109 protein-coding genes and 2 pseudogenes (2 of these 111 cut by a window edge) are annotated in these 112,897 nt (G+C 70.8%); 51 read left to right on the forward strand and 60 right to left on the reverse strand.

All coding sequences use genetic code 11. The annotated features are described in order from the left end of the window. On the forward strand, positions 1-411 hold the final stretch of the coding sequence (locus BLS56_RS17620; RefSeq protein ID WP_139190785.1) for a hypothetical protein. The gene continues 429 nt to the left of window position 1, outside the view; the window shows 411 of its 840 coding nt (coding positions 430-840); the start codon falls outside the window, past its left edge; it ends in the stop codon at positions 409-411. 4 nt (positions 412-415) lie between these two features. Here the strand turns inward: BLS56_RS17620 and BLS56_RS17625 are convergent, their stop codons facing one another. The 5 genes from BLS56_RS17625 to sdhC form a co-directional block, all read right to left on the reverse strand. Beyond that, the gene (locus BLS56_RS17625; RefSeq protein ID WP_139190787.1) at positions 416-658 is read right to left on the reverse strand and encodes a hypothetical protein; all 243 of its coding nucleotides are present in this window, start codon (positions 656-658) and stop codon (positions 416-418) included. A 340-nt stretch (positions 659-998) separates the two neighbouring features. Continuing rightward, the gene (locus BLS56_RS17630; protein ID WP_091451940.1) at positions 999-1,787 is read right to left on the reverse strand and encodes a succinate dehydrogenase iron-sulfur subunit; all 789 of its coding nucleotides are present in this window, start codon (positions 1,785-1,787) and stop codon (positions 999-1,001) included. Beyond that, positions 1,787-3,550: a succinate dehydrogenase flavoprotein subunit gene (gene sdhA / locus BLS56_RS17635; RefSeq protein WP_091451942.1), complete on the reverse strand. Its 1,764-nt coding sequence runs from the start codon at positions 3,548-3,550 to the stop codon at positions 1,787-1,789. The genes BLS56_RS17630 and sdhA overlap by 1 nt, the downstream gene beginning before the upstream one ends. A gap of 31 nt (positions 3,551-3,581) precedes the next feature. Beyond that, positions 3,582-3,992, reverse strand: a complete 411-nt coding sequence (locus BLS56_RS17640; protein ID WP_091451945.1) for a succinate dehydrogenase hydrophobic membrane anchor subunit — start codon at positions 3,990-3,992, stop codon at positions 3,582-3,584. A gap of 2 nt (positions 3,993-3,994) precedes the next feature. Beyond that, positions 3,995-4,426 carry a succinate dehydrogenase, cytochrome b556 subunit gene (sdhC, locus tag BLS56_RS17645; RefSeq protein WP_091451948.1) on the reverse strand — a complete coding sequence of 144 codons (432 nt, stop codon included), beginning with the start codon at positions 4,424-4,426 and terminating at the stop codon, positions 3,995-3,997. Positions 4,427-4,918: 492 nt separating this feature from the next. On the opposite strand from sdhC, the gene BLS56_RS17650 reads away from it, so the two are divergent. The 5 genes from BLS56_RS17650 (at position 4,919) to BLS56_RS17670 (ending at position 10,434) form a co-directional block, all read left to right on the forward strand. Continuing rightward, positions 4,919-5,959 carry a BMP family lipoprotein gene (locus BLS56_RS17650; RefSeq protein WP_091451950.1) on the forward strand — a complete coding sequence of 347 codons (1,041 nt, stop codon included), beginning with the start codon at positions 4,919-4,921 and terminating at the stop codon, positions 5,957-5,959. A gap of 102 nt (positions 5,960-6,061) precedes the next feature. Then, the gene (locus BLS56_RS17655) at positions 6,062-7,606 is read left to right on the forward strand and encodes an ABC transporter ATP-binding protein (protein ID WP_091451952.1); all 1,545 of its coding nucleotides are present in this window, start codon (positions 6,062-6,064) and stop codon (positions 7,604-7,606) included. Then, complete coding sequence (locus BLS56_RS17660) at positions 7,606-8,724, forward strand: ABC transporter permease (protein ID WP_091451954.1); 1,119 nt, start codon at positions 7,606-7,608, stop codon at positions 8,722-8,724. Before BLS56_RS17655 ends, BLS56_RS17660 begins: the two co-directional genes overlap by 1 nt. A gap of 73 nt (positions 8,725-8,797) precedes the next feature. Continuing rightward, positions 8,798-10,051: an ABC transporter permease gene (locus BLS56_RS17665; RefSeq protein WP_091451956.1), complete on the forward strand. Its 1,254-nt coding sequence runs from the start codon at positions 8,798-8,800 to the stop codon at positions 10,049-10,051. Further along, entirely contained in the window at positions 10,048-10,434 is a 387-nt protein-coding gene (locus BLS56_RS17670; protein WP_091451959.1) for a cytidine deaminase, read from the forward strand. The genes BLS56_RS17665 and BLS56_RS17670 overlap by 4 nt, the downstream gene beginning before the upstream one ends. A gap of 27 nt (positions 10,435-10,461) precedes the next feature. Here BLS56_RS17670 and BLS56_RS17675 read toward each other — a convergent pair whose 3' ends face one another. After that, the gene (locus BLS56_RS17675) at positions 10,462-10,965 is read right to left on the reverse strand and encodes a hypothetical protein (protein ID WP_091451962.1); all 504 of its coding nucleotides are present in this window, start codon (positions 10,963-10,965) and stop codon (positions 10,462-10,464) included. A 109-nt stretch (positions 10,966-11,074) separates the two neighbouring features. On the opposite strand from BLS56_RS17675, the gene BLS56_RS17680 reads away from it, so the two are divergent. Beyond that, positions 11,075-12,355 carry a thymidine phosphorylase gene (locus BLS56_RS17680; RefSeq protein WP_091451965.1) on the forward strand — a complete coding sequence of 427 codons (1,281 nt, stop codon included), beginning with the start codon at positions 11,075-11,077 and terminating at the stop codon, positions 12,353-12,355. A gap of 108 nt (positions 12,356-12,463) precedes the next feature. On the opposite strand, the gene BLS56_RS17685 is transcribed toward BLS56_RS17680, so the two are convergent. Then, positions 12,464-13,003, reverse strand: a complete 540-nt coding sequence (locus tag BLS56_RS17685) for a putative immunity protein (RefSeq protein ID WP_091452430.1) — start codon at positions 13,001-13,003, stop codon at positions 12,464-12,466. 76 nt (positions 13,004-13,079) lie between these two features. Between BLS56_RS17685 and BLS56_RS17690 the strand changes: the two genes are divergently transcribed. Continuing rightward, entirely contained in the window at positions 13,080-13,835 is a 756-nt protein-coding gene (locus BLS56_RS17690) for a TioE family transcriptional regulator (protein ID WP_091451968.1), read from the forward strand. Positions 13,836-13,881: 46 nt separating this feature from the next. Here the strand turns inward: BLS56_RS17690 and BLS56_RS17695 are convergent, their stop codons facing one another. Continuing rightward, positions 13,882-15,138: an apolipoprotein A1/A4/E family protein gene (locus BLS56_RS17695; protein WP_175482915.1), complete on the reverse strand. Its 1,257-nt coding sequence runs from the start codon at positions 15,136-15,138 to the stop codon at positions 13,882-13,884. A gap of 257 nt (positions 15,139-15,395) precedes the next feature. Between BLS56_RS17695 and BLS56_RS17700 the strand changes: the two genes are divergently transcribed. After that, on the forward strand, positions 15,396-16,499 hold the full coding sequence (locus BLS56_RS17700; protein WP_091451973.1) for an adenosine deaminase: 1,104 nt from the start codon (positions 15,396-15,398) through the stop codon (positions 16,497-16,499). A gap of 61 nt (positions 16,500-16,560) precedes the next feature. On the opposite strand, the gene BLS56_RS17705 is transcribed toward BLS56_RS17700, so the two are convergent. From BLS56_RS17705 to BLS56_RS17750, 10 genes are all read right to left on the reverse strand, one after another. Next, on the reverse strand, positions 16,561-17,820 hold the full coding sequence (locus BLS56_RS17705) for a primosomal protein (protein WP_091451976.1): 1,260 nt from the start codon (positions 17,818-17,820) through the stop codon (positions 16,561-16,563). An 83-nt stretch (positions 17,821-17,903) separates the two neighbouring features. Then, positions 17,904-18,431 (reverse strand): YbaB/EbfC family nucleoid-associated protein, encoded by a 528-nt coding sequence (locus BLS56_RS17710; RefSeq protein WP_091451979.1) that lies wholly within the window; start codon positions 18,429-18,431, stop codon positions 17,904-17,906. 595 nt (positions 18,432-19,026) lie between these two features. Beyond that, a complete protein-coding gene (locus tag BLS56_RS17715) occupies positions 19,027-19,449 on the reverse strand; it encodes a YbaB/EbfC family nucleoid-associated protein (protein WP_091451981.1) in 423 nt (140 codons plus the stop codon). Positions 19,450-19,487: 38 nt separating this feature from the next. Continuing rightward, entirely contained in the window at positions 19,488-20,594 is a 1,107-nt protein-coding gene (locus BLS56_RS32330) for a C40 family peptidase (protein WP_228771726.1), read from the reverse strand. Then, positions 20,591-20,932 carry a hypothetical protein gene (locus BLS56_RS17725; RefSeq protein WP_091451983.1) on the reverse strand — a complete coding sequence of 114 codons (342 nt, stop codon included), beginning with the start codon at positions 20,930-20,932 and terminating at the stop codon, positions 20,591-20,593. Before BLS56_RS17725 ends, BLS56_RS32330 begins: the two co-directional genes overlap by 4 nt. A gap of 215 nt (positions 20,933-21,147) precedes the next feature. After that, positions 21,148-22,014 (reverse strand): aldehyde dehydrogenase family protein, encoded by an 867-nt coding sequence (locus tag BLS56_RS17730; RefSeq protein WP_091451986.1) that lies wholly within the window; start codon positions 22,012-22,014, stop codon positions 21,148-21,150. Beyond that, the gene (locus BLS56_RS17735) at positions 22,007-23,437 is read right to left on the reverse strand and encodes an aldehyde dehydrogenase family protein (RefSeq protein WP_091451990.1); all 1,431 of its coding nucleotides are present in this window, start codon (positions 23,435-23,437) and stop codon (positions 22,007-22,009) included. Before BLS56_RS17735 ends, BLS56_RS17730 begins: the two co-directional genes overlap by 8 nt. After that, positions 23,438-24,400, reverse strand: a complete 963-nt coding sequence (gene deoC / locus BLS56_RS17740) for a deoxyribose-phosphate aldolase (protein ID WP_175482899.1) — start codon at positions 24,398-24,400, stop codon at positions 23,438-23,440. A 45-nt stretch (positions 24,401-24,445) separates the two neighbouring features. Continuing rightward, the gene (locus tag BLS56_RS17745) at positions 24,446-25,867 is read right to left on the reverse strand and encodes a helix-turn-helix domain-containing protein (protein WP_175482900.1); all 1,422 of its coding nucleotides are present in this window, start codon (positions 25,865-25,867) and stop codon (positions 24,446-24,448) included. Between the two features lie 248 nt (positions 25,868-26,115). Next, a complete protein-coding gene (locus BLS56_RS17750; protein ID WP_091451996.1) occupies positions 26,116-26,739 on the reverse strand; it encodes a DUF1707 SHOCT-like domain-containing protein in 624 nt (207 codons plus the stop codon). A gap of 66 nt (positions 26,740-26,805) precedes the next feature. Here BLS56_RS17750 and BLS56_RS17755 point away from each other — a divergent pair, with 66 nt between their 5' ends. Together BLS56_RS17755 and upp are read left to right on the forward strand one after the other, a co-directional pair. Further along, the gene (locus BLS56_RS17755) at positions 26,806-27,612 is read left to right on the forward strand and encodes a methyltransferase domain-containing protein (protein ID WP_091451999.1); all 807 of its coding nucleotides are present in this window, start codon (positions 26,806-26,808) and stop codon (positions 27,610-27,612) included. A 16-nt stretch (positions 27,613-27,628) separates the two neighbouring features. Then, complete coding sequence (upp, locus tag BLS56_RS17760) at positions 27,629-28,252, forward strand: uracil phosphoribosyltransferase (protein ID WP_091452002.1); 624 nt, start codon at positions 27,629-27,631, stop codon at positions 28,250-28,252. A gap of 34 nt (positions 28,253-28,286) precedes the next feature. Here upp and BLS56_RS17765 read toward each other — a convergent pair whose 3' ends face one another. After that, the gene (locus BLS56_RS17765) at positions 28,287-28,871 is read right to left on the reverse strand and encodes a TetR/AcrR family transcriptional regulator (protein ID WP_091452003.1); all 585 of its coding nucleotides are present in this window, start codon (positions 28,869-28,871) and stop codon (positions 28,287-28,289) included. A gap of 69 nt (positions 28,872-28,940) precedes the next feature. Here BLS56_RS17765 and BLS56_RS17770 point away from each other — a divergent pair, with 69 nt between their 5' ends. The 5 genes from BLS56_RS17770 to BLS56_RS17790 are packed head-to-tail and all read left to right on the forward strand — an operon-like array spanning position 28,941 to position 31,650. Beyond that, the gene (locus tag BLS56_RS17770; RefSeq protein WP_091452006.1) at positions 28,941-29,147 is read left to right on the forward strand and encodes a ribbon-helix-helix domain-containing protein; all 207 of its coding nucleotides are present in this window, start codon (positions 28,941-28,943) and stop codon (positions 29,145-29,147) included. A 10-nt stretch (positions 29,148-29,157) separates the two neighbouring features. Further along, a complete protein-coding gene (locus BLS56_RS17775) occupies positions 29,158-29,541 on the forward strand; it encodes a type II toxin-antitoxin system death-on-curing family toxin (RefSeq protein WP_091452009.1) in 384 nt (127 codons plus the stop codon). 51 nt (positions 29,542-29,592) lie between these two features. Continuing rightward, positions 29,593-30,006 (forward strand): MerR family transcriptional regulator, encoded by a 414-nt coding sequence (locus BLS56_RS17780; RefSeq protein WP_091452011.1) that lies wholly within the window; start codon positions 29,593-29,595, stop codon positions 30,004-30,006. 56 nt (positions 30,007-30,062) lie between these two features. Then, a complete protein-coding gene (locus BLS56_RS17785) occupies positions 30,063-30,635 on the forward strand; it encodes an aldo/keto reductase (protein ID WP_091452014.1) in 573 nt (190 codons plus the stop codon). 19 nt (positions 30,636-30,654) lie between these two features. Next, on the forward strand, positions 30,655-31,650 hold the full coding sequence (locus tag BLS56_RS17790; protein WP_091452017.1) for an aldo/keto reductase: 996 nt from the start codon (positions 30,655-30,657) through the stop codon (positions 31,648-31,650). A gap of 223 nt (positions 31,651-31,873) precedes the next feature. On the opposite strand, the gene BLS56_RS30700 is transcribed toward BLS56_RS17790, so the two are convergent. The 3 genes from BLS56_RS30700 to BLS56_RS17800 all read right to left on the reverse strand — a co-directional run bounded on the left by BLS56_RS30700 (position 31,874) and on the right by BLS56_RS17800 (position 34,599). Next, on the reverse strand, positions 31,874-32,212 hold the full coding sequence (locus tag BLS56_RS30700; protein ID WP_139190789.1) for a hypothetical protein: 339 nt from the start codon (positions 32,210-32,212) through the stop codon (positions 31,874-31,876). 274 nt (positions 32,213-32,486) lie between these two features. Beyond that, entirely contained in the window at positions 32,487-33,983 is a 1,497-nt protein-coding gene (locus tag BLS56_RS17795) for an FG-GAP-like repeat-containing protein (RefSeq protein ID WP_091452019.1), read from the reverse strand. Positions 33,984-34,146: 163 nt separating this feature from the next. Continuing rightward, the gene (locus BLS56_RS17800; protein ID WP_091452023.1) at positions 34,147-34,599 is read right to left on the reverse strand and encodes a flavodoxin family protein; all 453 of its coding nucleotides are present in this window, start codon (positions 34,597-34,599) and stop codon (positions 34,147-34,149) included. Between the two features lie 15 nt (positions 34,600-34,614). Here BLS56_RS17800 and BLS56_RS17805 point away from each other — a divergent pair, with 15 nt between their 5' ends. Then, the gene (locus BLS56_RS17805; RefSeq protein ID WP_091452026.1) at positions 34,615-34,875 is read left to right on the forward strand and encodes a DUF397 domain-containing protein; all 261 of its coding nucleotides are present in this window, start codon (positions 34,615-34,617) and stop codon (positions 34,873-34,875) included. A gap of 276 nt (positions 34,876-35,151) precedes the next feature. Continuing rightward, on the forward strand, positions 35,152-35,328 hold the full coding sequence (locus BLS56_RS31530) for a hypothetical protein (RefSeq protein WP_175482901.1): 177 nt from the start codon (positions 35,152-35,154) through the stop codon (positions 35,326-35,328). 15 nt (positions 35,329-35,343) lie between these two features. Here the strand turns inward: BLS56_RS31530 and BLS56_RS30705 are convergent, their stop codons facing one another. The 5 genes from BLS56_RS30705 to BLS56_RS17830 are packed head-to-tail and all read right to left on the reverse strand — an operon-like array spanning position 35,344 to position 39,317. Next, positions 35,344-35,541 carry a hypothetical protein gene (locus tag BLS56_RS30705; RefSeq protein ID WP_139190791.1) on the reverse strand — a complete coding sequence of 66 codons (198 nt, stop codon included), beginning with the start codon at positions 35,539-35,541 and terminating at the stop codon, positions 35,344-35,346. 10 nt (positions 35,542-35,551) lie between these two features. After that, positions 35,552-37,195: a phospho-sugar mutase gene (locus BLS56_RS17815; protein ID WP_091452033.1), complete on the reverse strand. Its 1,644-nt coding sequence runs from the start codon at positions 37,193-37,195 to the stop codon at positions 35,552-35,554. Next, complete coding sequence (locus tag BLS56_RS17820; RefSeq protein WP_091452036.1) at positions 37,192-38,004, reverse strand: purine-nucleoside phosphorylase; 813 nt, start codon at positions 38,002-38,004, stop codon at positions 37,192-37,194. The genes BLS56_RS17815 and BLS56_RS17820 overlap by 4 nt, the downstream gene beginning before the upstream one ends. A gap of 9 nt (positions 38,005-38,013) precedes the next feature. Next, the gene (locus BLS56_RS17825; protein ID WP_091452039.1) at positions 38,014-38,445 is read right to left on the reverse strand and encodes an ABA4-like family protein; all 432 of its coding nucleotides are present in this window, start codon (positions 38,443-38,445) and stop codon (positions 38,014-38,016) included. Further along, positions 38,445-39,317 (reverse strand): hypothetical protein, encoded by an 873-nt coding sequence (locus BLS56_RS17830; protein WP_139190793.1) that lies wholly within the window; start codon positions 39,315-39,317, stop codon positions 38,445-38,447. The genes BLS56_RS17825 and BLS56_RS17830 overlap by 1 nt, the downstream gene beginning before the upstream one ends. A gap of 83 nt (positions 39,318-39,400) precedes the next feature. Between BLS56_RS17830 and BLS56_RS17835 the strand changes: the two genes are divergently transcribed. After that, positions 39,401-40,060: a MerR family transcriptional regulator gene (locus BLS56_RS17835; RefSeq protein WP_091452045.1), complete on the forward strand. Its 660-nt coding sequence runs from the start codon at positions 39,401-39,403 to the stop codon at positions 40,058-40,060. Here the strand turns inward: BLS56_RS17835 and BLS56_RS17840 are convergent, their stop codons facing one another. From BLS56_RS17840 to BLS56_RS17850, 3 genes are all read right to left on the reverse strand, one after another. Then, positions 40,061-40,636 (reverse strand): DUF3558 domain-containing protein, encoded by a 576-nt coding sequence (locus tag BLS56_RS17840; RefSeq protein WP_091452047.1) that lies wholly within the window; start codon positions 40,634-40,636, stop codon positions 40,061-40,063. Between the two features lie 14 nt (positions 40,637-40,650). After that, the gene (locus BLS56_RS17845; RefSeq protein ID WP_091452048.1) at positions 40,651-41,040 is read right to left on the reverse strand and encodes a hypothetical protein; all 390 of its coding nucleotides are present in this window, start codon (positions 41,038-41,040) and stop codon (positions 40,651-40,653) included. Positions 41,041-41,118: 78 nt separating this feature from the next. After that, the gene (locus tag BLS56_RS17850) at positions 41,119-42,762 is read right to left on the reverse strand and encodes a serine/threonine-protein kinase (RefSeq protein WP_267463926.1); all 1,644 of its coding nucleotides are present in this window, start codon (positions 42,760-42,762) and stop codon (positions 41,119-41,121) included. Positions 42,763-42,873: 111 nt separating this feature from the next. Here BLS56_RS17850 and BLS56_RS17855 point away from each other — a divergent pair, with 111 nt between their 5' ends. The 5 genes from BLS56_RS17855 (at position 42,874) to BLS56_RS17875 (ending at position 49,940) form a co-directional block, all read left to right on the forward strand. Then, complete coding sequence (locus BLS56_RS17855) at positions 42,874-44,757, forward strand: methylmalonyl-CoA mutase family protein (RefSeq protein WP_091452051.1); 1,884 nt, start codon at positions 42,874-42,876, stop codon at positions 44,755-44,757. Then, entirely contained in the window at positions 44,754-46,934 is a 2,181-nt protein-coding gene (scpA, locus tag BLS56_RS17860) for a methylmalonyl-CoA mutase (protein WP_091452054.1), read from the forward strand. The genes BLS56_RS17855 and scpA overlap by 4 nt, the downstream gene beginning before the upstream one ends. Next, the gene (gene meaB / locus BLS56_RS17865) at positions 46,927-47,949 is read left to right on the forward strand and encodes a methylmalonyl Co-A mutase-associated GTPase MeaB (protein ID WP_407640529.1); all 1,023 of its coding nucleotides are present in this window, start codon (positions 46,927-46,929) and stop codon (positions 47,947-47,949) included. Before scpA ends, meaB begins: the two co-directional genes overlap by 8 nt. A gap of 43 nt (positions 47,950-47,992) precedes the next feature. Further along, positions 47,993-48,256, forward strand: coding sequence for a hypothetical protein (locus BLS56_RS17870; protein WP_091452055.1), 264 nt, complete (start codon positions 47,993-47,995; stop codon positions 48,254-48,256). A 379-nt stretch (positions 48,257-48,635) separates the two neighbouring features. Further along, positions 48,636-49,940, forward strand: coding sequence for a M20 family metallopeptidase (locus BLS56_RS17875; RefSeq protein ID WP_091452058.1), 1,305 nt, complete (start codon positions 48,636-48,638; stop codon positions 49,938-49,940). A 48-nt stretch (positions 49,941-49,988) separates the two neighbouring features. Here BLS56_RS17875 and BLS56_RS17880 read toward each other — a convergent pair whose 3' ends face one another. Next, positions 49,989-50,558: an AMIN-like domain-containing (lipo)protein gene (locus tag BLS56_RS17880; RefSeq protein WP_091452060.1), complete on the reverse strand. Its 570-nt coding sequence runs from the start codon at positions 50,556-50,558 to the stop codon at positions 49,989-49,991. 97 nt (positions 50,559-50,655) lie between these two features. Next, positions 50,656-51,117, reverse strand: a complete 462-nt coding sequence (locus tag BLS56_RS17885) for a gamma-glutamylcyclotransferase family protein (protein WP_091452063.1) — start codon at positions 51,115-51,117, stop codon at positions 50,656-50,658. 136 nt (positions 51,118-51,253) lie between these two features. On the opposite strand from BLS56_RS17885, the gene BLS56_RS17890 reads away from it, so the two are divergent. Then, entirely contained in the window at positions 51,254-52,654 is a 1,401-nt protein-coding gene (locus BLS56_RS17890; RefSeq protein WP_091452065.1) for an NAD(P)H-quinone dehydrogenase, read from the forward strand. A gap of 609 nt (positions 52,655-53,263) precedes the next feature. Here the strand turns inward: BLS56_RS17890 and glpK are convergent. Further along, complete coding sequence (glpK, locus tag BLS56_RS17895) at positions 53,264-54,778, reverse strand: glycerol kinase GlpK (protein WP_091452445.1); 1,515 nt, start codon at positions 54,776-54,778, stop codon at positions 53,264-53,266. 29 nt (positions 54,779-54,807) lie between these two features. Then, complete coding sequence (locus BLS56_RS17900; protein ID WP_091452449.1) at positions 54,808-55,548, reverse strand: MIP/aquaporin family protein; 741 nt, start codon at positions 55,546-55,548, stop codon at positions 54,808-54,810. Between the two features lie 202 nt (positions 55,549-55,750). Between BLS56_RS17900 and glpD the strand changes: the two genes are divergently transcribed. Beyond that, positions 55,751-57,496, forward strand: a complete 1,746-nt coding sequence (glpD, locus tag BLS56_RS17905; protein WP_228771727.1) for a glycerol-3-phosphate dehydrogenase — start codon at positions 55,751-55,753, stop codon at positions 57,494-57,496. A 316-nt stretch (positions 57,497-57,812) separates the two neighbouring features. On the opposite strand, the gene BLS56_RS17910 is transcribed toward glpD, so the two are convergent. The 7 genes from BLS56_RS17910 to BLS56_RS17940 form a co-directional block, all read right to left on the reverse strand. Then, entirely contained in the window at positions 57,813-58,982 is a 1,170-nt protein-coding gene (locus BLS56_RS17910) for a PPE domain-containing protein (protein WP_091452068.1), read from the reverse strand. A gap of 27 nt (positions 58,983-59,009) precedes the next feature. After that, positions 59,010-59,381: a hypothetical protein gene (locus BLS56_RS17915; RefSeq protein ID WP_091452070.1), complete on the reverse strand. Its 372-nt coding sequence runs from the start codon at positions 59,379-59,381 to the stop codon at positions 59,010-59,012. Positions 59,382-59,509: 128 nt separating this feature from the next. Next, entirely contained in the window at positions 59,510-60,043 is a 534-nt protein-coding gene (locus BLS56_RS17920) for a GNAT family N-acetyltransferase (protein ID WP_091452073.1), read from the reverse strand. Between the two features lie 34 nt (positions 60,044-60,077). Beyond that, a complete protein-coding gene (locus BLS56_RS17925) occupies positions 60,078-60,740 on the reverse strand; it encodes an HAD family hydrolase (RefSeq protein ID WP_324187527.1) in 663 nt (220 codons plus the stop codon). After that, positions 60,677-61,147 carry a DUF1707 SHOCT-like domain-containing protein gene (locus BLS56_RS17930; protein WP_091452081.1) on the reverse strand — a complete coding sequence of 157 codons (471 nt, stop codon included), beginning with the start codon at positions 61,145-61,147 and terminating at the stop codon, positions 60,677-60,679. Before BLS56_RS17930 ends, BLS56_RS17925 begins: the two co-directional genes overlap by 64 nt. Before the next feature lie 130 nt (positions 61,148-61,277). Next, positions 61,278-61,721 (reverse strand): DUF1707 SHOCT-like domain-containing protein, encoded by a 444-nt coding sequence (locus BLS56_RS17935; RefSeq protein WP_091452083.1) that lies wholly within the window; start codon positions 61,719-61,721, stop codon positions 61,278-61,280. 21 nt (positions 61,722-61,742) lie between these two features. Further along, positions 61,743-63,521: an acetyl/propionyl/methylcrotonyl-CoA carboxylase subunit alpha gene (locus BLS56_RS17940; protein ID WP_091452085.1), complete on the reverse strand. Its 1,779-nt coding sequence runs from the start codon at positions 63,519-63,521 to the stop codon at positions 61,743-61,745. A 132-nt stretch (positions 63,522-63,653) separates the two neighbouring features. Between BLS56_RS17940 and BLS56_RS17945 the strand changes: the two genes are divergently transcribed. Together BLS56_RS17945 and BLS56_RS31535 are read left to right on the forward strand one after the other, a co-directional pair. Beyond that, positions 63,654-64,355, forward strand: coding sequence for a hypothetical protein (locus BLS56_RS17945; protein WP_139190795.1), 702 nt, complete (start codon positions 63,654-63,656; stop codon positions 64,353-64,355). 739 nt (positions 64,356-65,094) lie between these two features. Then, positions 65,095-65,238, forward strand: coding sequence for a hypothetical protein (locus BLS56_RS31535; protein ID WP_175482903.1), 144 nt, complete (start codon positions 65,095-65,097; stop codon positions 65,236-65,238). Positions 65,239-65,730: 492 nt separating this feature from the next. On the opposite strand, the gene BLS56_RS17950 is transcribed toward BLS56_RS31535, so the two are convergent. Next, entirely contained in the window at positions 65,731-66,351 is a 621-nt protein-coding gene (locus BLS56_RS17950; RefSeq protein WP_091452091.1) for a Maf family protein, read from the reverse strand. A 410-nt stretch (positions 66,352-66,761) separates the two neighbouring features. Here BLS56_RS17950 and BLS56_RS17955 point away from each other — a divergent pair. Continuing rightward, a pseudogene (locus BLS56_RS17955) lies at positions 66,762-67,396 on the forward strand (GOLPH3/VPS74 family protein). A 262-nt stretch (positions 67,397-67,658) separates the two neighbouring features. On the opposite strand, the gene BLS56_RS17960 reads toward BLS56_RS17955, so the two are convergent. The 4 genes from BLS56_RS17960 to BLS56_RS17975 all read right to left on the reverse strand — a co-directional run bounded on the left by BLS56_RS17960 (position 67,659) and on the right by BLS56_RS17975 (position 73,338). Next, positions 67,659-69,470, reverse strand: coding sequence for a Xaa-Pro dipeptidyl-peptidase (locus BLS56_RS17960; protein WP_091452096.1), 1,812 nt, complete (start codon positions 69,468-69,470; stop codon positions 67,659-67,661). A gap of 10 nt (positions 69,471-69,480) precedes the next feature. Further along, positions 69,481-71,091 carry a DHA2 family efflux MFS transporter permease subunit gene (locus BLS56_RS17965; RefSeq protein ID WP_091452099.1) on the reverse strand — a complete coding sequence of 537 codons (1,611 nt, stop codon included), beginning with the start codon at positions 71,089-71,091 and terminating at the stop codon, positions 69,481-69,483. A 287-nt stretch (positions 71,092-71,378) separates the two neighbouring features. Further along, positions 71,379-71,603, reverse strand: a complete 225-nt coding sequence (locus tag BLS56_RS17970; RefSeq protein WP_091452102.1) for an acyl-CoA carboxylase subunit epsilon — start codon at positions 71,601-71,603, stop codon at positions 71,379-71,381. Positions 71,604-71,700: 97 nt separating this feature from the next. Beyond that, positions 71,701-73,338, reverse strand: a complete 1,638-nt coding sequence (locus tag BLS56_RS17975; protein ID WP_091452104.1) for an acyl-CoA carboxylase subunit beta — start codon at positions 73,336-73,338, stop codon at positions 71,701-71,703. Positions 73,339-73,518: 180 nt separating this feature from the next. On the opposite strand from BLS56_RS17975, the gene BLS56_RS17980 reads away from it, so the two are divergent. The 8 genes from BLS56_RS17980 (at position 73,519) to BLS56_RS18015 (ending at position 80,328) form a co-directional block, all read left to right on the forward strand. After that, the gene (locus tag BLS56_RS17980) at positions 73,519-74,325 is read left to right on the forward strand and encodes a biotin--[acetyl-CoA-carboxylase] ligase (RefSeq protein WP_091452106.1); all 807 of its coding nucleotides are present in this window, start codon (positions 73,519-73,521) and stop codon (positions 74,323-74,325) included. A gap of 94 nt (positions 74,326-74,419) precedes the next feature. Further along, positions 74,420-74,977: a PH domain-containing protein gene (locus BLS56_RS17985; protein WP_091452109.1), complete on the forward strand. Its 558-nt coding sequence runs from the start codon at positions 74,420-74,422 to the stop codon at positions 74,975-74,977. 2 nt (positions 74,978-74,979) lie between these two features. Then, positions 74,980-75,921: a hydroxymethylglutaryl-CoA lyase gene (locus BLS56_RS17990; protein WP_091452112.1), complete on the forward strand. Its 942-nt coding sequence runs from the start codon at positions 74,980-74,982 to the stop codon at positions 75,919-75,921. Positions 75,922-75,978: 57 nt separating this feature from the next. After that, on the forward strand, positions 75,979-76,587 hold the full coding sequence (locus BLS56_RS17995) for an adenosylcobinamide amidohydrolase (protein WP_091452115.1): 609 nt from the start codon (positions 75,979-75,981) through the stop codon (positions 76,585-76,587). Between the two features lie 97 nt (positions 76,588-76,684). After that, positions 76,685-77,122 carry a YbaB/EbfC family nucleoid-associated protein gene (locus tag BLS56_RS18000; RefSeq protein WP_091452454.1) on the forward strand — a complete coding sequence of 146 codons (438 nt, stop codon included), beginning with the start codon at positions 76,685-76,687 and terminating at the stop codon, positions 77,120-77,122. Continuing rightward, a complete protein-coding gene (locus tag BLS56_RS18005; RefSeq protein WP_091452118.1) occupies positions 77,122-77,436 on the forward strand; it encodes a WXG100 family type VII secretion target in 315 nt (104 codons plus the stop codon). Before BLS56_RS18000 ends, BLS56_RS18005 begins: the two co-directional genes overlap by 1 nt. Before the next feature lie 10 nt (positions 77,437-77,446). Then, positions 77,447-80,053, forward strand: a complete 2,607-nt coding sequence (locus tag BLS56_RS32335) for a TNT domain-containing protein (RefSeq protein WP_228771729.1) — start codon at positions 77,447-77,449, stop codon at positions 80,051-80,053. Further along, a complete protein-coding gene (locus BLS56_RS18015) occupies positions 80,050-80,328 on the forward strand; it encodes a hypothetical protein (protein WP_091452121.1) in 279 nt (92 codons plus the stop codon). Before BLS56_RS32335 ends, BLS56_RS18015 begins: the two co-directional genes overlap by 4 nt. Here the strand turns inward: BLS56_RS18015 and hisN are convergent. After that, positions 80,316-81,092: a histidinol-phosphatase gene (gene hisN, locus BLS56_RS18020; protein ID WP_407640530.1), complete on the reverse strand. Its 777-nt coding sequence runs from the start codon at positions 81,090-81,092 to the stop codon at positions 80,316-80,318. The genes BLS56_RS18015 and hisN overlap by 13 nt on opposite strands. Positions 81,093-81,131: 39 nt before the next feature. Between hisN and BLS56_RS18025 the strand changes: the two genes are divergently transcribed. Both BLS56_RS18025 and BLS56_RS18030 read left to right on the forward strand, forming a co-directional pair. After that, positions 81,132-81,800: a response regulator transcription factor gene (locus BLS56_RS18025; RefSeq protein WP_091452124.1), complete on the forward strand. Its 669-nt coding sequence runs from the start codon at positions 81,132-81,134 to the stop codon at positions 81,798-81,800. A 2-nt stretch (positions 81,801-81,802) separates the two neighbouring features. Then, positions 81,803-83,092, forward strand: coding sequence for an ATP-binding protein (locus tag BLS56_RS18030; RefSeq protein WP_091452127.1), 1,290 nt, complete (start codon positions 81,803-81,805; stop codon positions 83,090-83,092). Here BLS56_RS18030 and BLS56_RS18035 read toward each other — a convergent pair. Genes BLS56_RS18035 through BLS56_RS32800 form a run of 3 tightly spaced genes read right to left on the reverse strand, consistent with a single transcriptional unit; the run spans position 83,089 to position 86,635 of the window. Next, entirely contained in the window at positions 83,089-83,670 is a 582-nt protein-coding gene (locus tag BLS56_RS18035) for a GtrA family protein (protein ID WP_091452129.1), read from the reverse strand. The genes BLS56_RS18030 and BLS56_RS18035 overlap by 4 nt on opposite strands. Positions 83,671-83,708: 38 nt before the next feature. Further along, a complete protein-coding gene (locus BLS56_RS18040) occupies positions 83,709-84,251 on the reverse strand; it encodes a GtrA family protein (protein ID WP_091452133.1) in 543 nt (180 codons plus the stop codon). A 59-nt stretch (positions 84,252-84,310) separates the two neighbouring features. Then, a complete protein-coding gene (locus BLS56_RS32800; RefSeq protein ID WP_091452137.1) occupies positions 84,311-86,635 on the reverse strand; it encodes a sigma-70 family RNA polymerase sigma factor in 2,325 nt (774 codons plus the stop codon). A 214-nt stretch (positions 86,636-86,849) separates the two neighbouring features. Between BLS56_RS32800 and BLS56_RS18050 the strand changes: the two genes are divergently transcribed. The 4 genes from BLS56_RS18050 to purE are packed head-to-tail and all read left to right on the forward strand — an operon-like array spanning position 86,850 to position 90,648. Continuing rightward, a complete protein-coding gene (locus BLS56_RS18050) occupies positions 86,850-87,683 on the forward strand; it encodes a GGDEF domain-containing protein (protein ID WP_228771732.1) in 834 nt (277 codons plus the stop codon). 24 nt (positions 87,684-87,707) lie between these two features. Then, positions 87,708-88,940, forward strand: a complete 1,233-nt coding sequence (locus BLS56_RS18055; protein ID WP_091452140.1) for a glycosyltransferase 87 family protein — start codon at positions 87,708-87,710, stop codon at positions 88,938-88,940. A 12-nt stretch (positions 88,941-88,952) separates the two neighbouring features. Beyond that, a complete protein-coding gene (locus tag BLS56_RS18060; protein ID WP_091452141.1) occupies positions 88,953-90,137 on the forward strand; it encodes a 5-(carboxyamino)imidazole ribonucleotide synthase in 1,185 nt (394 codons plus the stop codon). Positions 90,138-90,180: 43 nt separating this feature from the next. Next, positions 90,181-90,648: a 5-(carboxyamino)imidazole ribonucleotide mutase gene (gene purE / locus BLS56_RS18065; protein WP_091452466.1), complete on the forward strand. Its 468-nt coding sequence runs from the start codon at positions 90,181-90,183 to the stop codon at positions 90,646-90,648. A 200-nt stretch (positions 90,649-90,848) separates the two neighbouring features. Here the strand turns inward: purE and BLS56_RS31545 are convergent. Continuing rightward, positions 90,849-90,935 (reverse strand): annotated as a pseudogene (locus tag BLS56_RS31545). A 62-nt stretch (positions 90,936-90,997) separates the two neighbouring features. Then, positions 90,998-92,716 (reverse strand): acyl-CoA dehydrogenase, encoded by a 1,719-nt coding sequence (locus BLS56_RS18070; protein ID WP_091452144.1) that lies wholly within the window; start codon positions 92,714-92,716, stop codon positions 90,998-91,000. 167 nt (positions 92,717-92,883) lie between these two features. On the opposite strand from BLS56_RS18070, the gene BLS56_RS18075 reads away from it, so the two are divergent. The 3 genes from BLS56_RS18075 to BLS56_RS18085 all read left to right on the forward strand — a co-directional run bounded on the left by BLS56_RS18075 (position 92,884) and on the right by BLS56_RS18085 (position 96,832). Further along, complete coding sequence (locus tag BLS56_RS18075) at positions 92,884-94,044, forward strand: acyl-CoA dehydrogenase family protein (protein WP_091452147.1); 1,161 nt, start codon at positions 92,884-92,886, stop codon at positions 94,042-94,044. A 206-nt stretch (positions 94,045-94,250) separates the two neighbouring features. Further along, positions 94,251-94,754: a DinB family protein gene (locus tag BLS56_RS18080; RefSeq protein WP_091452148.1), complete on the forward strand. Its 504-nt coding sequence runs from the start codon at positions 94,251-94,253 to the stop codon at positions 94,752-94,754. 23 nt (positions 94,755-94,777) lie between these two features. Continuing rightward, positions 94,778-96,832 (forward strand): molybdopterin-dependent oxidoreductase, encoded by a 2,055-nt coding sequence (locus BLS56_RS18085; protein WP_228771733.1) that lies wholly within the window; start codon positions 94,778-94,780, stop codon positions 96,830-96,832. Here the strand turns inward: BLS56_RS18085 and BLS56_RS18090 are convergent. The 4 genes from BLS56_RS18090 to BLS56_RS18105 all read right to left on the reverse strand — a co-directional run bounded on the left by BLS56_RS18090 (position 96,798) and on the right by BLS56_RS18105 (position 101,249). Further along, the gene (locus tag BLS56_RS18090) at positions 96,798-97,616 is read right to left on the reverse strand and encodes an SDR family NAD(P)-dependent oxidoreductase (protein ID WP_091452151.1); all 819 of its coding nucleotides are present in this window, start codon (positions 97,614-97,616) and stop codon (positions 96,798-96,800) included. The genes BLS56_RS18085 and BLS56_RS18090 overlap by 35 nt on opposite strands. Positions 97,617-97,672: 56 nt before the next feature. After that, positions 97,673-98,368, reverse strand: a complete 696-nt coding sequence (locus tag BLS56_RS18095) for a TIGR03089 family protein (RefSeq protein WP_091452154.1) — start codon at positions 98,366-98,368, stop codon at positions 97,673-97,675. A gap of 18 nt (positions 98,369-98,386) precedes the next feature. Next, on the reverse strand, positions 98,387-99,619 hold the full coding sequence (locus BLS56_RS18100) for an LCP family protein (RefSeq protein WP_228771734.1): 1,233 nt from the start codon (positions 99,617-99,619) through the stop codon (positions 98,387-98,389). Between the two features lie 118 nt (positions 99,620-99,737). Beyond that, positions 99,738-101,249 carry an LCP family protein gene (locus BLS56_RS18105; protein ID WP_175482905.1) on the reverse strand — a complete coding sequence of 504 codons (1,512 nt, stop codon included), beginning with the start codon at positions 101,247-101,249 and terminating at the stop codon, positions 99,738-99,740. 277 nt (positions 101,250-101,526) lie between these two features. On the opposite strand from BLS56_RS18105, the gene rfbB reads away from it, so the two are divergent. Next, positions 101,527-102,519, forward strand: coding sequence for a dTDP-glucose 4,6-dehydratase (gene rfbB / locus BLS56_RS18110; protein WP_091452163.1), 993 nt, complete (start codon positions 101,527-101,529; stop codon positions 102,517-102,519). A 5-nt stretch (positions 102,520-102,524) separates the two neighbouring features. Then, a complete protein-coding gene (gene rfbD, locus BLS56_RS18115; RefSeq protein ID WP_091452165.1) occupies positions 102,525-103,424 on the forward strand; it encodes a dTDP-4-dehydrorhamnose reductase in 900 nt (299 codons plus the stop codon). A 147-nt stretch (positions 103,425-103,571) separates the two neighbouring features. Here the strand turns inward: rfbD and BLS56_RS18120 are convergent, their stop codons facing one another. The 4 genes from BLS56_RS18120 to BLS56_RS18135 form a co-directional block, all read right to left on the reverse strand. Next, entirely contained in the window at positions 103,572-105,020 is a 1,449-nt protein-coding gene (locus tag BLS56_RS18120; protein ID WP_091452470.1) for a pyridoxal phosphate-dependent aminotransferase, read from the reverse strand. Between the two features lie 141 nt (positions 105,021-105,161). Next, positions 105,162-106,244: a glycosyltransferase family 4 protein gene (locus BLS56_RS18125; protein ID WP_091452472.1), complete on the reverse strand. Its 1,083-nt coding sequence runs from the start codon at positions 106,242-106,244 to the stop codon at positions 105,162-105,164. After that, positions 106,237-108,795 (reverse strand): glycosyltransferase, encoded by a 2,559-nt coding sequence (locus BLS56_RS18130; protein WP_091452167.1) that lies wholly within the window; start codon positions 108,793-108,795, stop codon positions 106,237-106,239. The genes BLS56_RS18125 and BLS56_RS18130 overlap by 8 nt, the downstream gene beginning before the upstream one ends. A gap of 69 nt (positions 108,796-108,864) precedes the next feature. Further along, complete coding sequence (locus BLS56_RS18135; RefSeq protein WP_091452169.1) at positions 108,865-109,776, reverse strand: glycosyltransferase family 2 protein; 912 nt, start codon at positions 109,774-109,776, stop codon at positions 108,865-108,867. Positions 109,777-109,819: 43 nt separating this feature from the next. On the opposite strand from BLS56_RS18135, the gene BLS56_RS18140 reads away from it, so the two are divergent. The 3 genes in view from BLS56_RS18140 to BLS56_RS18150 are tightly spaced (at most 56 nt apart) and all read left to right on the forward strand, a layout consistent with a single transcriptional unit that may run on beyond the window. After that, complete coding sequence (locus BLS56_RS18140) at positions 109,820-110,923, forward strand: glycosyltransferase family 4 protein (RefSeq protein WP_091452172.1); 1,104 nt, start codon at positions 109,820-109,822, stop codon at positions 110,921-110,923. A 56-nt stretch (positions 110,924-110,979) separates the two neighbouring features. After that, positions 110,980-112,110, forward strand: a complete 1,131-nt coding sequence (locus BLS56_RS18145; protein ID WP_091452475.1) for a glycosyltransferase family 4 protein — start codon at positions 110,980-110,982, stop codon at positions 112,108-112,110. Positions 112,111-112,132: 22 nt separating this feature from the next. Beyond that, positions 112,133-112,897: the 5' portion of a glycosyltransferase family 2 protein gene (locus BLS56_RS18150; protein WP_091452175.1), read on the forward strand. 99 nt of this gene lie beyond the right edge of the window; only the first 765 of its 864 coding nucleotides appear in the window; its start codon is at positions 112,133-112,135; its stop codon lies beyond the right edge, outside the window.

The following is a 112,897-nucleotide window of genomic DNA, read 5'->3' on the forward strand; positions in this document are numbered from 1 at the left end:
GCTGAGGTAGTTCCCACCCTGGCCAAGGAAGGCGATCCCGTCCCCGAGCGAGACGGCACTGGCCGCTTCCGGTTCGTCAGGACACCCGCGGCCCCAGGGGGCCAGATAGTCGATCTGCCCCGGCCGGTCCAGGCCGCGCAGTTGTGCACTATGCTTCTCGAGACCCCGGGTATCCCGACGACCGGTGCGGAAGCGGCGCTCACGAACACGGCCACCTGCCAGATCGGAGTCGCCGAGGCGAAGATCAGCGTTCAGTCGGACTCGGTTCGGTTCTATCCGGATCGGATCGCGGGCAGACCCGCCAAGACGGGCTCGACGATCCGGGTGCGTCTGCGGGACGACGCCCCTATCGACCTGGAGATCCGCGGCCCACGGCAGTTGGCCGAGGCCCTGGTGCCACCCCTGCTATGACCGCTCAGCCAGGCAGTTGAGCGGCCAGATCCACCACCTGCTTGAAGAACACCGGATCAGGCGACCCTGACACCGCAGCCCCTTCGGCGACCACCAGCAGGTCGTGTCTCGGGTCGGAGGTGAACGGGGTGCCGGTGAACCGAACCCCTTGCCGTTTCAGCAGTTCAAAACCCGGCGACCGCACACTGCCCGTGCTGTCGGTGTCGATCAGCCTCTTCAGCGGCCGCACGTCATCCTTGTCCCGCATCCGAACCCAGGACACGGCAACGACGAAAGGTGTTGCCCGCCGGGGTCTTCAGCGTGAACAGGGACCGGTCGAGGACTAGCATGGGTTGCGAGGGAAGAAGTCGTGCACAGCCCGTAGGAGTTGACCGCGCAGTCCAGGACGTTCTCCACCATCTCGTTCACATTGCGCAGCTTTATCCTCCGCACCGCGTCTTCGGATTTGACCTTCTTGGTCGCTTTGTCCGGCTTGGCTGCCTGAGCCACGACACTCTCACTGGAAAACCGGGCGGGCAACAGATCCGCCCGAAAACGGCGAAGGCCGCCCCCGGGAACGGGAGCGGCCTTCGGGTGAAGCGTTGCGGTCAGCGGCGGAAGAGCAGGGCGCGCTTGACTTCCTGGATGGCCTTGGTGACCTGGATGCCGCGGGGGCAGGCGTCGGTGCAGTTGAAGGTGGTTCGGCAGCGCCACACGCCTTCGGCGTCGTTGAGGATGTCCAGGCGTTCCTGGGCGCCCTCGTCGCGGGAGTCGAAGATGAAGCGGTGGGCGTTGACGATCGCCGCTGGGCCGAAGTAGCTGCCCTCATTCCAGAACACCGGGCACGAGGTGGTGCAGCAGGCGCAGAGGATGCACTTCGTCGTGTCGTCGAAGCGTTCGCGGTCGGCGGCGGACTGGATGCGTTCGCGGGTGGGCTCGTTGCCGTAGGTGATGAGGAACGGCTTGACCGCGCGGAAGGCCTCCATGAACGGTTCCATGTCGACCAGCAGGTCCTTGTTCACCGGGAGGCCCTTGATGGGGGCCACGGTGATCGTGGTGGGCTTGTCGCCCTTGGCGAGCAGGTCCTTCACCAGAACCTTGCACGCCAACCGGTTGACGCCGTTGATCTGCATGGCGTCGGAGCCGCAGATGCCGTGCGCGCAGGAGCGGCGGAAGGTCAGGGTGCCGTCGATGTACCACTTGACGTAGTGCAGCAGGTTCAGCACCCGGTCGGTGGGCAGCGCGGGCACGCCGAAGGACTCCCAGCGCGGCTCCGAGTCGGTCTCGGGGTTGAAGCGCAGGATCTTCACCGTGACGGTGACCGCGCCCTCGGGCACGGGCGGCTGGTCGCCTCGGGCTCCCGAGGCCGGGTTCTCAGTGGTCGCAGCGGTCGTCATCAGTACTTGCGCTCCATCGGCTTGTACCGGGTGAAGGTGACGGGCTTGTAGTCCAGCCGGATCTCGCCCTTGAGACCGTCGCCCTGCTTGTAGAACATGCTGTGCCGCATGTAGTTCGTGTCGTCGCGGTTGGGGTAGTCCTCGCGGGCGTGGCCGCCGCGGGACTCCTTGCGCTCCAGGGCGCCGACGACGAGGACTTCGGCCAACTCCAGCAGGAAGCCGAGCTCCATGGCCTCAAGCAGGTCGGTGTTGAACCGCTTTCCCTTGTCCTGCACCGTGATGTGCGCGTAGCGGTCCTTGAGGGCCTGCACGTCGTGCAGGGCCTGCTTCAGGGTCTCCTCGGTGCGGTACACCGACGCGTTGGCGTCCATTGTGGCCTGAAGCTCGGTGCGGATGTCCGCGACGCGCTCCTTGCCGTGCTCGGACAGCGCGTGCGCGACCTGCGCCTCGACCTGCGCCGCCGGGTTCTCCGGCAGGTCGAGCAGGTCGTGGTTCGCCGCGTAGCGGGCGGCGGCGAGACCGGCGCGGCGGCCGAAGACGTTGATGTCGAGCAGCGAGTTGGTGCCCAGCCGGTTCGCGCCGTGCACCGAGACGCAGGCGCACTCGCCTGCGGCGTAGAGGCCGGGGACGACGTTGTCGTTGTCCCGCAGCACTTCGCCGTGGATGTTGGTGGGGATGCCGCCCATGGCGTAGTGCGCGGTCGGGTAGACCGGCACCGGCTCGGTGACCGGGTCGACCGCGAGGTAGGTGCGGGCGAACTCGGTGATGTCGGGCAGCTTGGTCTCCAGGACCTCCGCGCCCAGGTGCGTGCAGTCGAGCAGCACGTAGTCCTTGTTCGGGCCCGCGCCGCGCCCTTCGAGCACTTCCAGGGCCATCGACCTGGCGACGATGTCGCGCGGCGCGAGGTCCTTGATGGTGGGCGCGTAGCGCTCCATGAACCGCTCGCCGGAGGCGTTGCGCAGGATCGCGCCCTCGCCGCGGGCGCCCTCGGTCAGCAGGATGCCCAGGCCCGCGAGGCCGGTCGGGTGGAACTGGTAGAACTCCATGTCCTCCAGCGGCAGGCCCTTGCGGAACACGATGCCCATGCCGTCGCCGGTCAGGGTGTGCGCGTTGGAGGTGGTCTTGAAGACCTTGCCGAAGCCGCCGGTGGCGAACACGACCGCCTTGGCCTGGAAGACGTGGATCTCGCCGGTGGCGAGCTCGTAGGCGACCGCGCCGGTGCAGACCGGGCCGTTGTCGGTCTCGGTGAGGCAGATGTCGAGGACGTAGAACTCGTTGAAGAACTCGATGCCGTGCTTGACGCAGTTCTGGTACAGCGTCTGCAGGATCATGTGGCCGGTGCGGTCCGCCGCGTAGCAGGCCCGGCGCACGGCGGCTTCGCCGTGGTTGCGGGTGTGCCCGCCGAAGCGGCGCTGGTCGATGCGGCCCTCGGGCGTCCGGTTGAACGGCAGGCCCATCTTCTCCAGGTCGAGGACGGCGTCGATGGCCTCTTTCGCCATCACCTCGGCGGCGTCCTGGTCGACGAGGTAGTCACCGCCCTTGATGGTGTCGAAGGTGTGCCACTCCCAGTTGTCTTCCTCGACGTTGGCCAGCGCGGCGCACATGCCGCCCTGGGCGGCGCCGGTGTGCGACCGCGTCGGGTAGAGCTTGGTGAGCACGGCCGTCTTCGGGCTGACGCCCGCTTCGGCGCTCGCCGCCAAGGCCGCGCGCATGCCCGCGCCGCCTGCCCCGACGATCACCACGTCGTACTTGTGGAACTGCATGGTCAAACCGCTTCTTCCGGTGGTGGGAGGCTCAGTTCGCGGGGATGTCCGGGTCGAAGGTGAAGATGACGTAGGAGCCAAGGGCCAGGATCAGCACCATGGACACGTACAGCATCATCTTCAGCCAGAACCGGGTGCTGTCCTTGCGCGCGTAGTCGTTGATGACCGTGCGCAGGCCGTTGCCGCCGTGGATCTCGGCGAGCCAGAGCATCGACAGGTCCCAGAACTGCCAGAACGGGCTGGACCAGCGTCCGGCCACGAACGCGAAGTTGATCCGGTGCACGCCGCCGTCGAGGATGTTCATGATGAACAGGTGGCCGAGCACCAGCACGATCAGCGCCAGGCCGGAGATCCGCATGAACAGCCAGCTGGCGAGTTCGAAGTTGCTGCGCCGGGCGGCTGGGCGCCGGGGCGAGCGGGGCTTGTCCAGGGCGAGTGTCATGGTCAGTGCCCCCCGAACATCTCGGTCACCGTGCGGACCATCATGAAGTAGGCGCCGGGGACCATCACCAGCACCCAGACGCCGATGATCGCCCAGAGCATCTGCTTCTGGTAGCGCGGTCCCTTTTCCCAGAAGTCGACCAGCATGACCCGCAGGCCGTTGAGCGCGTGGTAGAGCACCGCGCCAACGAGGCCGACCTCGATGAGGTTGACCAGTGGGGTCTTGTAGGTCTCGATGATCTCGTCGTACGCGCTGGGCGAGACCCGCACGAGGGCGGTGTCGAGCACGTGCGCGAACAAGAAGAAGAAGGTGAGCACGCCGGTGATGCGGTGCGCCACCCATGACCACATTCCGGGGTCTCCCCGGTAGAGCGTCCCGTTGCGCCGGGACCCGCGCGCCGCCACCTCCACGGTAGCGCTGGCCGAGTCGGACATCGGTAGCCGGCCTCCAACGTCGCTGATGGACTTCATGCCCGCGCGGAATGCACACGAAACGGGCCTTGACCCATCGGATGCTAGACCCGCAGAGCGGAGCACACCCAACCTGTCGATGCCCTCTGTGACGGACAAGACACACTCACCGCGCTCGACCAGGCCGTGTGAGCATTCGCCGACCCCGTCTTGCCTAGTCGGATGTGACACAGAGTGGTCACGGTGAGGTCACCAATTGGAATGACCACAATCTACTCATCAGTAGGTAATTGGCCTTGATCCGCTATTCACCACCCCTATTCGTCCATTCACGACCCCTATTCGCCGTCCACCCGGGACGGCCGCCCCGGTCACCCGGGTGGTGTCAATCAACAATTGGGTCACGCAACGGCGTGTGCCAAGAACCTGGCCCCGACCAGGGGTACGGTCCTGCGGAACATCCGTGTTCGGTCACGTCGAACACGGGGATCGGGAAGGGAGAAAGCCTTGCGCCGAATGCGAGGGGTTCGTCTCACCGCCGGGCTGGTCGCGCTGGGCCTCGGCCTGGCCGCGTGCGGGTCCGACACCGCGGCCCCGGGGGGCGGTCCGGGCACCCCGGCCGCCTCGTCCATCAAGCTCGGCCTCGCCTACGACATCGGCGGCCGCGGCGACCAGTCCTTCAACGACTCCGCGGCCCGCGGCCTGGACAAGGCCGAGGCCGAGTTCGGCATCGACATCAAGGAGCTCGAAGCCGCCGCGGGCGAGACGGACGCGCAGAAGGAAGACCGGCTCCGCCAGCTCGCCGAGGGCGGCTACAACACGATCATCGCGGTCGGGTTCGCCTACGCCCCGGCGCTGAAGAAGGCGGCCGCGGACTACCCGGACGTCAAGTTCGCGCTCATCGACAGCGAGGACGCCCAGGGCCCCAACATCGCCAACCTGGTCTTCGCCGAGCAGGAGGGCTCCTTCCTCGTCGGCGTCGCCGCCGCCCTCAAGAGCCAGACCGGCAACGTGGGCTTCGTCGGCGGCGTCAACACCCCGCTCATCCAGAAGTTCGAGGTCGGCTACACCGCGGGCGTCAAGGCGGTCAAGCCGGACGCGACCGTCCAGGTCAAGTACCTGACCCAGCCGCCGGACTTCACCGGCTTCAACGACCCGGCCAAGGGCGAGACCGCGGCCAAGGGCATGTTCGACGCGGGCGCGGACGTCGTCTACGCCGCGGCGGGCGGCTCGGGCAACGGCGTGTTCAAGGCGGCCAAGGCGAACGGCAGGCTGGGCATCGGCGTCGACTCCGACCAGTACAACCTGCCCGCCCTCGCCGACGTCCGCGACGTCATCATCACCTCCATGGTCAAGGAGGTCGACGTGGCCGTCTACGACTTCGTGACCTCGGTGAAGAACGACAAGTTCACCGCTGGCTCCCATGTCTACGACCTCAAGGCCGGTGGCATCGGCTACGCCACCAGCGGTGGCAAGATCGACGACATCCAGGGCAAGATCGACGAGTACAAAGCCAAGATCGTGGCGGGCGAGATCAAGGTCCCGGCGCAGAAGTAGGCCTGCTCGGACGGGCCGACGCGCGGGCCCGGCGACCGCGACCAGCGGACGCCGGGCCCGTTCCGCTTCCGCACCCACCCCTCCAGCGACAAGGATTGGGCCGTGTCCACCGAGTCAGCAGCGGGCGGCGATCCCGCCCCGGCCGTCGAGTTGTCCGGGATCACCAAGCGCTTCCCGGGCGTCGTGGCCAACTCCGATGTCGACATCACTGTCCGCGCGGGCACCGTGCACGCCCTGGTCGGGGAGAACGGCGCGGGCAAGTCGACCCTGATGAAGATCCTCTACGGGATGCAGCGGCCCGACGATGGCACGATCGCGGTGGCGGGCGAGCCGGTGTCGTTCGCCTCGCCCGCGGACGCGATCCGGGCGGGCATCGGCATGGTCCACCAGCACTTCATGCTCGCCGACAACCTCACCGTGCTGGAGAACGTCGTCCTCGGCAGCGAGCCGCGCGCCGGGGTCCGGCTGGACTTCGCCGCCGCCCGCGCCCGCGTCCGGGAGATCTCCGACGCCTACGGCCTCGGCGTCGAGCCCGACCGCCTGGTCGACGACCTCGGCGTCGGCGAGCGGCAGCGGGTCGAGATCCTCAAGGTGCTCTACCGGGGCGCCCGCACGCTCATCCTGGACGAGCCGACGGCCGTGCTGGTGCCGCAGGAGGTGGACGAGCTGTTCGGCAACCTGCGCGACCTCAAGGCCGAGGGCCTGACGATCCTGTTCATCTCGCACAAGCTGGACGAGGTGCTGGCCGTCGCCGACGACATCACCGTCATGCGGCGCGGGACCACGGTGGCCAGCGTGTCGCCGCGCGAGGTCACCGCCCGCAAGCTCGCCGAGCTGATGGTCGGCAGCGCGCTGCCGGTGCCGGAGCTGCGCGAGTCGACGGTGACCGACCGGCCGGTGCTGGCCGCGAGCGGGCTGACCGTGACCTCGGCGGATGGCCGCAAGGTGCTGGACGACGTGTCGTTCACCATCCACGCGGGCGAGGTCCTGGGCATCGCGGGCGTGGAGGGCAACGGCCAGGCCGAGCTGGTCGAGGCGCTGATGGGCATCCGCGTCCCCAGCGCCGGGTCGGTCCACCTGGCTGGCGCGGACATCACCCGGCTCTCCACCAAGCGCCGCCGGGAGGCGGGCATGGGCTACATCCCCGAGGACCGGCACCGCCAGGGCGTGCTGCTGGAGGCGTCGCTGTGGGAGAACCGGGTGCTCGGCCACCAGACCCGCAAGCCCAACGCGCGCGGCCCGCTGCTCGACCGGCGCGGCGCGAAGGCCGACACCCAGCGCATCGTGGAGCAGTACGACGTCCGCACGCCCGGCATCGACGTGCACGCCGCGGCGCTGTCCGGCGGCAACCAGCAGAAGCTGATCGTGGGCAGGGAAATGAGCGGGAACCCGGTCGTGCTGATCGCCGCGCACCCCACCCGCGGCGTCGACGTCGGCGCGCAGGCCGCGATCTGGGAGCACATCCGCCGCGCCCGCGCCGAGCGGCTGGCGGTGCTGCTGATCTCGGCCGACCTGGACGAGCTGATCGGCATGTCCGACACCCTGGCGGTGATCCTGCGCGGCAGGCTCGTCGCCGACCACGACCCGTCCACCGTGACCCCGGAGCAGCTCGGCTCCGCGATGACCGGAGCCGGGAGGGAAAGCTGATGGGCAGGTTCTCCGTCCGGTCCGTCCTCTTGGGACTCGTCGCGCCGGTCGGGGCGCTGGTCTTCGCGGCCCTGGTGTGCGCGCTCATCCTGGCGCTGACCGGGAACCCGCCACTGGACACAGTGGACGCCATGGCGACCGCGGCGCAGCGGCCGCGCACGCTGGTCAACTCGCTCAACAGCGCCACGCAGTACTACCTGGCCGCGGTCGCGGTCGCGATCGGCTTCAAGATGAAGCTGTTCAACATCGGCGTGGACGGCCAGTACCGGCTCGCCGCGATGCTCTCGGCCGCGCTCGCGGGCGCGGCGTTCATGGACGGCGTCCCGCCGTTCCTGCGGGTCGCGATGACGATCGTGGCGGCCATGCTGGTCGGCGCGGCCTGGTCCGGGCTGGCCGCGCTGCTCAAGGTCACCCGAGGCGTGTCCGAGGTGATCTCCACGATCATGCTCAACGCGATCGCCACGTACCTGGTGTCCTACCTGCTGAACCCGGCCCGGCTGGCGGAGAACGTGCCGGGCAGCAACAACATCGGCACCCGGCCGATCACCGAGGGCGGGCAGGTCCCCGGCATCGACTACCCGGGGTCGACGTCGAAGATCTTCGGCCTGGTGTTCCTCGCGGTGCTCGTCGGCGTCGTCTACTGGTTCGTGCTTTCCCGCACCCGCTTCGGGTTCGAGCTCAAGGCGACCGGCCTGTCCGAGTCCGCCGCGGTGGCCAGCGGCGTGAGCGTGCAGAAGATGGTCGTCTGGTCGATGCTGCTGTCCGGGGCGGTCGCGGGCCTGGTCGGGATGCCGCAGCTGCTGGGCTCGTCGCACTCGTACTCGCTGGACTTCCCGCCGGGCCTGGGTTTCATCGGCATCGCGGTGGCCCTGCTCGGCCGCAACCACCCGGTCGGCATGGCCGTGGCCGCGCTGCTGTGGGGTTTCCTGGACAACGCGGCCAACGCGCTGGACGTCTCCGGCGTGCCGAGGGAGATCGTGCTGATCATGCAGGGCGTGATCGTGCTGTCGGTCGTCGTCGCCTACGAACTCGTGCGCCGCTACCGCGTCCGCGCCGAGCAACGCGACGTCGGGCGCGCGCTGGGGCGGACCAAGACGCTGGAAGAGGTGTCGGCCTGATGAGGGAGCTTGCGAGCGAGTCATCGACGCGGTGGCTGGGCACGCGGGGCCGCCGAGCTTGTGAGGTGGCCCGATGAGCGGTGGTGTGACACTGGAGCAGAAAGCGGTTTCCGCCAAGCGCGGGAAACGGCTGTCCCCCATGGTGTACCTGCTCATCGCGGTCGGCGCGCTGGCGGTGCTGTCGCTGGTCCGGGTGCTCAGCGGGGCAACCGACCTGACCTCGTCCGGCACCGTGCAGGCCGCCCTCATCGCCGCGGTGCCGATCGCGATGGCCGCGCTGGCAGGCCTGTGGGCCGAACGCGCGGGCGTGATCAACATCGGCCTTGAGGGCATGATGGTGCTCGGCACGTTCGGCGCCGGATACGCGGGCTACCAGTGGGGTCCGTGGGCGGGGGTGGCGTTCGGCCTGGTCCTCGGCGTGGTCGGCGGCCTGCTGCACGCGGTCGCCACGGTCACCTTCGGCGTCGACCACATCATCTCCGGTGTCGCGATCAACCTGCTGGCCCCCGGTGCGGCGCTGTTCCTGTCGAAGCTGTACTTCGCCGACGCCCCCGGCGGCGGCCAGAAGCAGTCGCCGCGCATCGCCGACGCCGAGAAGATCACCATCCCCGGCGCGTCGGACCTGCTGGGCACGGTCGAGGCGAAGCGCTGGTTCTTCGTCTCCGACCTCGCGGGGGTCCTGCGCGGGCTCACCACCGAGGTCTCGCTGCTGACGGTCCTGGCGGTGGCGCTGCTGGTGCTCACCGCGTGGGTGCTGTGGCGCACCCCGTTCGGCCTGCGCCTGCGCTCCTGCGGCGAGGCCCCGACCGCTGCGGAGTCGCTGGGTGTCAACGTCTACCGGTACAAGTACCTCGCGGTCGTCGCGTCCGGGGCGTTCGCGGGCCTGGGCGGCGCGTTCCTCGCGGTGAGCTCCGGCCAGTTCCGCGACGGCCAGACCGGCGGCCGGGGCTTCATCGGCCTGGCCGCGATGATCTTCGGCAACTGGCGGCCCGGCGGCCTGGCCACCGGAGCCACCCTGTTCGGCTACACCGACGCCATGGCGCTGCGCGGTTCCGGCGCGGTGCACGCGCTGCTGTTGCTGCTGGGCATCGCCCTGCTCGTCGTCGCGGTCATCCAGTACCGCGCGGGCCACCACGTCCTGTCCGGCGTCGCCGCCGCCATCGGCGTCCTGTTCGCCTGGTGGTACTTCACCAGCGACGAGGTGCCGCCGGAACTGGTCGGCGCGGCCCCGTACGTGGTGACCCTGCTGGTCCTCGGCCTTGCCTCCCAACGATTGCGGGTCCCCAGGGCCATCGGCGTGCCCTACCAACGGGGCCAGGGCGTATGACGATCGACTGGCCCGCCCTCCGCGCGGCGGCGGTGACCGCCGCCGCCTCGGCCTACTGCCCCTACTCCGGTCTGCGCGTCGGCGCGGCAGGCATCGTCGCCGACGGCAGGCTGGTAGCAGGCTGCAACGTCGAAAACGCCTCCTACGGCCTCGCCCTGTGCGCCGAATGCACCCTGGCGGGCCAACTCCACCTGACCGGCGGCGGCAGACTGATCGCCCTGGCCTGCCGCAGCGGCACCGGCGACCTGCTCATGCCCTGCGGCCGCTGCCGCCAGATCATCTACGAACTCGGCGGCCCGGACTGCCTGGTCGACACCCCCACCGGCCCCGCCCCCATGCGCACCATCCTGCCCGACGCCTTCGGCCCAGCCCACCTGCCGTGAGGCGACGTCCTTACGTACTTCAGTGAGTCAGGCGCGGGTGCGGTCGCGGAAGACGGTGTAGCCGGTGCTCAGGTCGGCGGCTGCGGTGTCGAGGGCGTCGATGAGGTCGGCGCGGGTGACGGGGGTGTCCAGGAGGGGGCCCGCGCCGTCGCGGCGGGCGCAGAGCAGGCGGGGGCCGGGGATCAGGAAGCCGAGCAGGTGGTCGGTGCTGACCCCCCAGTCGAGGAACCGGCACGCGCCGGACAGGCGGCAGTGCTCGGCGGAGGTGATCGCCGGGTCGCCCGCCATGAGCAGGTCGAACGCCTCGACCGGGGAGCGGCCCGCGAACAGCGGGTCGACGTCGGGGAACGCGCGCAGGCGCGCGGCGTCGGCGCGCAGGACGTCGGCGAGGTGCGGCACGTAGACCAGGGTGTCGAGCCCGGTCACCACCTGCCCGGCGACGTGCACGCGGACCGTGCGCAACCCGCTGTCCACCTCGTCCACCGGCCCGAGTTCAAGCGCGAACGACGACGGCGCGCCGATGAGCCGCATAGGTCCTCCCCGGATGGCTGAACCGAGCCTGCCACGGCCGCCGCGTCGATTCTGCTCGCTTCTGCGCACCCGGGCTACGGTGGCCGAGAACCGACGAGAAGGGACGCCGATGGAGCCGTTCAGCGCCGTGGAGGTGATCCGGGCCAAGCGCGACGGCGCCCGGCTGACCGACGAGCAGATCGACTGGGTGGTCGGCGCCTACACCCGGGGCGTCGTCGCGGAGGAGCAGATGTCGGCGCTGGCCATGGCGATCTACCTCAACGGCATGGCCGCCGCCGAGACCGCCCGCTGGACCGCCGCCATGGTCGCCTCCGGCGAGACGCTGTCCCTGCGGGTCGGCCGTCCGACGGTGGACAAGCACTCCACCGGCGGTGTCGGCGACAAGATCACGCTGCCGTTGGCTCCGCTGGTCGCCGCCTGCGGAGCGGGGGTGCCGCAGCTTTCCGGCCGCGGCCTCGGGCACACCGGCGGCACTCTCGACAAGCTGGAGTCCATCCCGGGGTGGCGCGCTCGCCTGACTGCCGACGAGATCCAGGCGCAGCTTGTGGATGTCGGCGCGGTGATCTGCGCGGCGACCGATGGCTTGGCTCCCGCTGACCGCAAGCTCTACGCCCTTCGGGACGTCACCGGCACGGTGGAGTCCATTCCGCTGATCGCCGCCTCGATCATGAGCAAGAAGATCGCTGAGGGCGCGGATGCTCTGGTGCTGGACGTCAAATGCGGATCGGGCGCGTTCATGAAGACTCCGGAGGACGCTCGCGCGCTGGCCGCCGCTCTGGTCGACATCGGCGTTTCGCGGGGGGTGCGGGTTTCCGCGCTGATCACCGACATGTCGGTCCCGCTCGGGCGTGCGGTGGGGAACGCCGTGGAGGTGGCGGAGGCGGTTGAGGTCCTGCGCGGGGGTGGGCCTGGTGACGTGGTCGAGCTGACGCTGGCTCTCGCTCGCGAGATGCTGGACTTGGCTGGCTTGTCCGATGTGGACCCTGGGGAGGTTCTGCGGTCCGGTGCCGCGTATGACGTGTGGGCTGCGATGATCCGGGCTCAGGGGGGTGATCCGGATGCCCCTCTGTCGCAGCCTGGTCATGTCCATACCGTTGTTGCCGCGTCGGACGGTGTTCTGTCTACTTTGGACGCTTATGCTGTTGGGGTTGCCGCGTGGCGGTTGGGTGCCGGGCGGGCTCGCAAGGAGGATTCGGTGCAGGCCGCTGCGGGCGTTGTCTGCCATGTGAAGCCTGGGGAATCTGTTCGTGCTGGGGATCCCTTGCTGGAGTTGCGCACTGACACGCCTGAAGCGGTTCCTGCTGCTTTGGCTGCTCTTGATGGTGCGTATGCCATCGCTGAGGCTGCGGTGGGTCGTGAGTCGCTGGTTCTTGAGGTGGTTCGCGGGTGATCGGTGGTCGCGTTCGGGGTCGGCTCGATGGGGCGGGCGCTTGTCGGCCTGGCAGGAGGGCAGGTTGGCTGCTCCAACTCATCGAGCACCTGGCAGGTTCGGGTGCGGTTAGCGGGCGGTTGGTGGGTGTCGCAAGGCTGTGTCCAGGTCTCGCAGTAGCTGTCCTACCCGGTTGCGGGTGCTTGGGGCGTTGGGGTAGCGGGTGAGGACGTTTGTCACGGTGGGGGTGGCTAGGTCCGTTGCCTTCCTGATGTAGTTGGCGCCGACGTCGGGGTTGTCGTCCGCGTCGAGTTCGCAGGCTCTGGCTGTGTGGGCTGCCGGGCCGAGGATGTGCCGGACCTGGGTCGCCTTGGCTATGGGGTGTAGGAATGGTGTGCCTGCTGTGGCGACGGCCGCGCGGGCGGCTTCGCTTGCCGCTGTTTGGCCTGCGTCTCGGGTTTCCTGGTATGCCCGGTGGGCTGCCCACGCGCTATCGCGGATCGCCTTGGTTCTGTTGGCGCCGTTGGCGAATGCCCGCGCGGCGTTGATCGCGGATCGTGGGCGGTGGTCGAGTGGGCGGATGCGCTCGTAGATCGTCAACGCGGGTTCCGCGCAGGCCACCGCGTAGGCGGTGATCTCGCGTAGCTCGGCCATGCTGAGGTCGATCATCAGGTTCTCGTCAGGCACTTCGTCAACGGTATCGTTGAACCCGCGGTGGGGACTTTCCGGCGATGTTGGCAGGGTAGTGCGGCGAAACCTTCAAGGCAGTGGGCGGCTCCGGCCGGTTGATCTCGCGCGTGAGCACGGGTTGTCCGCGCAGGCGATCAGGAACTACGAGGCGGCTGGCATCCTTCCGGCCGCCGAACGCACCCGGCACGGTTACCGCACCTACACGCCGCCGCACGCGCAGGCCCTGCGGGCGTTCCTCGCCCTCGTGCCCGGACACGGTCACCAGGTGGCCACCTCGATCATGCGGGCGGTCAACCAGGGGGCGACCGAGGCCGCGCTCGGGATCATCGATGCGAGCCACGCCCAGCTTCTCGGCGACCGCGGCACCCTCCATGCCGTCGAAGCGGCGCTCCGCGATCTCAGTCCCGTGCGGCAGGAACGCGGGGACGTGTTCGTCGGCCCGCTGTCCCGAAGGCTTGGGGTCCGGCCCGCCACCCTGCGCAAGTGGGAGCGGGCGGGACTGGTTCAGCCGCGCCGCGACCCGGGGACGGGATACCGCGTCTACAGCCCGGCCGACGTGCGCGACGCGCAACTGGTCCACCAGCTCAGAAGGGGCGGCTACCTGCTGGAGCAGATCGCCCCGCTGATCGCCCAAGTCCGCTCCGCAGGCGGCATCGTGCCGCTGGAGTCGACTCTCCACGACTGGCGCGCCCGGCTCGCGGCCCGCGGTCGCGCGATGCTCGCCGGCGCCGCCGCGCTGCACGCCTATCTTGACTGCCTGCCTGATCCCGATCCGCACATCGGAGTGACCCCTGGCCCCGAAAAGCAGTAGGGCTACCTCCGTGCGGAGATAGCCCTACCGGTTGCCGAGCGAGCGGTCAGGCGCCCGCGGCGATGTCGTTGTCCTCGGGGTTGTCGTCGCGCACCTTGTCGGCGGACTTGGGGCCCTTGCCGTTGGTACGGCGGCGGTTGCCCTGCCGGGGGAGGGTGGTCGGCGGGGGCGGGGTGGGCTGGCCGCCGCCGAGCATGAGTTCGGCGAAGGTGGCCATGGCCTCGTCCAGGTGGCCGCCGATGCGGCGGACCGACTCGTCGTTGCCCCGGCGGACCAGGGTCTCGACCGACTCCGAGTCGGGGCGGTTGGACAGGGTGCCCTCGACCTTGCTCAGGCCGCGCTCGACCGCGGCGCCGAGGTCGCCCAGCTTGGCGGTGAAACCGTCCTCGACCGTGTCCAGGCGGGTCGCCATCTCGTCCAGGCGGGCGGTGACCTTCTCCAGGCGCTCGGCCAGGAACTCCAGCCGGTCGCTGGCGTCGACGGTCTCCTTGGTCTCGCGCAGCGCGTCGCGCAGGGCGTCGGTCGCCTCGTCCAGCTTGGCGTGGACGGCCTCGCGGGACTCGCCGACCGAGGAGCCGAGGGCGTCGCGGGTGGCGGCGATGGCCGACGCGACGGTGTCGAGCTTGCCGTGCAGCGAGTCCGAGGTCTCGGTGAAGCGGCCGTGCAGCGCGTTCGTGGAGTCGCTGACCGCGCCGTGCACGGCGGCGACCTTGCCCTGGACCGCGTCGGTGGTCTCGCCGACCACGCGCGCCAGGGCGTCCTTGGTGCCGTCGAGGTGCTCGTGCACGCCCTCGTCCACCTCGTCCAGGCGGCCGCGCAGCGCGGTCTCCATGATCTCGATGCGCTCGCGCACCGGACCGTGGACCGAGCCGGGCACCAGGTCGATCTTGCCGTCCTGCTTGTCCAGGTGGCTGTCCAGCTCGTCGATGCGACGGTGGATGCTCGACAGCTTGTCCTCCAGGCCGTCCATCCGGCCCGCCACGCCCTCGAAGCGCCCCGCGACACCGTCGAGACGGCCGTCGAGCTGGGCGAACGGGGTGGCCAACTTGTCCACGATGCTTTCCACCGCGCGGCCGATGGCGGCGATCGCGGTGTCCTGCGCCTCCAGCTTGGACATCGCTTCGTCCAACCGCTCGGCGAGCACGCTCACCTCGGTGCGGTCGGGCATCTCGGACAGGCGCTTGCGCACCGACCCGATGGACTCCAGCGGCGACAGCCTGGCGTGGATCTCGTCCAGAGCGTCGAAGATCTGCTGCTGTTCACTCTCACGGATCTCGGCCGCGCGCGTGAGCATGTTGCGCATCCGGTCGAACGACACCGTGGGGTTGTTTTCGTTCACGGAGGTGACCTTCGTCCTGGTGAGGGGATGTGGAGATGAAGGGGAGCCTAGCCAGTCCCAGAAGGCGTCCATACACCACCCGTAGCTAGTTCGTCGGTGTTGACACGGACGATTGGACCATTCGGCGGACACCCCTCCAGCGGATGCCGCGCCTCGCGCCACACCTTACGTGAGCTTTTGGCTACCCGAATGAGTGGTGTCAGGGTGAGTACCGTGTCCGCATGTCGACGTCCGCATCGGCGCCGGTGACCCCGGCCGCCATCCTCAGCGCCCCCAAAGTCCTCCTGCACGACCACCTCGACGGCGGCCTGCGGCCCGCCACGGTCATCGACCTCGCCGAGGCCGCGGGCTACCGCGACCTCCCGACCACCGACGCCGACGATCTCGGCGCGTGGTTCCGCGAGTCGGCCGACTCCGGCTCCCTGGTGCGCTACCTGGAGACCTTCGCGCACACGTGCGGTGTCATGCAGGACGAGGACGCCCTCGTCCGGGTGGCCGCCGAGTGCGCGGAAGATCTAGCGGCGGACGGGGTCGTCTATGCCGAGGTCCGCTACGCGCCGGAGTTGTTCACCGAACGGGGCATGAGCCTCGACGCGATCGTGGAGGCCGTGCAGGCCGGGTTCCGGGCGGGCGAGCGCCGCGCCGCCGAGGCGGGGCGCACGATCCGGATCGGGACCCTGCTGTGCGCGATGCGACAGAACGCGCGCTCGCTGGAGATCGCCGAACTGGCGGTCCGCCACCGCGACGCGGGCGTCGTCGGCTTCGACATCGCCGGGCCGGAGGCCGGGTTCCCGCCGACCCGCAACCTCGACGCGTTCGAATATTTGCGCCAACAGAACGCGCATTTCACCATCCACGCCGGTGAGGCGTTCGGCCTTCCCTCCATCTGGGAAGCGTTGCAGCACTGCGGGGCGGAACGGCTCGGCCACGGCGTCCGCATCGTGGACGACATCAAGGTCGCAGGCGACGGGACGGTGCACCTCGGGCGGCTGGCCAGTTATGTGCGCGACCGCCGCATCCCGCTGGAGATGTGCCCGACGTCGAACCTGCAGACCGGCGCGGCGGCCTCGATCGCCGAGCACCCGATCGGGCTGCTGACCCGGCTGCGGTTCCGGGTGACGGTGAACACCGACAACCGGCTGATGAGCGGCTGCACGGTGTCCAGCGAACTCGCCGCCCTGGTCGAGGCGTTCGGCTACGGCTGGGAGGACCTGCGGTGGTTCACGATCAACGCCATGAAGTCGGCGTTCATCGGCTTCGAGGAACGGCTGGCGATCATCGAGGACGTGATCAAGCCCGGCTACGCCCGCCTGATCTCGCCCTAGTGGCTCGCACCCCGGCGGCGGCCGCCGCCGAGCCCGGCTCGGCGGCGGCCCCACCTAGGAGCTAGTGGACGACCAGGCGGTCTTCGAGGTTCTGGACCAGCTTGTGCCAGACCGCGGCCTCGGTGTCGAACGGCGCGCTGGGCGCCATCCGGGTCGGGTCGGGGGCGAGGATGAAGCTCACCAGCCAGCCCAGGCTCTCCGACTGGCCCAGCGCCTCGGCGACGCTCTCGTCGCCCGCCCAGTCGGCGGCGTCGGTCAGCAGCTCCACCGCGAGGTCGAGCTGGACCGGGTCCACGGCGTCGACGCCCTCGGCGAGGTCGTCGCCGAGGCCCTGCAGGACGTAGGTGTTGTCGGTGTCGACGTCGAGGTCGAGGCTGCCGTCGGTGGCCTTGGTCGCGACCTCGCCCCAGGTGGACACCTCGGCGAGGTCGTTCTCGGAGAGGTCTTCGTTCGCCAGGAACTTGGCCAGGCCGCGCGCCGAGGTGGCGACGTCGATCTTGCCGTCGGCCCCGAGGAAGACCGGCTCGTCATCGAGGTAGCAGCGCAGCGTGTAGTACTCGGCCCCGTCGGTGATGATCTTGATGGGGTCGATGCCGACCTCGGCCCAGAAGCCCGCCGGGGCCGCCTCGGCCTCTTCCGTGTCGGCCTCTTCCGTGTCGTCCTCTTCCGCGTCGTCGGCCGCGTCGAGGTCGTCGTCGGCGGCGGCTTCGGCGGCCTCGGCGTGGAAGGCCACGAGCTCCTCGGCGCTCTTCTCCAACGCGACCTCGTCGACGTCCGGGGTCGCCACGACCGAGTCCAGCGCGTCGAGCACCTCGTCCCAGCGCTCGGAGATCGTCTCGGCCAGGTCGGTCCACAGCCGCTCGCCGTCGCGCCCGGTGAACGGGAACGTGCCCTGCTCCAGCACGGCGAACCCGTCGGCGGAGTTGAGCACGTCGTGCACCTCGTCCAGCTCGCACACGTCGGCGAGGGCGCGCACGATCGCCACGATGTCGGCCAGCTCGCCGACCGTCCAGGTGTCCGGTTCCTCCGCGGCCAGCTCCGGCACGCCCACCAGGTCGTACTGGTGCGCCTCGTCGGGCATCAGCTCGGCCACCGACAGCGCGGGCACCAGGTGCCACGCGGGGTGGTCGGACAGGTCGTGCTCTTCTGTCGTGCGGACGAACGCCGCGAGATGCGCGGCGTCGGGGAAGGCGTAGAGGTCGTCCTCGTGTCCGAGGAACGCCTCCCATTCCTCGCCGTCTTCCCGCCACCGGGGAGCCCACAGCGTGACAAGGTCACCCTTCGGCAGCCCGAGTTCGATCGGGACGATGTCCTGGGCCATTGGAGGTCCTCCTGGTCGCGCAGCCACCGACGTACGTGCTCGCGCGAACAAGCGCGACGCGTCGGCAGCCTACGGGGTACGGATCACCTGTCGGAACGTAGGGATGACAGGTCGAACGAGAGCGGGTCGTCGGGGTCGAAGCCATCATCCTCCACGGGCCCACGGGCGCTTTCCCCCGCCCCGTCGGCCTTGCGCATCCGCTCGTCGCGCCTGCGCTGAAACTCTTCCGCGGTGATCCCCGAGCCCGCCCCCGCGCGGGCTGGAGCGGCCCGGCCGGAGATCAGCTCGATGGCGTAGGTCATGTTGTCCCCGAGCAGCGGGGCCAGCTTGTTGTACCCGGCCTGCGTCGCCTCGTCCATCGCCGCTTGCGCGACCATGACGATGAGCCTGCCCAACTGGTCGGCGCCCCACCGCACGGCGTCCTGGCGTAACCACAGGTCGACCAGCTTCCCGCGCCCGTCCACGGTGACCCGCACACTGCCGTGGTTGTCATACGCCGTGCCCTGCACGTTCCGCAGCACGGTGTCGATGTCGGCGAGCGCCTCCTGCCGCGCCCGGCCGTCCTCGATGAGTTGGCGGGTGCTGCGCTCCAACGGCTGACGGTCTGTCATCTGGCCGCTTTCGGTGTGCGGTGGGTGGACTGGACGAGAACGGGGCAGGCGCCCCGGCCCCGCGGGCGGCGAGCCGATCGGCCGCGCCGACGACGGCAGCTTTCCCCGTTCCGGCCGGGATAATCACCGACCGGCGGAGACGGCTCCGAGCCGGGGGCGGGCTGCCGCTCGCCGGGTGGGTCGAGGCCCGGGCTGCCTGGGCTGTGGGGTGTGGTGGCGGCCTGCCCGCCTGGCGGGCCTGCAGTCGGCAGACCTTCAGACGCGCGGCCGCCAGTGTTCCCGGCCAGACAGGGCGATCCAGAGGTCGTGACCAGGCCGCCCGCCCGCGCCACCGCCCCAGCGGCAGGCCCGGTCGCCGTGGTTGTCCCGGGCGCCCTGGCGGGCCGGCGCGCCGTGGCTGGTCGGGGTGCGCTAGCCGGACGGGATGCCCTGGCGGGCCGGGGCGCTGTGGCTCGTTGGGTCGGCGTGGCTCGTTGGGTCGGCGTGGCTGGGTCGGACGCCGTTGCTGGTTGGGGCGACCAGGGCGGCCGGAGCGGGTTCGCGGGCTGGCGCGGCCGGGTGGGGACTTGGGCGTGGAGGGGGTGGCGGGCGGGGGTCATCGGGGCAGCCGCCGTCCGCCTCTGGGGGCGAGGGGGCCCAGGGGGCTGTCGAAGGCCTCGTCTTCGTCGTCCTCGTCGGTGGGCTCGTAGCCCAGGGAGGTGAGGTGCTTCTCGCCCGCGGGGCCGAGGACCGGGGCCAGGGTCTGGTACATGCTCGCCCCGGCCCGGCGGGTGGCGCGGTCGGCCAGGGCCATGATCTGCGCCGCCAGCGCGTCGGAGCCGCTGGACAGCGCCGCCGGGGTCAGCTTCACCTCGGACAGCAGGCCACCGGGACGCACCTCGACGCTGATCGCGCCGTCGCCGCTCATGGCCTTGCCGGTGATCGGCCCGACCCGCTGCGCGCGTTGCTCGGCCTCCGCGCGGGTCCGTTCGACCCGCTGTGCCACCGTGTCGAGCTCGTGCTCGATGTCGATCTCCACGCCCCCACCTTTCGTTCAGGCGACAGTGTGCCGCAGGCTCAGCCGGTGGGTCGGTAGAAGCCGACGAACGGCATCCCCGAGTTGGTGGTGCGCAGCGGCCCGACCTGGACCGGGTCGCCCGCCTCCACGATCTGGCCGTTGCCGATGTACATCGCCACGTGGCCCTCCCAGCAGACCAGGTCGCCCGGAAGCAGCTGGTCGGCTGAGGGCACCTCCGCCCCGATGTCCTGCTCGCGGGACGTGCGCGGGATCTCCAGGCCGCCCTCGCCGTAGGCGTACTGGGTCAGGCCGCTGCAGTCGAGCCCGGCGCCGGGCGTGGTGCCGCCCCAGACGTACGGGACGCCGAGCTGGCTCAGCGCCGCCCGGACCGCGCGCGCGGCCGTCTCGTTCGGGGCCTGGACAGTGCTGCCGTCGGGCAGGTTGACCGCGACGCCCGTGCCGGGCTGCGGCGGGATGGCCATCGGCAGCCTGCGCTTGGTGGCCACGCCACCGCCACCGCCGCCACCTCCGCCGCCGCCCCCACTTCCGCCGCCGCCGCCACCGCCCTGGCGGTCGTTGTAGGCCGCCGGTGGCGGGCTCGCCGCGCCCGCCGTCGATGTCGAGCCCGCGTCGCCGCCGGTGAGCTTGGTGACTACCCCGCTGAGCTGGGTCATCACGGTTTCGAGGTTGGTCGAGGTGTCACCGGTGAGCTGGGCGGCGTACTGGGCCAGCTCGGTCAGCTTCTGCTGCGCGCCCGCCGGGTCGCCCGCCTGCCGCAGCGCGGCCGCGGCCTGCAGGAGTTCGGCGGCCTTGCGGTTGAAGTCGTCGATCTGGTCCTGGTTGACCTTCTGGCCGACCTTGAGGATGTCGCCCGCTTCCCGGACCGCCTGCTGCACCTCGGCGCTGTACTGGCTCAGCTCGGTGCTCACCGCGTTCTGGGCGGTGACGTCCTGCTCGTGGCGGACCGCGCCCTGCCCGGTCCAGCCCTCGCGCAGGCCGCTGGCGTGGCTGGTCGCGTCGTAGCCGACGGTCGTGAGCGTGGTGGCCACCCCGGCGTGCGCCTGGCTGATCCCGTCGATGGCGTTGTCGTCGGTGGCGAGGTGCCGCTGCGCGGTGGCGGCGGGCTGGATCATCGGGTCCAGCAGGTCCCGCACGGGTGCGGTCATGCCAGCTCACCCGCCGCGCGCCGCAGCCGCTGCTCGGCGTCCTGCTCGGTGCCCTCGAAGTTGGTCCACGTGTTGCGCACGGCGTCGGCGGTCCCGCCGAGACTGTCGGCGAGCCCCTGGACGCGGCTCATCTGCCGCTGTGTCGCCGCGCGGATGGCCTGGCTGAGCCCGACCTCGCTGCCGATTTTGGAGAACGCGTGCTCGCCGAACTCGGCGTGCCCGCGCAGATCCTTGTCCGCCACACCGCGCAACTGCTCGGCGAGCGGGTTCACCCCCGCCGTGTACGCGCGGAAGGCATCGCCCTCGCCGCGGTAGCCCCCGACATCCGACTCGGTCATGTGCTCCCCTCCTGACGTTCGGCACTGGGACGTTCGCCCCGCTCCGATCGCTCCCCTGCGTTCGGATTTCAGGTTATGACACGGCTCGGGCGCGGCGGGGCGGAAGCGGCGAGTTATCCACAATCGCCGGATTCATCCACAGGTTTCGCAGCGCCCTTGACAGGCAGCGCCTTGACAGGCAGTGCCCTCGACAAGGCAGTGCCCTCGACAAGATTTCAGGCGCCCATCGGGTGCCACACCGTCTTGGTCTCCAGGACCGCGCGCAGGCGCGCGATGTCCGGGCGGGCGGTCCAGTCCGGTTCCTCGGCAGGCGTCCGCAAAACCCGCTTCACCGTGCCCGCGGCCGCCCGTTCCAGGTCCGTCCGCAACTCCGGCGGGGCCCCGGTGAGATCGAGGGCGTTGACGTCGGCGTGCGTGGCCAGCCAGGGCGCGAGTTCCGCGGTGTGGCCGGTGAGCAGGTTGACCACTCCGGCGGGCACGTCGGAGGTGGCCAGGACCTCAGACAGGGTGATGGCGGGCAGCGGCCGGTTCTGGCTGGTCACCACGACCGCGGCGCACCCGGCGGCCAGCGCGGGCGCGAGGACGCTGACCAGGCCGAGCAGCGACGACCTCTGCGGCGCCAGCACCCCGACGACCCCGGTCGGCTCGGGCACGGAGAAGGAGAAATACGGGCCTGCCACCGGATTCGCCGCGCCCAGGACCGTGGCGATCTTGTCGGTCCACCCCGCGTACCAGACCCAGCGGTCGATCGCGGTGTCCACAAGGGACTGCGCCCGCTTCTGCGGCACGCCCTCGCTGGCGGCGACCTCGGCGGCGAACTGCTCGCGCCTGCCCTCCAGGACCTCCGCGACCCGGTAGAGCACCTGCCCCCGGTTGTACGCGGTCGCCCCCGACCACTTGCCGAATCCCTTGCGGGCCGCGCCGACCGCCTCGCGGAGGTCTTTGCGGGACGCCTGCGCGGCGTTGGCGAGGAACTTCCCGCGCGCGTCGGTCACCGGGTACGTGCGACCGGACTCGGAACGCGGGAAAGCGCCGCCCAGATAGAGCTTGTAGGTCTTCGCTACCGTAACGCGGTCAGACATCGAGGTACGCCTCCAGCCCGGCGCGGCCGCCCTCGCGGCCGAAGCCCGACTCCTGGTAGCCGCCGAACGGGGCGGTCGGGTCGAAGCGGTTGAACGTGTTGGCCCACACCACGCCCGCGCGCAGCCGGTCGGCCATCAGCAGGATGCGGGAGCCCTTCTCGGTCCACACGCCCGCCGAGAGGCCGTACGGGGTGTTGTTGGCCTTGGCGACGGCCTCGTCCGGGGTGCGGAAGGTCAGCACGGACAGCACCGGCCCGAAGATCTCTTCGCGTGCGATCCGCATGGCCTGGCTGACGTTGGCGAAGACCGTGGGCGCGAAGAAGAACCCCTTGTCCGGCACCGGGCACGGGCTGGTCCAGCGGACCGCGCCCTCGTCCTCGCCGGAGGCCACCAGTTCCTGGATCTTGGCAAGCTGCTCGCGGGAGTTGATCGCGCCGACGTCGGTGTTCTTGTCCAGCGGGTCGCCGATCCGCAGCGTCGCCACGCGCTTGCGCAGCTTGTCCAGCACCTCTTCGGCCACCGACTCCTGCACCAGCAGCCGTGAGCCCGCGCAGCACACGTGGCCCTGGTTGAAGAAAATGCCGTTGACGATGCCTTCCACAGCCTGGTCTATCGGCGCGTCGTCGAAGACGATGTTCGCCGCTTTGCCGCCCAGTTCCAGGGTCAGCTTCTTGCCGGTGCCCGCGAGCGACCGCTGAATGATCTTGCCGACCTCAGTGGAGCCGGTGAACGCGACCTTGTTCACGCCCGGGTGGTTTACCAGCTCCGCGCCAATGTCACCCGCGCCGGGCAGAATGTTCACAACGCCCGGCGGTAGCTCTGCCTGTTGGATGATTTCGGCTAAGACCAACGCGGTAAGCGGAGTCGTCTCGGCTGGCTTGAGCACGACAGTGTTGCCGCACGCCAACGCGGGCGCGATTTTCCACGCGGCCATCAGCAGCGGGAAGTTCCACGGAATCACCTGCCCGGCCACCCCGACCGGGCGCGGGTCGGGGCCGAAGCCCGCGTGGTCGAGCTTGTCGGCCCACCCCGCGTGGTAGAAGAAGTGCGCCGCCGCCGTCGGCACGTCGGTGTCGCGCGACTCCTTGATCGGTTTGCCGTTGTCCAGGCTTTCCAGCACCGCGAGCTCACGGGCGCGCTCGGCGATCATCCGCGCGACCCGGAAGATGTACTTCGCGCGCTCCGCGCCGGGCATCCGCCCCCACACCCTGTCCTGCGCGCGCTTGGCGGCCTTGACGGCCCGGTCGACGTCGGCCGGGCTCGCGGTGCTGACCTCGGCCAGCACCTCCTCGGTGGCCGGGTTGACGGTCTTGAGCGGCTCGCCAGCGCCCTCGACGAACTCGCCGTCGAGGAACATCCGGTAGTTCGCTTTGAGGTTCGCGATGTCCCGCGACTCGGGCGCGGGGGCGTATTCCCAGGTCATCTAGTCCACCGTCACGTAATCCGGGCCGCTGTAGTGGCCCTCCAGTTGGGTGCGGCGCTGCATCAAGAGGTCGTTGAGCAGGCTTGACGCGCCGAAACGAAACAGCCGTGGGTCGAGCCACCGCGGCCCGGCGACCTCGTTTACCGCGACCAGGTAGCGGATAGCGTCTTTCGTGGTGCGGATACCGCCGGCGGGCTTGACGCCGCGCGGTTCGCCGGTCGCCGCGTGCCAGTCGTGCACGGCCTGGAGCATCACGTGCGTCACCGGGAGCGTGGCGGCGGGGGAGACCTTGCCGGTGGAGGTCTTGATGAAGTCGCCGCCCGCGAGCAGCGCCAGCCAGGACGCGCGCCGCACGTTGTCGTAGGTGGCCAGCTCACCGGTCTCCAGGATGACCTTGAGACGCGCGTTCCCGCAGGCGGCCTTGATCGTGCGGATCTCGTCGAAGACCCGCCCGTACTGCCCGGACAGGAACGCGCCCCGGTCGATCACCATGTCGATCTCGGTGGCCCCCGCCTCGACGGCGAACTCCGTGTCCGCGATCTTGATCCGCAGGCTCGACCGCCCCGACGGGAACGCGGTGGCGACACTGGCCACCCCGACCCCGGTGCCGCTCACCTCGGCGACGGCGGTCTCGACCATGTCCGGGTAGACGCAGACCGCCGCGACCTTGGGCACCTCCGGTCGGTCCGGATCGGGACGGCGGGCCTTCGCGCACAGCGACCGGACCTTGCCTGGCGTGTCGGCGCCCTCCAGGGTCGTCAGGTCGACCATCGAGATCGCCAGGTCGATGGCGTGCATCTTGCTGGCCTTCTTGATGCTGCGCGTGCCGAGACCGGCGCTGCGCTGCTCGACCCCCACCGCGTCGACCCCGGGCAGGCCGTGCAGGAACCGCCGCAACGAGGTCTCGTCACGGGTGACGTCGGCGAACTCTCGGGTCGACGTCTTCATCGAGGACTCGGCCATACCGGCGAGTCTAGGCCCGCTCAGCCGCCGGATCCGCGCTGACGCTCAGCCCGCCAGGCCTGCCTCGTGCAACCGGTCGTCCAGTTGCCGCACGGCTGACGTGCCCTGCCAGGGCGCAAGCGTCCTGCGGACGTCGCGCACGTGCTTGGTGAACCGCACAGAGCGGTTGTTGCCCAGTGCTTCCGGCACGCTCCCCAGCACTTGGGCGGCTTCATCGATGTCACCCGCCGCCACATGGGCTTTGCTGAGCTGGATTTTGTCGAAGGCGAACCTTCTTGGATTGGCGAGAGCGGCACTCTGCGTATAGGACGAAATCACACCACTGAACGTCTGGACAGCATCGTTTGTCTCGCCGAGGGTCAGCAGGCATTCGCCTCGCCGGGAGGTGTGCAGCGCTTTATTGTAGATCCAGATAGGACGTAGGGGCTGTTCGCCGCATCGGGGAAGGCGCATTGTGGTCTCATCGAGATTTCGCCTCACGCCATCGGCGTCACCTGCGGCGGCGAAAGCGCAAGCGGCGGTGTCCGACGCATAGGCTCGGGCAACGATGTTGTCCGTACGCGCCGCCCATGTGGCTGCGGCGGCGCCATAGTCCGTGGCGATCGCGGGCTTGTTCATTCGCACGAGCAGGGATGTCATGCGGGTGAGCGCGAACGCGGCCAGCGCAGCGTCTTGAGCTTGATGGGCTGTTTCCCGTCCCTGCTCGTAGCCGCGACGAGCGCCGTCCAGGTCGTCCAAGTCGAAGGCCAGCCAACCGGATATAAGCTGCGCGTTGGCAAGCGCGGACAACAGGCTTGGCCGCAACGGGTCGGGGCAGCGCGAAACCATGCCGCTCAACGTCTGTATCTGGGCCAGGATGGTGTGCTGTGCCGCCTGCGCGCCGAACTGGCGGTCGCTCTGGCGAGCGTGTTCCAAGATGGTCTCGATATGGGCGATGACCTGCTTGTCCACCCGTTCCGGTTCGGCGATCGCGCTTACCAGGCGGAGCTGTTCATCCGGGTCGAGGTTGCCGAACATGGCCGGAGCGATGGCGCTTGTCGCCGTGAGTCCCAAGAGCTGCAACAGGCCGCGTCGTTTCATGATATCCGCCAATTCGCGAAGGATTTCTTCGGCTTCCGTGATCGGGTTCGGCGTTTCCGGTCGACTCGTCTGAAGACTTATCGCCTTGCGTCTGGCTTCCGCCAGCTCAGCTTCCCTGGCCTCGACGCGGTGGGCCTGCAGCGCCGCTTCCAGTGCCCGGAACGACTCCATGAGCGCCCCGTTCGCGCCGACCATGCGGTCAACCACCGCCCAGAACTCTTCGTCGGCGCGGCCCCGCCCCTTCTCCAGGTGCGCCACGGTGGTGCGGTCGTAGTGCGTGGGCCGCGCCAACTGCTCTTGCGTCAGGCTCGCCGCCTTCCGCAGCGCGGCAAGGTGCTCGCCGAGACGTTTGCGCAGAGCAACTAGCGCTTCGGGTTCACGAGGCATCTCACGCACGCTTTCGCCGTCTTGGCACGAGCCCTGACCAGGATAACTCAGCGTACGCGTGTGACAACCCCGTGCGTTCGACTTCGCACGTCTCCATCACATCCGGTGCTGAAGGCGCTAGCTGCGGGCGGGTGTGGCTGTTCCCGGGGTGAGTCGGCGCCGCCGACCCAGGTGTGTAACCGACCGACTCCGACGGACCCAGGCCGGGCGCTGTTCGAGCAGCCAGATGCGACGTCCCGAAGACGGGCTCAGTGGCCGAGGTGCTTGCGGCGGCCCTTGCTCCGCTTCGGGGTGCGCACGTCCACGCCGCCCCAGAAGGCGAAGCCGGTGATTCGCAGGACCGGGCCACCGGGGGTGCCCTCGGTGCTTCGGTTGCTGAAACCGCCCATGATTCCCGATCCGGTGACGTACACGGTCACGTCCGGGGGAACGATGATGTCGATGCCGCCCATCAGCGCGTACGCGTTGATGACCGTCTCCCGCGCCTCGAACCGGGCGTCCATGAGGTTGATCTTCACGCCGCCCATGAACGCGACGGCGTTGAACGTCGGGGGGATGGTCCAGACGCCGGTGCGGTCCGCGCCGGACAGCATGGCGATCGCGCTTGACGAGGTGCCCCGGCCGCCTACCCGGCCAGGTGCGCTCGGCGCCGCGGCTTGCAGGGTGATCTGGTGGCCGGGGAGGTCGCGGACCACCGGTTCCAGGTCGCCGAAGGTCTTGGCGGCGTAGACCCGGTCCAGCCGCTCCTCCAACTCGCCCAGGGTGAGCCTGCCCTCGGCCATCGCGTCGTGCAGCACCTTCGCGAACCGCTCGCGGTCCGCGTTGGACACCCGCATCTCATGCGGGCCGGGAATGCTGGGCTGCTCACTCACGGGCACGAGAGTAGCGCGAACGGGTGATCAGCAGTACTGGACGCCGCACCGGGCTACCGTGGCGGCATGTCCTCAGGCGTGCCGTCCTTCCGCAGCGACCGCATCGACACGACGCCGATCGACCCGCTGGTCGAAGTCCTAGACCTGCAGGCCGGGCTGCCCGGGATCGTGCGGCTGCGGGCCTGGGGACGGCAGGCGCTGGCCGCGCAGCCGGGGGAGCGGGTGCTCGACGTCGGCTCCGGCACCGGCACCGAGACGCAGACCCTGGCCGCGGCCGTTGGCCCCGACGGCGACGCGGTCGGCGTCGAGCCCAACCCGGCCATGCGGGAAGTCGCCGAACGGCGCGCGGCGCAGGCGGCCTCGTCCGCCCGGTTCGTCCACGGCGAGGCCACCGACCTGCCCTTCCCGGACGACACCTTCGACGCCGTCCGCAGCGAACGCGTCTTCCAGCACCTCGCCGAGCCCGACCGCGCCGCCGCCGAGATCGCCCGCGTCGTCCGCCCCGGCGGCCGCGTCGTGCTCATCGACACCGACTGGGCCACCGCGATCATGCACCCCGGCGAGCCAGCCGTGATTCGCGCGATCACCGAGACGATGCTGGCCAACGTCGCCAACCCGTACGCGGGCCGCAGGCTCGCGGGCTGGCTCACCGCGGCGGGCCTGCGGGTCACCGACATCGGCTCCCAGGCGCTGCTCCAGGGCCCCGAGGTGATCGAGGGCCCGATGGTCGCCATGCTCACCGACCGCGCCCTGGCCGCGGGCGCCATCACCGCCGGACAACGCGAACGCCTCATCGCCGACCTCGCCGAAGGCGCCCGGGTCGGCGACTTCCACATGTCCGTCACGATGTTCGCGGTGCTGGCCCACCGCTGAGCTACCGTGTCCGCTCATGGACGTGCTCACCGTGGACCACCCGCTGGCCAAGGCCCGGCTCACCGTCATGCGCGACGCCCGGACCGACAGCGCCACCTTCCGGGCGGCACTCCACGAGTTGACCGTGATGCTCACCTACGAGGCCATGCGCGCCGCCCCGCTGCGCGTCGAACGCATCCACACCCCCGTCGCCCGCACGGACGGCCACTGGCTGGCGAACCCGCCGCTGCTGGTGCCGGTCCTGCGCGCCGGCCTGGGCATGGCCGACCAGGCGCACAAGCTCATCCCCGACGCCCAAATGGGTTTCGTCGGCCTGGCCCGCGACGAGACGACCCTGCGGCCGACGCCGTATATGGAGTCCCTGCCCGAGGACCTGTCGAACCGCCCGGTCTTCGTCCTCGACCCCATGCTGGCGACCGGCGGCTCCATGGCCTACACGATCACACTCCTGACCGACCGCGGCGCGACCGACGTGACCGCCATCTGCGCGCTGGCGGCCCCGGAGGGCATCGAACACCTCGCGTCCTCCGGTCTCCCGGTCCGCCTGGTCACCGCCAGCATCGACGAACGCCTCAACGACTCGGGCTTCATCGTCCCCGGCCTCGGCGACGCGGGTGACCGGCAGTACGGGGCGGTGTGACACTTGGCCGTCGCGTCGCGAGACTAAGGCGGGTTCAGCGTCGCCAACCCGACGTGTTGGCACGCAGGGCGCGTTCGTAGGTCGCGGCCACGTCCATGTCCGGGGGCAGGTTGCCGCAGAGTTCGAGGCTGACCAGGCCGTGGACGATGCCCCAGCAGCCCATGGCCATCGTGTGGGTGGTGTCGGGGAAGACGCCCGCGCGGGCGCCCGCCGCGATGACGTTCAGGAGAGGTTCGAGGGCGGCTCGGGCTTGGGCGGTGGCTTCCTCGTCCGGCTCGAAGCCGGGGTGGCCGCCGAACATGATGCCGTACAGGTGCGGGTCGGCCAGGGCGCTGTCGCGGTAGGCGATGCCCAGGCGGGTGAGGTCTTCCGCGGGGTCGCCGGTGGGTTGGACTGCCTGGAGGCGGGTGCCGAGGCGGCGGAAGGCTTCCATGTACAGCGCGCGGACCAGGGCGGGTTTGCCGCCGAACAGGGAGTAGACGGCGGTGGTGGATGTGCCGACGTCCGCGGCGAGTTTGCGCAGGCTGAGGGCGGCGGCGCCCTCGCTGGACAGCAGTTCCCCGGCCCGGTCGAGCAGTCGCGTCCGGAGCGCCTCGTCGTGGGTCTTCGGCCTGGGCACCTGGGCAGTCTAACCACCCGAGGTTCCGTAACGCCGTTACGAAGGTATCGCGGTGGTACCGTGACCTTTATGGCGATGACTCTGCGGCTGACCGAGGAGGAGAACGCCCGGCTCGACGAACTCGCCGTCGCCGAGGGGCGTTCCAAGCAGGAGATCCTCCGGTTGGCGCTCGCCGACCGCTGGGCCCGTCTGCACAAGGAAGAGCAGCTTGGCGAGGTGCTGGGCCGGGTCCTGCCGCGCTACCGGGCCCTGCTGGACCGTCTGGGCCCTGTGTGATCATCGACGGGTGACCGCCTACCTGGACGCCAGTGACCTGCTCGTCCTCGCCGCCGCCGTGACCGGGGGCGACCTGGTGGTGCGCGACCTGGGGTTGCTCGACTCCGCCGCGCACCGGCCGCGGGCAACGGTGCTCGGGGTGGAGGCCTACGACACGCTCTGGCTCAAGGCCGCCGCGCTGCTCGACTCGATCGTGCGCACTCGTCCCCTGGCCGAGGGCAACTGGCGGTTGGGGTGGGTCGCCGCGGTGACGATGTGTGACCTGAACGGGTGGTGGATCGACGCGGACACCGACGACGCGCTCGATGTGGTCCGCGAGGTGGGCAAAGGCGCCGTGGAGGTGCCCAAGATGGCCGCGCATCTTCAGGCCTGGGCGCTGCCGAAGTCACCATGACGCGGCTTTCGGGTTGACCTGGAGCGCACTCCAGCTTCTACCGTCGACAGCGTGACCCAGCCGACGACCCAGCCGACGACGTACGCGATCGCCGAGGCGGCCCACCGCAGTGGGCTGTCGATCGACACGCTCCGGTACTACGAACGCATCCAACTGATCGACCCGCCCGCCCGGGACTCCGGCGGCAGGCGGGCCTACTCCGACGACGACCTGGCCTGGCTGGGGTTTCTCACCAAGCTCCGCACGACCGGTATGCCCATCAAGCTGATGCGCGAGTACGCCCGGCTGCGGCACCAGGGCCTGGCCTCCGCCGGGCCGCGCAAGCGGATCCTGGAGCGCCACCGCGAGGACGTGCTGGCCCGCATCGAGGAACTGCGGTCCTGTCTGGACGTCCTCAACTACAAGATCGACAACTACGCCACCCTGATCGCCGCCGAACCGCGCCCCCAGGAGGCCTCGGCGTGACCCTTCCCCAGCGTCTGCCTGGTCCGCTGACCGTCGGGTCGCAGGGCCCGGGACGCATGGCCATGAGCATGGGCTACGGCGCCGCGGCCGCCGACGAGGCGGCCGCCACCCTGCGCCAGGCGCTCGACCTGGGGGTGGGCCTGGTCGACACCGCCGACATCTGCGGCGTTGGCCACAACGAGGAGCTGGTCGGCCGGGCCGTCGCGGACCGCCGCGACGAGGTCGTGCCTGCCACGAAGTTCGGGATCACGGGTATCGACCCGGTCGGCGGCTTCACCGTCCGCGGTGACGCCGCCTATGTGCGGCAGGCGTGCGACGCGTCGCCGCGCCGGTTGGGCGTCGACCACATCGACCTGTGCTACCGGCACCGCGTCGACCCGGACACGCCGATCGAGGAAACCGTCGGCGCGATGGCGGGGCTGGTCGCCGAGGGCAAGGTCCCCAACCGGGCGATCGTGGCCGCTGAGCGCGGGGTGACCACGGGCCGATTGGCTCTGGCGTGGGTGCGGGCGCAGGGGTCGGACGTCGTGCCGATTCCGGGCGCCAAGCGCCGCGCGTACTTGGTGGAGAACATCGCGACTGTCTGTATTGGACTGTCGCAAGAGGACATAGCGGCCGTCGAGAACTAGGACAAGGGGAGAAAAAGCAATGAGCACACTGGAAACCCGCCGCATCGGCGAGTTGACCGTCGGCGCGCAGGGCCTTGGCTGCATGGGCATGAGCGACTTCTACGGCTCCCGCGACGACGACGAATCGATCGCCACCATCAACGCCGCGCTGGACCTGGGTGTCACCCTGCTCGACACCGCGGACATGTATGGTCCGCACACCAACGAGATCCTGCTCGGCAAGGCCATCAAGGGCAGGCGCGACGACGCGGTCATCGCCACCAAGTTCGCCGTCGTCCGCGACCCGGAAGACGCGACCGCCCGCGGCATCCGCGGCGACGCGCCGTATGTGAAGCAGGCGTGCGAGGCGTCGCTGCGCCGGTTGGGCGTCGACCACATCGACCTGTACTACCAGCACCGCGTCGACCCGGACACCCCGATCGAGGAAACCGTCGGCGCGATGGCCGAACTGGTCGCCGAGGGCAAGGTCCGCCACCTCGGATTGTCCGAGGCAGGCCCGGAAACGCTGCGCCGCGCGCACGCGGTGCACCCGATCACCGCGCTGCAGACCGAATGGTCGCTGTGGAGCCGCGACATCGAGGCCGAAATCCTGCCGGTGGCGCGTGAACTGGGTATCGGCCTGGTGCCGTACTCCCCGCTGGGCCGCGGTTTCCTCACCGGCAAGTTCACCTCCGCCGACGATTTCGAGGAAGGCGACTTCCGCGGTGTCGGAATGCCCCGCTTCGCTGGCGAGAACCTCCAGAAGAACCTCGCCATCGTGGCGGCCCTGCGCCGACTCGCCGAAGAGCGCGGCGTCACGCCGGGGCAACTGGCCTTGGCCTGGGTCCAGCACCAGGGCGACGACGTGGTCCCGATCCCGGGCACCAAGCGCCGCAAGTACCTGGTCGAGAACGTCGCCGCCGTGGGCGTCACCCTCTCCGAGTCCGACATCAAGGCCATCGAGAACGCCGTCCCCGCCGACGCGGTGGCGGGCGACCGCTACTACGAGGAGGGCATGAAGCTCATCAACGGCTGACAATGTCGGAAAAGCGCTCCTCCGGGGACTCAGGAGGAGCGCTTTTCCACGGTTCCGGACGACGCGACCAGACTCGCCATGTCGCGCTCGGCGTTCTCACTTGTCGCGCTTCTTCTTGGCGATATTACCGGCCAGACTCAGGGCGCCCAGTGCGGCCAACGCTCCGCCGCCCATTACCATAATCCCTCCACCTATGTCGGTGGGCTGGCCGATTTTTCCGATCTCAAAAGCCTACATTATGAGGTAGGCGCCGACCAGTGGCAAACCGGCTACCAAAGCAGTTTCCATGCTCCCGGATCGCACTGTCGACCGCAGGCCGGGAAGCGCGCTCAGTGACAATCGGACCACGTGCCGAATCGCCGAAGTTGACGACGGCATCGTGGTAGACCGCGGCGATCTGGTCGCACTCGAAGAGGGTGATCCCGTCGTAGGCCACGTCGCAAGGGTTGTACACATACTCGGGTGGAACTGGAACAAAAACCGCCTGCACCGTGACCTCCGTGGGCTGTTTCGGCAGCTCGTTGGCCGATGCGGTTGACCCGGATGTCCACAGGAAGGTCAATAGGGTAAGTCCAAGTCCGGCGAAAATGAATCTATTCAATTTGTCCCTCGACTTTAGATCAAGACTTCCCAATTCCGCTCGGTGTGGAGGCGGATAATTGGCCGCACGCGGCTGTCGATGCAGTCGGATGCGGTCAGTCTTGTTTCTCCCCCACAGAAGAACTCATAAACGATTTCACGTCGTCATGCGCGGTGGATACCGCCAGGGATCAAGCGAACACGCAGGCATGGTCCGTCGCGGTGGGGGCATCGCCGCGACGGACCATCGCCGTCGGTTATTGGCAGCTCACGATGATGTTGCCGATGAGCGAGCAGGTCGCCTTCGCCTTGTCGTTGGCGGTGTTCGGGTCGGCGGGGGCGCTGGTGGTGCGCTGGGCGGTCACGTGGTAAGTGCCGAGGGTCAGCAGGTGCACGGGAACCTGGAACTTCCTCGTGGTCGACGCGCCGACCGCGAGGGCGCCCACGGGGCAGGTCACGGTCTGGCCCGCCGCGGTGCAGCCGGACAGAGCCGTCGCCTTCATGCGCGAGGGCAGGGTCGCGGTGACGGTGCCGGTGCGCAGCGGGTCGGGGCCCGCGTTGCGGACGGTGATCGCGTATTCGATCGCGGGCACCAGCAGGCCCAGGCGCGGGGTGGCCTTGATGCCGACGGACAGGTCGCTCGCGGGCGGCACGGTGCGGTTGAGCAGCACGGAAATGCCGTCGGAGAACCGGTTCGTGGTCACCAGGTCGGGGCGGCCGTCGTTGTCGACGTCGCCGGTGTGGACCTCGGTGGGGGTGGTGCCGGTGCCCAGGGAGTCGGCGGGGACGAAGGTGCCGTCGCCGTTGCCGAGGACCGCGACGGAGTCCGCGCCGGACACCGACACAGCCAGGTCGTGGTCGCCGTCGAGGTCGAGGTCGGCGACCGCGACGCCGAACGGGTTCAAGCCGATGGGCAGGGCGGTGGGGGCGCCGAACACGCCGCCGCCCGCGCCGAGCAGGACCGAGGCGGTGCCCGCGCCGTAGTCGGCGGTGGCCAGGTCGGTCTTGCCGTCGCCGTCGAAGTCGCCCGCGGCGATGTCGATCGGGTTGGCGCCGGTGGGGAACTGGGTGGCCGCGCCGAACGTGCCGTCGCCGTTGCCCGCGAGCACGGACACGGCGCCGGTGAAGAAGCCGCCGATCGCGATGTCGGTCTTGCCGTCGCCGGTCAGGTCGCTCAGCACCACGCCGCGCGAGTAACCGCCCGCCGGGAAGTCGACGCCCGCGCCGAGCGTGCCGTCGCCCGCGCCAAGCAGCACCGTGACCCCGGTGGGCCTGCTGATCACCGCGTCGGCCTTGCCGTCGCCGTTGACGTCGCCAGCGGCGATGCCCTCTGCGCCGCCGCTGGCCGGGAAGACGGTGCGCACGCCGAACGTGCCGTCGCCGTTGCCGGGCATGATCGAGACGCCGCCCGCCACGGTGACCGCGACGTCGGTCTTGCCGTCGCGGTTGAAGTCGGCCGCGGCCAGGCCGGTGGGTTCCTCGCCGGGGAACACCGACGCGCGGGCGCCGAGCGTGCCCGCGCCCGCGCCGAGCAGCACCGTGAGTTCCCACTGGTAGCGGTCCGCGGTGACCAGGTCGGTCTTGCCGTCGCCGTTGAGGTCGGCGTCGATCACCGCTTCCGGGTGGTTCCCGGTCGAGTAGTCGACGCGCGGGGCGAAGGTGATCGGGTTCGCGGCCGAGGCCGGAACAGCCGTCACGGCCAGCGTCGTGGCCGCGATAGCCAACACGGACAGCACTCGGACACGAGTGGTCATCGGGGAATACCTCCAGTTCGGCGGTGAACTGCCGCTGACCGCCCCATCGTTCCCCGCGCCGCGCCCGTTTCCGATCCCGGCGCACTCCTTCGCTGCGTGCTCTGTCCGATTCGGACGGTGATGGCGCGCGCCCACCGACTGCCGAAGTGCTTGGTGGAAACCTCTACGGCAGCAGCTGCGCCGCGACGGTGGCACCCAGCTCCCAGCACCGCTGGAGGTCGTCCTTGCTCGCCTCGCCCATGACGACGACCGGCTCCGCGACCGGTGTCCAGCCCAGTCCCTTCGCCACCGACTCGACGCTGCGCACCGCGCCTTCGGTGCCTTGGTTCCCGTGCACGTAAAACCCGAACGGCCGCCCCTGCGTCGCGTCGAGGCACGGGTAGTAGATGGTGTCGAAGAAGTGCTTCAGCGCGCCGGACATATACCCGATGTTGGCCGGGGTCCCCAGCACGACGCCGTCGGCGGCCAGCACATCGGACGCGGTGGCCGACAGCGCGGGCCGTCGCACCACGTCGACCTCGGACAGTTCCGGGTCGTTCGCCCCGGCCAGCACCGACTCGAACATCGCCTGCAACGCGGGAGAGGGCGTGTGGTGGACGATCAGCAGTGTCGGCATGGTCCCCATCCAGCGGTGTCGGCCGCCCACGATCGTATCGCCTCACCCGGTGTCGGGCAGGTGATGGTTCGTCACGCGTTCGATGAGGGCCAGCGAGTCGGCCTCGCTGAGGGCTTGTTTGGCGAGTTGGCGGAACCGGTGGGTGGCGGCGGTGACGCGGTCGTGGTTGTCCGTGGTGAGTGGCGTAAGTCTTTCCGCTCAGACGAGATCAACTGCGTGGAGGTGCGCCAGGACCTCGCCGCGGTGCGCGAAATGATCAGCGGCCTCGCCCGCTGACGGCGACCGAGAAGCCCCCGACTCTCCGGAGGCGGGGGGTCGGCCGAGGCCGGTCACCCGGTCGGGTGCACACCGTGGGCAACGACCGATGACACTCTGATACCGGTACTGTCGACTCTCGCGACAACATCCGATCGGATACCAGGGGAACGCCATATGGCCGGGCTGGACGGAACCTTCAGGGGCTCATGCGTCGTGTGTTCCACAGGCACGGACACCGGAATCGGCTGGCGCGGCCCCCGCGAGTGGGCCATAGCCGGACTCCGGGTCGTAGGAGTGCCAGAAGCCGCCGCGAAAAACCTGGTCACCGAGCCGCCGGGCGTCACGCCTGACTCAACCGCGGGTGAGGTCACGGTCATGGTCCGGCTCTGCACCCCGTGCGCGGACAAGAGCGACACGGGGATGAAACCCGGCCTGGTGCCCAACGTGCCGCTGTACTCCCCGCTCCGGTGACCACCGGTCAGATGCTCAGCCGTGGCCGCTCCGCCGCGCACCCGATTTCCGGCGGGACCATGCGAGGAGCACCGCGTTGAGGCTGCCGGTCTTGACGATCGCGTCCTGCCAGATCAACGGGACTTCGCTGTCGTCGTTGTCGAGTCGTCGGTTGTCGGTCACTGAGCCCGAAGTCTTTCCTTCGGAGAGAGTCTCGCCGTAGTCAGCGGTCACCTACGACGGGCTAGGCCCCCAGCAGGTCTTCGACCTCGGCCGCCAGGGTGTCGAGTCGTTGGGACGCGGTCGCGCGGGTGGTGGGGAGGCTGGCGGCGTCGGGGACCGGGGCGACGATTTCCAGGTACGCCTTGGCTTTCGGCTCGGTGCCCGAGGGGCGGATGACCACCCGCACGCCCTCGCCCGTGTAGCGCAGCACGTCTGCCTGGGGGAGCAGGTCTTCGGCTGTGACGGCCACGCCGCCTAGTTCGTCGGGGGGTGCGGCGCGCAGGCTGGCCATCAGGGCGCTGATGCGGCCGAGGTCGGTGACCCGCAGCGAGACCTGCCGGGTCAGGTGCAGGCCGTGGGTCACGGCGAGGTCGTCCAGGGCGTCGAGCAGGGTGCGGCCCTGGGCGCGGAGGGTGGCGGCGAGGTCGCAGGCGAGGACGGCGGCGGAGATGCCGTCCTTGTCGCGCACGAAGTCCGGGTCGACGCAGTGGCCGAGGGCTTCTTCGTAGGCGTAGACCAGGTTGTCGCCCGCGCGGACCAGCCACTTGAAGCCCGTCAGCGTCGCCGCGTGGCGGGCGTTGTGGGCGGCTGCGATCGACGCCAGCAATGACGATGACACGATTGTGTTGGCCACCAAAGGACTAGCACTGTCTGAAGTGGACAGTATGTGCTCGCCGAGCAGGGCTCCGGTTTCGTCGCCGGAGAGCATCCGCCAGGCGCCGTCGCGGTCACGGACGCCGAGGGCGCAGCGGTCGGCGTCCGGGTCGAGGGCGACCGCGATGTCACTGTCCATTTCGGACGCCATGGCGAGCAGCAGGTCCGTCGCGCCGGGTTCCTCCGGGTTCGGGAACGGCACGGTGGGGAAATCCGGGTCGGGCTGGGTCTGGTCGGCGACCATGCTGACGTCGGTGAAACCCGCCTGGTGCAAGGCAAGCGCCAGCGGACCGGCGCCCACGCCGTGCAGGGCCGTCGCGGCGACCCGCAGTTCCCGCGCGCTGCCCCGGGGCAGGCTCGCCACCCGGTCCAGGTACGCGGTCAGCACCTCCGTGCCCAACGCCGTCCAGGTCGCGGCCTGGGGCACCGAGATCGCGGCAGGCGCGGCCGCGATGGCGGCCTCGATCTCGCGGTCGGCGGGCGGGACGATCTGCGCGCCGGAGTCCACGTACAGCTTGTAACCGTTGTCGGCGGGCGGATTGTGCGACGCGGTGATCATCACCCCGGCCACCGCGCGCAGCGACCGCACCGCGAACGCCAGCACCGGCGTCGGCAGCGGCCGGGGCAGCACCAGCACGTCGAACCCGGCGGCCGCCAGCACCCCGGCCGCGTCCGCGTGGAACGCCGCCGACCCGTGCCGCGCGTCGCGGCCCACGATCACGATCCCGCCCGCGTGCCCCCGCGCCGCCAGCCACGCCGCCACGCCTGCCGTCGTGCGGATGACCACGGCGCGGTTCATGCCGTTGGGACCGGCCCGAACCGGGCCGCGCAGGCCCGCGGTGCCGAACGTCAGCGGTCCCGCCATCCGGTCGGCCAACTCGTCGACCGCGGCGGCGTCGCCGCCCATGGCCGCCGCGACGATCCGCTGAAGCTCCAGCTTGCTGTCCGGGTCCGGGTCGTCCGCGAGCCAGCGGAACGCGCGGTCGCGCAGGTCGGGGGCGAGCCGGGTCACGACCGGACGACCAGCTCGCGCAGCAGCCCGCCCATGGTGCTCGCCGCCGCGCGGCCCGCTTCCAGGACCTCGATGTGGTTCAGCGGCTCGCCGGTCATCCCCGCCGCCAGGTTGGTCACCAGCGACAGCCCCAGCACCTCGACCCCGGCCGCCCGCGCCGCGATGGCCTCCAGCACCGTCGACATGCCCACCAGGTCGGCGCCCAGCACACGCAGCATGGAGATCTCGGCGGGCGTCTCGAAATGCGGCCCCGGCAGGCCCGCGTAGACGCCCTCGATCAGCGACGGGTCGATCTCGCGGGCCAGCAGCCGCAGGCGCGGCGAGTACAGATCGGTCAGGTCCACGAACTCCGCGCCCACCAGCGGCGACTTCGCGGTGAGGTTCAGGTGGTCGCTGATCAGCACCGGCTGCCCCACCCGCACGCCCGCCTTGAGGCAGCCCGCCGCGTTGGTCAGCACGACCGTCCGCACGCCCGCCGCCGCCGCCGTGCGCACCCCGTGCACCGCGCGCGCCACACCGTGGCCCTCGTAGACGTGGGTGCGGCCCAACAGGATCAGCACCCGCTTGTCGCCGACCTGGACCGAGCGGATCGTCCCGCCGTGGCCCGCCACCGTCGGCCGGATGAAGCCGGGCAGGTCCGCCATCGGCACCTCGGCCTCGGCGGGGCCGAGCTGGTCGGCGGCGGGCCGCCACCCGGAGCCCAGCACGAGGGCGAGGTCGTGGGAGTCGGCCCCGGTGCGCTCGGCAAGCGCTTTCGCCGCCTGCTCGGCGACCGCGCGGGGGTCTGTGTCGAAGTCGGTACCGGTCACGACGGGAGCTTACGCGGCGGCGGGTTCCCGCGTCGGGAAGCGGTTGCGCAGGGCCAGGAACACCGGGAAGCCGATCGGGGACAGCAGGATGGTGAACACCAGCAGCGGCCCCATGATCAGCGGGTGGATGTCGCGCCGCCTGCTCTCCAGGTACATCCACCGCCCGATGAACAAATCCCACGCGATGACCTGCGCCCAGATCAGCGCCACCGCGCCGTCGTCGCGCAGGAAGGCCGCGAACCCCGCCAGGGACGGCCGGGTCACCTCCACCCACAGTTCCGGGAACCGCGGCACGGCCAGCACCGCCCACACTGCCAGCGTCGGCGCGACGATCCACGGCGACGCCACGATCCGGCGCGTCCACGACCACTTCGGCGCCAGGATCATCAGCGCCCAGAACGGCGCGGCGAGCCAGAACGCCAGGTCGAACATCGTCCCCATCACGCCGCCGCCTTCGCCCGCGCGCTGGCCAGGCCCGCCGCCACGGCCGCGGCCAGCACGCCGAACGCCGTCCCGGTGATCCAGTCCGGGGCGATCAGCGGCTGCCCGCGCAGCGCCTGCCAGGTGACCAGCGCGACCAGGCCCGCGTAGCCCAGGCCGAGGGACCAGACCACCCGGACCGAGGACCGCTCGTCGGCGCGGCCGCGGAGCAGCATCGCGGCCAGCGGCAGCAGTTGCAGCGCGTGCAACCCGATGAAGTGCCCGACGCGCAGGTCGCCGCCGATGGTGCTCCAGCCGGTCAGGAACATCCCCGGGCCGCCGTCGGGCACGCCGACGCTGTGCCCGCCCTCAAAGCCGTCGACGCCGCTGACGTTGGCCACCATCAGCCCGGCCTGCAGCATCCCCACCAGCGAGATCGCCATGCCCAGCCGGATCGCGAGCAGTTCCGGCGCGGGCGCGAGCCGCCGCGCGCCCAGGCGCAGCGCCAGCAGCAGCGTGCCCACCCAGAGCACCGCGACCGTGATGCCCATGACCTGGAACAGCATCGAGTCGAAGGGGGTGAGGCTGTTGAAGTGGCTGCCCGTGCCGCGCACCACCTGCCCGGTGATGATCACCATCTCGATCAGCGAGGTCGCCACCAGCACGACCGCGATCCGGTTCAGCGCGCGCGGCGGCTTCGGGTGCAGTGACACCAGCCAGGCCCAACTGAGCCCGTAGAGGGCGAACGAAACGCTGAACTTGAGCGGCTTGGCCCAGATCGGCGCGCCGAGGAACACCCGGTCGTCCACGATCAGCCCGATCAGCGACGCCACGCCCCACCCGACCATCAACCCCGAGAAGAGCACTAACGGCCGGTTCCAGGTCCTCAGCACGGTTCCCCCTCATATGGATAGCAGCACTGTCTGTTATCCATAAGTACACTAGTCGGCGAGGGGTGTCCAGCGTGGGGAGCGGTGTGCGGATAGCGGAACTGAGCAGGCGCAGCGGCGTGGCGGTGCCGACGATCAAGTACTACCTGCGCGAAGGAATGCTGCCCCCCGGCGAACGCACCAGCCCCAACCAGGCGCTCTACGACGAGACCCACGTCCACCGCCTCCGCCTCGTCCGCGCCCTCATCGACGTCGGCGGCCTGTCCGTCGCCGCCGTCCGCGACGTCCTCGCCACCGTCGACTCGTCGTCGGAGGACATGCCGACCCGAGACCTCGACCGGCTCATGGGCACCGTCCAGAAAGCGGTCCTGTCCATCCCCGACCCCGCCGACGAAGCCGTCCAGGCCGAGGCGGAACGGGAAGTCGTCGACCTCATCGCCGAACGCGACTGGATTTGCGGGGCCGACCACCCCGCCGTCGGCGCCCTGGCCACCGTCCTGGTCACCGCCCAGGCCCTGGGCCACAGCCGCTTCCTCGACGCCGTCCGCCGCTACGCCGAAGCCATGGAATTGGTGGCGGTGGTCGACCTGGACTACGTGGCCCAGGCCAACACCGTCGACGACATGCTCGAAAGCGTCGTCATCGGCACGGTTCTCGGCGATTCCGCCATGATGGCGCTGCGCCGCCTGGCCGAGTCGAACGAGTCCGGCAAGCGCTACGGCCGCCGGAAACCGGATTCCGCCTGATCAGCGGGGCAGTCGGGGCTCGATGAGCTGTGCCATCTGGAGCGCCAGTTCGCAGGACTTGGCCTGGTCGTCGCCCGCGACGACCAGGGCGGACGCTCGGGTGCTCTCGGTGACGAACATGTGCACGGTGCAGGTTCCAGGCCCGGCGCTCAGATTGGTTTGCACGGCTTTGCGGCCTCCGATGGGCGGGAGGTCTTTGTTGTTGAGGTCGCTGGGTAGGTCGTTGAGACCGTATTTGTCGTTGACTCCCGCATCGAAGATGAAGGTGCGTTCTGGTCCTCGGAGCCGCCAGACGCAGTTTCGTCCTGATCCGGTGTCGTCTGGCTCGCCTGGGCCGCTGACGCCGAGTTGCGTTTTGCCTTCTTCGGTGAGCAGGTCGCAGGGGTCGATGTCGGCCAGCGGGCTGTCGGCGGGCTTGGTGGTGGTGCTGGTGGGCCGCTTGGGTGCTGTTGTCGTGTCCGTGGGGAAGGTTGACGCTCCAGGGACCGGGGTTCCCGGAGTGTCGGTGGAACACGCCGCGACGGTCAGCAACAGGGTGAACACCGCTGCTCGGACAGCGGACAGTGGCGCGATCATCGGTGGTTGTCGTCCTACCCGTCTTGGTCGAGTTTCCCCGCGGCGTTCTCGTCGGCCTGCTTGTAGTTTGCCATAGCGATCTTGACCGCTTCCTGAAACTTGAGCAGTTCGGCGGGGAGCGCCGCCAACTGGGTCAGGAAGCCCTGTTCATCGGTGGCCACTGACACCAATAGGGGCTTCATGATCTCCGCGTTGTTGCTCGATCCCAACTGGGGCGTCTCCGCCAGCCTGGCCAGGCGGTGTCGCTCCTCGTCGTACCAGTCGAGCAACTCGCGGGCGGCCCGCAGGAGGGCCTGGCCGCCGTGTTCGTTGACGGCGAAGCTGCCGCTCTTGGCGGCGTTGAGGAAGTTGCTGATGCCCGAGCCGATGGCGGCGAAGTCGGAGCTGCCTCTGTCGACGTACAAGTGTCCTCCCCTGGTCGGGGCGAAAGTAGCAACCGGCGGGAGGTCGCGGGTGGGAATCCGGGAATCTGGAAGGGAAGTTCAGCCGCTTGGCCGGAACTCCGGGGCGATGCGGGTGAACAGGTCTCGTCTGCCGGAGTCTTCCTGGTCGATGGGGACGGTGACGCTGACTACCCAGAGATCCTGGGACCGCGGAAGGATGTTCGCGAACGAAACCCGGTTCACGTCGCTTCCCTCGGCGGCCGTTTCCACGCTCCGGTAAGTGATGTGGCGGGCGGATTCCGGGACGGCGGGATCGGGAAGCGGCATGTCCCCGACAACCCGATACCCGGGAACGCGGCCTGCCAACGCCCGGACGTACATTCCGACCGTGTGTTTCGGATAGAAGTTCGGAAACCGTTCGACCACCAATTCCGCCGCCCCGTCCGGGGACACCCAGTGCACCCGAGTGCTGTTCGGCAGTGTTCTGGCGGTGCGCTGCTCGACGAACTTCACCCAGTCCGCGGGCGCCGGAATGGTGAATCCCCCGCCTTGTTCCCCCGCGAGCGTGGCGGCATCGGCCGTGCGCGGCACCAGGTCGCGCAGGGGAGCCGACGCGGGTGGGGAGGTGGGGGGCGGGTCCGGCGGGAGGATGGCCTGCCCGCCGACCACGCGGGTGAGGGCGAAGCCCGCCGCGGCGGCCACCATGAACAGCAGCACCGCCGCGACCGCCAGCGCCGCGGCGCCCGGCCGCCGCGGGGGTGCCGCGAACGGCAGGGGGCCGGGGGCGGGGGCCAGCGGCGCGCTCGTCTCCCCGGGCGGCGCGGGCGGCGGCGCGGGCGGCGGTGTGATCGGCTTGGGCGCCACCGTCGGGGTGTCCTCGGTCACCGCGAAGCTTCGGTACGCCGGGCTTCCTGGCGCGGGCAGCAGCGGGTGCAGCCGCTCCCGCACCTCCCGCAGCGGCAGGCGGGCCGTCGGGTCCTTCACCATCAGCCCGGTGATGATCGGTCGCAGCGGGCCCTCGTGCGCGGGCTGGGGGACCTCGCCGTCGACGACCTTGGCGATGGTCTCCACCACCGCGCCGTCCGGGTCGTAGGGGGCGTTGCCCTCCACGGCGGCGAAGAGGGTGGCGCCGAGGCCCCACAGGTCCGCCTGGGGGGTGACTTGGCCGCCGGAGGCGATTTCGGGGGCGATGTAACTGGGGGAGCCCAGCATGACGCCGGTGCGGGTGAGGGTGCGCTCGGAGACGTTGCGGGCGATGCCGAAGTCGGTCAGCTTGACCCGCCCGTCCGGGCCGACGAGAACGTTGCCCGGTTTGACGTCCCGGTGGGTGATGCCCGCGCTGTGCGCCGCCGCCAGGCCTGCCGCCACCGCGTCCGCCACGATCGCGGCCTGGGTGGTGTCGAGTGGACCGTTGGCCTTCAGCAACTCCGCGAGGCTGGTGGCGGCCATGAACTCCATGACGACGAACGGCTCGTCGTCCTCCAGCGCGACGTCGTGCAGGGTGATCACGTTCGGGTGCGAGACGACGGCGATGGCGCGGGCCTCGCGCAGCGTGCGCTCGCGGAGTTCGTCGGCCTGGGCCTGGGGCACCCCGGGCGGGAGCCGCACCTGTTTCACCGCGACCGGTCTGCGCAGGTACTCGTCGTAGGCTTCCCAGACCGTGCCCATCGACCCCTGGCCGAGCAGCCGCCGCAGGCGGTATCTGCCCGCGACCAGGCGATCGGCGGGTTCCGGGGTGGACACACCGCCATTGTCGCCGACGCGGCGGTGGGGCCGGGGTGAAAGTGATACCGCGATCAGCCTCACACGTCCGTCGCCTGGTGTTGAGCGCGGGTTTCCGTAGCATTGCGGGGCATGACACCCCCCTCCGCGCCGCACGCCGAGCCGGACGACCTGATCCTCGCGGGTGAGTTCGACGATGCCGCGCGTGAGCAGTGGCAACACCTGGTCGAGGGCGTGCTGCGCAAGTCCGACGCGATCCCGGAGGGCTACGCCCACCCGGTCGAGACGCTGCTGAGCAGCCGCACCTACGACGGCATCGTGGTCAACCCGCTCTACACCGCCGACAGCGCCGCGCCCTCGGCCGGTTACCCGGGGTTGCCGCCGTTCCTGCGCGGCAGCCGCCCGGAGGGCCACGTCGCGACCGGGTGGGATGTGCGGCAGCGGCACGCCGACCCGAACCCGGAGGCCACCCGCAAGGCGGTGCTGGCCGACCTGGAGAACGGCGTGTCGTCGCTGTGGCTGGTCGTCGGCGACGGCGGCCTGCCGGTCGGCGCGCTCGGCGACGTCCTCCAGGACGTCTACCTCGACCTCGCGCCGGTCACCCTCGACGCGGGCGCCCGGTTCCGCGAAGCCGCCGACGAGTTGCTGCGGCTGCACGCGGACAAGGGCATCCCGGCCAGCGAGGTCAAGGGCAACCTGGGCGCCGACCCGATCGGCCACCACACCCGCACCAACTCCGGCGCCGACCTCGACGGGGCCGCCGCGCTCGCGGTCGCCGCCGCCGAGTACCCGAAGCTGCGGTCGATCGTGGTCGACGGCCTGCCGTTCCACCAGGCTGGCGGGTCCGACGCCGAGGAGTTGGGCGCGTCCCTCGCCGCGGGCGTCGCCTACCTGCGGGCCCTCACCGCGGCCGGGTTGAGCGTCGACGCCGCCGCCGCGCAGCTTGAGTTCCGCTACGCGGCCGGGGCCGACCAGTTCCTCACCATCGCCAAGTTCCGCGCCGCGCGGCGGCTTTGGGCGCGCGTCGCCACTGTGAGCGGAGTCAGCGGCACGTCAGCGGCTCAGCGGCAGCACGCGGTCAGCTCGCCCGCGATGATGACCCGCCGCGACCCGTGGGTGAACATGCTGCGCACCACGCTCGCCTGCTTCGGCGCGGGCGTCGGCGGCGCGGACGCGGTCACCGTGCTCCCCTTCGACGCCGCGCTCGGCCTGCCCGACGCGTTCGCCCGGCGCATCGCCCGCAACACCCAGTCGGTGCTGCTGGAAGAGTCCAAACTGGCCGGTGTGATCGACCCGGCGGGCGGTTCCTGGTACGTGGAAACGCTTTCCGACGAGCTGGCCAAGGCGGCGTGGGCCTGGTTCACCGAGATCGAGCGCGCGGGCGGGCTGCTCGCCGCGCTGGACTCCGGCCTGGTCGCCGACCGGCTCGCCGCCACCTGGCAGGCCCGCTCGGCGAACCTGGCCACCCGCGCGGACGCGATCACCGGCGTCAGCGAGTTCCCCAACCTGGCGGAGAAGTCCCCGGTGCGCGAGCCGGAGCCGCCCGCGCCGACCGGCGGGCTCCCCGCGGTGCGCTACGCCGAGGCGTACGAGGAACTGCGCGACCGTTCCGATAGGACATTCGCGGAGCGGGGCGCGCGCCCCAAGGTCTTCCTCGCCACCCTCGGCCCGGTCGCCGCGCACACCGCGCGCGCCACCTTCGCGGCCAACCTGTTCCAGGCGGGCGGCATCGAGACCGTGTCGGGCGGGGTGATCGCAGACGCCGAGACCGCGGCCGCTCGGTTCGCCGAGAGCGGCGCGGCGATCGCGTGCCTGTGCGGCTCGGAGAAGTCCTACGGCGAGCTGGCCGGGCCGGTCGCCGAGGAGCTGAAAGCGGCGGGCGCGACCCGCGTCCTGTTGGCTGGCAAGCCGTCCGACGACCACCTGCGGTCCGGAGTGGACGATTTCGTCTTCACCGGCTGCGACGCGCTGCAGGTCCTGCGCGCCACCCTGGAGACGCTGGGAGTCACCGCATGAGTATCCCCGATTTCTCCGCAGTCGAGCTTGGCGAGCCCACCGCGGGCAGCGCCGCGCAGTGGCAGGAAGCCCTGCTGAAGAGCACCGGCAAGGACGCGGACGCGCTGGCCTGGGAGACCCCGGAGGGCATCGGCGTCAAGCCGGTCTACACCGCCGAGGACACCGAGGGCCTGGACTTCCTCGACACCTACCCCGGTATCGCGCCGTTCCTGCGCGGCCCGTACCCGACGATGTATGTGAACCAGCCGTGGACGATCCGGCAGTACGCCGGGTTCTCCACCGCCGAGGAGTCCAACGCCTTCTACCGCCGCAACCTCGCCGCCGGTCAGAAGGGCCTGTCGGTCGCGTTCGACCTCGCGACCCACCGCGGCTACGACTCCGACCACCCGCGCGTCGCTGGCGACGTCGGCATGGCCGGGGTCGCGATCGACTCCATCTACGACATGCGCCAGCTTTTCGACGGCATCCCGCTCGACAAGATGAGCGTGTCGATGACCATGAACGGCGCCGTCCTGCCGGTGCTCGCGCTCTACGTCGTCGCGGCCGAGGAGCAGGGGGTCACGCCGGACAAGCTGGCCGGGACCATCCAGAACGACATCCTCAAAGAGTTCATGGTCCGCAACACCTACATCTACCCGCCGCGGCCGTCGATGCGGATCATCTCCGACATCTTCGCCTACACCTCGGCGAACATGCCCAAGTACAACTCCATCTCGATTTCCGGCTACCACATGCAGGAAGCCGGGGCGACCGCCGACCTGGAGCTGGCCTACACCCTGGCCGACGGCGTGGAGTACATCCGGGCGGGCCGCGGCGCGGGCATGGACGTCGACCGGTTCGCGCCCCGGCTGTCGTTCTTCTGGGCGATCGGCATGAACTTCTTCATGGAGGTCGCCAAGATGCGCGCGGCCCGGCTGCTGTGGGCCAAGCTGGTCAAGCAGTTCGAGCCGAAGTCGGCGAAGTCGCTGAGCCTGCGCACGCACTGCCAGACCTCGGGCTGGTCGCTGACCGCGCAGGACGTCTACAACAACGTCATCCGCACCTGCGTCGAGGCCATGGCCGCCACGCAGGGGCACACGCAGTCCTTGCACACCAACGCCTTGGACGAGGCGCTGGCGCTGCCCACGGACTTCTCCGCGCGCATCGCCCGCAACACGCAGCTGGTGCTCCAGCAGGAATCCGGCACCACCCGGGTCATCGACCCGTGGGGCGGCAGCGCTTTCGTCGAGCGCCTGACCTACGAGCTCGCCCGCAAGGCGTGGGGCCACATCAGCGAGGTCGAGGCCGCGGGCGGCATGGCGCAGGCCATCGACGCGGGCATTCCCAAGCTGCGCATCGAGGAAGCCGCCGCGCGCACCCAGGCCCGCATCGACTCCGGGCGGCAGCCGGTCATCGGTGTCAACAAGTACCGCGTGGCGGAAGAAGAGCAGATCGACGTCCTCAAGGTCGACAACGCGGGCGTGCGGGCGCAGCAGATCGAGAAGCTGCGCAGGCTGCGCGAGGAACGCGACAACGACGCCGTGGCGCGCAAGCTCGACGCGCTCACCCGGGCCGCGGACTCCGACGGAAACCTGTTGGAGCTGGCCATCGACGCGGCCCGCGAGAAGGCCACCGTCGGCGAGATCTCCGAGGCGCTGGGCAAGGTCTGGGGCCGCCACGCCGCCCAGATCCGGACGATTTCCGGTGTGTACCGCGACGAGGTGGGTCAGGTGTCCAATGTGGAGGACGCACGCAAGGTGGTTGACGCCTTCGCGGACGCCGAGGGTCGCAGGCCGCGCATCCTGGTCGCCAAGATGGGCCAGGACGGCCACGACCGCGGCCAGAAGGTGATCGCGACCGCGTTCGCCGACCTCGGCTTCGACGTCGATGTGGGCCCGCTGTTCTCCACCCCGGGCGAGGTCGCGCGCCAGGCCGTCGAGGCCGACGTGCACATCGTCGGGGTCAACTCGCTCGCCGCAGGCCACCTCACCCTGGTGCCCGCGCTGCGCGAGGAGCTGGCCGGGCTGGGCCGCGACGACATCATGATCGTCGTCGGCGGCGTCATCCCGCCGCAGGACTTCGACGAGCTGCGCGCGGCGGGCGCGGCGGCGATCTTCCCGCCCGGCACGGTGATCGCCGACGCCGCGGCGGAACTGCTGCGCAAGCTCGCCGAGCAGCACGGGCACGAGCTTGGCTGAGTCAACAGGCCAGCCGACCGGCAAGCCCATCGACGTCAGCGAGTACGCCAAGGGGGTGCTCGCCGGGGACCGCGGCCTGCTGTCCCGGGCGATCACCCTCGTGGAGTCCCGCCGCGCCGACCACCGCGCGCTCGCCCAAGAGCTTTTGGTCGAGCTGCTCCCGCACGCGGGCGGCGCGCACCGGGTCGGCATCACCGGCGTCCCCGGCGTCGGCAAGTCGACCTTCATCGACGCGCTGGGCAGCAACCTCACCTCGGCCGGGCACAAGGTCGCCGTGCTCGCCGTCGACCCGTCGTCCACCCGGACCCGCGGCAGCATCCTCGGCGACAAGACCCGGATGGCGCGGCTGGCGGTCGACCCGGCCGCGTTCATCCGCCCGTCGCCCACCTCGGGCACGCTGGGCGGGGTCGCCAAGGCCACCCGCGAGACGATCGTGCTGATGGAGGCCGCGGGCTACGACATCGTGCTGGTGGAGACCGTCGGCGTCGGCCAGTCCGAGACCACGGTCGCCAACATGGTCGACTGCTTCCTGTTCCTGACCCTGGCCAGGACCGGCGACCAGCTCCAGGGCATCAAGAAGGGCGTCCTGGAACTCGCCGACGTGATCGCGGTCAACAAGGCAGACGGCGACCACGCCCGCGAGGCGCAGAAGGCCGCCCGCGAGCTCGCCGGGGCGCTGCGGCTGCTGCGCTCCCCGGACGCGAGCTGGAACCCGCCGGTGCTGACGTGCAGCGGCCAGGAGAACATCGGCCTGGACGCGCTGTGGACCCAGATCGAGCAGCACCACCGGGCCCTGTCCGAGACCGGGGAGCTGGCCGAGAAGCGCACCCGCCAGCAGGTCGACTGGACCTGGGCGATGGTCCAGGACACCCTGTTGACCCGCCTGCACGACCACCCGGCCGTGCGTTCCCTCACCCCGGAGGTCGAGCGCCAGGTGCGCGCCGGGCAGCTCACCGCGACCCTGGCGGCTGAGAAGATCCTTTCGGCCTTCGCGGAGCCGGAGCGGGCCGACTAACCTGGTGCGAGCCTCATCTTCCCTGACCCAGGAGGGCCGGCACTTGTCCGTCCGCGCGACTCGGCTGTTGCTCGCAGCGCTCTTCGGCATCGTCGTACTTTTCGGTGCCGCCCCGCCTGCCTCGGCCACCGGCCTGGCGCAACCGCCGACCACGACCGCCCCGAGCGTCGACCTCCCGGACCAGCCCTCCGAGGCCGACGTGGCCAAGGACAAGAACAAGCTGGTCGTCGGGGTGGTGGCGGTCGCGCTGCTGGGCATCGTGGTCTACGGCCACCAGATTCGGGCCAAACGCAAGAAGAAGGGCTGACCCCGCCGGTCACCGGTTGCCGCCACCCGGGTGGCGGCAACCGGACGCGACCAGGGGAAGCGGAGGCGGGTCGTGGCGCAGCGGGTCCCCTGCCGCCGGTTCCCCGATACCGCGACCCGAACGAGTGCCCGCGGCCGTCGGCCTACCGTGATACCACGTTCGCTCGCTTACGCACCGTCCTGTGCAGCTTGGCTCAGAGTATGCGCCGATCGTCTTGATCACCCTGATAGCCAAGCCGAACACCACGCGCCCGTTTACCGCAGATGCGCTACCGCGGACCGTTCGGGGTCACAGTCCGTAGGGACCTGTAGTGCCGATGCGGCACGATTACTGCAAATGGAGACAGCAACCGAGAACGACACGACGCCCGGAGGGCCGCGTGACAGTGCTTGATTCCCGGCCTGACCTGCCCTTCGACAGCGGCCGCGGCAGCCGCGCCGCCGCCCCGGCCGCCGATTCTGCCGTGCTGATCACTCCAGGTGGGGTCACTATGCCCACTGTGGAAGATCTCGGCGCGGGGCGCGGACCGGAGTGGCTGGACCAGTGGCTGGCGGCCAACGCGGCGGACGTCGTGGCCTGGTTCCGGCACATCCACGCGCACCCCGAGCTCTCCCGGCAGGAGTTCGCGACCACCGAGCTCGTCGCGGGCCTGCTCAAGTCCTTCGGCCTGCAGCCGCAGCTGCTCCCCAACGGCAACGGCCTGATCTGCGACGTCGGCGAGGGCGAGCGCTGCATCGCGCTGCGCGCCGACATCGACGCGCTGCCCATGACCGAGGCCACCGGACTGCCCTACGCGGCCACCACACCCGGCGCGGCGCACGCCTGCGGCCACGACGCGCACACCACGATCCTGCTGGCCACCGGCATCATCCTGGCCTCTGCCCCGGCGCTGCCCGGCCGGGTCCGGCTGATCTTCCAGCCCGCCGAGGAGGTCATGCCCGGCGGCTCGCTCGACGTCATCGCCGCTGGCGGCCTCGCGGGCGTCGAGCGGATCTTCGGCCTGCACTGCGACCCCCGGCTGGAAGTCGGCCGGGTCGGCACCCGGGTCGGCGCGATCACCTCGGCCACCGACCTGCTGGAACTGCGCCTCACCTCGCCCGGCGGGCACACCTCGCGCCCGCACCTGACCGCCGACCTGGTCCACGCGCTGGGCACGGTGATCACCGGCCTGCCCGCGCTGCTGTCCCGGCGCATCGACCCGCGCTCGGGCACCGTCCTGGTCTGGGGCGCGGTCCACGCGGGCGAGGCGCCCAACGCCGTCCCGCAGGACGGCCTGCTGCGCGGCACCCTGCGCACCGGCGACCACGACGTCTGGGCCGACCTGGAGCCGCTGGTCGCGGGCCTGGTGCAGTCCCTGCTGGCGCCCACCGGGGTCGGGTTCGAGTTGCAGCACCGCCGCGGCGTGCCGCCGGTCATCAACGAGCGGGAGAGCACGCAGGTCCTGCGCACCGCGATCGAGGCCGCGCTGGGCGAGGACGCGCTCGCGGGCACCAAGCAGTCCTCCGGCGGCGAGGACTTCGGCTGGTACCTCGAACACATCCCCGGCTCGTTCATGCGGCTGGGCGTCTGGTCCGGCGACGGCCCCATGCACGACATCCACCAGCCGACGTTCCAGCTGGACGAACGCGCCCTGTTCACCGGCATCCGCGTCATGACCCACACCGCGCTCGCCGCGCTCGCGTGAGGACCGGGGAAGCTCCCCCCACACGAGCTTCCCCGATCACCCGCGCTGTCACCAGAAGTGCGCCACGTCCACGATCAGGCGCGACCCGTCGCCAGGTCCGTCGAGGACGAACGCGCGGAACGGCAGTCGGGCCCGCACGCCCAGCCCGACAGTCGTCTCACCCTCGAAGCTCCCGGCCCACGCCACCTGGCGGAACGTCGGCCACCCCGCGACGTTCACCAACTCCGCCCGGTTCACCGGCGTGTAAGTCGAGTTGCCGCTGTCGTCATAGGCCGGGGCCACGGCGATGACGGCGAGCTTCGCGCCGCCGCGCAGCGGCACGACCGCGCCGGACCCGTCCTGGGTCACCTGGTCCACATAGGACACCCGGTAGCCGTTCGAGCCGGGCGCGCGGATGTCGAGGACCAGCCGGTCGTAGCAGTCGTGCCTGCCCGCCCGCACGTCGGTCAGCGCCCCCACCTCGGTGGCCGAGGCCGTCTTCGGCAGCGAACCCCACGCGATGCCGCAGAATCCCGGCGTCGCCGAGGCGGACGACGGGACGGCGACCGCCACCACAGCCGCCGCGGCGAGGGCGGTCACGGCCGAGAGGGCGCGGGTCCAGGTTCTTCGTCTGAGCATGTCGGTCTCTCCTCGCGCAGGCCGAACACCGTTCGGCGAGTGATCAGCCGCGAACGCGACTTACCACAAGAGACGTGCGACACACTGTCTGGTTGAGTCAGCTGGTGGCCGGGCCGATGCCCCCGCACGGGCGGATGCGCAGGTTCGCCACGTAGTCCGCGGGCGCGCCCGCGGCCTCCGCCGCGTCGGCGACCACCCCCAGATAGCGCGCGGAGGGCAGCCCGCCCTCGTACGCGTCGAGCACGTACAGCCAGGCCAGCACCGAGCCCTCCAGCGTCTGCACCCGCAATCGGATCTTCGAGTGCAGCCCGAGTTCGGAGCCCTCCCATCGGTCGAGGTTGACCTCGTCGTCGTCGGTGACGTCGTAGAGCACGACGAACACCTGGGAGTCGGGGTCCTCGACAATGGTGGCGAGGGCGCCCTCCCACCCCAGGTCTTCACCCCCGAACGTCAACCGCCATCCGACGAGCCAACCTGTCCCCGCCATTGGCGAATGCGGGGCTCGCTGCATCATCTGGCCCGGATCCATGTTCGACCCGTAGGCGGCGTAGAGCGGCACGTCGGACAGCCTAGCGACACACCGGATCAACGGCAGGGAGCCGCGCGGCGGATCACCTTTTCGCGGCCACCCGGCACCGGCCGCGACCGGCCCGCGTACCGTGTCCGCGGACGTCGCGCGAGGAAGAGGAGCTGCTGTGACCCGGATCGTGATCATGGGCGGGGGTCCGGCGGGGTACGAGGCAGCCCTGGTCGCCGCGCAGCACGGCGCCGAGGTCACCGTGGTCGAGCGGGACGGCCTCGGCGGCGCGTGCGTGCTCTACGACTGCGTCCCGTCGAAGACGTTCATCGCCTCCGCTGGCGCCCGGGTCGCCTTCCGCGACGCCGACGAACTCGGCATCGGCGTCGACGACGTCGACTCCACGGTGCACCTGCCGGTCGTGCGCGGCCGGGTCAAGGGCCTGGCGCTGGCGCAGTCCGCCGACATCCGCAACCGCGTGCAGCGCGAGGGCGTGCGGGTCGTGCACGGCCACGCCCGCTTCTGCGACGACCGCACCGGCATGGCCGCGCACCGGGTCGCGGTCACCTCCCGCGACACCACCGAGGTCATCGACGCCGACGTCGTGCTGATCGCGACCGGGGCGACCCCCAGGGTCATCGCGGGCGCGGAGCCCGACGGCAAGCGCGTGCTGGACTGGCGGCAGATCTACGACCTGGAGGAACTGCCCGAGCACCTGGTCGTGGTCGGCTCCGGGGTGACCGGAGCCGAGTTCGCCTCGGCGTTCATCGAGATGGGCGTCAAGGTCACCGTCATCTCCAGCCGCGACCGGGTGCTCCCGCACGAGGACGCCGACGCCGCGGCCGTGCTGGAGGGCGTGTTCGCCGAGCGCGGCACCACCCTGGTCAAGCACGCCCGCGCCGAGCGCATCGATCGCGACGCCACCGGCGTCGTGGTGCACCTCAGGGGCGGCGAGACGGTCCGCGCCAGCCACGCGCTGATGACCGTCGGGTCGGTGCCCAACACCGCCGACATCGGCCTGGAGAAGGTCGGCGTCGAACTCGGCTCCGGCGGGTTCATCACCGTCGACCGGGTCTCCCGCACCAGCGTCCCGGGCATCTACGCCGCGGGCGACTGCACCGGCGTGCTCATGCTCGCCTCCGTCGCGGCCATGCAGGGCCGCATCGCCATGTGGCACGCGCTGGGCGAGGGCGTGGCCCCGATCAAGCTCAAGACCGTCGCGGCGAACGTGTTCACCCACCCGGAGATCGCCACCGTCGGCATCAGCCAGCAGGCCATCGACTCCGGCGAGGTGCCCGCGCGCACCGTCATGCTGCCGCTGGCCACCAACGCGCGGGCCAAGATGGAGGGGCTGCGGCGCGGCTTCGTCAAGCTGTTCTGCCGCCCGGCCACCGGTGTGGTCATCGGCGGCGTGATCGTCGCGCCGAGCGCGAGCGAGCTGATCCTGCCGATCGCGCTGGCGGTGCAGAACCAGTTGACCGTGGACGACCTGGCGCTGACCTTCTCGGTCTACCCGTCCCTTTCCGGCTCGATCACCGAAGCGGGCCGCCAGCTCATGCGGCACGACGACCTCGACTGAGTCGTCCCCTTTCGGGGTACTTTGAGATCGTAACCACCCAATCGTGCGTACTGTGTACGTCCGATGTCGTCGTTCTGTAACCATTTACCTGAGTGAATGGGTGAAAAACGGAGGCCCGTCTTTCGTACAATCTACTGGGCCGGTACCCCTGAAGGGTCAAACCGTTACGGAGGCCACCATGTCGCGTCGCACTGAATGCCCGGAGTGCCTAGGATCCGGGCTCGCGCCGAACCGCCGCGATTTCTGCCCACGCTGCGGCGGAATCGGGCAGGTCCCGAGGTTGCGGATACCGCAACCGGCGCCGCTCTTGCTGCGTAGACAATGCGCGGGGACCTGAGGCAAGACCAGGTCGGGGAATTGGTCGGCGGTTATGCGTCATAACTTTCCGGTCGGGTAACAACGTCGTTTCCGAAACCGATTCCGATTGATCGCCTGACTTGCCGCCACTCGACAAGGACGCCCCCGCGCAGGCGCGTGCGCGGGGGCGTCTGGCGAGGGTGGTCAGTCCTCGTCGGTGAGTGGTCCTCAGGTCTCAGTGGTCATCGGCGGTTGAGTCATCGGCGTTGGGTCCTCGTTCGCTCAGTTCTCGTTCGCTCAGTTCTCGTGCGGTCAGTCCTCGTCGGCTACCCAGTCGAAGGTCCGGGTGACCGCCTTCTTCCACTGCCGGTAGGTGCGTTCCCGCTCGTCCTCGGCCATCGACGGCGTCCACTGCTTGTCCCGCGCCCAGTTGCGGCGGATGTCGTCTTCGCTCTCCCAGAAGCCGACAGCGAGCCCCGCCGCGTAGGCCGCGCCCAGCGCCGTCGTCTCGGCCACCACCGGCCGGATCACCGGGACGCCGAGGATGTCGGCCTGGAACTGCATCAGCAACTCGTTGCCGACCATGCGACCGTCGACCTTGAGCGAGGTGAGCGGGACGCCGGAGTCGGCGTTCATCGCCTCGATCACCTCGCGGCTCTGGAACGCGGTCGCCTCCAGGACCGCGCGCGCCAGGTGGCCCTTGGTGACGAACCGGGTCAGGCCGACGATCGCGCCGCGGGCGTCCGAGCGCCAGTACGGGGCGAACAGGCCGGAGAAGGCGGGCACGAAGTAGCAGCCGCCGTTGTCCTCGACCGCGCGGGCGTGCTCCTCGATCTCCGCGGCCGTGCTGATCATGCCCAGGTTGTCCCGGATCCACTGCACCAGCGACCCGGTGACCGCGATCGAGCCCTCCAGCGCGTAGACCGGCGCCTGCTCGCCGATCTTGTAGCAGACCGTCGTCAGCAGGCCGTTCTCGCTCATCACCCGCTCGGTGCCGGTGTTGAGCAGGACGAAGTTGCCGGTCCCGTAGGTGTTCTTGGCCTCGCCGGGGGACAGGCAGGCTTGCCCGAACGTCGCGGCCTGCTGATCGCCGAGGATGCCCGCGATCGGCACGCCCGCCAGCGCGCCCCGCTCGCGGACCTTGCCGTACACCTCCGAGGACGACCGGATCTCCGGCAGCATCGCCAGCGGCACGCCCATCTCGGCGGCGATCTCGGCGTCCCAGGACAGGGTCGACAGGTCCATCAGCAGCGTGCGCGAGGCGTTGGTGGGGTCGGTGACGTGCACACCGCCGTCGACGCCGCCGGTCATGTTCCACAGCACCCAGGTGTCCATGTTGCCGAAGAGCAGGTCGCCCGCCTCGGCCTTCTCCCGCGCGCCGTCTACGTTGTCCAGAATCCAGCGGATCTTCGGACCGGAGAAGTACGTGGCCAGCGGTAGCCCTGTCTTCGCCCGGTAGCGCTCCTGTCCGCCGCCCAGGTTGCCCAGTTCGGCGGCGATGCGGTCGGTCCGCGTGTCCTGCCAGACGATGGCGTTGTAGACCGGCTTGCCGGTAGCGCGGTCCCACACGACGGCCGTCTCGCGCTGGTTGGTGATGCCGACCGCGGCGATGTCGGACGCGTCCAGGTCCGCCTTGGCCAGCGCGCCAGCGGCGACCGCCCGGGTGTTCTCCCACACCTCCGCCGGGTTGTGCTCGACCCACCCGGCGCGCGGGAAGATCTGCTCGTGCTCACGCTGGTCGACCGCGACCACCTCGCCCGCGTGGCTGAAGATCATGCAGCGGGTCGAAGTGGTGCCCTGGTCGACGGCGGCCACGTACTTGGTCATGCTCATGCCTCTCGTTGCTCTTGCGTCGATCAGGACGGGAGGACCTGCGCCAGCAGGCCCGCTGCCACGGCGCCGACCAGCGGGCCCGCGACCGGCACCCAGGAGTAGCCCCAGTCCGCGCCGCCCTTGCCGCGGATAGGCAGCACGGCGTAGGCGATCCGCGGGCCCAGGTCACGCGCCGGGTTGATCGCGTAGCCGGTCGGGCCGCCCAGCGAATTTCCGATGCCGATCACCACGAAGGCGACCGCGGCGTAGCCGAGCGCGGAGTTGCCGAACTGCGGCAGACCGCCCTCGCCCAGCTTCACCGTCGGGCTGGTCAGGACCCACAGGACCAGCACGAAGGTGCCGATGACCTCGCTGACCAGGTTCCACGCCGGACGGCGCACGGTCGGTGCGGTCGCGAAGATTCCCAGGGTGTTCTCCGGCTCGTCGTGCGTATCGAACTGAAGCTTGTAGGTGAGCCAGCACAGCACGGCCCCGATGAACGCGCCCGCCAGCTGCCCGGTCAAGTAGGCCGGGACGTCGGCGAGGTCGGTCTTGCCCGCCGCGAGCAGGCCGATCGTGACCGCCGGATTGAGGTGCGCCCCGCTCGGCGCGGCGATGCTCGCGCCCGTGAACACCGCGAGACCCCACCCGAAGGTGACCAGCAGCCACCCGCCTTGGAAGCCGAGAGACTTGCGCAGAACGGTGTTCGCGACGACACCGCAGCCGAGAAGGGTCAGTGCGGCCGTGCCCAGCAGTTCCCAGAGAAGGATCTCCCCGAAGGTCAACTCCACAGTGTCGGTCTCCCCCGCGCGCAGGTAGCGAGGGGCAGGCAGGGGCCTGGAACGGGTGGCGCCACTGCCTACCCAAAGTGGAATCGGACGCTACCGCCGCGGCGGTAAAGCTGTCCATGGGCCGAATGCCGCATTAGCAGGTTGCCGGTAGCGTTGGCCTCGTCGGGTTGTCCGCAGGCGGCAGGGGAGACGGACAGTGGTCAACCACAAGCCGGGTTCCACGGTGGACCAGACCGGCGGCAGGCTCGGCCCGGCCGAACGGGAACACGCCTGGCGGCGGTTGGCCGACGAGACATTCGACGTGGTGGTGATCGGCGGCGGGATCGTCGGCGCTGGCGCCGCCCTCGACGCGGCCACCCGTGGGCTCAGGGTCGCCCTCGTCGAGGCGCGCGACCTGGCCTCCGGCACGTCGAGCCGGTCCAGCAAGCTGTTCCACGGCGGCCTGCGCTACCTGGAGCAACTGGAGTTCGGGCTGGTCCGCGAGGCACTGCGGGAACGCGAGCTGATGCTCACCCGCCTCGCCCCGCACCTGGTCAAGCCGGTCAGCTTCCTTTACCCGCTCACCCACCGCGGCTGGGAGCGCCCCTACACGGCGGCGGGCCTGTTCCTCTACGACAGCATGGGCGGCGCGCGGTCGGTCCCCGGCCAGAAGCACCTCACCCGCGCGGGCGCCCTGCGGCTAGCGCCCGCGCTCAAGCGCGACGCCCTCATCGGCGGCATCCGCTACTACGACGCCCAGGCCGACGACGCCCGCCACACCATGACCGTCGCCCGCACCGCCGCCCACTACGGCGCTGTGATCCGCACCTCCACCCAGGTCGTCGGCTTCACCCGCGAAGCCGACCGAGTCTCCGGCGTCCGCGTCCGCGACGTCGAGAACGGCGCGGAAGCGGCGGTGCGGGCGCACGCGGTGATCAACTGCACCGGCGTGTGGACCGACGAGATGCAGCGCGCCTCCGGCAGCAGGGGCCGGTTCCGGGTGCGGGCCAGCAAGGGCGTGCACATCGTCGTCCCCCGCGACCGGATCGTCGCGGAGTCCGGCCTGATCCTGCGCACCGAGAAGTCCGTGCTGTTCGTCATCCCGTGGCGCAACCACTGGATAGTCGGCACGACGGACACGGACTGGAACCTGGACCTGGCCCACCCGGCGGCGACCAAGCAGGACATCGACTACATCCTCGACCACGTCAACAAGGTCCTCGCCACCCCACTGACCCACGGCGACATCGAAGGCGTCTACGCCGGGCTGCGCCCCCTGCTGGCAGGCGAGAGCGAGGAAAGCTCCAAGCTGTCCCGCGAGCACGCCGTGGCCCGGGTGGCCCCCGGCCTGGTGGCGATAGCGGGCGGCAAATACACCACCTACCGGGTCATGGCCGCCGACGCCGTGGACGCGGCCGCGGTGGACCTCCCCGGCCGACTCCAGCCGTCGATCACCGACCAGGTCCCCCTCCTGGGCGCCGACGGCTACCACGCCCTGGTCAACCAGGCGGACCTCCTGGCGGCCCGCCACGGCCTGCACCCCTACCGCGTCCGCCACCTGCTGGACCGCTACGGCTCCCTGGTCCACGAGGTCCTGGCCCTGGCCGACGACAACCCGGACCTCCTCAAACCCGTAGACGCCGCCCCCGACTACCTCCGTGTGGAGATCGTCTACGCCACCAGCCACGAAGCGGCCCTGCACCTGGAAGACGTCCTGGCCCGCAGAACCCGAATCTCCATCGAATACCCCCACCGCGGCGAAGACTGTGCCCACCAGGTGGCCACCCTCATGGCCACCTCCCTCAACTGGCCCGAAGCCACCATCACCGCCGAAATCGACAACTACCTATCCCGCGTAGCCGCCGAACGCGCCTCCCAAAACAAACCCGACGACCAAGCCGCCGACGCCACCCGCTCCACCGCCCCCGAAGTCCGCCCCCACCTGACCGACCCGGTGGCCTGACCCCCTTCCACCCGGCAGGCCGCACCCTGCCCTGCCAGGTGCTCGATGGGGTCAAGCAGCACACCCGAGCACCTGCCAGGTCGCACCGACCCTGCCAGGTGCTCGATGGGGTGGAGTGGTTTCTTTGGGGGTGAAGGAAGATCTCTAAACTTGCCGTGGTCGTGGGGCCGAAGGCTCCCCACCCGTCTTTCCCCACGACGGGATCTTCCTTCGTAGGGGCCCCGAAGAAACCACTCCACCCCATCGAGCCAACCAACACAGCCACGCCCCCGAGAAACCACTAAACCCCGAAAACCAGCCACCCTCGAACGCGACCTCAGCCGCCGATCACCCCAGGCGGCAACCGGTGATCCTCCCCATCCACCGAAACCGACTCGGTAACCCGCCCCAAATCCCGCCGCCGCCCACCGCCAGACCCGACCGAACCATCCCCGAACCACTGGCTAGACCCCAGTGCCTCCACACCGAACCGCCGCGTCACAACCTTCTCGCTCGGCCCGGAAACCCCCGCCGGAGCCGCCCCGCCAGCGGCAGTCGCCGAAGCCAATCCGGGCGTCCCAGTGGCCGCCAAATCGTCGGCAGGCACCGGAACACCAGCAGCCGGACGCTTGGACCGCGTCTCCACCCGGTCATTCGGGACCACACCACTGCGCAACCCAGGCGCGGCGGCCGGAGCTCCCTGGTTGACCGGCGCCGCCCCGCTGTGACCCCCCGCTTGCAGCACAGACCTCCGCACGACCTCCGACTCCGCCGCCCCGGAAAGCCCCACGCCCTGGCCGGCGTGCCCGCCCTGAGCGGAAGAGCCAGCACCCTGCGGGCCACCGAAACCACCCTGCGAGCCACCGGAACCCTGCGAGGGAAGGCGCACGAGGCCGCCCGCGGACGACGATCGCGTTTCCCCACCGACACCCAGCCCCCGACCACGGTGCAACCCGGCCGAGCTGGTCAACTCGGCGGGCTTGGTGAACCCGGTGAGCGCGGCCAAGGTCGTCGCGGTGGTGAGTTCGTAGGCCGCCATGACCTCGAACGCCTTCTGCTCGCCCGCCGACCGCGCCGCCTCGGCGGGCTCGGCGTCGGTCTGGGTGACCGCGACCACCGCGGGCGGCGGCAGTGTCGGGTCGGGCCGCTGCGGGGGGACCTCCGCGGGCGCGGGCATGTCCGCGCGCGCCTTCGCGATGTGGTTGCCCTGGTCCTCGACCGCGACACGCATCCGGGCCGCCTCGGTCGCGGTGTCGCGCGCCCAGATGGCCAGCGGTGTCAGCCGGTCGTAAGCGGCGCCAGCGGCGCGGCCCGCCCAGGCCGCGTTCGAGGTGTCCAGCGTCGCCAGGAGGTCTTGGCTGATCTCGGTAAGAGTCGCCGACAGCGCTGCCCACCGGCGGGACGGCTCGGCGGAAGCCTGCGCGCCGGGGCCATCGTGCAGCATCCGGTACAGCTCTTCGTGGGTGAAGCCGCGCCAGCGCGCGGCGTCGGTCGCCTGCTCGGTCATCGCGTTTCCCCTCGCCCCTCGCGCCGGTCAGCCTCGGCGGGTGACCGTCACCTGGTTGTCCTCTTCGAGCAGGCGGTACTGCTCGGCGATCTTGTCCAGGGTGTGCACAGCCGTGTCGAGCTGGGCGCGGTAGGCCAGCAGCACGTCGAGGGCCGCCTGCTCGTGGTCGACGGTCAGCGCGTTGACCACGGCGGCCGCGTCCTGGCTCACCGGGTCCCCCGCCCACGCCTCGACCCGCAGACCGGTCTCGCCGAGCCGGAGCTGGTCGTCGACGCGCGAGAGCGCCGTGGCGAACGCCGAGCGCAGCCCGGGCACCGCCTCCGGTGACACGTCGAGCAGGTCGCGGCGCTGGTCGCCCCCGGGACCGCCCTGCCCGTGTCCGTTCGTCCCTGCTGGCACGTCGCCCTCCCGATCGCCGCCCGGTGCGCCTGCAAGCCGTGGCGCGGTCACCCTATCGTCGGATTCGACCGTTGTGGTGTCGTCTCCTAGACGGGTCGCGGGCCTGCCTGGTTCCGTTTCCCCGCGATCTACCCACCGCCCGTGCCGGACGTTCCGTTACGCAAGATCAGCAGCGCCCCCTCGTCGGTGTCGCGAACCAGCGAAAAGCCCAGCTTCTCGGCCACCCGTCGAGACGCCACGTTGCCCGCGTAATGCTTGTAGGTGATCTCCCGTAACCCGAGCGCGCCGAACCCGAAGCGGATCACCGCCCCCAGCGCCTCGGTCGTCATGCCCTTGCCCCGGGCGGCCGGGAGCGCCCAACAGCCCGCCTCGGCGGTGCCGTGCTCGAGGTCCACCTCCTTGAGCAGCACCTCACCCAAGAACTCCCCCGTCAGCGGATCGGCCACCACCCACGAGAAGCGCGTCTCGTCGGCCCACGCCGCCCGGCGGCGGGCGATGTAGGCGCCCGCCCGCTCAAGGTCGCTCACATCGAGGTGCGGCAGCCACCGCTTGCTCTCGGGGTCGGCGAAGCCCGCGATGATGGCGGGCCGGTCGTCGATGCGGGCGTCGTCGCGCAGCGCCCGCAGGTAGTACTTGCCCGCGTTGATCTCCACCGGTTCCACCGCACCACGGTAACCGGAGGCACCGACAGCGGGCTCAGCCGAGCAGGCCGTGCGTCGCCAGCGCCGTGCGCAGGGCATCGGTGTCCGGGACGTGCGCCGCGGCCAGGCCGAGGGCGGTCGCCGCGGCGACGTTGGCGGCCGAGTCGTCGCAGAACAGCGTCTCGTCGCGGGTCGCGCCGAGGATCGCCAAGGCGGCCAGGAACGCCTCCGGGTCGGGCTTCGCCACGCCGGTCTCGGCCGAGGACACCACACCGTCGACCTCCCGGTCGAGGCCGAGCACCGTCAGGTCGGCGGCGAGCCGGGTGGTGGCGTTGGTGAGCAGCGCGACCCGGCGCCGGGTCCGGACGGCCCGCACCAGGGTCAGCGCCGCCGGGACGACGGTCCCGGTCGCGGACCAGGCGTTCACGGCGGCGAGAGCGGCTGTGGCGGGCACGCCCTCGCTGGTGAGCGCGTCCGCGACCGAGGCCAGCCAGCGGTCATGCCGCACGAGGCCGGTGATCGCGGGCGTCAGCAGATCCGGCCGGAACGCGGTCGCCGCCAGCGACCCCGGCGGCAGGCGGTGGGCGCGTTCGACATCGGCGTCGGGGGCGAACTCACGCAGGACCTCGTCGAGGTCGAGCAGCAGCAGCGTGATCAGCGCCCGCTCCCGCGCGAGCGCCGCCTGCGCCGCTCGAACTCCCGCCGGTCGCGCCGCCAGTCGTCGCCGAACAACGCCCCACCCGCGACCAGCACCGCGACCGGTAGCAGCAGGATCGGCCAGAAACCCCGCAGCAGGAACACGAACAGCGCCAGACCGACGATCGCCGACACCGGCACCAGCGCCGCGTACAGCCGCTGACCGACCGGGCGCGACTCCCAGCCCACCGCCCGCGCCGGGTCGGGGACAAGCGGAGTGGGGGCGGCGAACCGGGGCCGGGGGTCGGGCAGGTCGCCGAACAGGGCCAGCAGATCACCCCGGGTGCGGGCGGTGGTGACCTTGGCGCTGCGCTCGCCGTACTCATCGATGTCGAGCCTGCCCGCGCTCATGTGCTCCCCCAGAGTCCGCAGCGCGTCCTCCCGCTCGGCGTCGCCGATGCGCAGGTCGGAAGGGGGGAACTCGGTCACAACCCGATCCTACGGAAACCGCGGCCGCCCGGTTCCGACCAGTTCGCGGCGCAGCGGTGTCAGGGGCTGGTTGTGGCTGAGCCGCGTGTTCGGGCGCGCCTCTTGACCCGGGCGCGGGCGCGCGCCGGGGTCAGCCGCGTTTCTTGAGGGCCTCTTCGACCGCGGCGGCCAGGATCGTCACCCCGACCGCGACCACGATCGTCCACCACAGGCCCTTGAACACGGTGAGCAGGATGGTTCCGGGGACGCCCAGCAGCATCGTCATGCCGCCGAGCATCCCCACCGCCTCGCTGGCGGGCGTCGGGACGAGGCCGTCGTCCGCAGGCCTGCCCACCGCCTGCTTGAGCCGCTGTTTCGGGCTCACCGCGGCGCTCAGGTCCGGGTGCGGGCAGGGCAGGTCGGTGAACAGGGCCTCGATGTCGCCGCGAGTGCGTGCGGCGACGGCCCGGACACAGCGGAACTCGTACTCCGCCAGCTCCAACCTGCCCGTCGACAAGTGCGTGCCGAGCAGCGCCACCGCTTCGTCGCGCTCCGCGCCGCTGATGCGGATACCCGCGTCCCGCCCCTGCGCCATGCCCCGCAGTCTATAAACGCCTCAGTCCTTGATCTCGCAGATGACCGAGCCGGTGGTGACGGTCTCGCCCTGGGCGACGCCGAGGCCGGTGACGGTGCCTGCCTTGTGCGCGGTGACCGGGTTCTCCATCTTCATCGCCTCGAGCACGACGATCAGGTCGCCCACGGCGACCGTCTGGCCGTCCTCGACCGCGATCTTGACGATGGTGCCCTGCATCGGGGCCGCGACCGAGTCGCCGGAGGCCGTCGCGCCGGACTTGCCGCCCGCGCGCTTGCGCGGCTTCGCCTTCGCCGCGGCGCCGCCGCCACCGGAGCCCACCGCCAGGTTGCCCGGCAGCGACACCTCCAGCCTGCGCCCGCCGACCTCGACGACCACGTTCTGCCGTGGCTCTTCCTCAGCGGCCTCCGCGCCGCCGGTGAACGGCTCGATCGTGTTGGCGAACTCGGTCTCGATCCACCGGGTGTGCACGGTGAAGCCGTTCTCGTCGCCGATGAACGCCGGGTCGCGCACGATCGCGCGGTGGAACGGCACGACCGTGGCCATGCCCTCGACGACCAGCTCGTCCAGCGCCCGGCGCGAGCGGGCCAGGGCCTGGTCGCGGTCCTCGCCGGTGACGATGATCTTGGCGAGCATCGAGTCGAACTGGCCGCCGATCACGGTGCCCGACTCGACACCGGAGTCGACGCGGACACCGGGGCCGTCCGGCGCGCGCCAGAGCGTCACGGTGCCCGGGGCGGGCAGGAAGTTGCGGCCCGCGTCCTCGCCGTTGATCCGGAACTCGATCGAGTGGCCGCGCGGGGCCGGGTCCTCGGTCAGCCGCAGCTTCTCGCCCGCGGCGATCCGGAACTGCTCGCGCACCAGGTCGATGCCCGCGGTCTCCTCCGAGACCGGGTGCTCGACCTGCAGGCGGGTGTTGACCTCGAGGAACGAGATCGTGCCGTCGGCGCCGACGAGGTATTCGACGGTGCCCGCACCCGAGTAGCCAGCCTCGCGGCAGATGGCCTTCGCGGAGCTGTGAATCTGGGCGCGCTGCTCGTCGGTGAGGAACGGAGCGGGCGCCTCCTCGACCAGCTTCTGGTGGCGGCGCTGCAGCGAGCAGTCGCGGGTGCCGACGACGATGACGTTGCCGTGCTTGTCGGCGAGCACCTGCGCCTCGACGTGCCGCGGCTTGTCCAGGTACCGCTCGACGAAGCACTCGCCGCGGCCGAAGGCGGTGACCGCCTCGCGCACCGCGGAGTCGAACAGTTCGGGGATCTCCTCGATCGTGCGGGCCACCTTCAGGCCGCGCCCGCCGCCGCCGAAGGCCGCCTTGATGGCGACCGGCAGGCCGTGCTCCTCGGCGAAGGCCACGATCTCCTCGGCCCCGCCCACCGGCTCCTTGGTGCCGGGCACCAGCGGCGCGCCCGCGCGCATCGCGATGTGCCGCGCGGTCACCTTGTCGCCGAGGTCGCGGATGGCCTGCGGGTCCGGCCCGATCCAGGTCAGCCCGGCGTCGATGACGGCCTGGGCGAAGTCGGCGTTCTCGGACAGGAAGCCGTAGCCGGGGTGGACGGCGTCCGCGCCGGAGCGCTTCGCCACGTCCAGCACCTTGTCGAACGACAGGTAGCTCTCACCCGGGGTGTTGCCCCCCAGCGCGAAAGCCTCGTCGGCCAACCGGACGAACGGCGTGTCGCGGTCCGGGTCGGCATAGACGGCGACGCTCGACAAACCGGCGTCACGGCAGGCACGGATAACTCGGACGGCGATCTCGCCGCGGTTGGCGATGAGTACCTTGCTCAGCGCCTTTGCCGACTCGGACACGCCGTTCCTCCTTGATGGTCGCACGGGCTCTTGGGGAGTTTACGTACCCGTGGCCCAACCGGAACCGAGAGCAACCCCACAATCCGCGGATACGCTCCCCGCAGACTTCGCCGCACCGCCGGAGGTGACGCAGTGCCAGGTCGACGCGCGCCGACCGCGGTAGTGCTGACCGCGCTGCTCTCCGCCCTGGTCGCGGGCGCGGCCATGACCGGATCGGCCCTGCTCAGAGACCGTCCCAGCGCGCGAACCCCAGCCACGGAAACTCCCCCCAATTCCGCGGCGAGCATCGGCGTGTCGGGCTGCCACCGTGCCCCCTGCCAAGTCCTGGCCACCGCCACCGTCGGCGGCACGGTCATCGACCTCGTCGCCGACGCGGGCGCCGCGTCCGGCCGCCTGCGCATCGGGGGTCCCTCAGCCAGCCTGGTGATCGAGACCACGATCACCGAGTTGGGCGCCACCCTCACCCACGACTCCCTCCAGTGTCATCCCGCCTCGATCTCCGCCTGCCTCATCCGCGGCGACACTGACGAAGGCGCCACCGGCCAGGTCGTCGTCGGCCGCTCAGGCAAGTGGAGCCCCCTGGCCAGGGCTTTCTACTCGCGCGCGGGCCACCTGGCCCTGGTCGACATCGTCAACGACCAGGCCCCCGAGGTCCTCGCCGTCCAACCCGACTGCCCCGCCGACACCGACTGCGCGAAGCGGCCGGTGTACGCGCAGGTGTTCGAGTTGAGCGGCGAAGAGGTCGGCTGCTCCCGCACCTACAGCCGCATCGATCAACTGCCCGGATACCCGGAAGTCGACTTCACAGCCGCCCAACTCCGCCCGTGTTCCTGACCGGCGTGACCCTGCCCACCCCGACCCCGCCGCAGGGGTGCGGGCCCGGCCCCCGCCGCCCCCGCCGCCGAGACCCAACCCCGGCCCCCGCTCAGTGAGCCCAATCCCGGGTCCGGGTGCACTGGCTTCGGGATGCCGCCGAGGCCAGTGCCCGTGGGCACCGCCCGCACCGTTGACGCCGCGGCTTCCGGCACCGTGGGCCAGACACCGCTCCAGGTTCGGACGCGGCGGCTTGAGACGCCACCGTCGGCGACACTCGGCGCCGCCTGCACAGCACAGGCGCTGCCACGGCCTGTGCCACCGTTCGTAGGACGCCGCCCTGGGCCCGGCCACGGCGGTTCCGATGCCGCCGCGACTGGTACCACCACCGCTGGTGGCTCCCGCACGGCAGGCGTCGCGGACTTCGCCGCCGAGCGGTGGGCACACCCCTGCCGGTGGAAGTGGCAGCCCCCAACGCCGCCTCCGCTGTCAATAGCCAGGTGCCAGTCGCCGGTGGCGTTGGCACTCGGGAAGCCGCTGCGTCCGGCACGGTCTCGCTGTTGCGGCGAGGTTCCGCTGTTTGGCATGGTTCCGCCGTTCCGCCGAGGTTCCGCTGTTGCGGCGCCGTTCCGCCGTTGCCGCACGGTCCGCTGTTCCGGCGAGGTCTCGCTGTTCCGGCACGGTTCCGCTGTTCCCGGTGTCGTCCCTGCTGGGTTTCCCAGGCGGGGGCGGCGGGTGGTGCTGCCGCTTGCGACTTGGCGTGTTCGGTGCGGTTCTGCCGTCCTCGGTGTTGCTGGTGCCGTTGTCCCAGGTGCTGTCAGTGCCGGAGGCGTTGGCTCGTGGAAGCCGCGCGTTTGGCAAAGTCCTGCTGCTCCTGGTGTCGCCGCTGATGGTGCTGCGGTGACCGGCCCTGGCGTTTGCGGCGTTGTGCTCCGGTGCGGTGAAGGCAGTTCCGGGGGCGGGCTTGGCCTGCGTTGGGCGTTGCCGCTGTTGGTACCTGTCTGCGCCGGTAGCCCGGGTGGCTTGCGCCGCTGAGCGTGGAGCGTGGTTCTGCCGCTGACCTGGCCGCTCTGACTGCCGCTGTCAGTGTCACCGCATTGCGTAAACGCCGTTGTCGGCGACGGTGGTGCTGTTGCGGCATCGCGGACGTCAAAATCGGAGGCGTTGCTGACGTCGTTGGCATTGGTATGCGTGAGGTCGTGGTTCGTTCTGTTGTCGAGTGGGTGACCGCCTTTCCGATGTTTCGGTGACTTTGGGGTGGTGGCTGAGACGTGTGAGTTGGGCGTTGATTGTGGATATGTGGTTGGTGCGGCTGGTGAGTTATGGGTTGCCGATGGGTGTGGCGGTTATTGCCGGTTCCCGGCGGGGGTGAGAAGGCGAGGTGGCAAAGGAAGGGTTACCGCCACAGGTCGACGACGCTGATGCCGAGGGAGGCCAGTAGGCGGCGGGTCAAGGGGAGGCTGATTCCGATGACGCTTGACGGGTCGCCGTCGATGCCTTCGATGAACCAGCCGCCGAGGGCGTCGAGGGTGAAGGCGCCTGCCACGGACAGGGGTTCGCCGGTGGCGACGTACGCGTCGATTTCGGATTCGGTGGGGGTGGCGAAGCGGACGGCGGTGCTCTCCGCGCCGGTCGCGGTGTCGACCACCTTGCCGTCGCGGACGCGGAGGATGGCGTGGCCGGTGAGGAGTTGGCCGGTGCCGCCCGCCATCTTCGCCCAGCGTCGCCGGGCGATTTCGGGGGTGCCGGGTTTGCCGACCAGGGCGCCGTCGTAGTGCAGCATCGAGTCGCAGCCGACGACCACGGAGTCCTCGCGGGCGGCGTCGTCGAGGCTGTCGATGACCGCGTGGGCCTTGGCCTTCGCGAGTGCCACCACGGTGTCCGGTGGCGTCGGATCGACCAGGGCCGCCGCGACGGCGTCCTCGTCCACGCCGGATACCAGGACGACCGGATCGATGCCCGCTGCCCGGAGGACTCCGAGGCGGGCTGGGGACTGTGAGGCGAGGACGAAGCGCACGGGTGCCGAGGATACGGCGAAGGCTTCGATGGCGAGGTGGCGGTTGTCTGAGTGAACATATGTTCGATATTAATGAGTTCGGTGCGGCGGTGTGGCGATGTGCGTGAGGTTCACTCGTTCGTGGATGAGTTGGGCTGGTCCGCCGCCGCAGGCTTGGTCTCTTGGTCTCGTCGTCCGCGCGATTGCCCGTCCAGATCGAACGCTGATAAGCAGGGGCGGTCATCCGGTCGCGCGGGTGCCAGTTCTGAATCGGCGACGTCGTTATTCTGGCGGCGTCGATCCCGATGTGACATCCGCGCGCAAGCGGATGACTGAGAGACGCACGGCAGACCGGCCGCTGGTTGGTTTGAGTCAACCGAATGAACACGACGACTGAGGATGGGTGTACGCCTTCTCTTGCCGAAGACATGATGCTGCTGCCGTTGGACGACGAGTCCGGGCGCGCCGTCATCAACAACCTCCGGCGCGACCTGGTGATCGGCGGAGCGGTGCTGCTCGATCTGGTCGACAGTGGCCGGGTGGTTCCCGCCGGGCCGGAAGGCGATGCCAAAGAGGGGGACGCGGTCGTGCGGGACTGCGCGCCTACCGGCGGCGCGGTCCTGGACGCTGCCGTGCGGAAGCTGGCGGAAAAGCCGTTGAAGATGCGAAAGGCGGTCGAGGTCATTTCCAAGGACGCTCGGGAGGGCGTTCTCGCGAAGCTTGTGGAGCGCGGACTGGCCCGTCGGGAGGAGACGAAGGTGCTCGGCATCTTCCGGGTGAAGAGCTGGCCCGCGGCCGACACCGAGCACGAGGCCGAATCCGAGCGGCGATCGGAGGCGTGCTGCTTCAGGGCGAGGAGCCGGACACGCGCACGAAGGGCCTTATCTCGCTTCCGCACGCGTCGGGTGCCGTGACCAAGGTGATCGAGGGTGACAAGAAGCTGATCCGCTCCCGCGCGGAGGAAATCGGTAAGGACGACTGGGTGCACGAGGCAATGCGGGACGTGTATCTGGCTGTGTCCGCCAGCGTGACCGCTGTCGCCGCTGTCGCCGCCGCGGCGGGCTGACCAACCTTCACGGGGGAAGTCGGCGCGGCGGGGGTGCGAATCCCAGTGTCATAAGTCTTGAAGACTTCCTGCTGGCCTTGGGGAGAGGTGAGCGCGCCTGCCACCGCCACCGGCGAGTCGACGTTCGGGTCTGCATTGCCCGGTCGCGGTGTTCAGCACGCGTGTGCGGTCCCAAGGTGAGTGTCGCTGGGCCGCGGCCGCAGTCCTTCGAGCCGGTCACGCTCGACCGGGCTCGACCCTTTTCGGTCTAGCGCGGTGCTGATCAGTCGGTGTTCGCTATCGGGACGTGCAGAGCGGTCCTGGCGAGGTCGACGGTCAGCCGGGGCGAACCGCCGGTCGAGGTGATGTGCCGGGTGTCGGCGCCGCCGATCACCAAGCCGAGTCGGTGACCGGCCCGGATGACCTGGTCGGTGGTGGCCAGGGTGAACGTGATCGTGTACGCCGTGTCGGGGGCGAGGACGCGGCGGTGATCCAGGCCCGCGTAGTGCCCGAGGTCGGCCCACCCGCGGGCGATGACGTTCTCGGTGACCGTGGTCGTGGCCGTCGCGGTGTCCAGGTAGCAGGCGCTGTCGCCCGCGGTGCTCTCGCCCCAGCAGGAGCGGGTGGCCAGGGTGCGGATTCCTTCACCGGTGGACCGGTAGTCGCGGATGGTGGCCGGGCCGTAGTCGACCAGGACCGCGCTCACCCGGGCGGCGGGCGCCGACGACGTGGCCGTCACCGTGATAGTCGAGGTGCCGGACACCCGGATGTCCGAGGTGAGCGGCTCGGTGCGGTAGACGACCCGGGCGGACGAGGCGCCGGCCGGGTTGGTGATCCAGTCGTACGCGGTGCTGCCGTTGTCGGTCAGGGCCGCCACCGTCCCGGCTGGCGGGGCGTCGGCGCCGAGCGCGCCGACCTCGGCCGAACGGCCGGGGCGCGGGCGCAGGGTGAGCGGCGTGCCCGCGGGCCAGGACGAGTCATCGCGCCAGCGGTCCGGCGCTTCCTCCACAGTGGACAGCGGCTCGTCCTCGATGCCGTTGTCGAAGCCCAGGAGGTAGTGGTCGAACCAGCGGTGCAGGGTGTCCACCCACACCGGGCGCCGGAAGTCGAAGGGGTCGACGTGCCCCGCCTGGGTCAGCCAGATCTTGCGCTCGACGGTGGGCGGCAGGGCTGCCCACCACTGTCCGAAGTTGATGGACTTGACGTTGAGGTCGTTGACCCCGTGCACGACGAACACACTCGCCCGCACTTTCCCCGCGGCCTGCACGTAGTCCCGCTCCCGATACATGGGGGTCAGGTCGCCGCTCGACGGCGAGCCCTTGGTCAAGGCAGCCTTGACCGCACCGCAGTCAGCCGCGCCCTGCTCGTTCTCCACCGCGGCTGCCAGGCTCGCCGGGCCGCCGTTGGTGAAGGCCGCCCCGGACGACCGGTAGTAGTCGTACCAGGAGCTGATCGCTCCGATGGGGACGATCGTCTTCAGGCCCTCGACACCAGTCGCCGCGACACCGTTGGCGATCGTGCCGTCCCAAGACTTGCCGATCATGCCCACCGCGCCCGTCGACCAGGTCGCCGCCGCGGTGGCCGGGCCGGTGGCCGAGGTGTGGCCGGTCGCCCTGCCGTTGAGCCAGTCCACGACCGCCTTCACCGAGGCGACCTCGGCACGGCCGCCGACGTCGACGCAGCCGTTGGATCGGGCCGTGCCGGACAGGTCGACCAGCACGACCGCGTACCCGCGCGGGACGAAGTAGTTGTCGTAGAACAGCGGAAACCGAATCGGCCTCCCCGCGTTGTCGTAGGTCTTCTTCTGGCTCTCGTTGCCCCGGCCGCGCGAGAGGTAGTACGGGCTGGCGTCCATGATCACCGGCACCTTCGCCGCCGTCCTCGGGCGGACGATGTCGGCGGCGACCCGGACCCGGTCACCGTCCGGCGCGGTGAGCCCGGTGTCGACCCAGACTGTCTCGCGCACCGCGTCGGTATAGGAGTGGACCGGTTCGCTGCGCACCGCCGTCGGCGCGGCTATCGCGGGGACGGTAAGCGTGCCGAGTCCGGCGATCGTCGCCACGGCCAGGGCGAGCAGGGAGCGCCTGAGCGTCATGGATCAGACGCTACGGAGTCGCCCGCTCGCGCGGCAGCCCCGAGTTTTTCGCGTTCCCAGTCGGCGCCCGGATTCCCGCCGCGCACACCATCCCCAGGATCAGCACGACCACCGGCAACACCAGCGTCGCCTTGGCCGCGTTGGTGAACCCGAGGGCGTACGCGTCGGTGGCGAGTTGGCGCACCTTCTCCGCTACCGAGGGCGACCAGTCGGCGGGGATCGCGGGCCCCGCGCCGCCGAACCGGCTCGCGGTGTCCGCCGCCTCGGTGATCCGGTCCACGAACTCGTCGGCGTAGCGCGGCGGCAGGAGCTTCGCGTGCTCCCGCGCCGCCGCGGGCACCGAGAAGCTCAGGCCGACCTGCAGCAGCAGGCCCGTTGTCGCGCTGCCCAGCACCCCGCCCACCTGCCGCGAGGTGTTGAACACCCCGGACGCCGCGCCCACCAGCGGCGGTGGCAGCCCGAATGTCGCCGCCGCGGTCAGCGGGGAGAACACCAGCCCGATCCCGACGCCTGCCAGGACAAGCCCGGGGACCAGCACGAGCGGGTCGGTGTCCGGCTCGGCCAGCGCCGCGAGCACGACCGTGCCCACCGCGAGCCCGCCGAGCCCGGCCATGATCAGGCTCTTCCCCTCGATCCTCCGCAGCCCCCGGCCCGCCAGCAGCGCCGCGCAGGCAGCCGCAAGAGCCATAGGAGCGCATAAGAGGCTGGAGGCGACCGGGTCCATGCCGAGCACCGACTGCACATAGATCACCAGCGGTAAGAACATCCCCGTCGTGGCGAACCCGAGCGCGCCGTGGGTCAGGTTGGCGAACCCGAACGTGGGATCGGCGAACAGCCCCGGCGGCACCAGCGGATCGGGTCGGGGCCGCCGCTGCCAGAGCAGGAACCCGCCCAGCAGCGCCAGTCCCACGCCGATCACCGGCAGCACGCCGATCGGGCCGACGATCCGGCCCCAGTGGTAGTGCTGGCCGTTCTGCAGCCCGAACACCAGCGCCCCCAGCCCGGCCGAGGCCAGCAGCGCGCCGACGGCGTCGAGCCGGATCCGCCCGGTCGGCCGCCAGTCCGGCAGCAGCGTGAGCGCCATGACCAGGCCGACCGCGCCGACCGGAAGGTTCAGCAGGAAGATCCACTGCCACCCCACGTGCTGCACCAGCAGCCCGCCGACCACCGGCCCGGTGATCGTCGCGACGCCCGCCACCGCCCCCCACACCGCGATCGGCGCCCCGCGCCGCTCCGCCGGGAACAGCCGGGTGATGAACGACAGGGTCTGCGGTGTCATCGCCGCCGCGCCCAGCCCCTGCGCCGCCCGCGCCGCGATCAGCGAGCCCGCCGTGGTCGACAGCCCGCACCACAGCGACGCCGCCAGGAACAGGACCAGCCCGGCGACCAGCACCCGCTTGGGCCCGTAGCGGTCGCCGAGCCTGCCCGTGACCAGCAGGGGAACCGTGTTGGCCAGCAGGTAGACGCTGTTGACCCAGATCACCTGGTTCAGGGTGGCGTCCAGCCCGGTGAGCATCGCCGGGATCGCCACGGTGACGATGGTCGAGTCCAGCATGACCATGAAGAAGCAGGCGCACAGCGCCACGAGCGCCATCCACGGGCTCCGCGACGTGCTCGTCATGACCTGCTCCTGATCGCGTGGCCGCCGGGTGCGCTGCCCGACGATTGTGCTGGCCACACGGACCCCGGGCAGGCCCGGGGTCGGGCGGGGGCGCGGTCCGCCGCTGTCGCGGACACCGTCACCCGCCCGTCGAGCGCACTCGCGAACGGCGGCCACGACCCCACCTCGCCTCCTGGAGATCCCGCACGCCCCGGGATCAAGGCGTGTCCTGACTCCAGAACACCAGGAGACGAGGCGCGGCGAAAGGGCGACGCCGAACCTGTGGATAACTCCGGATCAAGCTCGGCTCAGCGGGGCAGCCCGGAGGCCCGCCACGCGCCGGGGCCGTGCGGCAGCGGGCGGCGCACCTGCGTGTCGCGCGCGGCCCACGCGCTGGGCGCGGCGGGCTCGGGCGCGTCGCCGCCCGCCGCGGCGGCAGCGGCCACCACGGCGGTCAGCGCGGCCAACTCGACGTCGTCCGGCTCGCCGCGCACCACGTGCAGCAGCGGGCGAATCTGGTCCTCGTCGCTCACCTGGCCACCTCACAAGATCGGTGGCCGCGCGTGCCTGCGCACTGTGTCGATTGCTCGCTCGCGAGTTCGCTCACCGGGTGCTCCTCACAGCGGGATGTCACAGCGGGATGTTGCCGTGCTTCTTGGGCGGCAGGGTCTCACGCTTGTCCCGCAGAATGCGCAGTGACCGGGCGACGTACCCGCGCGTGTGCGACGGCGGGATGACCGAGTCGACGTACCCGCGCTCAGCGGCCACATACGGGTTGAGCAGCGTGTCCTCGTACTCGCGGTCCAGCTTGGCGCGCAGCGCGTCGACGTCCTCGCCCGCGTCGAGCGCGGCCTTGAGCGTCTTGCGGTGCAGGATGTTCGACGCCCCGGACGCGCCCATGACCGCGATCTGCGCGGTCGGCCAGGCCAGGTTCATGTCCGCGCCGAGGTGCTTGGAGCCCATCACGTCGTACGCGCCGCCGTACGCCTTGCGGGTGATGACGGTGACCAGCGGGACGGTGGCCTCGGCGTAGGCGTAGATCAGCTTCGCGCCGCGGCGGATGATGCCGGTCCACTCCTGGTCGGTGCCCGGGAGGAAGCCGGGGACGTCGACGAAGGTCAGCACCGGGATGTTGAACGCGTCGCAGGTGCGCACGAACCGCGCGGCCTTCTCCGAGGCGTCGATGTCGAGGCAGCCCGCGAACTGGGTGGGCTGGTTGGCGACCACGCCGACGCTGTGCCCCTCGACCCGGCCGAAGCCGACGATGATGTTCGGCGCGAACAGCGGGTGGACTTCCAGGAACTCGCCGTCGTCGACGACCCGGTGGATCACCTCGTGCATGTCGTAGGGCTGGTTCGCCGAGTCCGGGATCAGCGTCTCCAGCTCACGGTCGCTGTCGGTCAGGTTGTCGCTGACCGCGCCCTCTTCGCCGAAACCAGAAAAGACCGGGGCGTCGGAAAGATTGTTCGACGGGAGGAAGGAGAGCAGCTCCTTGACGTAAGAGATCGCGTCTTCCTCGTCGGCGCCCATGTAGTGCGCGACACCGGACTTGGTGTTGTGCGTGCGCGCGCCGCCCAGCTCCTCCAGCGTCACCTCTTCACCGGTGACGGTCTTGACCACGTCCGGGCCGGTGATGAACATCTGCGAGGTCTGGTCGACCATGACGATGAAGTCGGTCAGCGCGGGGGAGTAGACGTGCCCGCCCGCGTTCGCGCCCATGATCAGCGAGATCTGCGGCACGACGCCGGAGGCCCGCACGTTGCGGGTGAAGATCTCGCCGTAGAGGCCGAGGGAGACCACGCCCTCCTGGATGCGCGCGCCGCCGCCCTCGTTGATGCCGACGATCGGGCGGCCGGTCTTGATGGCGAGGTCCATCACCTTGACGATCTTCTCGCCGTACACCTGGCCGAGTGAACCGCCGAAGACGGTCACGTCCTGGCTGAACACGCACACCGGGCGGCCGTCGACCGTGCCGTAGCCGGTGACGACGCCGTCGCCGTAGGGGCGGTTCTTCTCCAGGCCGAAGTTGGTCGACCGGTGCCGGGCCAGCTCGTCGAGCTCGACGAACGACCCGGGGTCGAGCAGCATGTCGATGCGCTCGCGGGCGGTCATCTTGCCCTTGGCGTGCTGTTTCTCCACGGCGCGGGCAGACCCCGCGTGCACGGCTTCCTCATTGCGGCGGTACAGGTCCGCCAGCTTGCCCGCCGTCGTGTGGATGTCCGGCTCGTCCACGGGAGACTGCCCGATCGGCTCGGTCGCGCTGCTCATGGCCCGGCAGCCTAGCGACCCCGGGGGCCACACAGGTGCAATGCGTTGGACACATCACCCCTATTCACCACCGGTCTTGACCTCCAGCGCACTGGAGACAGCAAGCTCGCACCGCCGCCTCCGGCCCGGTTGTCCTGCTCCGACCGGCCGGGCCCGGGGGTCGGCTCTACCCTCTTACCCATGGCAGCTCTCGACGTCGAGGCCCTGCGCGCGGCTCTGGTCGGCTCTTACGCCGCGCTGGACGTGGTGCCCTCCACCGGCTCCACCAACGCCGATCTGGTGGCCGCCGCCGCGGCGGGCGCGGCCGACCGCACGGTCCTGATCGCCGAGGAGCAGACGGCCGGGCGGGGCAGACGCGCCCGCGACTGGGTGTCGCCGCCCGAGTCCGGTCTCTACCTGAGCGTGCTGCTGCGGCCCACTGGCGTGCCCACGGCCCGGTTCGGCTCGCTCGCGCTGGTCGCCGGGGTCGCGCTGGCCCGCACCGCGCGCCATGTCGGGGTGTTCGCCGCGCTCAAGTGGCCCAACGACCTGCTGGCAGGCGCGAACATGGCCAAGTGCGCGGGCGTGCTCGCCGAGGCCAGCGCGGGTCGCGAGCCTGCCGTGGTGGTGGGTATCGGGCTCAACGTGGGGCCGCTGCCTACCGAGGTCCCGGTAGGACCGGGTGGACTACCGGCGACGTCGCTGTCGCAGGAAGACGGCACTGCCGACCGCACAGAGGTGGCCATCGCCCTGCTGCGCTCGTTCGCCGAGGCCGAGCAGTCCTGGCGCGGCGCCCAGGGCGACCTGGTCACCTCCGGGCTGCTCGCGCACTACCGCGGCAACTGCTCCACGCTCGGCCAACGCGTCCGGGTGGAGTTGCCGGACGGGTCCGACCTACAGGGGCTGGCCACCGACATCGACCACGACGGCCAGCTTGTCCTCGACGTGGAAGGCGTCGCGCGGACGGTGTCCGCGGGCGATGTCGTCCACCTGCGCGCGGCACGCTGACCGACCCTCGGTCTACTTGGACAGTCCACAGGACCGCGGGCGCGTTCCGCGAGTACGGTAACCCGCGTCATCAGTGATGATCGGGAGGACAACCGTGGCATACCCCGACGACTTGCTCAGCGACAGCGAGCGCGTCGTGCTGCACAAGCACCCGCACTGGAAGATGCTGCTGGTGCCTTACCTGGTCCTGATCATCACGATCGGCCTGGGCATCTGGCTCTCCATCCTCGCCCAAGACCTCGACTGGGCGATGGTGGCCTGGATCATCATCGGCGCGGTCGCGCTGGTGCTGATCGTCTGGCTGTTCTTCGTGCCGTTCGTGCGCTGGCGCACGACCCACTTCATCGTCACCACCGACCGGGTCATGGCCCGCGAGGGCGTGATCAAGCGCAACGGCATCGACATCCCGCTCTCCCGGATCAGCAGCGTGCGCTTCGAGCACGGCCTGATCGACCGGATCGTCGGCTGCGGCACCCTGATCATCGAGTCCAGCTCGCAGGACCCGCTGGAGTTCGACGACATCCCCAGCGTCGAGAAGGTCCACACGCTGCTCTACCGCGAGGTCAACGACAACCCGCACGACGACTTCCACCGCCAGGCCCCGCCGACCCAGCAGTACCCGCCGGGCGACCCGCACGGCGGACGGCGCTAGCTGTGGGCGCGCGCGAGGCGGGTCTGCCCGCGGTCGTGCCCGCGGTGGGCCTGCCGTCCCGGGTGACGATCTGGGAGGTCGGCGCGCGCGACGGACTGCAGAACGAGCAGGCGGTGGTGCCGGTCGAGGTGAAGCTGGAGTTCCTCGACCGGCTCGCCGCCGCCGGGCTCGGCGTGCTGGAGGCGACCAGCTTCGTGCACCCCCGGTGGGTGCCCCAGCTCGCCGACGCGGAAGACCTGCTGGCGCGGCTGCGGCAAGCCGACGGCGTGCGCTACCCGGTGCTGGTCCCCAACGAGCGCGGCCTCGACCGGGCGCTGGCCGCGGGCGTCCGGCACGTCGCGATCTTCGGCAGCGCCACCGAGACCTTCGCCAAGCGCAACCTCAACCGCACGTTGGACGAGCAGTACGCGATGTTCGAGCCGGTCGTCGCCCGCGCCAGGGCCGAGGGCCTCGACGTGCGCGCGTACGTGTCGATGTGCTTCGGCGACCCGTGGGAGGGCCCCGTCGACCCGACGCGGGTCGCGGCCGTCGGCAAGCGGCTGATGGACCTGGGCTGCTCCCAGCTTTCCCTCGGCGACACCATCGGGGTCGCCACCCCGGGGCAGGTCGAGGCCGTGCTCGGGCAGGTCGCCGCGGCTGGTGTCGGGGTCGACGCGGTCGCCGTGCACTTCCACGACACCTACGGCCAGGCGCTGTCCAACACGCTTGCCGCGCTCAGGTTGGGCGTCACCACTGTCGACTCGTCGGCAGGCGGACTGGGGGGCTGTCCGTACGCCGAGTCCGCGACCGGCAACCTCGCCACGGAGGACCTGGTGTGGATGCTCGACGGCCTCGGCGTCGAGACCGGCGTCGACCTGGACAAGCTCGCCGACACCAGCGCGTGGATGGCCGAGCGGCTGGGCAGGCCGAGCCCCTCGCGGGTCGTGCGCGCGCTGCGGGGATGACGTCTTGACTCTTTCCGCGGACGGCAGGCCTACCGGCGCCCTCTTGGCGACCCGGCGATGACGCCCGGTTCGCACCTTGTCGGCGGGCATCCCGTGCTGGTCTGGCGGGCGGCCCGGCCCTGGCTGGCGATCTCGTCCGGACCGCTCGGCGGCGGCATCGGCGAGCGGTCCTGGGTGCTCAACGCGACCGTCCCGCACGACTACGACCGCGCCGACCCCGACGCCCACCTGGCCGAGATCGCCGCGCACCTGGGCCTCACCGGGCCGGGCGCCGGGCTGCTCACCGCCGTGGACGTGCGCGAGGTCGTGTGCCGAGAGGACACCGGGGTGCTGGCCGCCGTCACCACCGGCATCGGCGGCGCCCCCACCTGGGCCGCCAAAGCCGAGCCCGCGCTGGACTACGCGGTCGGCACGATCAACGCTGTCTGCGTGCTGCCGGTCCGACTATCCGAGGCCGCGTTAGTCAACGCTGTCGCGACTGTGGCAGAGGCCAAGGCGCAGGCGCTGTTCGAGCGCGGGGTGCCCGGAACGGGCACGTGCACCGACGCGACAGTGCTGCTGTGCCCGGCCGACGGGCCCGCTGAGCCCTACGGCGGTCCACGCTCCGCGGTGGGCGGCCCGCTGGCCCGCGCCGCGCACGCCGCGGTCTTCGCCGGGCTGGGCTGACTTTCCTCCCGGCCGGTGGAACCGGGGGTGGGATCCGGGCGTCCAACGCGCGACCGGGGACCGTGCCGGTGCCGACTACCCAGCGGAGGTGGCCGTGGTGGCTGACCACCGAGCCCAGGTCGAGGACCTCCTCGCCGACTACCGGCGCGGCCGCGAGCAACTCGCGGAGGTGCACCATGCCCTCGCCGCCATCAGCGAGTCGGCAACCAGCCCGTGCGGGCTGGTCACCGCCACGGTGTCCGCGCAGGGCGCGCTTACCGCGCTGGTCTTGCGGGAGAACGTTTACCGCGTCTACCGCCCGGCCGAATTGGCCGCCGTGATCGTCCGCACCACCGCCGCGGCCGACGCGCTCGCCGCCCGCGCCGCCGGGCACGCCGTCGCCCCGGTCCTGCCATCGGGCACCGACCCGGAGGCCCTGCTGCGCGGAACCGCCGACCTCACCGCGGCCGAACTCGTGCCACCGCGACCGCAGGCCGACGAGGAGAGCTTCGAGAACATGACCTGGCTGGAGCCGGGCGCCCCCGGGAGGCCGTGATGACCGGGTACCGGGTGCGGGCACAGCGGCTCGCCGATCACGCGGGCCAGTTCGACGGCTTGGCCGAGCAGGTCGCCGCGGTCCACCGGGAACTCGCCGACCGGTTGGCGGCGGCGGGCCAGTGCTGGGGAGCCGACGAGATCGGCCTGAGTTTCGCCGCCACCCACACCGCCCCAGCCGACAGCACCCTCGGCGGCATCGAGGCCCTGCCCGGCAGGCTCGGCGACGTCGGCGGCCGATTCCGGTCCACCGCCGAGGCTTATCTGGCCAACGAACAGGGAAACTCCCAGATCATCGGCTCTGTGGACGCCTAGGGGGCCCGAGATGGGAATCGAACTGCCCGTCGAACTGGCAGAGGTGGCCGCCGCGGCAGGGGTCCACTGGCCGGAAGCCGACGAGGACAAGATGCGCGAGGCAGCGCAAGCCTGGCGCGACGCGGGAAGCCGGATGGCCGAACTCACCGGCACGGCCGACAGCACTGCCCGCACGGCGCTTACCGCCATCGAGGGAGACACCGCGGACGCAGCGACCAGGCACTGGTCGGCGTTCGTGCAAGCCGACACCGGGCACCTCACCGCCACCGTCGCGGGCTGCGCGGAGGCGGCAGACCGGTTGGAGCGCGCCGCCGACCAGATCGGCGCGGCCAAGGTCGAGATCGTCCGCAACCTGGTCGCCCTCGCCAAGAACACCGACGCGGCCAACAGCGCCGCGGCGGCGGGCCACCCGAGCGCGCTGCTCGGCTTGGACGCCGCGGTGTGCGGCACGGCGGTGAACATCGCGCACATCAAGGACACCCTGGTCAGCGCGGTCCAGCCGAACGGCGGCGATGTGTCGCTGGTGCGGGACGTCGTCAACGCCAATCCGGGCGCGCACGGCCCATCGGCGGGCGGGGGAGCGGCCGGGCCCGCGGGCAGTGGCCTGCTCGGGAACCTGGTGGGCGGCGTCGCCGAGACGGTGAGCGGCGTGGTCCACGGGGTCGCGGACACGGCGCAGGGGGTGGCCACGCCCGCGGGCCCGTCGGGCAAGGAGCCGGGCGGGCTGTCGGGCGCCGTCACGGGAATCGTCGGCGCCGCGACGGGCGCGGTCCACGGAGTGGCGGACACGGCCTCCGGCGCGGTTCAGGGAGCCACCGGCGGCGTGCTGGACACCGCTGCCGGGGTGGTTCGCGGTGTCGCGGACACCGCGGGAGGGGCGCTGCACGGCGTCGCGGGCACGGCGGACGGGGTGGCGGCCGGTGTCGGCGGGGTGGCCCACGGTGTCGCGGACACCGCTTCCGGGGCCCTGCACGGCGTTGCCGACACGGCGAGCGGGGTGGTCGACGGCGAGGTCGTGAGCGACGCGGCCCACCGCGTCGGGGACACCGCGCTGCACGGGCGCACGGACTCGGCCGAGGGCGTGATTCACGGCCTCGCGGACCCGGGCGGGCAGGCGCACGGTCCGGCGGTGGGACTGCCTGGCTCACTCGACGGCGGGCTTACCGGCGAGGCGTTGGCCAACGCCCCCACACCGCCGACCGGCATCCCCCTCGACACCGTCCAGGCGGCTTCGGCGGCCGTCTTGGACGCTCCCGCCCAGGCCCCGGTCTCCGCCCAGCCCGCGGCCCCGGTTACCGGCTCACCTCTTACCGGTCCTCCGCAGGCAGGTTCGCCGCTTACCGGCGCTCCGGTAAGCGGCGGTTCTCCACTCGGTGGTGGGGGTGGTTCCCCGGTCGGTGGAGGTCCCGTCGCCGCGTTCGGGCCTCGCGCTGCCCAAGGAGGCGGCGCGATTCCCGGTCAGCCCGGGGCGGTTCAGGCTCAGCCCGGCGGCACGGTCCCGCCCGGGGGCAAGAGCGCTCCCGCGGGCCAACCCGCTCAGGCCGCGCCGACCGGCTTCCCCGCCCCCGGCAGGCACACCGGGGCGGACCCGCTCTCGTCCACTCCGTTCGCGGACCCCGACGACACGGTGGACGCGGAAGCGCCCACCCCACCCGGCGGGGCGCCCGCGGTGGGCTTCGTCGGCGTCCCGGGCCAGTTCCTCCCCCCGGGATCGGGCGGGCCTGATGCTCCGCGAGCCGGTGGTCCTGGCGGGAGTGTTCCGGGAAGTCCTGGCTCAGGTGGTCCAGCAGCCAACCCCGGTGCGGGGAGTTCGACTGACCCTGGCTCGGTAAGAGCCCGCGACGGCGGTTTCGAGTCGAGCGGCAGGCAGGTGGCGGACGTGGGCCGGCCCAGTGCCCCGCCCCCGACCGCCATCGCGCCCGAGCCACCCAGTCCCCGACAGCGCGGTGAGCGCGACGACGCGGTGATCCTGTTCCTCGTCCACCAGTTCCCCATCGGGCACCTTCCGGTGGCCTCGCACCAGCCCGCGCGGCAGGTGCCACCGCCACCAGTGGAATGGGACTACGCGGCGGGGCTGCGGTTCGAGCCCGGCGACCACCCGCGGTCCGACCTGATCGACCGCGCCACCGTCGTCGGCCGGGTCGACCCGGCGCCCGCGCGGGAGGCGCCGGAGCTGGCCGAGGGCTACGACCCGCTCGCCGGGCAGCACGAGCGGGACTGGGACCGCCGGTTCCTCGTGCGCCCCTACGACCCGGACGACGACTCACCCAGCGAGTACGCGTGGCCGCCCGGCGAGCTGTACCCGGAGGGCGGCACCGCGCCCGGGGAGCCGGAAGTGCTGACCGAGGACACCGTCATCGACCGCTTCGGCACCCCTGAGGGCCGGGTGTTCTCCGCGGACGGCACCGCTTTCGCCCGCCGTTCGCTCCCGCCCGCCCACCTGGCCGCGGGCCATCACCGCTATCGGGTGCTGCGGCCGCTGCCGGTGTGGCGGGCGGTGTCCGCGCCGTGGTTCGGGCAGCCGGGCGGCGGCGAGCGCTACCGCGCCACCCAGTCCGCCGCGGACCTGGTGGCCTTGGGCTATCTCACCGACATCACCCAGGAGGCCGACCAGTGAACGCCGGGACGATCGTGGAGCTGCTGGCGCAGGTGGGCATCCCGTCCGAGGTGGTGTCGGTCGGCGTGGAGGCGGACAACACCTGGTGCCTGCTGCACGACACGGACGGGGAGTCGCCCGGCTGGGAGGTGTTCTGGCGCGAGCAGGGCAACCGCTACGACTGGGCGCGGTTCACCAACGAGCAGGTCGCCTGCCATTACCTGTTCGGCAGGCTTACCTGGTCGCAGGTTATGCGCGGGGCCGTGGGCGTCCTCCCGGCGGCTCAGTCGAGCTGAAGCAGGCCCAGCGCGGCGTCGTGCAGGTGCCCGTTGGAGGTCAGCACGGAGCCGCCGTCGAAGCGCGGCTCGCCGCGCAGGTCGCTGAACCGCCCGCCCGCCTCTTCGACGAGCACCTGCAGCGGCGCGACGTCCCACGGGTTCACGATCGCCTCGGCGGCGAGGTCGATGGCGCCCTCGGCGACCAGGCAGTGCTGCCAGAAGTCCCCGAACGCCCGGTTTTCCCAGCAGGCGTCCACCAGCGACAGGTAGCTCGTCCGGGAGTGGTACTCGACCCACGATCCCAGGTGCGTGGTCGACAGGTAAGCGTCGTCCAGCGCGCGCACCCCGGACACGGAGATCCTCTCCGCCGCTCCGCCGTCGCGCGAGAGCCACGCGCCCGCGCCGCGCGCCGCCCACCACCGCCTGCCCAACGCGGGGGCGCTTACCACGCCGACGACAGGCGAGCCGTTGTCCACAAGAGCGATAAGAGTGGCCCACGCGGGCACGCCGCGCAGGAAGTTCTTAGTCCCATCGATCGGGTCGAGCACCCACACGCGGCCCGCGCCGACAGTGCCGCCGCGTTCCTCACCCGCCACCGCGTCGCCCGGGTGCTCCTCGGCGAGCAGCGCGCGCACGGCGTCCTCGACGGCGGTGTCGGCGTCGGTCACCGGCGTGCGGTCCGGCTTGCGCTCCACCACGAGGTCGAGGGCCTGGAAGCGGGAACGGGTGATCGCGTCGGCCGCGTCGGCCAACCGCAGGGCGAAAGTCAGGTCGGGGGACACGGGAACGATCGTGTCACGCCTAGGCTGGGCTTCGTGAGCGTGGTGCTGCTGGCCGAGGACGACGCGGCGATAGCCGACCCCCTGTCGCGTGCTCTGCACCGGGAGGGCTATGAGGTGCAGGTGGTCGGCGACGGCCACCGGGCCCTGGAGATGGCCTCGACCGGCCATCCGGACCTCCTTGTCCTCGATCTGGGCCTGCCCGGCCTGGACGGCCTCGACGTGTGCCGCAGGCTGCGCGCGGCGGGCCGGGGCATCCCGGTGCTGATGCTGACCGCCCGCGCCGACGAGGTCGACTTCGTGGTCGGCCTGGACGCGGGCGCCGACGACTACGTGGCCAAGCCGTTCCGGCTGGCCGAGCTGCTGGCCCGGATCCGGGCGCTGCTGCGCAGGCAGGCTCCGGGCGCGATCGACGTCAACGGGGTCCGGATGGACCTCGCCGCCCGGGTGGTCACTGTGGACGGCACGGAGATCACCCTGGCGAACAAGGAGTTCGAGCTGCTGCGGGTGCTGATCCAGCGGGCGGGCCAGGTGGTCACCCGGGAGGAAATCCTCACCGAGGTGTGGAGCGACCCCGAACTCAAGACCAGCAAGACCCTCGACATGCACATGTCCTGGCTGCGCCGGAAGCTCGGCGAAGGCGGCCCGAGGTCTACCGAGCGGCGGATAGCCACGGTGCGCGGCGTCGGTTTCCGGTTCAACGCCGAGTGACGATGCGCCGCCGAATCCTGCTCGCGATCCTGCTCGCGGTGACGATCACCGCGTGCGCCCTGGGCATCCCACTCGGGTACACGGCCCTGCAGGTGGTCGAGAGCGTGACCAGGGACGACCTGGCGGCCCGCGCGCAGCAGATCGCCGCGACCCTGGACGACGAGATCGCCAACGGCCGCGGCGTCGACCTCACGACCGTGGCGCTGGCCGTTCCGCAGGGCGGCAGGCTGACGGTGATTCTGCCCGGCCACCCCGAGCGGGCGCTGGGACCCGAGCCGGTCGAGGACATGGTCAGCGAAGAGGTGCCGATCGTCCAGCAGGGGTGGGTGCGCCTCGACGTGGACGCGGCCCCGATGCGGACCCGGCAGACGCAGGTGGCTGTTCTGGTGGCCCTGGTAGTCGTGCTGACGGTCGCCGTAGGCACGGTTGTCGCGATGGTGACAGCGCAGCGTCTGGCGCGCCCTCTTAGACATGTCGCCGACCGGGCAAGCCGACTCGGCGCGGGTGACTTCCGCCTCGACCCGGCCCGTTACGACCTGCACGAGCTGGACATGGTGGCCGAGGCACTCGACGCGTCCGCCACCGCGCTGGCCCAGCTCGTCCAGCGCGAGCGCGACCTGGTCGGCGACGTCTCCCACCAGCTCCGCAGCCGCCTGACCGCGTTGCAGCTCCGGCTGGAGGCGCTGACCCAGACCGCGGACGAGGACGCCGCGGCCGAGGCCGAGGAAGCCCTGCACCAGGCCGAGCGGCTCGCCGACGTCCTGGACGAGTTGTTGGCCGCAGCCCGGGAGGCGCGCGCGCTGGGGGCCGAGCCGGTGGACCTGACCCACGAGCTCACCGCGATCGCCGAGGAGTGGAGCGAGATGCTGCGCTCGGAGGGCCGGTCTCTGCGGCTGCGGGTCGCCCCCGGCCTGCGCGCCCGCGTCACGCCCGCGCGGCTGAGAGAGGCGATCGGGGTCCTCTTGGACAACGCCCGGCGCCATGGTGGCGGCACGGTGACCGTGTCCGCGAGACGCGGCGACGCCAGCCGGTCGGACACCGTGCTCGTCGAGGTGACCGACGGCGGCAGCGGCGTCCCGGACGAGCTGGCCCCGCACATTTTCGAGCGCGGGGTCTCCGGCGCGGGCTCCACCGGCGTGGGGCTGGCGCTGGCGCGGGCCCTGGTCGACTCCGACGGTGGCAGGCTTGAGCTGTCTACCGCCCGTCCGACCACGTTCACCATGTTCCTGCCGGTCTCCAGGCCAGGAAACGCAAGAGGCATTCGTTGGCCGACCGAAAGGTCGCCGCGTTAGGCGTGTCCCAGTTCCCGCCCTAGTTCCTCTGTGTCGGCCTCGTCTTCCTTGGCCGAGCCTTCCTCGGTCAGGTCGTCGCCGCGCCGCCGACGGCCCAGTTCGTCGGGGAAGACCCACTTCTTGAATCCCCAGAATCGGAAGAACATCGCCAGCAGCATCCCGATGATCGACCCGCTGGCGAAGTCCGCGACCTCTTGCACCAGTCGGCTCACATGCGGCACTTCGAGGTCGAAGACATAGCGGGACACGTACGGCGGGATCAGGTTGATCACGACGCCGCCCGCGCTGATCAGGAAGAACAGCGCGGCCTCGTGGTGGCGCTCGCGTCCGCCGCGGGTCCGGAAAGACCACTCGCGATTGAGCACATAAGAGGCGATCGTGGCCACGATGATCGCGATGGCCTTGGCGGTGATCGGCTTGCTCTCCAGCACGGTGAGCTTCAGCAGGTACCAAATGCCATTGTCGATCAAGAATGTGGTGCCGCCGACGATGGCGAACTTCAACAGTTCCCGGTGCTTGATCAGCACGGCCCGCAGCGGCGCCGGGACCCGGGCCAGCACTGTCTCGACGACGGTCACCGGCGCAGTCTACGGAAATCGGAAACGGGGCCGGTCAGTCACGCCGCCCGCTCGGTCTCGCCGTCGCCGCGAACCGGACGCAACGGACGAACCCGGCCGTCCGCCTCCGGGAAAACCCACTTCTTGAACGCCCACCACCGGAAGACCATCGCGACGAGGGTGCCCAAGATGTTCCCGAACCCGAAGTCGGCGATCTCCTGGGCGAGCAGCGTCACGTGGGGGACCTCTAGGTGCAAGAGGTAGCGCGAGACGACCAGCGGCAGCGAGTTGAGTCCCACGCCGATCCCGCTGATCAGGAAGAACAGCGCCGCCTCGTGCGGGCGCTCCCGGCCGCCGCGGTCCTGGAACGACCACTCGCGGTTGAGGATGTAGGACACGATTGTGGCGATGATCACCGCGATCGCCAGCGCGGTCACCGGGTTCCGGTTGAGCACGGTGAGCTTGAGCGCGTAGTTGACCACGGTGGTCACGACGAAGCAGACGCCGCCGACCACGGCGAACCTCAGCAGTTCGCGGTGCTTGATGAGGGTCACGCGCAGCGGCTCGGGAAGGCGAGCGAGCACGTTCTCGACGACGGCCATGGCGGCGGAGTCTATCCAGGCTGGTCACCGCCACGGCCCGGGATGGTCGGGAAACCCGGTCAGCAGGGCAGGCCCCACCACCACCTCGACCACTTCGGCCACGCCTTGTCCGCGCAGACCGGCACGTCGCCGGGTCTGGCGCCGGGTTTGGCGGCGGGGGCCGCCGTCGTGGTGGGCACGGCCGGGGCCTTGGTCGTCGTGGGCGCGACGTCGGCTGGCTTGGGCGGGGCCTTGGTGGTCTTGGCAGGCGCGGGCGGTGGGGCGATCCTCGGCGGGGTCGTGGTCACGGGCGGAGCCGCTGGGGACGGCTTCGGCTCGGCGGGGACGGCCGGCTTCTCTTCCTGCACCGCGTTGGGCCACCACGGCACCCACGGGAACCAGGAGATGGTCACCGTGTCGGTGTCGACCGCGCCGCCCAGCGTCGCGGTCACGGTGATCTTGTGGTCCTGGTCGGCATGTGGGTGGTCCGACGCGCGTTCGCCGCTCACCACGACGCTGACGACCGCCTTGGGCGCGAGAGGCGACGTCGTGGTGCACGTGAACCGCGCGGCTTCCTGCGCGCAGTTCACCGGCGCGGTGGCGGAGCGCAACGTGACCTGGTCGCTGAACGACACCGTCACCGGTTTCGCGCTGTCGCCGGTGTTGCGGGCCAGGGTCACCACCCGGTAGCCGCGCTGCCACGGCCAGATCGCGCCGAACGGGTCGTCCAGGGTCAGCCAGGCGCGGATGTCCACGCCGTCGTTTACCGGCGGGGCGACAATCGTGACCGGCACGGAAATCCGCACGTTGATGGCGGAGCCCGCGGTGACCGATCCGACGATCTGGCCGCCCGCCGCGCTCGGTTCCGCGATCAGGCGGTACAGGAGGGTGACCGACGCGCCCGGCCGCAGTCCCTCTTCCGTGCCGCAGGCAACCGTGCCCGTGCCGCCTTCGCAGTAGACGGTGCCGGTCTGCTGCCGCGCCGCGGCGAGCGGGGCGTCCAGCCGCACCAGCGGGTCTCCGGCGAGCCGGTTGGGGCGGGACGGGATGGCGCTCACGCCCGCGGGCAGCGTTATCGACGAACGGACAGGCTCGGAGACGCTGCCGCCGGTATTGCGGACCGTGATCGGCAGATCGGTGGGCTTACCCGGGACCAGGGAGAGCGGGACGGACGGGCCTTCCGCGGACAGGCTGGCCGGGCCGGGCAGCGGCGTCGGCGCCGGTGAGGGCGGCGGCTGCGGCTGCTCCGGCGCGGGAAGCGACTCCGCGTTCGCCGACATCGGCGAATCCGCCTCGGTGGCGGACGGGCCGGCAGGCGTCTGCTCCTGCTTGGCGGGCATCGACGGCTGCCCAGCGGTGCTCGAGGTCACCACCTCGGTGGGCCGCGGCGGGGCAGCGTCGGGGATCTCCTGGCCGGTCGGCGTCGCGATCAGGCCGACCGCGATCGCGGCGACCATGGCGACCCCGGACGCGGCGGCGCCGACGAACTGGCGCGGCACACTCGCCCCCGCCCCCGCGACCCCGCTCGCCGAGCCGGTGGCGACCGCGCCGCCCACGACCGCGCCCCCCACGACCGCGGTCGACCCGGCCGCGGCCTTCGCCGCGGCGAGGTAGCCGCCGACCGCGAGCGGGCCGAGCACGAGCGGCGCGACGATGAGCCGCAGACCGCCGTTGACGTCGCTGAGTTCCGCGGCGAGCGCGCGGCAGCGGTCGCACTCGTCGAGGTGGACCTCCACCTGCGCGGTCTCCCGCTTGGAGAGCCCGCCACGCACCCACGCGCCCAACCGCTCGGCGGTGGAGCGGCACCGGTCGGCTGTCGTCTCGACCAGGTGAACCTGCAGGTAGGCCTGCCGCAGGCCCTCCCGGGCGCGGTAGGCCAGCGCGGACACGCCGTTGGGGCTCAGGCCCAGCAGCGGCGCGACCTGCGCTGGGGACTGGCCTTCGATCTCGGTGTGCCAGAGGACGGCTTGCCAGCGCTCGGGCAGCTTGGCGAACGCCCGCGCGGCAAGCGAGCGCTCCAGCCCCGCTACCGCCGGGTCGGAGAACGGGACGCTTACCGCGTCAGGGTTGACACCGCTTACCTGCGACACGTCATCCGACAGTTCGACCTTGCGATCGCGGCGGGTCTTGTCGTAAGCGGTGTGCCTGAGCGCGGTAAGCAGATAGGCGCGGAAGGCCGAGTCGGGGCCCCTGCCCTGGCGCAGGGTGTCCAGGACCTTCGCGAACGCCTCGGACACCAGGTCGTCGGCCTCGGCTTGGGACCGGGTCAACTGGCGGGCCAGGTTGTGCGCGGCGGACACGTGACGCTCATAGAGCGAGCCGTACGCCGTGGTGGCCCCAGCCCGCACCGACTCGATCAGCTCGGCGTCACTCGGGCCGTCGATGTCAGCCGGAACGGTGGACACGGTCCTCCCTCGTCTGGTCACCGCGTTCGCGTGCCCCGGCATCCCCGTCCGTGCTTCGCGAGCCGCGTTCCGCGACCAAGTGTGGCGGATGCCCACTCTGCCGTCACTCATCCCTCACGCGGGGGAGGTGATAGCCGAAGGCGTTCACTCGTTCCGCGTCACGTCTGGCCGCGCAAGGCGTTACTCCCAGGGGCATTCGAGAAGGGACTCGACTGTGGCGGTACGAGAGGCGGGCTCACGGCGCCGTGGCGACGCCGACGGCGCCGACCGGGCGTCCGGAGTGCTGCGGGCCAGGTGGCGCACCGCGAGCATCGCGGCGGGCTGGCGTTTTCCCAGCGACTGGGGGGTGCCCGAGGTGGACGACGTGTGCGTGTCGGTGATCACCGACGGCGACCTGGACTCCGCCCTGACCGGACTGGCCAGAGCCAGGGCGCACACCGGCGCGGGTTTAGACGAGACCCTGGCCGACCTCGCCGCGCTGCACGCGGTCCTGCGCTCGCCGCCGGATGACGACGGCCTGGTCGCGGCCGACCCGGACGCCACGCCTGCCGCGCTGCTCCGCACGACCGCGCTGGCCTGGGCGGACGCGGCCCTGGGCGCCCAGCACACGACCGAGTCCACCGAGGCGCTGACCCGGCTGGCCACCGCCGACTACCTGCGGGTCCGCCTCCGCGAGGTCTACGGCCGGGCCCGCAGGGAGAAGTACTGCCCGTCGGAGCACTTCGTGCTGCTCGTCGTCTCCCTGGACCTGGCGACGGTCGCAGGCTGGCCGAGGCTGATGGCGATGGTGCTGGTCGGCGACGTCCTGCGGGCGGTCTTCGACGGCGGCGAGAGCGTCGCCGTGCTCGGCCCGTCCGTCGCGGTCGTCCTCGCCGAGCGGGACAGCAGGCTCGCGCACCGCGCGGCCGACGCCCGGCTGGCCATCGCCGACCGGCTCGCCGTCGACTCGGACCTGCGGTTCGCCAGTGGCCCGGAGATCCGCGTCGAACGCCTGCCGACGACCCACGCCGCGGCGCTGCGACTGGTCCATGCGGTGAGCCGCGCCTGAACCGGGGCATGGTTTGCTGTCCGCGTGACGGAGCAGGCCCTGCGTGAGACCCGGCGCGACCGGTCACCGCGCGATCTGGCGGCCCTGGTGTTCTTCCCCGTGGTGTGCGTGGTGGCGGGCGTCGTCGGCTGGCGGCTCGGGTGGCATCTTGGCGTGGACAACGCGGTTTACCGCTCGGGCGCGGTAGCGCTTCTGCACGGTGAACCGCTCTACGACAACCTGTTCCTCAGCGACGAGCCGTCCTGGGCGCGGTTGCCGTTTACCTACCCGCCGACAGCGGCGCTGTTGTTCGTCCCGTTGGCGCTGGTTCCCACGCAGGTGGCGTGGGGACTGCTCGGCGCGGTGTCCGTGCTGGCGATGGCGCTGGTGGTCAAGCTGGCCGTGGAAGCGCTGCCCAGCCGTCCCCGATGGATGACCCCGGCGCGGACGACGGCGGTGCTGGGAATCGTGCTGCTCGGCATCGAGCCGGTCTGGCGCACGATCTTCCTCGGCCAGATCAACCTGGTGCTGATGGCGCTGATCGTGGTCGACGTCCTGCTGCTCGGCGCGCGCGGCAGCCGGTTCGGCGGCGTGCTGATCGGCGTCGCGGCGGCGGTGAAGCTGACCCCGCTGATCTTCGTCGCGCACCTGCTGGTCACCGGCCGCCGCGCGGACGCCGTGCGCGCGATCGCCACGTTCCTCCTGCTTCAGGGGGCGGTGTTCGCGCTCGTCCCGCACGACGCGGTCCAGTTCTGGGGGCACGCGGTGCGGGACCCGCAGCGCATCGGCCCCATCTACTGGGCGGGCAACCAGTCGATCAACGGCCTGGTCTTGCGGCTGACCGACAACGCCGACTGGTCGATGCAGGTCGCCGCGCCGATCGGGGCGCTTCTCGCCATCCCGTGCGTGCTGTGGGTGCGCCGGTTGCACCTGTCGGACCGGCCGCTACCCGCGTTGCTGGTAACCGCGTTCCTCGGGCTGCTGGTAAGCCCGGTGTCCTGGTCGCACCACTGGGTGTGGGCGGTGCCGCTGGTGGTGTTCCTGCTGTCCCGGCTGCCCGACCCGCTGCCGACCGGTCCCCAGCGGCGCGCCGCGCCGGCCGGGGTGGGCGCGGTGGTGCTGGTGTTCGCCAGCTGCGTGCTGCTGGCGATGCGCAACGGCAAGGCCGTCGAGTTCGAGTGGGGGCCGCTGGAGTACGTGATCGGCAGCGCCTACCTGCTGGTGCCGTTGGCGGCCGGAGCGATACTGCTGGTCAGGCACTCCCGGCGGGCTGGGTAGAGTTCCCTGCTCGTGGACTCACGTACTGGTTTCCCCGTGGTCGGGATGGTCGGCGGCGGGCAGCTCGCGCGGATGACGCACCAGGCCGCGGTCGCCCTCGGCCAGTCGCTGCACGTGCTGGCGGTCAGCGCCGACGAGCCCGCTCCGCTCGTCTCGCCGAACGTGACCCTCGGGCACCACACCGACCTCGACGCGCTGCGCGGGTTCGCCGCGCGCTGCGACGTGCTCACCTTCGACCACGAGCACGTGCCCACCGCGCACCTGCGCGCGCTGGTCGCCGACGGCGTCAAGGTCCACCCCGGGCCGGACGCGCTGGTGCACGCCCAGGACAAGCTGGTCATGCGTGAGAAGCTGGCTGCTCTCGGACTGCCCGTCCCGGAGTTCGCCGCGATCACCGACGTCGCGGCGGCGGTGAAGTTCGGCGACGCGGTCGGCTGGCCGTTCGTGCTCAAGGCCGCGCGCGGCGGCTACGACGGCCGGGGCGTGTGGATGCTTTCCGGCCCGGAGGAAGCCGCGTCGCTGATTCCCGAGCTGCTGGCGGCAGGCACCCCGCTGCTTGCCGAGCGGAAGGTAGCGATGCGCCGTGAGCTGGCCGCGTTGGTCGCCCGGTCGCCATTCGGGCAGGGCGCGTGCTGGCCGGTAGTGGAGACCGTGCAGGAGGACGGCATCTGCGTGGAGGTGCTGGCCCCCGCCCCCGGGCTGTCGCGGGAACTGGCCGACAGCGTCCAGGACCTGGCGCTGCGGGTGGCCACGGAACTCGACGTCGTGGGTGTGCTCGCTGTCGAGCTGTTCGAGACCGACGACGGCGTGGTCGTCAACGAACTCGCGATGCGGCCGCACAACTCCGGCCACTGGACCATCGAAGGCGCGCGCACCTCCCAGTTCGAGCAGCACCTGCGCGCCGTCTTGGACTACCCGATGGGCGCGACCGACCCGGTGGCCCCCGCCGTCGTCATGGCCAACGTCCTCGGCGCGGCCGAGCCCCCCGCGATGGGCGCCGACGAGCGGCTGCACCACCTGTTCGCCCGCTTCCGCGACGCGCACGTGCACTACTACGGCAAGCAGGAACGCCCCGGCCGCAAAATCGGCCACGTGACCTTCCTCGGCGACGACATGGCCGAGGTCCGCAAACGCGCAGCCCTGGCAGCGCACTGGCTGTCCACCGGCGTCTGGCCGGACGGCCACGAGATCCACTAGGAGCGACCCCGTGTCTGACCCCACCCCCGCCGTCGGCGTGATCATGGGCAGCGACTCCGACTGGCCGGTCATGCGCCTCGCCGCGGAAGCCCTGACCGAGTTCGATGTCCCCCACGAGGTCAGCGTCGTCTCGGCGCACCGGACCCCGCAGCGGATGCTCGACTACGCCACCACCGCCGCCGACCGCGGCATCCGCGTCATCATCGCGGGCGCTGGCGGAGCCGCCCACCTGCCCGGCATGGTCGCCTCAGCCACCGTCCTCCCCGTCATCGGCGTCCCAGTGCCCCTGAAATACCTCGACGGCATGGACTCGCTGCTCTCGATCGTCCAGATGCCCGCGGGCGTCCCGGTCGCGACCGTGTCGGTCGGCGGAGCCCGCAACGCGGGCCTGCTGGCGGTCCGCATCCTCGCGGCGGCGGACGAGGGCCTGCGCGCCCGGATGGCGGCTTTCCAGGCGGACCTGGAGACCCTGGTCCTGGAGAAGGACGCGGCCCTCCGCGCCACTCTCTGACACCCTCTATACAGAGAAGACCTAGGTCCAAAGACCGATGGTCGGCCCTGGCCGTCCTGCGTACCTTTCACTTGAAGGCCCAAATCGCAGGAAGGACCCACAATGAACCCGCCGCCAAGGCTGTCGCCCACCCGTGCGCTTTCGACAAGCACACGGACTGCTCTTCCCGGCACATCCCGGGCGTGGTTATTACCGCCAAGCGGAGAGGGCAGGATTCGAACCTGCGTGGGCCGTGGCCCTTCCTGACTTGCGTTAGGAACCCGATAAGCCGCTCCGGGCACCTCTCCCGTTCGCCTTGCTGGGATAAGCATGTCCGAGGCGGCTGACGATCAGCTGACTTCGGCCTGACTCACGGTTTCATCTCGTAGGCGCCCGCGAGGTCCACCACTTGGCGCCACACGTGGTCGAACCGGGTGGTGTCGGTGACGGGCTTGCGGATGTGGGACAGGGCCCATCGCTGTTGGGGCAGGGTCGAGGACGGTTTGCCGTGGAGGGTGACCGCGTGCGCCGAGAAGTCGTGGGTGAGGGTGGCGAAGATCTGGTCGAGGAGCAGGGGGTCCAGGCCGGTCAGCTCTGCTTGTTCCAGGATGAGCTGGGCGTACACGACCAGGGTGAACAGTTCGCCGAGGGTGAGGGTGAAGTCGAGGTCTTGCTGCTGCTCGGCCGATGGGGGCGCGGTTCGCAGCAGTTCGGCCAGGCCGTCGGCTTGGGTGGCGAACACGTCGACGTTCGGCACGTGCAGGAAGGTCCGGAATGGCTCCCGCCAGTCGTGGAAGCGGACGGCGCCGAGGCCGCGGGCGGGGCCCTGGCTGAAGAGGAACGCGTCGTCGGCGGGGTCTTGGCGGGTGGGGACGGGGGCGTGGTGGGTGGGGTTGAACAGGTACTGCGGCATGAACTTGAGGATCAGCGCGAGGTTCACCGCGACTGTCCCCTCCAGCTTCGGCAGGCCGCGGACGTCGGTCGCCGCGATCGTCAGGTAGGTGTCGGCCTCGAAGCTCTTGGCGGCGACGACCTCGGTGAGCAGGCCGACGATCTTCTCCGCCTCGGTGGTCGCCTTCATCTTCGTGACCGGGTTGAACAGCAGGTACCGCCGGTCGTCGGGACCGGCCGAGCGGACGTAGTCGATCGCCCGGTCGCAGAACAGCTTGGCCGCGACCAGCCGGGCGTAGGCCTCCACGAACTGCGCCCGCACGTGCGGGAAGTCGGTGACGCGCTTGCCGTAGAGGACGCGGTTGTGGGCGTGGGTGATCGCCTCGTAGCAGGCGTGCTCGGCGATGCCGATGCCGCCGAAGCACAGGTTGAACTTGCCGATGTTGACCGTGTTCAGCGCCGCGTCGAACGCGGCCTGCCCGGTGTGCAGGATGTCCTCGGGGTCGACGGGGTAATCGTCCAGGTGGAACTCCGCGACGAAGATCTGGCTGGGCACGACGTTCCTGACCACGCGGTAGTTCTCGTGGCGGCTGTCGGCGACGAAGAAGACGTACCCGTCCGCGCCCTCGACACCGTCGATCCGGCCGAAGACCGACACCACGCCCGCCACATTGCCGTTGCCGATGTAGTACTTGCCCCCGTTGGCGCGGTAGCCGCCCGCGCCGTCCGGGGTGAGCACGAGGTCGGTGGCGTAGATGTCGGCCCCGTGCTCCTTCTCGGACAGTCCGAACGCGCACACGCCGCCGTCGTCGAGCAGGCGCGCGGCCCTGGTCCGGGCGGCGGCGTTCGCGCTCTGCCACACGGGGCCGAGCCCGAGGATGGTGACTTGCCACGGGTACCAGTAGCTCAGCCCGTAGAACCCCAGGATCTCTGACAGGGCGGCGATGCGGGCGGTGTCCCAGCGCTTGTCGGCGCCTCGGCCCGCGTCGGCGGCCGGGGTCAGCAGGGTCGCGAACAGTTCCTCCCGCGCGGCGAACTCCAGGAAGTCCGCGTGGAACTCCTTCGAGTGGTACTTGGCCGTCAACGCCCGCTTGCCGCGCTGCTCGAACCAGTCGACGGTGGCCAGCAGCAGCCTGCGGGTCTCCGCGTCGAAGTGCCGGGGGTCGTAGTCGGCTGGGTTGAACAGCAGGGTCGACATGGACGGCTCCCTTGGCTCGCGGCGGCACGCACCCATGCAGTAAGTTACTGGATAGTAACGACGGGTGGAAGACGCGTTTGTGCAGGTGTGACAGAACACAAGGACATCCAAGTAAACGCGTACTAACATCGTGAGCGGATTTCGGGTGCGGACCAGGAGGCGACGACGTGGACGCGGGCTTCGGGCTCTACCAGCTCGGCGATGAGCACAACGCCCTGCGCGAGGCCGTTCGAGCCCTCGCCGAGAAGGAGATCGCACCGCACGCGACCGAGGTCGACGAGCAGGAGCGCTACCCGGTCGAGGCACTGGAGGCGCTGAACAAGGCGGGCTTCAACGCCCCGCACATCCCCGACGCCTACGGCGGCCAGGGCGCGGACTCGATCGCGGGCAACATCGTCATCGAGGAGATCGCCCGGATCTGCGCGTCGTCGTCGCTGATCCCCGCCGTGAACAAGCTCGGCACGATGAACCTGATCCTCGGCGGCTCCGAGGACCTCAAGAAAAAGGTGCTGCCCTCCATCGCCGCGGGCGAGATGGCCTCCTACGCGCTGTCCGAACGGGAGGCGGGCTCCGACACCGCGTCCATGCGCACCCGCGCCCGCCACGATGGCGACACCTGGGTCGTCAACGGCACCAAGTGCTGGATCACCAACGCGGGCGTGTCCAGTTGGTACACCGTCATGGCCGTGACCGACCCGAACGCGGCCAAGCCCGCCGACGGCATCACCGCGTTCATGGTCCACAAGGACGACCCGGGCTTCTCCATCGGCCCCAAGGAGCGCAAGCTCGGCATCAAGGGCTCCCCGACCCGCGAGATCTACTTCGAGAACTGCGTCATCCCCGAGGACCGCGTCATCGGCGAGCCCGGCCAGGGCCTGCGCCTGGCGTTCCGCACCCTCGACCACACGCGCCACTCCATCGGCGCGCAGGCCCTCGGCATCGCCCAGGGCGCCTTCGACGCGACCGTCGCCTACGTCAAGGACCGCAAGCAGTTCGGCAAGGCCATCGCCGACTTCCAAGGCGTCCAGTTCATGATCGCCGACATGGGCATGAAGATCGAGGCCGCCCGCCACCTCGTCTACGCCGCCGCGGCCAAGGTCGAACGCCACGAGCCGGACGCGTCCTTCGCCTCCAGCGCAGCCAAGACCTTCGCCTCCGACACCGCCATGCAGGTCACCACCGACGCCGTCCAACTCTTCGGCGGCGCCGGTTACACCCGCGACTTCCCCGTCGAACGCATGATGCGCGACGCGAAGATCACCCAGATCTACGAGGGCACCAACCAGATCCAGCGCATGGTCATGGCCCGCCAACTGCTCAAGGGCTAGCCCGTAGGGCCGATGTTCGAGCGGCGGCGGCGCGGGTGTCGGTGTCCGCGGTGGACAAGTACGGCTATTACGAGCGGTGGTTCACGCCCGCGGAGCTGGTCGAGTTCATCCGGGAGTTGTGAAAACCCGTCCTCCATTGCGGACCGAAGCTGTCCTGAAGGGGTCCTAGAGTCGGTCGTAACGGAACACCGACGAAGGCGGAGATCATGACCAGCACCGAGACCCTGACCGGCGAGCGCGCGGACCTGCTGCAGAGCCTGGGCAAGCACCGGCACTTCCTGCGGTTCACCGTCCGGGGCCTGACCGACGACCAGGCGCGGCAGCGGACGACGGTCAGCCAGCTCACCCTCGGCGGGCTCATCAAGCATGTCGCGACCGTCGAGGCCGCGTGGGCCCGGTTCATCCAGGGCGGAGCCGAGTTGATGGAGAGCGGGTTCGGGGACTGGGAGGACCAGCACCGGATGAACGCCGACGAGACCCTGGCCGGACTGTTGGCCGACTACGAAGAGATCGCGCGGCGGACTGATGAGCTGGTCGCCGCCGTGGACCTCGACTCGGCGCATCCGCTGCCGGTCGCTCCCTGGTTCGAGCCGGGAGTGAGCTGGTCGGCGCGGCGGGTGCTGGTGCACATCATCGCCGAGACCGCGCAGCACGCGGGGCACGCGGACATCATCCGGGAAAGCCTGGACGGGCAGAAGTCGATGGGCTGACGGGCGCGTGGCACAGTGGCCACGTGGACGACAAGCGGCAGGAAGACGGCCCGGTGACCCGGTTCGGCTCCTGTGCGTTGTGTGAGGCAATCTGCGGGTTGGTTTTCGAGGTGGACGCGGGTCGGGTTTTGTCTGTCCGGGGTGACCGGCGAGACCCGCTTTCGCGGGGGCATCTGTGTCCGAAAGCCCTTGCGCTGCCTGATCTTCGGGCGACCGCGCTGCGCACGCCCCTCCGCAAGACCGGTGACGGTTGGGCGGCGATCTCCTGGGACGACGCGTTCGATCTGGTCGCCGGGCGGCTTGCGCGGGTGCGCAAGGAGCACGGGGCCGACGCGGTGGGGGTCTACCTGGGCAACCCCACGGTGCACAGCCTCGGCGCGATGACGCATGGCACCGCGTTCTTCCGCATGTTGCGCACCCGCAACCGGTTCTCGGCCACCTCGGTCGACCAGCTCCCGCACCATGTGGTCGCCAGCCTGCTCTACGGCCACCAGATGCTGCTGCCCGTCCCGGACATCGACCGCACCGACTACTTCCTTGTCGTCGGCGGCAATCCGATGGTCTCCAACGGCAGTCTGATGACCGTGCCGGACTTCGCCCGCCGCCGTCGCGCGTTGGCCGACCGGGGCGGGCGGATGGTGGTGTTCGACCCTCGCCGGACCGAGACCGCCACGTCCGCTGACGAGCACCACTTCGTCCGGCCGGGGACCGACGCGGCCGTGTTGCTCGCGATGGTGGGCGTGATCCTTGACGACGGACTCGCCACCCCGGCGTCCTATGTGGACGAGGTGGACGAGGTTCGCCGGGTTGTCCTGCGGTACCCGGTGGAGCGGGCGGCCGAAGTCAGCGGCGTGCCCGCCGAGGTGATCCGGCGGATCGCCTGGGAGTTCGCCGCCGCCCCCAGCGCCGCCGCCTACGGGCGCACCGGCGTGTCCACGCAGGCGCACGGAACCCTGTGCCAGTGGGCGATCCAGCTCCTCAACATCCTCACCGGCAACCTCGACCGTCCCGGTGGCACGATGGTGACCCGGCCCGCCGTCGACCTGCTCAAGCTGGCCTCGCGGGGCGGTCGCGCGCGGTGGCGCAGCCGGGTGCGCGGGCTTCCCGAGTTCGCGCGGGAGTTCCCGGTGGCCGCGCTGGCGGAAGAGATCACCACGCCGGGCGCGGGCCGGATTCGGGCGATGGTGGTCTCGGCGGGAAACCCTGTTCTGTCCACTCCGGACGGGAATGGACTCGAAAAAGCCCTGCGCGAACTGGACTTTCTGGTCGCCATCGACTTCCGGATCAGCGAGACCGCCCGGCACGCGGACGTGATCCTGCCGCCGACCACCCCGCTCGAACGCGACCACTACGACATGGTCTTCCACGCCCTCGCCGTCCGGGACACCGCGCGGTTCTCGCCCGCGGTCCTGCCCAAGCCCGCCGACGCGCGGCACGACTGGGAGATCTTCCGCGAGCTGGGTTCGCGCTACCGCAAGCACTTCCGCGGCAATCGGCTCGCCGCGCTCGGCCTGCGGGTCAGCCCGACCCGCATCCTCGATCTGCTGCTGCGCCTGGGCCCGCGCCGGTTGTCGGTGCGGGCGCTGCGCCGCCATCCGCACGGCGTCGACCTCGGGCCGCTGACCCCCGCCCTGCCCCGGCGGCTGCGCACCCCGGGGAAGCGGATTCGCCTGGCGCCGCCCGAGTTGCGCGCGGCGGCGACCGAGGTCGAGGCCCCGCCCGGCCTGCTGCTCATCGGCCGCAGACACCTGCGCGCCAACAACTCCTGGATGAATGACATCCAGCGGCTGACGAAGGGCGCCCCTCGGCACCACCTGCTCATGCACCCCGACGACCTCGCCGAGCGCGGCATCGCCGACGGCGACCTCGTGCGCGTCGAGTCAGCGGCCGGGGCGGTCGAGGCGACCGCGCGGGCGACCGACGACGTCATGCGCGGCGTCGTCAGCCTCCCGCACGGCTACCGTGCGGCGAGCGCCAACGACCTCACCGATTCGGCCATTGTGGACAGTGCGGCGGGAACCGCGGTCCTCAACGGCGTCCCGGTCACTGTCCAAGCTGCCGTTTCGCCGCCCGGATGACCAGCGGCTGGTACAGCGAGCCCAGGACGCGCGGCAGCGCGTCGATCGCGTAGGCGTCCGGCCCGACGAGGATGCGGGCCTTGTTCCGCTTGACCCCGTTGAGGATCGTGCGCGCCGCGGCCTTTGGGCTGGTCATCGCGACCTGGTCGATGGACTTGCTGAACTCGGCCGCATCCGCGGGGTTGGATGTGCGGCCGTTGCGGGCGATGTTGGTCTTGATGCCGCCCGGGTGCACGCAGGAGACGCCGACATTGGTCCCCTCCAGCACCATTTCCTGTCGCAGCGCCTCGGTGAACCCGCGCACGGCGAACTTGGCGGCGTTGTAGGCGCTCTGCGTGGGCACGGCGATGAGGCCGAACACGCTGGAGACGTTCACCAGGTGTCCGTCGCCGGAGGCCACGAGGTGCGGCAGGAACGCGCGCGAACCGTGCACGACGCCCCAGAAGTCGATGTCCATGACCCAGCGCAACTCGTCGTCGGTCATCTCGCGGACGCTGCCCTTGAGCGCGACCCCCGCGTTGTTGACCACCAGGTCGACCTGGCCGAAGTCGGCGACTACCTGGTCGGCGTGGCTGTAGATGGCGTCGCGGTCGGCGACGTCGAGTCGGTAGGCGCGCAGCCGTTCGCCCGCGCTCGCGATGGCGGCGGTCTCGGAGAGCGCGGCATCGTCGATGTCCGACGCGGCGACCCGGGCCCCCTCGGCCAGCAGGCGCAGCACCAGCGCGCGCCCGATTCCGGAGCCCGCACCGGTCACCACGGCCACCTTGCCCGTGAACGACTTCACAGCCACCTCCAAGCCTCGTTGCTTACCAGAGAGTAACTTACTCTTGGTAAGTTGAGTCAGGCAAGGACGTCGGCCGTGGTTCGCTCGGTCGTGCGACGCGCGTCGAGCCGGGCCGGGTCCGGGTTGCTGACCTGCACGACCGACCCGCCGACCGCCAGCGGAGCCAGCAGGGCCGCGAGCACCCCGTCCGGCACGGTCCACTCGCGCGTGGACAGCACGCGCGCCCCCGCCGCCAGTCCCTGTCCCTTGGCGGCCGCGAGCGTCTCGTCCACGGTCATCCCGGCCAGCGCCAGGGTCGAGCCGGGCGCCGGGGCGCCGAAGAAGTCGTCGCCGAACAGGCGGGCCTCGCCGACGAAGTCGAGCACCCCGCCGGTCGAGCCGCCCAGGTCGCGGCCCATCGGGTCCAGCGACACCGCCGCGACCGTGCCCTCGGCCGACTCGCCGGGCGCCACGAAGGTCACCACCGCGTCGCCGGAGCCAGCGTCGTCCAAGCCGACGACGTGCGCCCCGGCCCACCACGCGCCCAGGAGCACGCCCGCCGTCTGCCAGTGCGCAGGCAGACGGACGGCGACCGGGGTGCCCGGTTCGACGTCGTGCTCTTCGACTAGCCAGTTCGCGGTCTTCGCTGCCCAGTTGGCGACAGTGGCGACCGACAGTTCGACTCGCGTGCCTGCCGCGTCGTCGTAGTGCGTGACAAGAGGCTTGGCGGAAGCGGACCGCAGGGGGCGCAAGAGGGCGTCGGTAAGGCTCAACGGAACTCCGGTCAGTGGTCAGTCGATACAGGGGGCGGCGACGCGGGCGGGCGCGCCCAGGTTGAGCAAGCGCTTGCCCATCAGGTTCTCACCGGTCACCACGGGCGGCGGCGGTGGGGCGGGCGGCGGGTTCGCCGAGGCCAGGCCGCCCACGTAGGCGCGCACGGCGGCGCTGTCGACCGTGATGACGCTCTGGCCGCGGTCGTTGCGCGCGCCGACGCCGGTGACCGGGATCGTCACGAAGCCGACCTGGCCGGACGCCAGCGCCTGGGCCTGGTTGACCAGGTCGAGGAAGTGCAGACCCGGGTCCATCACCACGGTCTTGGACACCGCGGACTCCAGCGCGTCCAGCTTGCCCGGGTCGGTCAGCACGCCGCCGCTGAGCACCTTGTTCATCGCCGAGGCCAGGAACGTCTGCTGCCGCACGATCCGGCCCAGGTCGCCGCCGGGCAGGCCCTTGCGCTGCCGGACGAAGGCCACCGCGTCGCCGCCGCGCACGGTCTGCGGGCCGCGGCGGAAGTCGGCGCCGGAGTCCGGGTCGCTGGTGGCGTGGTTGAGGCACACGTCGACGCCGTCGATGGCCTCGGTGAGCAGGTAGAACCCGTAGAGGGTGACCTCGGCGTAGTGGTCGATCCGCACGCCGGTCAGGTTCTGCACGGTCTGCACCAGCGCCGTGCGGCCCGCGCTGTCCGACTCGCGCTCGATCTTCTCGCGGTCGCTCTCCCCGCCCGCCACCAGCCGCTCGGCGACCCGCGCCTTGGTGACGCCGAACGCGCCGTTGATCTTCTCCTCGCGGTGGCCGGGCACCGGGACGTAGGTGTCGCGCGGGATGGAGATCGCGTGGCTCTTGCCGCCGTTGTGCGGGATGCGCAGCACGATCAGCGTGTCCGTGTTGATCGTGTCGGTCGCTTCGGTGCGCAGCTCGCGCAGCACCCGCGCGGACAGCGGGCGGCCCTGCAGGTCGGTCCGGGTGTCGCTGCCGACGACGAGGATGTCGTTGGCGCCGTCGTCGGCTGACGGGGCGTCCGCCTGCTTCTGCGCCTCGGCTAACGCGTCGGTGGTAGTGACACTCTCCTGGAAGTCGTCAATGCGCACAGTCACGACCGCGAAGGCGGCAAGCACCGCCGCGGACAGCAGCGCCAGCGCTGTCCGACCACTCACCAGCCACACCGAGACGCGCCCGTGCCGCCGGGATTCAGGGTCGTTCTCGGGGCGGTCGTCCGCAGCAGCAGGCGTCGGCCCGTCCGTCACGTCTGTCTCCTTCTCCGCCCGGTAGCGCCTTGCCAAGGCTAGACAAGGACTCATATCGAGACGGTGTGGTTCGCCCGACTGGGGACAGTCGACCACGGATCGTGATTGAACCGCAGGTTCAGTTCACGCAGGTGACGCTGCCTGCCTCGATCTTCTCCGGCGGTGCCGTCGTCGCGGGGGTGCTGGTGGCGTCCGGGCTCGCGCCGGTGGTGTCGGTCGGCTCGTCCGGGGGCCGCAGCCGCAGCATCGGCTCGCCCGCCAGCCGGGAGGACGGCTGGTAGGTGGTGCCCAGGACCACCCGGACGTGCCCGCGCGGCAGCGTCCGGTCTTCCTCGAAGGCGAAGGCGCCGCTCAGCGACCCGGCCACCGCCTCGGCCTTGGTCCGCTCGCCTTTGGCGTAGCGGATGATCGACCCCGCCTGCACCGCGGCGTCGCCCACCTCGCCGCGCAGGAACCCGTCCCCGGCGAGCGCGTCGAGCACCGTCGTGGCCAGGCCGCGGGTCGTGGAGCCGTTGCGGACCTCGACGGTGATGTCGCCGCTGTCCCCGGTGGTGGTTGCCGTCGCGGGCGCCGATGTGGTCGTTTTCCCGGCCGCCGACGAGTCCGCCCCGCCGGTGAGGTCGGCGACGAAGTCCCGCACCTCTTCGGGATCGACCTTGATGACGTCCGCGCCGCCGATCTTGGCGTCGCCCTGGTTGGGGATGGTGCGGAACTCGATGTTCCCGCTGCTCAGCCGCTGCATCTGGGCCGCGAACCGGGACAGGTTCCAGTTGGACGACAGCACTACCGACTTCTGCACGGCGGACACGAGGTCCCGCGCCCGGCTCGGGTCGGTCAACATGTCCGCGGAAAGCACCTTGTCGGCCAGCGCGCCGAGGAACACCTGCTGCCGCACGATCCGGTCGAGGTCCCCGTTGGGCAGGTCATAGCGCTGCCGGACGAACGACAGCGCCGCCGCGCCGGAAATGGTCTGCCGACCGGCGGAGAAGTTCGCGCCCGATTTGGGCTCGTCGACCGCTTCCTTCAGGCACACCTCGACGCCGCCGATGGCCTTGGTGACCTCGTAGAAGCTGGCCAGGTTGACCTCGGCGTACCGGTCGATGGCGAGCGAGCGGCCGATCAGCCGCTCGATGGCCGCGATGAGGTTCTTCCGGCCCGCGACCGTCGCCTTGGCCTCCAGCACCTCGGGGTCGTCCTCGCCCTGCGCGGCGAGGGTCTTGCGGGTGTCGTTGTAGGCGTAGACGAAGGCCGAGTTCAGCTTGTGCTTGCCGAAGCCGGGGCCGATGTCCACCCAGGAGTCGCGCGGGAACGAGAACGCGATCGCGCGGGAGCCGTCGGACGGGATGTGCACCAGGATCATCGTGTCGGTGTTGCGCTCGCCGTCCGCCCGGCCGCCGTTGAGCAGCTGCAACACCTCCTTGGGCAGGGGGTTGCCGAAGGCGTCGGTGCGGCTGTCGATCCCCACTAGGAGGATGTCCACCGCACCATCGAGTGGTTCGAGAGGCGCGTCGGGCGCGACCTCGATAACGTCTGTCGTGACGGTGTTGTCATCGATCCCGCCGAACGTCCACCAGCCGTAGGCGGTGGCGGAGATCAGCGCGGCCGAGAGCAAGGCTGTGACCGACTTCACCACAGCGGCGCTCGCCCGTCGCCAAACCGGGAGCCTGCGCGGGCCAACTGCATCGACCCGCGCGCCATCAGCCCCCGTGGGCGCACGCTCGTCCACGCACGCTCCTCCCCGTTCCGTCCCGTCCACCTTCAGGTTACCCATGTCGCAATGGGTAATCCGGCCAGTGGGGATATCGGCCAGTGCCGCCACTCGTAACACGCACTAGTGAGCATCGAGGTTCACTCGGGACGTGGAAGACTCTGGCGAAGGACGCGAGCCGAGGGACGGTGGGACCAAGATGCGGGTGTTGGTGACGGGCGGAGCCGGATTCATCGGTTCGCACTACGTGCGGCAGGCGCTGGGCGGTGCGTACCCCACGCTGGCCGACGCCGAGGTGGTCGTGCTGGACAAGCTGACCTACGCGGGCAACAAGGCCAACCTTGACCCGGTCGCCGACAACCCCCGGCTGAGCTTCGTCGAGGGCGACATCTGCGACGCCGAACTCGTGGCCGCGACCATGGCCGGGATCGACCTGGTCGTGCACTTCGCCGCCGAGTCGCACGTGGACCGGTCCATCCTCGGGTCGGCCGACTTCGTGCTCACCAACGTGCTCGGCACCCAGACGCTGCTGCAGGCGGCCGTCGACGCCGGGGTGGGCAGGTTCGTGCACGTCTCCACTGACGAGGTGTACGGCTCGATCGATGAGGGCTCCTGGCCCGAGACGCACCCGCTGGAGCCGAACTCGCCGTACTCGGCGTCGAAGGCGTCCTCCGACCTCATCGCCCGGTCGTTCTTCCGCACCCACGGCCTGCCGGTCTGCATCACCCGGTGCTCGAACAACTACGGCCCGTACCAGTTCCCCGAGAAGGTCATCCCGCTGTTCACCACGAACCTGCTGGACGGCAAGAAGATCCCCCTCTACGGCGACGGCCTCAACGTGCGCGACTGGCTGCACGTCGACGACCACTGCCACGGCATCCAGCTCGTCGCCGACTCCGGCCGCGCGGGCGAGATCTACAACATCGGCGGCGGCACCGAGCTGACCAACCGGGAACTGACCAGCCTGCTGCTGGCCGCGACCGGCACCGACGAGTCGTTCGTGCAGCCGGTCATCGACCGCAAGGCGCACGACCGGCGCTACGCGGTCGACATCACCAAGATCTCCACCGAACTGGGCTACCAGCCGCGCGTCTCCTTCGAAGACGGCCTGGCGAGCACCGTCCAGTGGTACCGGGACAACCGGGCCTGGTGGGAACCGCTCAAGCGCCGCGCCGCGCTCCCGGGGAACTGACCCCGGTGGCTCTCGCGCTTCTGGTACCCGGTGGCAGTGGGCAGCTCGGGCGTGAGCTGGCCGGGCTCGCGGATGTCTCCGTCCTTGCCCCTGGGTCCGCTGAACTCGATCTGACCCAGCCTGGGCAGGTCATCAAGGCGGTGTCCACACTGGCCACCCTCGCCCGCGCTGACGGGCATGTGCCGGTCGTGATCAACGCCGCGGCCTACACAGCGGTCGACAAAGCGGAAACCGACCGGGCGCGCGCGTTCGCGGTCAACGCCGATGGTCCTCGCGTGTTGGCCGCTGCCTGTTCTTCACGAGGTGTGCCGCTGATTCACGTTTCCACGGACTATGTCTTCCCTGGTGATGCTCAACGTCCGTACGAAGTGGACGATGCGACCGGGCCGAAGTCGGTCTACGGGACCACTAAGCTCGCGGGCGAGGACGGCGTTCTTGGCTCTGGCGCTCGCGCTTGGGTGGTGCGGACCTCGTGGGTCTATGGGGCGCACGGCGGGAACTTCGTCAAGACGATGGCTCGGCTGGAAAGCCAGCGGGAGACGCTGTCTGTTGTGGACGATCAAGTCGGTTCGCCGACGTGGACTGGGGACTTGGCGCGTGCTCTGGTGGAGTTGGCGGGTCGGGTGACTGGTCCTAACCCGCCGAAAGCTAGTGTTCTGCACTGCGCTAATGCGGGTGAAGTGACTTGGGCCGGGTTTGCTCGGGCTGTCTTTGAGGAACTGGGCGCTGATCCTGCTCGGGTGAAATCGTGTGGGACCAAGGATTATCCGACTGCTGCTGCTCGTCCTGCTTACTCGGTGCTTTCGGATGCTGCTTGGCGGGGTGAGGGGTTGACGCCGATGCGGCACTGGCGTGCGGCGCTGTCGGCTGCCTTTGCTGCTCATCCTGGGGGTTTTCGGCCCTGAAACGCTGCTGGCTGCTTCTGGGGGTTGGCTCGCTGGGGCCCATCGAGCACCTGGCAGCTTCGGGCCCTGCTGGCAGAAGGGCCGGTTCGCCGCTTTGCTCCCATCGAGTACCTGGCAGGAGCGGGTGGTGGTTGGTGGGTGGGGCGGTTACTGGAGTGACCGCAGGTATTCGCACATTGCGGTGACTGCCTTGACTACCTGGTCTGTTTCCGTGGCGGTGAAGCAGAGGCGGAAGTAGCCCTTGACCGGGCAGCTCAGGGTGGTGCCGGTCAGTAGTTGCACGTTCGCGTTTCTCAGGATGGCGTCGGCCAGGTGTTGTTCGGGGTCGGGTTGGGTGTCGCCGCCGAAGAAGCCGAACAGGCCTGATTGGGTGGTGGACTGGTCTGGGCGGCCGAGGAATTCGCGTAGGTCGAGCCAGAAGAACTGTGCGCTGTTGGCGTGTTCGGTGTGCACGTGCCTGATGCGGTAGCGGTCCAGCACGCCTGCGACCGACTTGTAGGCCGAGGTGAGGAGTTCGGGGTACTGCCTCATCGCGTCGTGCCAGAAGCGGTCGTTGTTGGCGTGTAGCAGGTTCAGCAGGTAGAAGTGTTTGAGGGAGTCCATGGGGGTGAACCAGGACTGGGCGTTGCGCCGCTCGGTGGGGTTGGTGGCGCCGACCATCACGTTTCGGACGTAAGGGGAGCGGGAAATCAGGAAACCTGCCCGGAAACCGGAAAGCCCGAAGTCCTTGGCGAATCCCCACACCACGTGCACGCGGTCCCGGTACTGCTCGATCGCGTTGAGCGCGAGTGCGCTGACGAAGGGGGGTTTGGCGTTGCTGAGCTGGGAGTGGCAGTACATCTCGTCGGAGATGATGTGCATGTCGGTGTGTTGCAGCGCCCACTCGTAGGTTGATTCGAGCAACTGCCGGTCGTAGTTCACCCCGAGGGGGTTCTGCGGGTTGGTCAGCACCAGCAGTTTCGGCTTCTCCGGTCGGGCGTCGTACTCCCGGCGCAGGTCGTCGAGGGTGAGTCGGAAGTTGTCGATGCCCGCCGTGGTGAGCGGGACCGGAAGGCACTTGAGGTTGGGGCCCTGCTGGAACGACCAGTAGAAGCCCTGCCAGAACGGCGCGGGCAGCATGACCGTGCTGCCCGGGGGCACCGGGCACGGCTGGTCTCCGCGTGGCATGGGCACGTCGGTCTCCACCGACAGAGGTGTCTGCAGGCCCCAGGCGATGCACTGCAACGCCGAGGAAACCCCGGCCACACCGAACACTTCGTCGGGGGTGATCTGTCCGGGCACGCCGAACGACTCGGCCAGCCGGGCGGCCATCATGGTGCGCAGTTCGACGCTGCCGTAGCTGGGGAAGTACTTGACGTACTCCTTCGGCAGCACCGGCATCTTGTCGAACACCTCGGCGCGCATCATCGGGTAGAGCAGGACGTTCTCGGCGACCGCGAGGTTGGTGGGCTGGTCGATGCCCTTGTCGGAAAGCAGATCCCGGTACAGGACGGAGCGCTGCTCCTCGTCGGGCAGCAGGGTGAGGCGGTCGCGCTCGTCGCTGGTGAACGCGCTGACGGAGAACGCCGGTTCGGTGCTCAGGTCCCTTGTGGTCATCTCTGCCTCGCAGGTCACGGCGGCTGGTCATCCGAGTGTTGGACGCCCAGCCGCCGGGAACAACGCGCAGGCGGAGATGCCAGTCGTTCGAGGGAGAGATTCGGTCAGTGTGAGGGACAGTCGTCGCGCTGTGTGCGGCAGTCAGCGCTCCGCTGCCGTGCGGTACGCCGCGATGGTCAACTCCGCGCAGCGGCGCCAAGTGTGGCTCGACGCGTGCCGTCGCCGGATGGAGACCGTCGCGGGGGACGGGGGGTTCTCCAGGGCCGCGGTGAGCGCGACGGCCATGGCCTCCACGTCGCCGTAGGGGACCAGGGTGGCGTGGCCGCCGGAGACCTCCCGCAGCGCGGGGACATCCGTGCAGACCACCGGCACGTCGCAGGCCATGGCCTCCAGCACCGGCAGGCCGAAGCCCTCGTCGCGGGAGGGCATGACCAGCGCCGACGCGCCTGCCACGACGCTGCGCAGGTCGCCTTCTGGGAGGTAGCCGGTGGCCAGCACGCGGTCGTCGCCCGCGGCGTGGCCGGGGCCGGTGAGCACCAGCGGCGGCAGCGACGGGGTGGCCGCGTGCGCCTTGATCAGCCAGTTCAGGGACTTGCGCGGTCCCGCGGCGCCGACGAAGAGCAGGTACTGGGCGGGCAGGCCGAGCCTGCGGGCCAGCGTCTCGTTGGGCGGGCGGGCGGCGAACCAGGCCGGGTCGACGCCAAGCGGGGTCACCCGCACCTTCTCTTCCGCGAGGCCGAAACGCGTGACGACCTGCTCGGCCACGGCGCGCGTCGGGGTGCAGACGACGCCCGCGCGGATCGCCGAAAGCCGCACCAGCTCAGGAAGTTCCGCGTCGCTGGGCGGCAGTTCTTCCGGGTAGTCCAGGAACGCGAGGTCGTGGATGGTGAGCACGCCCGCGGCGCGGAAGGCGGCCGGGAGCACGAAGTTGGTGCCGTGCACGACATCGGTGAGTCCGGCGAACAGCTCCACCGGCGGGAACGGCGCGCGCAGCCACGCCTTGCGCAGAAGCCGCGCGGGCACCGGCATCCCGCGCGCCTGGGAGCCGTGCGGGAGCACCTTGCGCAGCCCCCGCCAGCCGCGCAGGGTGAACGCGACCGCCCGCATGTCCACTTGGGACGACGAGGCCAGTTCCTCGGCCAGCGCCGAGGTGTAGCGGCCGATGCCGGTGCGGTCGCCGAGCAGGGGCGTGCCGTCGATGAGGACGCGAATGGGCTTAGGCATCGCCGCGACCTCCGGAAAGCCGTTCACGGGCAACTCTTGCGACCCGGCCCGCGGCGCGTCTGGCGAGTTCGCCCGCGCCGCCGGAATCCAGGTATTCCTTCACCAGGCCAAGATCCCGCCGCAGAGTGGCCGCCGGGCTCAGCGCGGGCTTGCGCACCAGCGTCTCCGCGCCCGCGAGCCGGTCGGCGGCCGGGCGCGGGGCGCGGCAGAACGCGGTCAGCGGGGCGAGCACGTTCTCCCAGGTGAACCGCTCCCGCGCGACGGCGATGCGCTCCCGGCAGCCCTGGGCGAACTCCTCGTCGTAGAGGACCCGTTCCAGCGCGGCGGCCAGGGCGTCGCCGTCCTCGGCGGGCACGACCACCCCGAGCCCTTCCGCGCGCACCAGCTCCGCGAACGAGTCGCCGTCGGTGGTGACGATCGGCAGCCCGGCCCACAGGTAGTCCAGCACCCGGGTGCGGAACGCGAAGGTCGTCTCCACGTGCTCGTAGTGCGTGGTCACGCCGCAGTCGGCGTCGAGCAGCCAGTCCTGGCGCTGCTCGTAGGGGACCCAGGTCTCGTTGAAGAACACGTGCCGCCCGGTCAGGTCCAGCCGCCCGGACAGCGCCCGCACCTGCCCGCCGATGTCCATCTCGGGCACTTCGGGGTTGGGGTGCCGCATACCCAGGAACACCAGCCGCACGTCCGGTCGGCGGCGGGCCAGCGTGCCGATCGCGGTGACCAGGGTCAGCGGGTCGAACCAGCTGTAGACCCCGCCCGCCCACAGCACGACCTTGTCGCGCTCGCCGATTCCGGCGATGCCGCCCTTGATCGGCGACCGGCTCTGCTGCGGCGGTTTGCCGGGAAGTCCGAAGGGGACGACCGCGAGCAGCGAGCGCAGCGTCGGGTCGGTGTCGTAGAGGGCGGGGGTGAGCCTGCCCAGCGCCAGCAGGTGCCCGAGCCAGAAGTGCCGCTGCCGCTCGGAGGCGCAGACGAAGAAGTCGCCGCGCTCCAGTTGCGTGTTCAGGACCTTGGTGACCCCGACGAGATCGAGTTCGCGCTGCTCGGCGACGTCGTCCTTGCCCTGTTCCAGCAGTTCCAGGTGCATCGGGTCGTAGACGTCGCAGACGACGATCTTGGTCGAGTCCTTCTTCTGCACCGACGGCACCAGTTCCAGGGCGTGGCCCTGGAGGATGACCACGTCGGCCCAGTCCACGTGCGGGTCGAGGTCGCGGCGGCGGGCGCGCAGCACCGGGAAAGCCGTGTCCGGGGGCGCGCACAGCGGGTTGACCGTGACCAGCCGCACCTCGTGCTCGGCGCTGAGCACCTCGGCCATGTTCCACGCCCGGATCGCCGGACCGGCCATGCGCTCGGAGATCGCGTCGCCGGTGATCACCAGGATCTTGCGGCGCGCGCCGAACGCCTCTTCCAATCCGAACGCCTCGACCAGGATGTCGTGCGCGGCCAGGTAGCGCGGCAGCGGGTACGCGGGCTCCATCGCCTTGCGCATCAACGGAACCAGGTCGGCGTCCGAGCGCACCCGCTTGGCCTGTTCGACCTTCCGGGACGCCGCCAGCGACGGCAGCAGCTCCACGAACTGGTCGATGGCAAGCATTCCGGCCAGCGCGGTGCGGGGAATCGACACATCCCCGCCGCCGGTCTCGCCGCGGCGGGTGATCTCCAGCTGCGTCGCGTCGATCTCGCCGCGCGCGGTCGCCCTGCGGACCGCCAGCGCCAGCGCCGCGGGCAGCGCCTTGGCCAGGGTGGCGTCGGAGAGGTTCTTGTAGAGCGCGGCCAACGCGTTGCGCTCCAACAGGTACAGCTCGCGCGAATTGTCCGGGGTGTCCACTTGGGACACGGACGCGTGGTGCTTGTGGTAGGCCAGCGACGTCGGCTCGTAGCGCACCCGCCAGCCGCGCAGGTTCAGCCGCCAACCCAGGTCGACGTCCTCGTAGAACATGAAGAAGCGCTCGTCGAAGCCGCCCAGCTCGCGGTAGACCCCGGCGCGCACGAACATCGCCGAGCCGGTCGCGAACAGCACGTCCCGGGGCGCGTCGTGGCTGCCGTCGTCGGGCTGCCCGGCGTGGCGCTTGTAGCCCATGCCGAACCAGGTCAGGCCGCCGTCGACGAAGTCCACCCGCTCCCCGGACCAGTCGAGCACCTTGCTCGCCACGGCCGCGACGTCGGGCTGCTCGGCCAGCACCCGCACCGCCGCCCGCGCCCACCCGGGGTCGGGGCGGGCGTCGTTGTTCAGGAAGGCCAGCACGGTTCCGGTGGCGTGCTCGGCGCCGAGGTTGCAGCCGCCCGCGAAGCCCAGGTTGGCCGGGGCCTCGACCAGGTCGACCCCCTCGACGGCGCGGATGCGCTCGGTGCTGCCGTCGCCGGAGGCGTTGTCGACGCAGACCACCTGCAACCGGTCGCCGGGATAGTCCAGTTCGGTCCGCAGCGCGCGCAGGCACGCCACGGTGTCGTCCGCGCCCCGGTAGTTGACCACCACCACTGACAGCACCGGCAGTGTCGCTGCCCCCGCCCCCTGAGCCAATCCGGCCTCCTCGCGCTGGTCCCCGTTACGCATAGCGTGCCCCATCGCAGCCTGTGATGGGCGCTCAACCACCTGAAACCGACCGGGCGACCGTCCGTGGTCTCACTCGCCGCGCTCGGCCCACACCGCCGCGCGGTCGACAACGGCCCGCCGCCCGATAGCGCGGCGCTGCCGCAGCGTGCCCGGCAACCGGGCCGCCACCTCGACCAACACGCCCAGCCGCAGGCCCACGGCGAAATTCGGCGCGGCCGGGACCGCGCGCCGCAGCGGCAGGGCGAGGGTGATCGCGGCGAACCGGGCCAGCTCCCGCACGGCGGCGGACAGTGGTGCGCAACGCAACAGCATCAACAATCTGTTGCGCTCGTTCCAGCGGTGGAACGCCCGCGACCCCGGTCGGGTGCTGGCCCCGTGCAGGTGGACCGCGACCGCGTCGGGCGCGGACAGCACGGTCCACCCGCCCAGCCGCAGCCGCCACGAGGTGTCGGTGTCCTCGTAATAGCAGAAGAAGCCCGCGGGCACCCCGCCCACCTCGGCCAGCGCCGACATCCGGACCAGGGCCGCGCCGCCGCAGAACCCGAACACCGGACCGGTCACCGCGTCCGCGCCGTAGCCCAACGCGGTCAGCCGCACCCCCACCGACTGGACCGCGCCGTCCGGCCTGCTCAGCCGCGCGCTCGCGGCCCCGGCCCGGTCGTCGTGCTCCAGCGCGTCCTCCAGCGCGGCCAGCCAGTCCGGCGCGGGCGCGGCGTCGTCGTTGAGCCAGGCGGCATAGGGCGTGCCGACCGAGGGCAGCGCCGCGGCCAGCCCGCCCGCGTACCCCGCGTTGCGGTCGAGCCGGATCACCTCCGGCGCCAGCGGGTGCGCGGCCACCACGGCGGCGGTCCCGTCGTCGGAGGCGTTGTCCAGCACGATCGTCCGATGTGGACGGGTCTGCCCGGCGAGCGCGTCCAGGCACGCCCCGATGTGCTCCCGGCCACGCCAGGTGACCACCACGACCGTCGTCCGCGCGTCCACGGCCTGTGACCGTACGCTGCGGTCCGCGTGGGACCCTGGGCCGGTGCCCGAGCTCGTCGTGCTCACCGAGCAGCTTCTCGCCCCCGTGCCCGGCGGCACCGGCCGCTACACCCGGGAGCTGACGGCCGCGCTGGCCGCCGCCGCGCCCGAGGGCTGGACCGTCGCGGGCGTCACCGCGTGGCACCGCGACCCGGGAGCCGCGCGGATTCCCGGCGTCGCGGGGCCCCGGCCGCTGCCGCTGCCGCGTCGGGCGCTGACGCTGGCCTGGGAGCACGGGCTGCCGCCCTGGCCGGGCGGCGACATCGTGCACGCGCCGACCCCGCTGGCCCCCGCCGCCGCCCGCCGCGGCCGGGCGCTGGTCGTCACCGTGCACGACACGGTGCCCTTCACCCACCCCGAGACGCTGACCCCGCGCGGGGCGGCCTGGCACCAGGCGATGATCCGGCGGGCCACCCTGCGGGCGGACGCCGTCGTCGTGCCCACCGCCGCCGTGGCCGCCGACCTGGCCACGCACGCGCCCGGACCTGCGCCCGTGCACGTCATCGGCCACGGCGTGTCCCGGCTGCCCGAGGAGCCGGTGGACCTGGACCTGCCCCAGAAGTACGTGCTCGCGGTGGGCACCGTCGAGCCGCGCAAGGGGCTCGACGTGCTGGTCGAAGCCCTCGCGCACGGCCCGGACCTGCCGCTGGTCGTGGTCGGGCCGCCCGGCTGGGGCGGGGTCGACCTGCGCGCGCTCGCCGCCGCGCACGGTTTGCCCCCGGACCGGGTGCGGGTCCTGGGCCGGGTCACCGACGCCGAACTGGCCGAGGTCCTGCGCCGCGCGACGGTGTTCGCCGCCCCCAGCCGCGCCGAGGGCTTCGGGCTGCCGATGCTGGAGGCCATGGCCGCCGGGGTCCCGGTCGTGCACTCGGACGCGCCCGCGCTGGTCGAGGTCGCGGGCGGCGCGGGGGTGAGCACCCCGCGCGGCGATCCCGCGGAGTTGGCCCGCGCGTTGCGTGCTGTTTCCTCGTCCCCGGAGCACGCGGCCGCCCTGTCCGCGGGCGGAAAGGCGCGCGCGGCCACCTTCACCTGGGAAAAGGCCGCGGCCGCTGTGTGGAGCCTGCATCTGGGCCTGCGCGCCGCCGCCGATGAGTTCACTCGTTCGTGAGAAACGCCGATCCCGTGCGTCGTACCCTTGCTCGCGTGTCCCTGGCCGACCCCCGCGTGCTCATCGACGCGACCGCAGTCCCGGCGGACCGCGGCGGCGTGGGCCGCTACGTCGACTCGCTCGTCGCGGCGCTCGACGCGGACGGCGCCCGGCTCAGCGTGGTCTGCCAGCCCCGCGACGCCGCGCTCTACGGCCGGATCGCCCCGCGCTCGCGGATAGTGCCGACCTCGGAGTCGATAGCCACCCGCACCGCGCGGCTTACCTGGGAACAGACAACCCTGCCGCGCCTGGTCCGCAAACTCGGCGTCGACGTGCTGCACTCCCCGCATTACACGATCCCGCTGGCCGGACAGGCCGCGTCCGTGGTGACCCTGCACGACGCGACGTTCTTCACCGACGCCGTGCTCCACCACTCCATCAAGGCCCGCTTCTTCCGCGCCTGGACCCGGACCGCGCTGCTGCGCGCGTCCCTGTGCGTCGTCCCGAGCGTGGCCACAGCCACCGAGCTCACCCGGGTCGCGGGCGCCGACCCGCGCGGCCTTGAGGTCATCCAGCACGGCGTCGGCACCGACCGCTTCCACCCGCCGTCGCCGCGGGAGGTCGCCGACGCCCGGGCCGCGGTCGGCCTGGGCGGCACCCCGTACGTGGCGTTCCTCGGCGCGCTGGAGCCACGCAAGAACGTGCCCGCCCTGATCCGCGGCTTCGCCTCAGCCTGCCGCGACCGCCCCGACCCGCCCGCGCTCGTGCTGGCCGGGCAGCCGGGCTGGGACCACCAGATCGAACGCGCCCTCGACGCCGTGCCGCACCGCCTGCGCGTCATCCGGGCGGGCTACCTGCCCTTCGACAACCTGGCGGGCTTCCTCGGCGGGGCCGCCCTGGTGGCCTACCCCAGCCTCGGCGAGGGCTTCGGCCTCCCGGTCCTGGAGGCCATGGCCTGCGGCTCCTGCGTGCTCACCACCCGCCGCCTGTCCCTCCCCGAAGTCGGCGGCGACGCCGTCGCCTACTGCGGCGTCGGCGCGGGCGACATCGGCGCGGCCATCAGCGATCTGCTGGACGACCCGGCCCGCCGCGCCGACCTCTCCGCCGCCGCGCAGCGAAGAGCCAAGGACTTCTCCTGGGACCTGAGCGCCGAACGCCACCGCTCCGCCTACGGCCGCGCCTTCACCCTGCACCGAAGGTCACGCTGACCGGCGTGCACAATGTCAGGTCGTGACCGCCGAACCGACCCCCTACGGTGATCAGCTCGCCGTCGTGACCGTGACGTACTCGCCCGGCGAGACCCTGGAGCGGTTCCTCACCACCCTGGCCAAGGCCACCGACCGCCCGGTCCACGTGATCCTGGCCGACAACGGCTCGACCGACGGCGCCCCAGAGGCAGCCGCAGCCGCTTGCGACAACGTCGAACTGGTCCGCACCGGCGGCAACCTCGGCTACGGCTCCGGCGCCAACCGCGGCGTAGCAGCGTTGGACGACTCGTACGGCTGGATAGTCATAGCCAACCCCGACCTGGAATGGTCCCCAGGCTCCCTGGACGAGCTACTGGCCGCCACCCACCGCTGGCCCCGAGGCGGCGCCTTCGGCCCCCTCATCACAGAACCAAACGGCCGCGTCTACCCATCGGCCCGAGAAATCCCCTCCCTGGGCAAAGGAATAGGCCACGGCCTCCTAGGCAAAATCTGGCCTGCCAACCCCTGGACCCAGTCCTACAAACAGTCGACAACAAACATCACCGAACGCGTGGCAGGCTGGCTATCCGGCTCCTGCCTACTCCTCCGCCGAGAAGCCTTCGACTCCGTAGACGGCTTCGACTCCCGCTACTTCATGTATTTCGAGGATGTAGACCTAGGCGAACGCCTGACCCGGACAGGCTGGCAAAACATCTACGTCCCCACAGCGGAAGTAATGCACATCCAAGGCGTCTCAACAGCCAAGGCCTCCACGGCCATGCTGACCGCCCACCACGACAGCGCCTAC

This window comes from Actinokineospora iranica (assembly GCF_900101685.1).
Lineage (GTDB): Bacteria > Actinomycetota > Actinomycetes > Mycobacteriales > Pseudonocardiaceae > Actinokineospora > Actinokineospora iranica.

What these genes read in the sequence shown, in the direction of transcription:
- BLS56_RS17625 (WP_139190787.1), bottom strand. Translation starts at nt 658, where the DNA reads ATGCGGGACAAGGATGACGTGCGGCCGCTGAAGAGGCTGATCGACACC.
- BLS56_RS17630 (WP_091451940.1), bottom strand. Translation starts at nt 1,787, where the DNA reads ATGACGACCGCTGCGACCACTGAGAACCCGGCCTCGGGAGCCCGAGGC.
- sdhA (WP_091451942.1), bottom strand. Translation starts at nt 3,550, where the DNA reads ATGCAGTTCCACAAGTACGACGTGGTGATCGTCGGGGCAGGCGGCGCG.
- BLS56_RS17640 (WP_091451945.1), bottom strand. Translation starts at nt 3,992, where the DNA reads ATGACACTCGCCCTGGACAAGCCCCGCTCGCCCCGGCGCCCAGCCGCC.
- sdhC (WP_091451948.1), bottom strand. Translation starts at nt 4,426, where the DNA reads ATGTCCGACTCGGCCAGCGCTACCGTGGAGGTGGCGGCGCGCGGGTCC.
- BLS56_RS17650 (WP_091451950.1), top strand. Translation starts at nt 4,919, where the DNA reads ATGCGAGGGGTTCGTCTCACCGCCGGGCTGGTCGCGCTGGGCCTCGGC.
- BLS56_RS17660 (WP_091451954.1), top strand. Translation starts at nt 7,606, where the DNA reads ATGGGCAGGTTCTCCGTCCGGTCCGTCCTCTTGGGACTCGTCGCGCCG.
- BLS56_RS17665 (WP_091451956.1), top strand. Translation starts at nt 8,798, where the DNA reads ATGAGCGGTGGTGTGACACTGGAGCAGAAAGCGGTTTCCGCCAAGCGC.
- BLS56_RS17670 (WP_091451959.1), top strand. Translation starts at nt 10,048, where the DNA reads ATGACGATCGACTGGCCCGCCCTCCGCGCGGCGGCGGTGACCGCCGCC.
- BLS56_RS17675 (WP_091451962.1), bottom strand. Translation starts at nt 10,965, where the DNA reads ATGCGGCTCATCGGCGCGCCGTCGTCGTTCGCGCTTGAACTCGGGCCG.
- BLS56_RS17680 (WP_091451965.1), top strand. Translation starts at nt 11,075, where the DNA reads ATGGAGCCGTTCAGCGCCGTGGAGGTGATCCGGGCCAAGCGCGACGGC.
- BLS56_RS17685 (WP_091452430.1), bottom strand. Translation starts at nt 13,003, where the DNA reads ATGATCGACCTCAGCATGGCCGAGCTACGCGAGATCACCGCCTACGCG.
- BLS56_RS17695 (WP_175482915.1), bottom strand. Translation starts at nt 15,138, where the DNA reads ATGCGCAACATGCTCACGCGCGCGGCCGAGATCCGTGAGAGTGAACAG.
- BLS56_RS17700 (WP_091451973.1), top strand. Translation starts at nt 15,396, where the DNA reads ATGTCGACGTCCGCATCGGCGCCGGTGACCCCGGCCGCCATCCTCAGC.
- BLS56_RS17705 (WP_091451976.1), bottom strand. Translation starts at nt 17,820, where the DNA reads ATGGCCCAGGACATCGTCCCGATCGAACTCGGGCTGCCGAAGGGTGAC.
- BLS56_RS17710 (WP_091451979.1), bottom strand. Translation starts at nt 18,431, where the DNA reads ATGACAGACCGTCAGCCGTTGGAGCGCAGCACCCGCCAACTCATCGAG.
- BLS56_RS32330 (WP_228771726.1), bottom strand. Translation starts at nt 20,594, where the DNA reads ATGACCGCACCCGTGCGGGACCTGCTGGACCCGATGATCCAGCCCGCC.
- BLS56_RS17725 (WP_091451983.1), bottom strand. Translation starts at nt 20,932, where the DNA reads ATGACCGAGTCGGATGTCGGGGGCTACCGCGGCGAGGGCGATGCCTTC.
- BLS56_RS17730 (WP_091451986.1), bottom strand. Translation starts at nt 22,014, where the DNA reads ATGTCTGACCGCGTTACGGTAGCGAAGACCTACAAGCTCTATCTGGGC.
- BLS56_RS17735 (WP_091451990.1), bottom strand. Translation starts at nt 23,437, where the DNA reads ATGACCTGGGAATACGCCCCCGCGCCCGAGTCGCGGGACATCGCGAAC.
- deoC (WP_175482899.1), bottom strand. Translation starts at nt 24,400, where the DNA reads ATGGCCGAGTCCTCGATGAAGACGTCGACCCGAGAGTTCGCCGACGTC.
- BLS56_RS17745 (WP_175482900.1), bottom strand. Translation starts at nt 25,867, where the DNA reads ATGCCTCGTGAACCCGAAGCGCTAGTTGCTCTGCGCAAACGTCTCGGC.
- BLS56_RS17755 (WP_091451999.1), top strand. Translation starts at nt 26,806, where the DNA reads ATGTCCTCAGGCGTGCCGTCCTTCCGCAGCGACCGCATCGACACGACG.
- upp (WP_091452002.1), top strand. Translation starts at nt 27,629, where the DNA reads ATGGACGTGCTCACCGTGGACCACCCGCTGGCCAAGGCCCGGCTCACC.
- BLS56_RS17770 (WP_091452006.1), top strand. Translation starts at nt 28,941, where the DNA reads ATGGCGATGACTCTGCGGCTGACCGAGGAGGAGAACGCCCGGCTCGAC.
- BLS56_RS17785 (WP_091452014.1), top strand. Translation starts at nt 30,063, where the DNA reads ATGGCCATGAGCATGGGCTACGGCGCCGCGGCCGCCGACGAGGCGGCC.
- BLS56_RS17790 (WP_091452017.1), top strand. Translation starts at nt 30,655, where the DNA reads ATGAGCACACTGGAAACCCGCCGCATCGGCGAGTTGACCGTCGGCGCG.
- BLS56_RS17795 (WP_091452019.1), bottom strand. Translation starts at nt 33,983, where the DNA reads ATGACCACTCGTGTCCGAGTGCTGTCCGTGTTGGCTATCGCGGCCACG.
- BLS56_RS17800 (WP_091452023.1), bottom strand. Translation starts at nt 34,599, where the DNA reads ATGCCGACACTGCTGATCGTCCACCACACGCCCTCTCCCGCGTTGCAG.
- BLS56_RS17825 (WP_091452039.1), bottom strand. Translation starts at nt 38,445, where the DNA reads ATGGGGACGATGTTCGACCTGGCGTTCTGGCTCGCCGCGCCGTTCTGG.
- BLS56_RS17840 (WP_091452047.1), bottom strand. Translation starts at nt 40,636, where the DNA reads ATGATCGCGCCACTGTCCGCTGTCCGAGCAGCGGTGTTCACCCTGTTG.
- BLS56_RS17855 (WP_091452051.1), top strand. Translation starts at nt 42,874, where the DNA reads ATGACACCCCCCTCCGCGCCGCACGCCGAGCCGGACGACCTGATCCTC.
- scpA (WP_091452054.1), top strand. Translation starts at nt 44,754, where the DNA reads ATGAGTATCCCCGATTTCTCCGCAGTCGAGCTTGGCGAGCCCACCGCG.
- BLS56_RS17880 (WP_091452060.1), bottom strand. Translation starts at nt 50,558, where the DNA reads ATGCTCAGACGAAGAACCTGGACCCGCGCCCTCTCGGCCGTGACCGCC.
- glpK (WP_091452445.1), bottom strand. Translation starts at nt 54,778, where the DNA reads ATGACCAAGTACGTGGCCGCCGTCGACCAGGGCACCACTTCGACCCGC.
- BLS56_RS17910 (WP_091452068.1), bottom strand. Translation starts at nt 58,982, where the DNA reads ATGACCGAGCAGGCGACCGACGCCGCGCGCTGGCGCGGCTTCACCCAC.
- BLS56_RS17935 (WP_091452083.1), bottom strand. Translation starts at nt 61,721, where the DNA reads ATGGCGCAGGGGCGGGACGCGGGTATCCGCATCAGCGGCGCGGAGCGC.
- BLS56_RS17960 (WP_091452096.1), bottom strand. Translation starts at nt 69,470, where the DNA reads ATGACGCTCAGGCGCTCCCTGCTCGCCCTGGCCGTGGCGACGATCGCC.
- BLS56_RS17965 (WP_091452099.1), bottom strand. Translation starts at nt 71,091, where the DNA reads ATGACGAGCACGTCGCGGAGCCCGTGGATGGCGCTCGTGGCGCTGTGC.
- BLS56_RS17975 (WP_091452104.1), bottom strand. Translation starts at nt 73,338, where the DNA reads ATGAGCAGCGCGACCGAGCCGATCGGGCAGTCTCCCGTGGACGAGCCG.
- BLS56_RS17980 (WP_091452106.1), top strand. Translation starts at nt 73,519, where the DNA reads ATGGCAGCTCTCGACGTCGAGGCCCTGCGCGCGGCTCTGGTCGGCTCT.
- BLS56_RS17995 (WP_091452115.1), top strand. Translation starts at nt 75,979, where the DNA reads ATGACGCCCGGTTCGCACCTTGTCGGCGGGCATCCCGTGCTGGTCTGG.
- BLS56_RS18005 (WP_091452118.1), top strand. Translation starts at nt 77,122, where the DNA reads ATGACCGGGTACCGGGTGCGGGCACAGCGGCTCGCCGATCACGCGGGC.
- BLS56_RS32335 (WP_228771729.1), top strand. Translation starts at nt 77,447, where the DNA reads ATGGGAATCGAACTGCCCGTCGAACTGGCAGAGGTGGCCGCCGCGGCA.
- BLS56_RS18030 (WP_091452127.1), top strand. Translation starts at nt 81,803, where the DNA reads ATGCGCCGCCGAATCCTGCTCGCGATCCTGCTCGCGGTGACGATCACC.
- BLS56_RS18040 (WP_091452133.1), bottom strand. Translation starts at nt 84,251, where the DNA reads ATGGCCGTCGTCGAGAACGTGCTCGCTCGCCTTCCCGAGCCGCTGCGC.
- purE (WP_091452466.1), top strand. Translation starts at nt 90,181, where the DNA reads ATGGGCAGCGACTCCGACTGGCCGGTCATGCGCCTCGCCGCGGAAGCC.
- BLS56_RS18070 (WP_091452144.1), bottom strand. Translation starts at nt 92,716, where the DNA reads ATGTCGACCCTGCTGTTCAACCCAGCCGACTACGACCCCCGGCACTTC.
- BLS56_RS18080 (WP_091452148.1), top strand. Translation starts at nt 94,251, where the DNA reads ATGACCAGCACCGAGACCCTGACCGGCGAGCGCGCGGACCTGCTGCAG.
- rfbB (WP_091452163.1), top strand. Translation starts at nt 101,527, where the DNA reads ATGCGGGTGTTGGTGACGGGCGGAGCCGGATTCATCGGTTCGCACTAC.
- BLS56_RS18120 (WP_091452470.1), bottom strand. Translation starts at nt 105,020, where the DNA reads ATGACCACAAGGGACCTGAGCACCGAACCGGCGTTCTCCGTCAGCGCG.
- BLS56_RS18125 (WP_091452472.1), bottom strand. Translation starts at nt 106,244, where the DNA reads ATGCCTAAGCCCATTCGCGTCCTCATCGACGGCACGCCCCTGCTCGGC.
- BLS56_RS18130 (WP_091452167.1), bottom strand. Translation starts at nt 108,795, where the DNA reads ATGCGTAACGGGGACCAGCGCGAGGAGGCCGGATTGGCTCAGGGGGCG.